Origin of the sequence: Cryptosporangium aurantiacum, from assembly GCF_900143005.1 — a bacterium.
In the GTDB taxonomy this organism is placed as follows: domain Bacteria; phylum Actinomycetota; class Actinomycetes; order Mycobacteriales; family Cryptosporangiaceae; genus Cryptosporangium; species Cryptosporangium aurantiacum.
In genome coordinates this window covers 621,435-733,917 of sequence record NZ_FRCS01000003.1, presented here as the reverse complement: position 1 = coordinate 733,917, position 112,483 = coordinate 621,435, and the positions used below count along the sequence as shown (strand labels likewise).

110 protein-coding genes and 4 tRNA genes (2 of these 114 only partly in view) are annotated in these 112,483 nt (G+C 70.9%); 49 read left to right on the top strand and 65 right to left on the bottom strand.

Features of this window, described 5'->3' with window-relative positions; all coding sequences use genetic code 11:
- On the top strand, positions 1–132 hold the 3' end of the coding sequence (locus BUB75_RS45115; protein ID WP_073257019.1) for a zf-HC2 domain-containing protein. Its footprint begins 759 nt before the window's first position; 132 of the gene's 891 nt are visible here — the last part of the coding sequence; its start codon lies off the left edge, out of view; it ends in the stop codon at positions 130–132.
- Between the two features lie 163 nt (positions 133–295).
- Positions 296–862 (top strand): hypothetical protein, encoded by a 567-nt coding sequence (locus BUB75_RS14280; protein ID WP_073257016.1) that lies wholly within the window; start codon positions 296–298, stop codon positions 860–862.
- Positions 863–1,024: 162 nt separating this feature from the next.
- Here BUB75_RS14280 and BUB75_RS14275 read toward each other — a convergent pair whose 3' ends face one another.
- Positions 1,025–2,044 (bottom strand): P-type ATPase actuator domain-containing protein, encoded by a 1,020-nt coding sequence (locus BUB75_RS14275; protein ID WP_084741056.1) that lies wholly within the window; start codon positions 2,042–2,044, stop codon positions 1,025–1,027.
- A 258-nt stretch (positions 2,045–2,302) separates the two neighbouring features.
- Between BUB75_RS14275 and BUB75_RS14270 the strand changes: the two genes are divergently transcribed.
- Positions 2,303–4,810, top strand: coding sequence for a DEAD/DEAH box helicase (locus BUB75_RS14270; protein WP_073257008.1), 2,508 nt, complete (start codon positions 2,303–2,305; stop codon positions 4,808–4,810).
- On the opposite strand, the gene BUB75_RS14265 is transcribed toward BUB75_RS14270, so the two are convergent.
- Positions 4,782–5,354 carry a hypothetical protein gene (locus BUB75_RS14265; RefSeq protein ID WP_084741054.1) on the bottom strand — a complete coding sequence of 191 codons (573 nt, stop codon included), beginning with the start codon at positions 5,352–5,354 and terminating at the stop codon, positions 4,782–4,784. The two genes, BUB75_RS14270 and BUB75_RS14265, sit on opposite strands and share 29 nt — an antisense overlap.
- Before the next feature lie 119 nt (positions 5,355–5,473).
- Between BUB75_RS14265 and BUB75_RS14260 the strand changes: the two genes are divergently transcribed.
- Positions 5,474–6,412 (top strand): type IV toxin-antitoxin system AbiEi family antitoxin domain-containing protein, encoded by a 939-nt coding sequence (locus tag BUB75_RS14260; protein WP_084741051.1) that lies wholly within the window; start codon positions 5,474–5,476, stop codon positions 6,410–6,412.
- 29 nt (positions 6,413–6,441) lie between these two features.
- On the opposite strand, the gene BUB75_RS14255 is transcribed toward BUB75_RS14260, so the two are convergent.
- Complete coding sequence (locus tag BUB75_RS14255) at positions 6,442–7,599, bottom strand: CapA family protein (RefSeq protein ID WP_218617510.1); 1,158 nt, start codon at positions 7,597–7,599, stop codon at positions 6,442–6,444.
- Between the two features lie 195 nt (positions 7,600–7,794).
- Here BUB75_RS14255 and BUB75_RS14250 point away from each other — a divergent pair, with 195 nt between their 5' ends.
- Together BUB75_RS14250 and BUB75_RS45110 are read left to right on the top strand one after the other, a co-directional pair.
- On the top strand, positions 7,795–10,638 hold the full coding sequence (locus BUB75_RS14250) for a WD40 repeat domain-containing serine/threonine protein kinase (protein ID WP_073257002.1): 2,844 nt from the start codon (positions 7,795–7,797) through the stop codon (positions 10,636–10,638).
- A gap of 40 nt (positions 10,639–10,678) precedes the next feature.
- Positions 10,679–10,795, top strand: a complete 117-nt coding sequence (locus BUB75_RS45110; RefSeq protein WP_143175190.1) for an LPXTG cell wall anchor domain-containing protein — start codon at positions 10,679–10,681, stop codon at positions 10,793–10,795.
- Positions 10,796–10,812: 17 nt separating this feature from the next.
- Here the strand turns inward: BUB75_RS45110 and BUB75_RS14245 are convergent, their stop codons facing one another.
- Positions 10,813–12,789 carry a hypothetical protein gene (locus BUB75_RS14245; RefSeq protein WP_073256999.1) on the bottom strand — a complete coding sequence of 659 codons (1,977 nt, stop codon included), beginning with the start codon at positions 12,787–12,789 and terminating at the stop codon, positions 10,813–10,815.
- A 225-nt stretch (positions 12,790–13,014) separates the two neighbouring features.
- Between BUB75_RS14245 and BUB75_RS14240 the strand changes: the two genes are divergently transcribed.
- The 3 genes from BUB75_RS14240 to BUB75_RS14230 all read left to right on the top strand — a co-directional run bounded on the left by BUB75_RS14240 (position 13,015) and on the right by BUB75_RS14230 (position 15,010).
- Complete coding sequence (locus BUB75_RS14240; protein ID WP_073257292.1) at positions 13,015–13,836, top strand: SAM-dependent methyltransferase; 822 nt, start codon at positions 13,015–13,017, stop codon at positions 13,834–13,836.
- Between the two features lie 10 nt (positions 13,837–13,846).
- Positions 13,847–14,089: a DUF397 domain-containing protein gene (locus BUB75_RS44210; protein ID WP_178379863.1), complete on the top strand. Its 243-nt coding sequence runs from the start codon at positions 13,847–13,849 to the stop codon at positions 14,087–14,089.
- Positions 14,090–14,155: 66 nt separating this feature from the next.
- Positions 14,156–15,010, top strand: coding sequence for a helix-turn-helix domain-containing protein (locus BUB75_RS14230; RefSeq protein WP_178379862.1), 855 nt, complete (start codon positions 14,156–14,158; stop codon positions 15,008–15,010).
- Between the two features lie 43 nt (positions 15,011–15,053).
- Here BUB75_RS14230 and BUB75_RS14225 read toward each other — a convergent pair whose 3' ends face one another.
- Positions 15,054–15,938: an SAM-dependent methyltransferase gene (locus tag BUB75_RS14225; RefSeq protein WP_073256993.1), complete on the bottom strand. Its 885-nt coding sequence runs from the start codon at positions 15,936–15,938 to the stop codon at positions 15,054–15,056.
- Between the two features lie 336 nt (positions 15,939–16,274).
- The gene (locus BUB75_RS14220; RefSeq protein ID WP_245806258.1) at positions 16,275–16,511 is read right to left on the bottom strand and encodes a DUF397 domain-containing protein; all 237 of its coding nucleotides are present in this window, start codon (positions 16,509–16,511) and stop codon (positions 16,275–16,277) included.
- A gap of 216 nt (positions 16,512–16,727) precedes the next feature.
- Between BUB75_RS14220 and BUB75_RS14215 the strand changes: the two genes are divergently transcribed.
- Together BUB75_RS14215 and BUB75_RS14210 are read left to right on the top strand one after the other, a co-directional pair.
- Positions 16,728–18,026 carry an erythromycin esterase family protein gene (locus BUB75_RS14215; RefSeq protein WP_073256991.1) on the top strand — a complete coding sequence of 433 codons (1,299 nt, stop codon included), beginning with the start codon at positions 16,728–16,730 and terminating at the stop codon, positions 18,024–18,026.
- Positions 18,027–18,054: 28 nt separating this feature from the next.
- Positions 18,055–19,692: an ABC-F family ATP-binding cassette domain-containing protein gene (locus BUB75_RS14210; RefSeq protein WP_073256988.1), complete on the top strand. Its 1,638-nt coding sequence runs from the start codon at positions 18,055–18,057 to the stop codon at positions 19,690–19,692.
- Here BUB75_RS14210 and BUB75_RS14205 read toward each other — a convergent pair.
- The 13 genes from BUB75_RS14205 to BUB75_RS14145 form a co-directional block, all read right to left on the bottom strand.
- Positions 19,689–21,224, bottom strand: a complete 1,536-nt coding sequence (locus tag BUB75_RS14205; RefSeq protein ID WP_073256985.1) for an RICIN domain-containing protein — start codon at positions 21,222–21,224, stop codon at positions 19,689–19,691. The genes BUB75_RS14210 and BUB75_RS14205 overlap by 4 nt on opposite strands.
- Entirely contained in the window at positions 21,221–21,802 is a 582-nt protein-coding gene (locus BUB75_RS14200; protein ID WP_073256982.1) for a hypothetical protein, read from the bottom strand. Before BUB75_RS14200 ends, BUB75_RS14205 begins: the two co-directional genes overlap by 4 nt.
- Positions 21,799–23,730 (bottom strand): putative Ig domain-containing protein, encoded by a 1,932-nt coding sequence (locus BUB75_RS14195; protein WP_073256979.1) that lies wholly within the window; start codon positions 23,728–23,730, stop codon positions 21,799–21,801. Before BUB75_RS14195 ends, BUB75_RS14200 begins: the two co-directional genes overlap by 4 nt.
- A complete protein-coding gene (gene pilO / locus BUB75_RS14190) occupies positions 23,730–24,368 on the bottom strand; it encodes a type 4a pilus biogenesis protein PilO (protein ID WP_084741041.1) in 639 nt (212 codons plus the stop codon). Before pilO ends, BUB75_RS14195 begins: the two co-directional genes overlap by 1 nt.
- 11 nt (positions 24,369–24,379) lie before the next feature.
- The gene (locus BUB75_RS14185; RefSeq protein ID WP_073256973.1) at positions 24,380–25,084 is read right to left on the bottom strand and encodes a PilN domain-containing protein; all 705 of its coding nucleotides are present in this window, start codon (positions 25,082–25,084) and stop codon (positions 24,380–24,382) included.
- Positions 25,084–26,106 (bottom strand): type IV pilus assembly protein PilM, encoded by a 1,023-nt coding sequence (gene pilM, locus BUB75_RS14180; RefSeq protein ID WP_073256970.1) that lies wholly within the window; start codon positions 26,104–26,106, stop codon positions 25,084–25,086. Before pilM ends, BUB75_RS14185 begins: the two co-directional genes overlap by 1 nt.
- A gap of 11 nt (positions 26,107–26,117) precedes the next feature.
- Entirely contained in the window at positions 26,118–26,897 is a 780-nt protein-coding gene (locus BUB75_RS14175; RefSeq protein ID WP_073256967.1) for a prepilin peptidase, read from the bottom strand.
- A gap of 7 nt (positions 26,898–26,904) precedes the next feature.
- Complete coding sequence (locus BUB75_RS48135; protein ID WP_073256964.1) at positions 26,905–27,384, bottom strand: type II secretion system protein; 480 nt, start codon at positions 27,382–27,384, stop codon at positions 26,905–26,907.
- 28 nt (positions 27,385–27,412) lie between these two features.
- Entirely contained in the window at positions 27,413–28,687 is a 1,275-nt protein-coding gene (locus tag BUB75_RS14165; protein WP_084741037.1) for a type II secretion system F family protein, read from the bottom strand.
- Positions 28,684–29,805: a type IV pilus twitching motility protein PilT gene (locus BUB75_RS14160; RefSeq protein ID WP_218617507.1), complete on the bottom strand. Its 1,122-nt coding sequence runs from the start codon at positions 29,803–29,805 to the stop codon at positions 28,684–28,686. Before BUB75_RS14160 ends, BUB75_RS14165 begins: the two co-directional genes overlap by 4 nt.
- 41 nt (positions 29,806–29,846) lie before the next feature.
- Positions 29,847–31,526, bottom strand: coding sequence for a GspE/PulE family protein (locus tag BUB75_RS14155; RefSeq protein ID WP_073257278.1), 1,680 nt, complete (start codon positions 31,524–31,526; stop codon positions 29,847–29,849).
- A 67-nt stretch (positions 31,527–31,593) separates the two neighbouring features.
- The gene (locus BUB75_RS14150) at positions 31,594–32,052 is read right to left on the bottom strand and encodes a tetratricopeptide repeat protein (RefSeq protein WP_073256962.1); all 459 of its coding nucleotides are present in this window, start codon (positions 32,050–32,052) and stop codon (positions 31,594–31,596) included.
- Positions 32,053–32,131: 79 nt separating this feature from the next.
- Positions 32,132–32,935: an META domain-containing protein gene (locus BUB75_RS14145; RefSeq protein ID WP_073256959.1), complete on the bottom strand. Its 804-nt coding sequence runs from the start codon at positions 32,933–32,935 to the stop codon at positions 32,132–32,134.
- Between the two features lie 90 nt (positions 32,936–33,025).
- On the opposite strand from BUB75_RS14145, the gene BUB75_RS14140 reads away from it, so the two are divergent.
- Positions 33,026–34,234, top strand: a complete 1,209-nt coding sequence (locus BUB75_RS14140; protein ID WP_073256956.1) for a cytochrome P450 family protein — start codon at positions 33,026–33,028, stop codon at positions 34,232–34,234.
- A 15-nt stretch (positions 34,235–34,249) separates the two neighbouring features.
- On the opposite strand, the gene BUB75_RS14135 is transcribed toward BUB75_RS14140, so the two are convergent.
- Entirely contained in the window at positions 34,250–35,041 is a 792-nt protein-coding gene (locus BUB75_RS14135) for an IclR family transcriptional regulator (RefSeq protein ID WP_425430882.1), read from the bottom strand.
- Positions 35,042–35,218: 177 nt separating this feature from the next.
- On the opposite strand from BUB75_RS14135, the gene hutH reads away from it, so the two are divergent.
- The 6 genes from hutH (at position 35,219) to BUB75_RS14105 (ending at position 45,098) form a co-directional block, all read left to right on the top strand.
- A complete protein-coding gene (gene hutH / locus BUB75_RS14130; protein WP_073256953.1) occupies positions 35,219–36,763 on the top strand; it encodes a histidine ammonia-lyase in 1,545 nt (514 codons plus the stop codon).
- 67 nt (positions 36,764–36,830) lie between these two features.
- Positions 36,831–38,489 (top strand): urocanate hydratase, encoded by a 1,659-nt coding sequence (gene hutU, locus BUB75_RS14125; RefSeq protein WP_073256950.1) that lies wholly within the window; start codon positions 36,831–36,833, stop codon positions 38,487–38,489.
- Positions 38,486–39,739, top strand: a complete 1,254-nt coding sequence (locus BUB75_RS14120; RefSeq protein ID WP_073256947.1) for an allantoate amidohydrolase — start codon at positions 38,486–38,488, stop codon at positions 39,737–39,739. Before hutU ends, BUB75_RS14120 begins: the two co-directional genes overlap by 4 nt.
- The gene (locus tag BUB75_RS14115) at positions 39,736–41,355 is read left to right on the top strand and encodes a formimidoylglutamate deiminase (RefSeq protein WP_084741033.1); all 1,620 of its coding nucleotides are present in this window, start codon (positions 39,736–39,738) and stop codon (positions 41,353–41,355) included. Before BUB75_RS14120 ends, BUB75_RS14115 begins: the two co-directional genes overlap by 4 nt.
- Entirely contained in the window at positions 41,352–42,629 is a 1,278-nt protein-coding gene (gene hutI, locus BUB75_RS14110) for an imidazolonepropionase (protein WP_084741032.1), read from the top strand. The genes BUB75_RS14115 and hutI overlap by 4 nt, the downstream gene beginning before the upstream one ends.
- Before the next feature lie 51 nt (positions 42,630–42,680).
- Positions 42,681–45,098, top strand: coding sequence for a penicillin-binding protein (locus BUB75_RS14105; protein WP_084741031.1), 2,418 nt, complete (start codon positions 42,681–42,683; stop codon positions 45,096–45,098).
- 134 nt (positions 45,099–45,232) lie between these two features.
- On the opposite strand, the gene BUB75_RS14100 is transcribed toward BUB75_RS14105, so the two are convergent.
- From BUB75_RS14100 to BUB75_RS14085, 4 genes are all read right to left on the bottom strand, one after another.
- Positions 45,233–46,156, bottom strand: a complete 924-nt coding sequence (locus BUB75_RS14100) for an ABC transporter substrate-binding protein (RefSeq protein ID WP_084741027.1) — start codon at positions 46,154–46,156, stop codon at positions 45,233–45,235.
- Between the two features lie 64 nt (positions 46,157–46,220).
- Complete coding sequence (locus tag BUB75_RS14095; protein ID WP_073256941.1) at positions 46,221–46,898, bottom strand: ABC transporter permease; 678 nt, start codon at positions 46,896–46,898, stop codon at positions 46,221–46,223.
- The gene (locus BUB75_RS14090) at positions 46,895–47,599 is read right to left on the bottom strand and encodes an ABC transporter permease (protein ID WP_073256939.1); all 705 of its coding nucleotides are present in this window, start codon (positions 47,597–47,599) and stop codon (positions 46,895–46,897) included. Before BUB75_RS14090 ends, BUB75_RS14095 begins: the two co-directional genes overlap by 4 nt.
- Positions 47,596–48,708, bottom strand: coding sequence for an ATP-binding cassette domain-containing protein (locus BUB75_RS14085; protein WP_073256936.1), 1,113 nt, complete (start codon positions 48,706–48,708; stop codon positions 47,596–47,598). The genes BUB75_RS14090 and BUB75_RS14085 overlap by 4 nt, the downstream gene beginning before the upstream one ends.
- Before the next feature lie 88 nt (positions 48,709–48,796).
- Between BUB75_RS14085 and BUB75_RS14080 the strand changes: the two genes are divergently transcribed.
- Positions 48,797–50,314 (top strand): aromatic amino acid ammonia-lyase, encoded by a 1,518-nt coding sequence (locus BUB75_RS14080; protein ID WP_073257263.1) that lies wholly within the window; start codon positions 48,797–48,799, stop codon positions 50,312–50,314.
- Between the two features lie 196 nt (positions 50,315–50,510).
- On the opposite strand, the gene BUB75_RS14075 is transcribed toward BUB75_RS14080, so the two are convergent.
- Complete coding sequence (locus BUB75_RS14075) at positions 50,511–51,386, bottom strand: MurR/RpiR family transcriptional regulator (RefSeq protein ID WP_073256933.1); 876 nt, start codon at positions 51,384–51,386, stop codon at positions 50,511–50,513.
- A gap of 157 nt (positions 51,387–51,543) precedes the next feature.
- Between BUB75_RS14075 and BUB75_RS14070 the strand changes: the two genes are divergently transcribed.
- Positions 51,544–52,539 carry a hypothetical protein gene (locus tag BUB75_RS14070; RefSeq protein ID WP_073256930.1) on the top strand — a complete coding sequence of 332 codons (996 nt, stop codon included), beginning with the start codon at positions 51,544–51,546 and terminating at the stop codon, positions 52,537–52,539.
- A gap of 10 nt (positions 52,540–52,549) precedes the next feature.
- Here the strand turns inward: BUB75_RS14070 and BUB75_RS14065 are convergent, their stop codons facing one another.
- The gene (locus BUB75_RS14065) at positions 52,550–53,524 is read right to left on the bottom strand and encodes a LacI family DNA-binding transcriptional regulator (protein WP_218617516.1); all 975 of its coding nucleotides are present in this window, start codon (positions 53,522–53,524) and stop codon (positions 52,550–52,552) included.
- 169 nt (positions 53,525–53,693) lie between these two features.
- On the opposite strand from BUB75_RS14065, the gene BUB75_RS14060 reads away from it, so the two are divergent.
- Entirely contained in the window at positions 53,694–53,888 is a 195-nt protein-coding gene (locus BUB75_RS14060) for a hypothetical protein (RefSeq protein ID WP_073256924.1), read from the top strand.
- Between the two features lie 81 nt (positions 53,889–53,969).
- Here BUB75_RS14060 and BUB75_RS14055 read toward each other — a convergent pair whose 3' ends face one another.
- From BUB75_RS14055 to BUB75_RS14045, 3 genes are all read right to left on the bottom strand, one after another.
- Positions 53,970–54,698: a hypothetical protein gene (locus tag BUB75_RS14055; RefSeq protein ID WP_073256921.1), complete on the bottom strand. Its 729-nt coding sequence runs from the start codon at positions 54,696–54,698 to the stop codon at positions 53,970–53,972.
- Complete coding sequence (locus BUB75_RS14050; RefSeq protein WP_218617503.1) at positions 54,695–55,222, bottom strand: SigE family RNA polymerase sigma factor; 528 nt, start codon at positions 55,220–55,222, stop codon at positions 54,695–54,697. The genes BUB75_RS14055 and BUB75_RS14050 overlap by 4 nt, the downstream gene beginning before the upstream one ends.
- Before the next feature lie 82 nt (positions 55,223–55,304).
- Positions 55,305–55,943 (bottom strand): hypothetical protein, encoded by a 639-nt coding sequence (locus BUB75_RS14045; protein ID WP_073256918.1) that lies wholly within the window; start codon positions 55,941–55,943, stop codon positions 55,305–55,307.
- Between the two features lie 204 nt (positions 55,944–56,147).
- On the opposite strand from BUB75_RS14045, the gene BUB75_RS14040 reads away from it, so the two are divergent.
- Positions 56,148–56,531, top strand: coding sequence for a hypothetical protein (locus BUB75_RS14040; protein WP_073256915.1), 384 nt, complete (start codon positions 56,148–56,150; stop codon positions 56,529–56,531).
- Between the two features lie 433 nt (positions 56,532–56,964).
- Here BUB75_RS14040 and BUB75_RS14035 read toward each other — a convergent pair whose 3' ends face one another.
- A complete protein-coding gene (locus BUB75_RS14035) occupies positions 56,965–57,816 on the bottom strand; it encodes a hypothetical protein (protein WP_073256912.1) in 852 nt (283 codons plus the stop codon).
- A gap of 236 nt (positions 57,817–58,052) precedes the next feature.
- Between BUB75_RS14035 and BUB75_RS14030 the strand changes: the two genes are divergently transcribed.
- Positions 58,053–58,664, top strand: coding sequence for a hypothetical protein (locus BUB75_RS14030; RefSeq protein WP_073256909.1), 612 nt, complete (start codon positions 58,053–58,055; stop codon positions 58,662–58,664).
- Positions 58,665–58,686: 22 nt separating this feature from the next.
- Entirely contained in the window at positions 58,687–58,980 is a 294-nt protein-coding gene (locus tag BUB75_RS14025; protein WP_073256906.1) for a hypothetical protein, read from the top strand.
- Positions 58,981–59,608: 628 nt separating this feature from the next.
- Here BUB75_RS14025 and BUB75_RS45100 read toward each other — a convergent pair.
- Together BUB75_RS45100 and BUB75_RS14020 are read right to left on the bottom strand one after the other, a co-directional pair.
- Positions 59,609–59,911, bottom strand: coding sequence for a hypothetical protein (locus BUB75_RS45100; protein ID WP_143175188.1), 303 nt, complete (start codon positions 59,909–59,911; stop codon positions 59,609–59,611).
- 404 nt (positions 59,912–60,315) lie between these two features.
- Entirely contained in the window at positions 60,316–60,507 is a 192-nt protein-coding gene (locus BUB75_RS14020) for a hypothetical protein (protein WP_073256903.1), read from the bottom strand.
- A gap of 46 nt (positions 60,508–60,553) precedes the next feature.
- Here BUB75_RS14020 and BUB75_RS14015 point away from each other — a divergent pair, with 46 nt between their 5' ends.
- From BUB75_RS14015 to BUB75_RS14005, 3 genes are all read left to right on the top strand, one after another.
- Entirely contained in the window at positions 60,554–61,150 is a 597-nt protein-coding gene (locus BUB75_RS14015) for a hypothetical protein (RefSeq protein ID WP_143175187.1), read from the top strand.
- A gap of 80 nt (positions 61,151–61,230) precedes the next feature.
- The gene (locus BUB75_RS14010; protein ID WP_073256896.1) at positions 61,231–62,133 is read left to right on the top strand and encodes an amidohydrolase family protein; all 903 of its coding nucleotides are present in this window, start codon (positions 61,231–61,233) and stop codon (positions 62,131–62,133) included.
- Positions 62,130–62,633, top strand: coding sequence for a cysteine dioxygenase (locus BUB75_RS14005; protein WP_073256893.1), 504 nt, complete (start codon positions 62,130–62,132; stop codon positions 62,631–62,633). Before BUB75_RS14010 ends, BUB75_RS14005 begins: the two co-directional genes overlap by 4 nt.
- Here BUB75_RS14005 and BUB75_RS14000 read toward each other — a convergent pair.
- The gene (locus BUB75_RS14000; RefSeq protein ID WP_073256890.1) at positions 62,579–64,795 is read right to left on the bottom strand and encodes an ATP-binding protein; all 2,217 of its coding nucleotides are present in this window, start codon (positions 64,793–64,795) and stop codon (positions 62,579–62,581) included. The two genes, BUB75_RS14005 and BUB75_RS14000, sit on opposite strands and share 55 nt — an antisense overlap.
- 66 nt (positions 64,796–64,861) lie before the next feature.
- Between BUB75_RS14000 and BUB75_RS13995 the strand changes: the two genes are divergently transcribed.
- Together BUB75_RS13995 and BUB75_RS13990 are read left to right on the top strand one after the other, a co-directional pair.
- Entirely contained in the window at positions 64,862–65,764 is a 903-nt protein-coding gene (locus tag BUB75_RS13995) for an extracellular catalytic domain type 1 short-chain-length polyhydroxyalkanoate depolymerase (RefSeq protein WP_073257257.1), read from the top strand.
- A 30-nt stretch (positions 65,765–65,794) separates the two neighbouring features.
- The gene (locus BUB75_RS13990; RefSeq protein ID WP_073256887.1) at positions 65,795–66,643 is read left to right on the top strand and encodes a PI-PLC domain-containing protein; all 849 of its coding nucleotides are present in this window, start codon (positions 65,795–65,797) and stop codon (positions 66,641–66,643) included.
- On the opposite strand, the gene BUB75_RS13985 is transcribed toward BUB75_RS13990, so the two are convergent.
- Both BUB75_RS13985 and BUB75_RS13980 read right to left on the bottom strand, forming a co-directional pair.
- Positions 66,640–67,281 carry an FMN-dependent NADH-azoreductase gene (locus tag BUB75_RS13985; RefSeq protein WP_073256884.1) on the bottom strand — a complete coding sequence of 214 codons (642 nt, stop codon included), beginning with the start codon at positions 67,279–67,281 and terminating at the stop codon, positions 66,640–66,642. The genes BUB75_RS13990 and BUB75_RS13985 overlap by 4 nt on opposite strands.
- 161 nt (positions 67,282–67,442) lie before the next feature.
- Positions 67,443–68,105, bottom strand: a complete 663-nt coding sequence (locus BUB75_RS13980; RefSeq protein WP_073256880.1) for a DUF4097 family beta strand repeat-containing protein — start codon at positions 68,103–68,105, stop codon at positions 67,443–67,445.
- Positions 68,106–68,426: 321 nt separating this feature from the next.
- On the opposite strand from BUB75_RS13980, the gene BUB75_RS13975 reads away from it, so the two are divergent.
- On the top strand, positions 68,427–69,422 hold the full coding sequence (locus BUB75_RS13975) for an alpha/beta hydrolase (RefSeq protein ID WP_073256877.1): 996 nt from the start codon (positions 68,427–68,429) through the stop codon (positions 69,420–69,422).
- A gap of 3 nt (positions 69,423–69,425) precedes the next feature.
- Here the strand turns inward: BUB75_RS13975 and BUB75_RS13970 are convergent, their stop codons facing one another.
- Complete coding sequence (locus BUB75_RS13970; protein WP_084741017.1) at positions 69,426–70,178, bottom strand: YsnF/AvaK domain-containing protein; 753 nt, start codon at positions 70,176–70,178, stop codon at positions 69,426–69,428.
- 307 nt (positions 70,179–70,485) lie between these two features.
- On the opposite strand from BUB75_RS13970, the gene BUB75_RS13965 reads away from it, so the two are divergent.
- The gene (locus tag BUB75_RS13965; protein ID WP_073256874.1) at positions 70,486–71,271 is read left to right on the top strand and encodes a DUF2382 domain-containing protein; all 786 of its coding nucleotides are present in this window, start codon (positions 70,486–70,488) and stop codon (positions 71,269–71,271) included.
- Between the two features lie 72 nt (positions 71,272–71,343).
- Here BUB75_RS13965 and BUB75_RS13960 read toward each other — a convergent pair whose 3' ends face one another.
- Positions 71,344–73,191, bottom strand: coding sequence for a serine hydrolase domain-containing protein (locus BUB75_RS13960; RefSeq protein ID WP_178379861.1), 1,848 nt, complete (start codon positions 73,189–73,191; stop codon positions 71,344–71,346).
- Between the two features lie 159 nt (positions 73,192–73,350).
- Between BUB75_RS13960 and BUB75_RS13955 the strand changes: the two genes are divergently transcribed.
- Both BUB75_RS13955 and BUB75_RS13950 read left to right on the top strand, forming a co-directional pair.
- Positions 73,351–74,454: a sensor histidine kinase gene (locus BUB75_RS13955; RefSeq protein WP_073256868.1), complete on the top strand. Its 1,104-nt coding sequence runs from the start codon at positions 73,351–73,353 to the stop codon at positions 74,452–74,454.
- The gene (locus tag BUB75_RS13950) at positions 74,451–75,104 is read left to right on the top strand and encodes a response regulator transcription factor (protein WP_073256865.1); all 654 of its coding nucleotides are present in this window, start codon (positions 74,451–74,453) and stop codon (positions 75,102–75,104) included. Before BUB75_RS13955 ends, BUB75_RS13950 begins: the two co-directional genes overlap by 4 nt.
- 11 nt (positions 75,105–75,115) lie before the next feature.
- Here BUB75_RS13950 and BUB75_RS13945 read toward each other — a convergent pair whose 3' ends face one another.
- The 3 genes from BUB75_RS13945 to BUB75_RS13935 all read right to left on the bottom strand — a co-directional run bounded on the left by BUB75_RS13945 (position 75,116) and on the right by BUB75_RS13935 (position 77,659).
- Positions 75,116–75,754 carry a DUF2306 domain-containing protein gene (locus BUB75_RS13945; protein WP_073256853.1) on the bottom strand — a complete coding sequence of 213 codons (639 nt, stop codon included), beginning with the start codon at positions 75,752–75,754 and terminating at the stop codon, positions 75,116–75,118.
- 130 nt (positions 75,755–75,884) lie between these two features.
- Positions 75,885–76,544, bottom strand: a complete 660-nt coding sequence (locus tag BUB75_RS13940) for a response regulator (protein ID WP_073256850.1) — start codon at positions 76,542–76,544, stop codon at positions 75,885–75,887.
- A complete protein-coding gene (locus BUB75_RS13935) occupies positions 76,541–77,659 on the bottom strand; it encodes a sensor histidine kinase (RefSeq protein WP_073256847.1) in 1,119 nt (372 codons plus the stop codon). The genes BUB75_RS13940 and BUB75_RS13935 overlap by 4 nt, the downstream gene beginning before the upstream one ends.
- 141 nt (positions 77,660–77,800) lie before the next feature.
- Between BUB75_RS13935 and BUB75_RS13930 the strand changes: the two genes are divergently transcribed.
- Both BUB75_RS13930 and BUB75_RS13925 read left to right on the top strand, forming a co-directional pair.
- Entirely contained in the window at positions 77,801–78,016 is a 216-nt protein-coding gene (locus BUB75_RS13930) for a hypothetical protein (RefSeq protein WP_073256844.1), read from the top strand.
- A gap of 52 nt (positions 78,017–78,068) precedes the next feature.
- On the top strand, positions 78,069–79,262 hold the full coding sequence (locus BUB75_RS13925) for a LacI family DNA-binding transcriptional regulator (RefSeq protein ID WP_218617502.1): 1,194 nt from the start codon (positions 78,069–78,071) through the stop codon (positions 79,260–79,262).
- A gap of 1 nt (position 79,263) precedes the next feature.
- On the opposite strand, the gene BUB75_RS13920 is transcribed toward BUB75_RS13925, so the two are convergent.
- From BUB75_RS13920 to BUB75_RS13910, 3 genes are read right to left on the bottom strand one after another with little or no spacing between them, the layout of a single operon-like run.
- The gene (locus BUB75_RS13920) at positions 79,264–80,097 is read right to left on the bottom strand and encodes an alpha/beta fold hydrolase (RefSeq protein ID WP_073256838.1); all 834 of its coding nucleotides are present in this window, start codon (positions 80,095–80,097) and stop codon (positions 79,264–79,266) included.
- Positions 80,094–80,582 carry an SRPBCC family protein gene (locus BUB75_RS13915; protein WP_073256835.1) on the bottom strand — a complete coding sequence of 163 codons (489 nt, stop codon included), beginning with the start codon at positions 80,580–80,582 and terminating at the stop codon, positions 80,094–80,096. The genes BUB75_RS13920 and BUB75_RS13915 overlap by 4 nt, the downstream gene beginning before the upstream one ends.
- On the bottom strand, positions 80,579–80,920 hold the full coding sequence (locus tag BUB75_RS13910) for an ArsR/SmtB family transcription factor (protein WP_073256832.1): 342 nt from the start codon (positions 80,918–80,920) through the stop codon (positions 80,579–80,581). Before BUB75_RS13910 ends, BUB75_RS13915 begins: the two co-directional genes overlap by 4 nt.
- 48 nt (positions 80,921–80,968) lie before the next feature.
- Here BUB75_RS13910 and BUB75_RS13905 point away from each other — a divergent pair, with 48 nt between their 5' ends.
- The gene (locus BUB75_RS13905) at positions 80,969–82,303 is read left to right on the top strand and encodes a pyridoxal phosphate-dependent decarboxylase family protein (protein WP_073256829.1); all 1,335 of its coding nucleotides are present in this window, start codon (positions 80,969–80,971) and stop codon (positions 82,301–82,303) included.
- Between the two features lie 97 nt (positions 82,304–82,400).
- Here the strand turns inward: BUB75_RS13905 and BUB75_RS13900 are convergent, their stop codons facing one another.
- From BUB75_RS13900 to BUB75_RS13890, 3 genes are read right to left on the bottom strand one after another with little or no spacing between them, the layout of a single operon-like run.
- Positions 82,401–83,810, bottom strand: a complete 1,410-nt coding sequence (locus tag BUB75_RS13900; protein WP_073256826.1) for an amidase family protein — start codon at positions 83,808–83,810, stop codon at positions 82,401–82,403.
- 7 nt (positions 83,811–83,817) lie between these two features.
- Positions 83,818–85,548 carry a CocE/NonD family hydrolase gene (locus BUB75_RS13895; protein WP_073256823.1) on the bottom strand — a complete coding sequence of 577 codons (1,731 nt, stop codon included), beginning with the start codon at positions 85,546–85,548 and terminating at the stop codon, positions 83,818–83,820.
- Positions 85,548–86,006, bottom strand: a complete 459-nt coding sequence (locus BUB75_RS13890; protein WP_073256820.1) for a DUF3237 domain-containing protein — start codon at positions 86,004–86,006, stop codon at positions 85,548–85,550. Before BUB75_RS13890 ends, BUB75_RS13895 begins: the two co-directional genes overlap by 1 nt.
- 65 nt (positions 86,007–86,071) lie before the next feature.
- Here BUB75_RS13890 and BUB75_RS13885 point away from each other — a divergent pair, with 65 nt between their 5' ends.
- Complete coding sequence (locus BUB75_RS13885; protein WP_073256817.1) at positions 86,072–86,677, top strand: TetR/AcrR family transcriptional regulator; 606 nt, start codon at positions 86,072–86,074, stop codon at positions 86,675–86,677.
- A 70-nt stretch (positions 86,678–86,747) separates the two neighbouring features.
- Here BUB75_RS13885 and BUB75_RS13880 read toward each other — a convergent pair whose 3' ends face one another.
- The 6 genes from BUB75_RS13880 to BUB75_RS13855 form a co-directional block, all read right to left on the bottom strand.
- The gene (locus tag BUB75_RS13880; protein ID WP_073256814.1) at positions 86,748–87,566 is read right to left on the bottom strand and encodes an ATP-binding cassette domain-containing protein; all 819 of its coding nucleotides are present in this window, start codon (positions 87,564–87,566) and stop codon (positions 86,748–86,750) included.
- Positions 87,559–88,533, bottom strand: a complete 975-nt coding sequence (locus tag BUB75_RS13875; RefSeq protein ID WP_073256811.1) for an ABC transporter ATP-binding protein — start codon at positions 88,531–88,533, stop codon at positions 87,559–87,561. The genes BUB75_RS13880 and BUB75_RS13875 overlap by 8 nt, the downstream gene beginning before the upstream one ends.
- On the bottom strand, positions 88,530–89,438 hold the full coding sequence (locus tag BUB75_RS13870) for an ABC transporter permease (RefSeq protein WP_073256808.1): 909 nt from the start codon (positions 89,436–89,438) through the stop codon (positions 88,530–88,532). The genes BUB75_RS13875 and BUB75_RS13870 overlap by 4 nt, the downstream gene beginning before the upstream one ends.
- Positions 89,435–90,391, bottom strand: coding sequence for an ABC transporter permease (locus BUB75_RS13865; protein ID WP_073256806.1), 957 nt, complete (start codon positions 90,389–90,391; stop codon positions 89,435–89,437). Before BUB75_RS13865 ends, BUB75_RS13870 begins: the two co-directional genes overlap by 4 nt.
- The gene (locus BUB75_RS13860) at positions 90,388–92,064 is read right to left on the bottom strand and encodes an ABC transporter substrate-binding protein (protein ID WP_073256803.1); all 1,677 of its coding nucleotides are present in this window, start codon (positions 92,062–92,064) and stop codon (positions 90,388–90,390) included. Before BUB75_RS13860 ends, BUB75_RS13865 begins: the two co-directional genes overlap by 4 nt.
- 114 nt (positions 92,065–92,178) lie before the next feature.
- Positions 92,179–93,048 (bottom strand): polysaccharide deacetylase family protein, encoded by an 870-nt coding sequence (locus BUB75_RS13855; RefSeq protein ID WP_073256800.1) that lies wholly within the window; start codon positions 93,046–93,048, stop codon positions 92,179–92,181.
- A gap of 40 nt (positions 93,049–93,088) precedes the next feature.
- Here BUB75_RS13855 and BUB75_RS13850 point away from each other — a divergent pair, with 40 nt between their 5' ends.
- Complete coding sequence (locus BUB75_RS13850; protein WP_073256797.1) at positions 93,089–93,454, top strand: MerR family transcriptional regulator; 366 nt, start codon at positions 93,089–93,091, stop codon at positions 93,452–93,454.
- Between the two features lie 165 nt (positions 93,455–93,619).
- On the opposite strand, the gene BUB75_RS13845 is transcribed toward BUB75_RS13850, so the two are convergent.
- Complete coding sequence (locus BUB75_RS13845; RefSeq protein ID WP_143175186.1) at positions 93,620–94,819, bottom strand: DUF4185 domain-containing protein; 1,200 nt, start codon at positions 94,817–94,819, stop codon at positions 93,620–93,622.
- 129 nt (positions 94,820–94,948) lie between these two features.
- Here BUB75_RS13845 and BUB75_RS13840 point away from each other — a divergent pair, with 129 nt between their 5' ends.
- The 6 genes from BUB75_RS13840 (at position 94,949) to BUB75_RS13815 (ending at position 101,678) form a co-directional block, all read left to right on the top strand.
- On the top strand, positions 94,949–95,419 hold the full coding sequence (locus tag BUB75_RS13840; protein ID WP_073256794.1) for a hypothetical protein: 471 nt from the start codon (positions 94,949–94,951) through the stop codon (positions 95,417–95,419).
- Positions 95,420–95,654: 235 nt separating this feature from the next.
- Positions 95,655–97,535: a M48 family metalloprotease gene (locus BUB75_RS13835; protein WP_342761134.1), complete on the top strand. Its 1,881-nt coding sequence runs from the start codon at positions 95,655–95,657 to the stop codon at positions 97,533–97,535.
- Positions 97,536–97,620: 85 nt separating this feature from the next.
- Complete coding sequence (locus tag BUB75_RS13830; protein WP_425430879.1) at positions 97,621–98,790, top strand: sensor histidine kinase; 1,170 nt, start codon at positions 97,621–97,623, stop codon at positions 98,788–98,790.
- Entirely contained in the window at positions 98,787–99,482 is a 696-nt protein-coding gene (locus BUB75_RS13825; RefSeq protein ID WP_073256790.1) for a response regulator, read from the top strand. Before BUB75_RS13830 ends, BUB75_RS13825 begins: the two co-directional genes overlap by 4 nt.
- An 82-nt stretch (positions 99,483–99,564) precedes the next feature.
- A complete protein-coding gene (locus tag BUB75_RS13820; protein WP_143175184.1) occupies positions 99,565–100,956 on the top strand; it encodes an alpha/beta hydrolase family protein in 1,392 nt (463 codons plus the stop codon).
- A gap of 26 nt (positions 100,957–100,982) precedes the next feature.
- Complete coding sequence (locus BUB75_RS13815; RefSeq protein ID WP_178379860.1) at positions 100,983–101,678, top strand: DUF4097 family beta strand repeat-containing protein; 696 nt, start codon at positions 100,983–100,985, stop codon at positions 101,676–101,678.
- A gap of 88 nt (positions 101,679–101,766) precedes the next feature.
- Here BUB75_RS13815 and BUB75_RS13810 read toward each other — a convergent pair whose 3' ends face one another.
- Positions 101,767–102,549 carry a DUF2382 domain-containing protein gene (locus tag BUB75_RS13810; protein ID WP_073256786.1) on the bottom strand — a complete coding sequence of 261 codons (783 nt, stop codon included), beginning with the start codon at positions 102,547–102,549 and terminating at the stop codon, positions 101,767–101,769.
- Positions 102,550–103,009: 460 nt separating this feature from the next.
- On the opposite strand from BUB75_RS13810, the gene BUB75_RS13805 reads away from it, so the two are divergent.
- Entirely contained in the window at positions 103,010–103,339 is a 330-nt protein-coding gene (locus BUB75_RS13805) for an STAS domain-containing protein (protein ID WP_073256784.1), read from the top strand.
- Positions 103,340–103,403: 64 nt separating this feature from the next.
- Here the strand turns inward: BUB75_RS13805 and BUB75_RS13800 are convergent, their stop codons facing one another.
- The 7 genes from BUB75_RS13800 to BUB75_RS13770 all read right to left on the bottom strand — a co-directional run bounded on the left by BUB75_RS13800 (position 103,404) and on the right by BUB75_RS13770 (position 107,203).
- Entirely contained in the window at positions 103,404–103,676 is a 273-nt protein-coding gene (locus BUB75_RS13800; protein WP_073256782.1) for a hypothetical protein, read from the bottom strand.
- Positions 103,677–103,771: 95 nt separating this feature from the next.
- Entirely contained in the window at positions 103,772–104,983 is a 1,212-nt protein-coding gene (locus BUB75_RS13795; protein WP_073257244.1) for a PP2C family protein-serine/threonine phosphatase, read from the bottom strand.
- A 214-nt stretch (positions 104,984–105,197) separates the two neighbouring features.
- Positions 105,198–105,761 (bottom strand): hypothetical protein, encoded by a 564-nt coding sequence (locus BUB75_RS13790; RefSeq protein ID WP_073256780.1) that lies wholly within the window; start codon positions 105,759–105,761, stop codon positions 105,198–105,200.
- A gap of 346 nt (positions 105,762–106,107) precedes the next feature.
- Positions 106,108–106,182 (bottom strand) — tRNA-Val (locus BUB75_RS13785).
- 1 nt (position 106,183) lies between these two features.
- Positions 106,184–106,255, bottom strand: a tRNA-Cys gene (locus BUB75_RS13780).
- Between the two features lie 56 nt (positions 106,256–106,311).
- Positions 106,312–106,384: transfer RNA gene (locus tag BUB75_RS13775), tRNA-Gly, on the bottom strand.
- A 369-nt stretch (positions 106,385–106,753) separates the two neighbouring features.
- Entirely contained in the window at positions 106,754–107,203 is a 450-nt protein-coding gene (locus BUB75_RS13770) for an SsgA family sporulation/cell division regulator (RefSeq protein WP_035850293.1), read from the bottom strand.
- A gap of 346 nt (positions 107,204–107,549) precedes the next feature.
- Here BUB75_RS13770 and BUB75_RS13765 point away from each other — a divergent pair, with 346 nt between their 5' ends.
- The 3 genes from BUB75_RS13765 (at position 107,550) to BUB75_RS13755 (ending at position 108,543) form a co-directional block, all read left to right on the top strand.
- Entirely contained in the window at positions 107,550–108,011 is a 462-nt protein-coding gene (locus tag BUB75_RS13765) for a TIGR02611 family protein (RefSeq protein ID WP_178379859.1), read from the top strand.
- A 30-nt stretch (positions 108,012–108,041) separates the two neighbouring features.
- Positions 108,042–108,113 (top strand) — tRNA-Val (locus BUB75_RS13760).
- Between the two features lie 220 nt (positions 108,114–108,333).
- Positions 108,334–108,543 (top strand): helix-turn-helix domain-containing protein, encoded by a 210-nt coding sequence (locus tag BUB75_RS13755; RefSeq protein WP_073256779.1) that lies wholly within the window; start codon positions 108,334–108,336, stop codon positions 108,541–108,543.
- Between the two features lie 180 nt (positions 108,544–108,723).
- On the opposite strand, the gene BUB75_RS13750 is transcribed toward BUB75_RS13755, so the two are convergent.
- The 4 genes from BUB75_RS13750 to BUB75_RS46225 form a co-directional block, all read right to left on the bottom strand.
- Positions 108,724–109,116, bottom strand: coding sequence for a DUF4913 domain-containing protein (locus BUB75_RS13750; protein WP_073256777.1), 393 nt, complete (start codon positions 109,114–109,116; stop codon positions 108,724–108,726).
- Positions 109,113–110,039, bottom strand: coding sequence for a hypothetical protein (locus tag BUB75_RS13745; protein WP_073256775.1), 927 nt, complete (start codon positions 110,037–110,039; stop codon positions 109,113–109,115). The genes BUB75_RS13750 and BUB75_RS13745 overlap by 4 nt, the downstream gene beginning before the upstream one ends.
- A gap of 90 nt (positions 110,040–110,129) precedes the next feature.
- Entirely contained in the window at positions 110,130–111,578 is a 1,449-nt protein-coding gene (locus BUB75_RS13740; RefSeq protein WP_073256773.1) for a relaxase/mobilization nuclease domain-containing protein, read from the bottom strand.
- Positions 111,575–112,006 (bottom strand): hypothetical protein, encoded by a 432-nt coding sequence (locus BUB75_RS46225; protein ID WP_178379858.1) that lies wholly within the window; start codon positions 112,004–112,006, stop codon positions 111,575–111,577. Before BUB75_RS46225 ends, BUB75_RS13740 begins: the two co-directional genes overlap by 4 nt.
- Before the next feature lie 341 nt (positions 112,007–112,347).
- Between BUB75_RS46225 and BUB75_RS13730 the strand changes: the two genes are divergently transcribed.
- A protein-coding gene (locus tag BUB75_RS13730; RefSeq protein ID WP_084741004.1) for a ParB/RepB/Spo0J family partition protein crosses the window boundary here: on the top strand, positions 112,348–112,483 show its beginning. It continues 1,511 nt past the right edge of the window; 136 of the gene's 1,647 nt are visible here — the first part of the coding sequence; its start codon is at positions 112,348–112,350; the stop codon falls past the right edge of the window.

Below are 112,483 nucleotides of genomic sequence, written 5' to 3'. Positions count from 1 at the left end.
CGCTTGAAGGTCAACGGGTCCGGAGTCCTCGACGACTCGGTGAACCTGAAGCCGTCGGCCGACGGAGGCCGGTTGGCCGCGGTGTCGATCCGGACGCCTGCCGGCGCAACGCTGGTGACCGCAGTTCAATAACCCGGTTGCCGGGCTGCGGCACTCCTCGGGTTGTGGGGATCGGTGGGCTGTCGCACCCCGGTCGGGCCCCGCACCGTTTCGACGGTGCGGGGCCCGACCCGTTTCCGTCCTGCTCACCGCATTCCCGGTTGAACCGGACGCCGCCGGGAACCGTCTGGAGAGTATGAGCCGACCGCAATCCACGTACCCCCATCAGGCCGGCCGCCGCCCCGGCGGTGCCGCCAGCTCCTACCCGTCAGACCGCTACGAGACGTTCGACTCCGACGACCGGGACCCGCCCGGCCGGTATCCGGGCGGTGGCTCCGGTGGTCCTGGCGCTCCTCGCCGCTCCCGGCGCGGCATCGTGATCGCGACCGTCGCTGCCGCGGTGGTCGGCGGCTCGGTTCTGGGTCTGGCCGGCGCGGAGTGGTACAGCAGCCGGAACTCGGAGCCGGTGGCAGCGCCGGAGCGGTCGCTGCCGGAGATCGCGGAGAAGATCGGCTGCAAGCCGACGGACCTCCACAAGAACAGCGAGTTCCAGCAGGCGGCCTGCGTGACGGGCGGCAAGCGGATGACGATCCTGACGTTCGTCTCGAACCAGAAGATGTACGACTGGATCAAGGAGGCCGAGGGCTACGGCGGTGCCTACCTGGTCGGTACCAAGTGGCTGGTGACCTCGACCAAGGCGGAGACGCTCGACCCGCTGGTCGACGATCTCGGCGGTCAGATCATGCTCGACTCGCACTACTGAGAATCCCGGTCGGACTTCCCGCGTCGCCGTTCCCCGGCGGCGCGGGTTTTTTGTGTTGTCTCAACGAAGCCGGGCGGTGGTGACGAGGAGCTCAAACGGGGCCGGACAGCTGAACGCGCGGGCAACCAGTGCCCGCGTAGCGTCCAGAATGAGGGTTGAGGGTCAGTAGCCGCAGCTGCGGGTCCAACGACGCGCGCTGCGCGCAGCGCGCGCGGGGCGCGAGCCCAGCACGAGCGGACGAGGTCCGGCGGGACGACGAGCGACGACGGGTTCGGTCACGCACGGAGCCGGCTCGACCGCCACCGGGGGTGCCGCTACCGGGGCCGGGCGCCGAGATGGCGGAGCGGCCGACGGGAGCCAGGGTAGGCCGGCGGGGGCGGCCGATTCGGTGGCGCGCGGCCCGCCCGCGGTGCGGCGCGAGGCACCGGCGCCCAGTCCGCCGCGGCGACCGAGCCGACCCGGACGGAGCGCGGCGCGCCCGAGGTTGCCCCGGCCCACCGAGCTGCGGAGCGGCGTCGCGCGCAGCATCGTCGCGCGCCCGAGGACGGTCAGCGGGCCGGTGGCCACGACGACCGCGGTTCCGGCGCCGTGCACGACCCGGCTGCCCGCGTGGATCATCGAGCGGCGGTCGGCGACCGGCGTCCAGCCGTTGCCCACCGGGGCGACGCAGCGCGAGGAAGCCAGCTCACCGCCGGTCAGCGGCTCCTCGTCCACCCGCATTTCGACGACGTCCAGCAGGCGCGCGTCGGCCGGGACCAGGTCGCCCTGGGCGAGTAGCACGATGTCGCCGGGGACCAGGTCGACGGCGGGGACCGACAGCACCCGGTCGGAGCGGAGCACGCGGGCCTGGAACTGCTGACGCCCGGCCTCGACGTCGGTCAGCGTGTGGTCCGGCGCGATCCGGCGGCCGCGCACCGCGTCGACCATGGCCTGAACACCGGTCCACTCGGCCACCGCGGCCCACCAGGGCTGCGTGGCGGCACCGTCGACGGTCTTGTCGGCGTCGGTCTCGACCAGGTTCGGGCCGAGCGCGCCGCGGCGGCGGGCGGCCTCCTCCACGGTCAGCCCGGTCAGCGGGTTGACGTCGAACCGGCGGAGGACCTCTTCGTGCGGATAGGCCCACGGATGGACCGATACCGGTCCGCGGGTCTCGGCGGGGGCCGGGCTCACTGCTGGGCGCATGGCCGTCTCCTGTCCAGGTAATACGAGTTGGGCACCGGGTGGAGCTGTCAGCGCTCTCGGACCGTCGGACGAGCCCTGCGGCGGCTGACCTTAAGTTCGGCTTGTGTGTTCCTGTTGCAATGACGGCTCGCCGCGGAGGATGGTTCAACGCCCGACGAACGAGGTTGACGATGTTTTGGGAGGGGCTCTTGTGACGGATGTGCCAGGAGTGCCCCCCGGATGGCCATCCCTGGCGCGACCGGGCACGATAGGCCTGCGATGACGCTCACTGATCTGCTCCCGGCCACCGCCGACCCCGACGCCGTATTCGATGCCTTCTCCACGTGGGCGGACAAACAGGGCCTGACCCTGTATCCGCATCAGGAGGAGGCGCTGATCGAGATCGTCTCCGGCGCGAACGTCATCCTGTCGACGCCGACCGGCTCCGGGAAGAGCATGGTCGCCACCGGCGCCCACTTCGCGGCGCTGGCCACCGGCAAGCGCACGTACTACACCGCACCGATCAAGGCGCTGGTCTCGGAGAAGTTCTTCGCGCTGTGCGACGTCTTCAGCCCCGAGCAGGTCGGCATGCTCACCGGCGACGCCGCGGTCAACGCGGACGCGCCGATCATCTGCTGCACGGCCGAGATCCTGGCGAACATCGCCCTGCGCGACGGTGACCGGGCCGACGTCGGCCAGGTCGTGATGGACGAGTTCCACTTCTACGCGGAGCCCGACCGCGGCTGGGCCTGGCAGGTGCCGCTGATCGAGCTGCCGCAGGCCCAGTTCCTGCTGATGTCCGCGACGCTCGGCGACGTCACGCGGTTCGTCGACGACCTGACTCGGCGGACCGGACGCACGACCGCGGTGGTCAGCTCCGCCGAGCGGCCGGTGCCGCTGTTCTACGAGTACGTGACGACGCCGCTGCACGAGACCCTGACAGAGCTGTTGGAGACCCGGCAGGCGCCGATCTACGTCGTGCACTTCACCCAGGCGGCGGCGCTGGAGCGGGCGCAGGCGCTGATGAGCATCAATGTCTGCACCAAGGCGGAGAAGGAGGCGATCGCCGGTGCGATCGGCAACTTCCGGTTCAGCACCGGCTTCGGCAAGACGCTGTCCCGGCTGGTGCGGCACGGGATCGGCGTCCACCACGCCGGGATGCTGCCGAAGTACCGGCGGCTGGTGGAGACGCTCGCGCAGGCCGGGCTGCTGAAGGTGATCTGCGGGACGGACACGCTCGGCGTCGGGATCAACGTGCCGATCCGGACCGTCGTCTTCACCGGTCTGTCGAAGTACGACGGGGTCAAGGTCCGGCTGCTCAAGGCCAGGGAGTTCCACCAGATCGCCGGCCGGGCCGGGCGCGCCGGGTACGACACGGTCGGCACGGTCATCGTGCAGGCACCGGAGCACGTGGTCGAGAACGAGCGTGCGCTGGCGAAGGCGGGCGACGACCCGAAAAAACGCCGCAAGGTCGTGAAGAAGAAGCCGCCGGAGGGCTCGATCGGGTGGGGCCGCCCGACCTACGAGCGGCTCATCGTCGCCGAGCCGGAGCCGCTGACGTCGTCGTTCCAGGTCTCGCACGCGATGCTGCTGAACGTCATCGGGCGGCCGGGCGACGCGTTCGCGGCGATGCGGCACCTGCTGACCGACAACCACGAGGACCGCGCCGCGCAGCGCAAGCACATCCGGCGCGCGATCGCGATCTACCGCGCGCTGCTGGCCGGTGGGGTGGTGGAGAAGCTCTCCACGCCGGACGATTCCGGGCGGACCGTGCGGTTGACGGTGGACCTGCAGCTCGACTTCGCGCTCAACCAGCCGCTGTCGCCGCTGGCGCTGGCCGCGATCGAGTTGCTCGACCGGGAGTCGCCGAGCTACGCGCTGGACGTGCTGTCGGTGATCGAGTCCACGCTCGACGACCCGCGTCAGGTCCTCTCCGCCCAGCAGTTCAAGGCGCGGGGCGAGGCGGTCGCGCAGATGAAGGCCGACGGGCTCGAGTACGACGCCCGGATGGACGCGCTCGAGGAGGTCACGTACCCCAAGCCGCTTCTCGAGCTGCTAGACGCGGCGTACCAGACCTACCGGCGTGGGCATCCGTGGGTGGCCGACCACGAGCTGTCGCCGAAGTCGGTCGTGCGCGACATGTACGAGCGGGCGATGACGTTCACCGAATACGTGTCGTTCTACTCGCTGGCGCGGTCGGAGGGGTTGGTGCTGCGGTACCTGGCCGACGCCTACCGGGCGATGCGGCAGACCGTGCCGGAGGAAGCCCGCACCGAGGACCTGTCCGACCTGATCGAGTGGCTCGGGGAGCTGGTCCGCCAGGTCGACTCCAGCCTGATCGACGAGTGGGAGCGGCTGACCAACCCGTCCGAGATCGTCGACGTCGCTCCGATCGACGAGCGGCCGCCCGCGGTCACCCGCAACACGCGGGCGTTCCGGGTGCTGGTGCGCAACGCGCTGTTCCGCCGGGTCGAGCTGGCCGCGCTGCGGAACTACTGGGAGCTCGGTGAGCTGGACGGTGCTTCCGGGTGGGACGCCGAAGCCTGGGAATCCGCGCTGACGCCGTACTTCGAGGAGTACTCGTCGCTGGGGACCGGGCCGGACGCCCGGGGGCCCGCGTTCCTGCACATCGAGGTCGAGCCCGGTTACTGGTCGGTGCGGCAGACGTTCGAGGACCCGGCGGGTGACCGCGACTGGGGCATCTCGGCGACCGTCGACTTGGAGGCCTCCGACGAGGCGGGCGTGGCCGTTGTCGAGATCACGGCCGTGGGCCCGCTGACCGGCTGAGCGTCGGCAGCAGCACGGCGAACGTCCGGCGGTACGCGGTGACGCCGGAGAGCCGGCCGGTGCGCAGGTCGTCAACGGTGAGCGGCACCAGGCGCCCACCTGCCGGGTTGTAAACGAGCAGCTGGTCGGCTTCGTGGGCGACGACCAGCAGGTAGTGGGCGGGGTAGCAGTTGCCGACCAGTAGCGGAACCGGATAGCCGGCGTCGACGGCGGCGACGATTTTGTCGGCACTGCGGGTCCATCGGATGCGGTACCGGTGGCCCGCCTGCTCGGCCAGCCCGCGCCGCACACCCCACGGAGTGGTGCCGAGCGCCTGCGGCCAGAGCCGGTTCGTCCACCGGTGCAGCCGCCGCTGCTCGGCGACGAGGCGCTGGGTGAACGCGTCCGGGCCGCCGTCGGCCAGCTCCTGGGCGTACTGCGGATCGGCCAGCACCCGGGCGAGCATGATCGCGGTGGTGCCGCAGGTGGTGCCGTCGGTCTGCGCGAACGGTCGCCCGGCGACGGTGACCGGCCCGGGTTTGTGCGCGTCGAACCAGGCGTCCATGGGAGCAGTGTCAAATCGCAGACGTGATAGCACCAGCGTTTTGACAGCGCTCGCCGCGGTTGTCCACAGGTGGCGGATGCATCCTCGCGTCGGGGCTTTCGGTGCCCGACGGTAGGGCGGTGGATCTCTCGGGACTGATCGAGCGGCAGTCCGGCTTACTCCTGCGAAGCCAGGCGAACGCGGCGGGCGTGACCGATGACGCTATTCGCTGGCACATAGCGCGCGGCGAGTGGCAACGGGTTCTCAAAGGGCTTTATGCGACGTTCAGCGGGCCGCCCACCGAGGAGCACCGGTTGATCGCGGCGACGCTGTACGGCGGCGAGGGAACGCAGATCACCGGCGCTGCGGCCCTGCGCAGGCACGGTGTCCGCTACGCGCCGGACGATCGCCGCGTCCACATCCTCGTCCCGCTCGAGAGGCGCCGATCCCACCGAGGCTTCGTGATCGTCACGCGAACCGCCCGGCCTGATCAGCATCCGCGGCTGCTCCCGGCGATGGAAATCTGCTCGGTGGCGCGCGCCGGGGCAGATGCGGCACGGGCCGGCTATCCGCTGACGGAAATTCGCGCTTTTCTCGCCGAGATCGTTCAGCGGCGACTCGCGCCCCTGTCCGCGTTCGAGAGGGAGCTTGCCGAGGGCTCGACGGCACACAGCGCGGTGTTGCGTCGAGTGGTGGCCGAGCTGAAGGACGGCGTGCGGTCGGCGCCGGAGGCCGAAATGCGGGACGTGGTCGCGCTGAGCTCGGTGTTGCCGCCGGTGCAGTGGAACCCGCGCCTGATCGCGGCGGACGGCACCGTGCTGCCAACGCCGGACGGCTGGATCCAGGACGTCGGGCTCGCTCTGGAGACCGACTCGAAGGAGTTCCACACTTCTCCGGTTGACTGGCAGCGCACGTTGGAGCGTCACAATCTGCTCGCTCGGTACGGGATCATGACGCTGCATTTCACACCGCGGGAAATCCGGGAGCATCCGGAGAAGGTGCTCGCGACCATCGAGCAGACCTACCGCGAACGGCCGCGTGGCTTCCGGGGCGCGCAGGCGAGCGGTGGCAAATCGTAGACGTGATAGCACCAGCGTTTTGACAGCGGTCAGGTTCCGGGCGGGGAGAGGGCGCCGGAGGGTTCGACCTGGACGGCGGTGCGGCCGAAGTCGGCAGCGGACAGCCGCCGAACCAGCGTCAGCGCCTCATTTCCCGGGTCGCGGGCGGGCAGCCCCCCGTTGACCATCCGGGTGCCGACCAGCGTCCCGCCGACCCAGCTGCCGTCCGCGCGCAGTTCGACGCGCACCACGGCGCCGACGCCGAGCGGACCGGCCGTCGACAGCGTCCGGTATCCGGCGAAGTTTCCCATGCTGTACGCGATCAGGCGCCCACGGTAAAACTCCATCCCGCGCAGCACGTGCGGGCTGTGTCCCACGACCAGGTCGGCTCCGGCGTCCACCACCGCGTGAGCGAACCGGATCGGGTCACCGCGCTCCTCGCCCAGGAAGTTCTCCGGGCCCGGCCGGACGTGTGTCGCGTCCGACCCCTCCGCGCCGATGTGCGTGTTGACGACGACGACGTCGGCATCGGCGGCGGCGCGCCGGACCAGCGCGGCGGCGGCCGGGATGTCGAGGACGCTGTTCGTCCAGCCGTAGGGGGAGAACCCGAGCACCGCGACCCGGATGCCGTTCACCGACGCCCGGGTGATCTGCCCGGCGAACCCGGTGTGGTCGACACGATGCCGGCGCAGCGCCCCGACGGTGTCGTCCAGCCCGGCGTTGCCGTAGTCGCGTGCGTGGTTGTTGGCGACGTTCATCACGGTGAAGCCGGCGTCCGCGATCCACCGGGCGTATCCCGGCGGGACCCGGAACGCGAAACAGCGGTTCGGGGGCTCGCTCGGCCGCTTCTTCTCCTTCGCCGCGGGCGGGGTCGCGCACTTCGCCGAGTACGACCGGTCGGTCAGCGGCGACTCCAGGTTCCCGGACACGACGTCGCCGGTCAGCGCGGGGCGGACGTCGTCGAAGAACGTGCGGCCACCCTGGGGCGGCAGCCGGGGTGTCGAACCGAGGATGATGTCGCCCACCGCGGCGATCCGGACCGTCGGTTCCCGTGGAGCGTCCGGGGCTGCCGGAGCGGCCATCCGCAGGAACGATCCCTCGTCCGGGCCGCCGGGGACGGACGTCACGCCGACGAGCAGGGCGAGCAGGGCGAGCAGCGCGACGGCGGCGCCGGTCGCGATCCACCGGCGCTGTTTCCCGGTCTCCACAGCCGGAACAATAGGGAACGGCGGCCACGCTGCCAGGGAGTTCGGCCCGGTTCCGGCGCGTCCTGGCCGCGCCCTGTCGGTAACCCGTCTCGGAACGGATCCCGGCGGGACCCGGCGCTATACACTCCAGCGGCGGACGACTGGGCAGGAACGCCCGGCTGACGGAACGATCGGGGAAGGGGAGCGCAGCCCACCATGAGCGGCTGGTCGAGCGACCCGGGGCAGACACCGTCCGGCGGCTACCCCAGTGGAGGCGAGCCCGTCAGCGGCGGTGGGGGCGGCCCGACGCTCACCGAGCCCCAGCTGGTCACCGGCCGCTCGATCCGGTTACCGGTCGGCACCGGGCCGGACGTCCGGGTGCTGCTGCGCGAGCGAATCTCCAAGAACACCGGGCAGGCCACGGTGTTCATCGCCGAGTTGCTCGACCCGCTGCCCGAGGCGGGGGAGCCCGGTGACCCGGTCGCGATCCGGGTCGTGCTGGAGCGGCGCGGCCGCCCGGACGTCCTGCAGCGGATGCGCCGCGAGCAGCGGTACGCGACCGCGCTGCGCCACCCGTTCCTGCTCCCGGTGTTCGCGCAGGCCGAGATGCCGGAGTTCCGTCGCGAGTTCGACGGGGTCTGCCTCGCGCTCGTCCAGGTCATGCCGCTGTGCGGGGAAGACCTGGAAGACCAGGTGGTCAAGTCCAACCCGCCGCGGCTGACCGCCGACCAGATCCTGTTCGACCTGGTCGGCATCGCGGACGCGCTGCACCACCTGCACACGCCCACCGGCCAGCGCGGTGTCCTCGTGCACCGGGACGTCAAGCCGGCGAACATCCTGCGGTGGGACCGGCGCAGCGTCCTCGGCGACCTCGGGACGCTCCGCGACCCGCAGACCGGTAACCCGACCGGTGGGGTCGGCACGATCCCGTACATGCCGCCGGACGAGGGCACCAGCCCGACCCCGGCCTGGGACATGTTCAGCTTCGGCGTGGTGCTGGCCGAGCTGCTCACCGCGCGGCGTCCGCACGACGTGGCGGAGAAGACGCCGCTGGCCTACCTGCAAGCGCACCTGCGCCACAGCCTGCGCCCCGACCTGGACGAGTTGCTGGCCGCCGAGGTCGGGCCGGAGCGCGGCCGGGTGGTCGCGAGCCTGGTGCGGCGCTGCACGGATCCCGACCCGCACGGCCGCCCGACCGCAGTCGAGGCGCGGGACGAGCTGTTGCCGCTGCTGGTGGCCGACGAGCAGCTGCGGCTGCACGAGCTGGTCGCGTTCGACACGGTGGCGGCGCTGGACGTGGTGGCGGTGTCGGCGCTCGGCCTCTACGGCGACCAGCACCCGATCACCCGGTCGGCTGCCGAGCGGCTGGCCGCGACGCTGGTCGCGTCGGCGGCCGGGATGATGGAGGAGGGGCGGCCGACCGCGGCCAAGGACTACCTGGAGCGGGCGCGGCGGATCCAGGCGGCGCTCGCCGAGGGCGGGCCGACGCCGGTGGAGGCGACGACCGACGGGCCGACCCGGGTCCAGCACTGGCACCGGACGTCCCCGGCCGTCTTGTCCGCCCCGCCGGTCGTGTCGGCACCACCGCTCCCCGGCGCAACCCCGGTCTCGGGTGCGGCGCCCGTCTCAGGAGCGGCGCCGGTCTCGGGTGCGGCGCCCGTCTCCGGTGCGGCCCCGGTGTCCGGCGCGGCCCCGGTGTCCGGCGCAGCGCCGGTCTCCGGCTCGTATCCCGTCTCCGGTCACCCCGTCTCCGGCCACCCGGTATCGGGTCATCCGGTATCGGGTCACCCCGTTTCCGGTCACCCCGTTTCCGGCCATCCGGTCTCCGGGCATCCGGCGTCGGGGCACCCGATCTCGGGGAGCCCGTACGCGTCGTGGCGAGGCAATGCGTCCGGCGGCCCGGTCTACGGCGCCCCGTACCCGCCCGCGGGCAACGGCCCGGCGCGCCCCGCCGCTCCGCCGGACCCGCCCGCCCGCAAGCGCACGCCGCTGCTCGCCGGCCTTGCCGTGCTGCTGGTGCTCGCGGTGATCGGCGCAGGCGCGTACTGGTTCCGCGGCACCGGCGACGACGGCGAGAACGGCGACACCGCGGGCCCGCGCATCAGCGCGACGCCGCTGGCGATCGGCCCCTCCCCGGCCGTCCAGCACAAGTTCACCGGCCACACCCAGTGGATCAACGCGGTCGCGTTCAGCCCGGACGGGACCCGGATCGCGTCCGGCAGCGGCGACAGCACGGTGCGGCTCTGGGACGCCGAGTTCCGCAGCCAGATCGGCGACCCGCTGAAGGGCCACACCGGCACCGTCTACCGGGTCAAATTCAGCACGAACAACCTGCTGGCTTCGGTCGGCGGCGACGGCGCGGTGCGGCTCTGGAACGCCGACACCGGCACCAAGGTCGGCGTCCTCACCGGGCACGCCGGCGATACGTACGGGCTGGCGTTCTCCCCGGACGGACGGACGATCGTCTCCTCCGGTGGTGACCGCACGGTCCGGCTGTGGGACGTCGCGTCCCAGAAGGAGATCGCACGGCTCACCGGCCACACCGACGAGGTCTACAGCGTCGCGTTCTCGCCGGACGGCAAGACCGTGGTCAGCAGCGGCGCGGACGACACGATCCGGCTCTGGGACGTCGCCTCGAAGAAGCAGATCGGCGATCCGCTGAAGGCGACGGCGGGCGACATCGACTCGGTCGCGTTCAGCCCGGACGGCACGCTGGTGGCGGGCGGCGGCTCGGACAAGGTCGTCCGGCTCTGGGACGTGGAGACGAGGTCGCTGCGGGCCGACGGCCCGTCGGCGCTGCGCGGCCACACCGACAACATCTACAGCCTGGCGTTCAGCCCGGACGGCCGGACGCTGGCCACCGCCAGCATCGACGACACGACCCGCCTGTGGGACGTGGCATCCGGCAAGCAGATCGGGCAGCCGCTGAAGGCTCCTGGGGACGTGGACGCGGTCGCGTTCAGCCCGGACGGCCGGACGCTGGTCGACGGCGGCGACGAGAAGGTCGTCCGCCTCTGGGACCTGGACGCCCGGCCGGTGCCGACGCCCACCAACGACTGACCGGGCGTGCCCGGGTGCTGCCGGGTGCGAGAGTGGACACGTGAACTGGTCGTCGGGCGGCACGTCGTGGCTGGAAGGCCTGTCGGCGTTCGGGGTGCTGATGCTCTTCGTGGCGGGCTGGTTCCGGTCGCGGCGGCGCCGCGACCGGAACGACTGATTGCCGCTCCGAACGGCTCATCGCTGAGCGGAGAGCCCCCATTCGGTGTTCGCCGCGGTGGCCTGCGAGCCCACGAAGCCCTCAGCGGGGTTGAACACGTCCTTGCCGAAGTCGACGTCCAGGTCATCGTCGGTTCCGCCGTGCCCGTCGGGCCCGACTCCCCAGAGCATCACGAAGTTTCCGCCCTGGTCCATGATGTCCGCGGTCTCGTCGTACGCCGCCGTGTGCCAGCTGCCGAAGAAGTGGCCCGCCTCGTGCGAGACCGCGTTCCCGACGGCCTGTCCGACGAACCGGACCCGGTCGCTCTCCGTGGCGAAGTACGCGACCAGCGACGGGTTCGTCGTGATGCGCGCGCCCGCCGGGTTCGACAACTCGTCGAGCAGGATGAGCGCGGACTCCTCGGTGTCGAAGTTGCCCGGGTCGACGGACTGTGAGATGCCGACGGTGGAGAGCCCGGACTCGTCCGCGGTACCGCCGATGACGACCCGGCTGACGTTCGGCTCGCCCCACGGATCCCGGTTGTCCCGGCTGTTCAGCACCCGGATCGCGACCCGGCCACCGAAGTCGTGTTCGAGGTTCTCCCGGACGCTGCGGACGATCGCGTCGATCGCCGCCTTCTCCTGCTCGCTGCGCAGTCCCCAGCGGCCGAGGAACGCACGGAACGGGCTGAGCGTCCGCACCCCGGTGCCGCCCCAGATCCGGGTGTTGACCTGCGCGCCGTCGAAGTCGAGGAAGATCGTCTGGACGGTGCTGGCGCCGCGTGCCTCCGGCCCCGGCCGGTACACCTGCAAGGTCAGGTCGTAGCGTCCGGCGCCGCTGCTGATCGCGATCGTGTGCGGCCCACCGTCGTCGACGACGTGCGCGAGCACCGCGTTGCCCCCACCGGGCAGCGGGGACGTGGGCGGGTAGATCCCGGATTGATCCTGCCGGGACGTGATCCGGAGGTGGTGGCCGGGATCGCGGACCGAGATCTCCCGCGCGGAACCGGAGACCGAGGCGCCGAGCACATCCCCCGGACGCAGGTCGAGGCGGTAGAAGTCGACGTCGTCCGCGTCGAGGCCGAACGTGATCGAGTACGCGCCCTCGGAGCCGACCCCGGGCCCGCTGCCGGAGTTGAACGGGTCCTCCGGCATCTGGGAGTCGTACGCGCCGACCGAGACGTAGTACTCGCCGTCGGCCGGGATGTTCACGGCCAGCATGCTGTCGAGCGTCTCGCCGTCGTCGTCGTTGAGCGCGATCGCGTCACCGGTCTTGTCCCAGAGGACGACGACCGAGTCCAGTTTCGGGATGGTGGCGTCGGCGCTGGCCGGCGTGGTGAGGTCGACGAGCAACCGCTGGCCGGCCTTCGCCGAGTTGATCCGGTAGAAGTCGAAGTCGCCCTTCTTGTCGCCGCCGGAGCCGTGCGGTCCGTCGCCGATCTTCGCGGTCGTCGTGCGCCGGGTCTGCGGGCCGGGCAGCGTGACGAGCGTGGCCTTGCGGATCGACCCGTTGTCCTCCGGCCCGGCGTCGAACTGGATCGGGGCCGGTCCCTCGGCGAGCGTGCCGACGACCCGCGCGGACGGAGCCCGGCCGCCGGACGTCCCGAAGCGGGCGAGTTCTTCCGCGGCGCCGATCCGGTCGTTGCCGCCCAGCGTGCGGACCGGCTCCTGCTCGTCGACGAACACCGGCTCGGTGTTCTGCACCTCGAGCGCCCGCGGATCGGTGGCAGGGGTCTCCTTCAGCGCGGCGGCCCGGCGTTTGCCGTCGGCGGCGAGCTTGGCCCGCCAGTAGGCCCAGTCGGCCTTCTGCGGCGCGGACATCAGACCCAGGTACGGGTTCACGCCGTGGACGCGGTGGGGCGCCTGTGCCTTGGTCACCTGCGCCAGGCCCAGTTCCTGGGCGGCGTGCGGCCCGGTAGGGGAGCGTGGGACCGCGGCAGTCGGCCCGCTGAGGAGCAACAGCCCGGCCAGCGCGCTCGCGGTGCCGAGGGCGGTCAGTATCCGACGATGTGTCATGTCCCGGTTCCCCGTTTCCTGTTCGTAGCGCCGGGTGCGCCCCACTGAGGCACAGTGGCGAACAGAGGGAACATAACGCATTAATCAGGCATAAAGACTCTTTACCCTCCCTGGTCACGGCCGTCCGCCCCGGGGAGCATCCTTGGCGGCCCGACGGATGTGACCTGTCCCACTCGGATGACAGACTGCTGGGATGACCCGATCCTCTGTCCTGTGGAGACGCCGATGAATGAGGCAACGGCGCCCGATCGTCCCTTCGCGGCCGGGATGTACGACTACTTACTCGGTGGGACGGCGAACACCGCCGTCGATCGGGCGACCGTCGAGCAGATGCTCACGGTCCTCCCGGAGATGCGGCAGGGAGCCTGGGCGAACCGTGGTTTCCTCCAGCGTGCGGTCGCGCGCATGGCCGGCGAGTGGAACATCAACCAGTTCATCGATCTCGGCGCCGGGTTACCGACCCAGCGCCACACCCATGAGGTGGTGCGTGAGCTACGCCCGGACGGCCGCGTGGTCTACGTCGACATCGACCCCATGGTGATTGAGCGCGGGAGGACCTTGCTGGCCGACGAGGCCGGCACCGATGTCCTCGAGGCGGACGTCCGGGACGCCGAACGGGTGCTGACGGCTCCGGAAACCCGTGCGCTGATCGACTTCGACCAGCCGGTCGGGCTGCTCATGGTGGCGATCACCCACTTCGTGCTGGACAAGGACGACCCCTGGGGCCTCGTGCGGCGTTACGTCGACGCGGTTCCGCCCGGCTCGTACCTCGCGATCTCCGCGCCGACCGCCGACAAGCAGTCCGCCCGGATCCGGGACGCGATGCTGGCCGGCCTCGCCAAGACACCGACGCCGGCCGTCGAGCGGAGCCTGGAGGAGTTCAGCCGCTTCCTGGACGGCCTGGAGATCGTCCCGCCCTACCCCGGCGCGGAGCCGGCCGTGGCGCACATCGGACAGTGGGGCGCGGAGGACCCGGTTGCGGCGGACGACGACGGATCACGTTGGTGGTACGCGGCTGTTGCGCGCAAGCCGAGTGACGAGCGATAGCCTGAATAGCGTGTCCGTACCGAGAAAGCCCACAGTGCATGATCTGCGTATCGACGTCGCTGCGCAGAACTGGCAGCGCTCGGGCGCCGGTGACGGGTCGATCGAGGTGGCGTTCACCGAGGCCATCGGTGAACGGTGGGTGTTGATGCGGGTCGCCGGGGACCCGGATGAGCGGGTGCTGGTCTACGACCAGTTCGAGTGGGAGTGCTTCGTCGACGGAGTGCGGAACGGCGAGTTCGACGACGCGGTCTGACCGACCCGACAACAACACGGCAGTAACCCCCGGTGAGCGCGCGATGCTGACCTGTGGAGGAGCGGAGTGAGAACCACGTACGGCGCCACCGTCGCTAAACGACGGTTGGCTCGCCGACTGGTCGAACTGCGGGTGGAGAACGGCTACACCGCCAATCAGGTTTGCGACAAGCTGAACTGGGGCCGCGGCAAGGTGGGGCGGTTCGAGGCGAACGTCTGGAAGCGCCCCGAGATGAGCGACGTCCGCGACCTGCTGCGGATCTACGGGGTGCCGGACGCCGATCGTGAGGACCTGGAGGCGCTCGCGATGCTCGCCCGCGGCCGGTCCTGGTGGCGCGAGTACAGCGACGTGTTCGAGGACGGCGAGTACGCCGGCTTCGAGTCGGACGCCGTCCGCATCTCCCTCTACATGCCGCTGATCCTGCCCGGCCTGCTCCAGACCACCGCCTACACCGAGGCGCACATGCACGTCGGGACCAAGTCGGCACAGTGGCGCGCCCGGGCGCTGGAGGCCCGCCAGCGGCGTCAGCAGGTGCTCGAGCCGAGCGACGACGGACCCGGGGTCGAACTCGTCGCGGTACTGACCGAGGCCTCGCTGCTGTACCACTGGGGCACCCAGGAGCAGCGGCGGGCGCAGATCACCCATTTGGTGGCGATGAGCCAACGCCCGAACGTCGAGATCCGCCTGCTGCGGTTCGCCGACGGTCCGCACCCGGGCATGAGCAGCCTGATCAGCATCTTCGACTTCCCCGGCGACGAACCAGGAATCGTCTACCTGGAGAACGACGCCGCGGTGCAACAGCTCGACGCGGTCGCCGACGTCGAGGTCTACAAGAAGATCTTCGCCGAGATCCGGTCCGCGGCCCTGGAGCCCGGGGCGACGACCGAGTATCTCGAGAAGCTCGCGGACACACTCGACTGACGGCGCGGCCGCCCCCGACCCCCACGCGGGAGCGGCCGCACCGTCAGAGCTGCGCTACCGCGGCGAGCAGGCTGGAGATCGGTGGTACGACGGTCTCCGGGCCGGACGACGGCGGATGCCACCGGTCGACCGGAACCAGCCCCGGGCTGACCAGGTCGAGGTCGCCGATCGCCCGGCGCAACTCGCTCTCGGTGCGCAGGGTGAGCGGCGTCAGCGTGCAGTCGTAGATCAGCCGCACGATCGTCGACGGATCCGGCCGGGACACCCCGATCGATTGCGCGCGGCCGGGTGGCACCGGCGCGTCCGTGGGTGTGGGTGCGGCGGCCGTCGCATGGGACAGCGCGAGCAGGCTGCCCCGCGCCGCGGTCCGACGCAGTGGCGCGAGGACCCGGTGCTGCAGGTCGCCCGGCACGAAGTGCAGGACCGCCAGGCAGAGAATCGCCACCGGCCGATCGAAGTCGATCAGCCGCTGGGTGACCGGGTGCTCCAGGATCGCGGTCAGGTCACGCAGGTCGGAGTGCACCGCGCCGACCTGGCCGCTCAGCCGGGACGTGCGGACGATCGTCTGGACCTGTGCGACGACCGCGGGATCGATGTCCACCGCGACGACGCGGCAGCTCGGATCGTGGGCCAGCGCGACCTCCGGCAGCCCGCCGGGCGACGCGTAACCCGATCCGAGGTCGAGGAACTGGGTGACCCCGTGCTGGACGGCGTATTCGACGACGCGATGGAGGAACTCACGGTTCTGCCTGGCGACCTCCGCGACCTGCGGAACGGCGTCGAGCAGCGCGTCGGCGGCCTCGCGGTCGGCGGCGAGGTGGTTGGAGCCGCCCAGGTAGTAGTCGTACATCCGGGCCGCGCTCGGGCGGAAGCTGTCGACCTCGCTCGGCGTCCGGGGCCGGGAGTCACGAAGGGCGGCGTCAGGCATGGCGGCCCGCCCTGGTGTGAGTCCAGCGCCGGTGCGGCCAGCTCGACCGGAGAACAGCCAGTTGACTCACCTCCTCCGAGCTCGTGACTCCAAATCTGTGAAGCACAGATTATGAAGGGCGCGTCCGCTGGGCAACACCCTGCGCACGAGTTCTTCGAAATTTTCGGAACCGGATTACCTCAGGTTGGAACGAGGGTGATCGGCGACGCGAATTGCGCAGACGACGCTCTATGGGTCATCCACTCCGCACGTCGGAATGCGACCCCTCAATCGACGTCAAAATGCACGCGGCGACACCGAAAGAACGGTGTCGCCGCGATTTGAGGCAGAGATGATTCAGAGGTCGAACCGACCTGCCTTCACGTCGGACAAGAACGCGGCGAACGCGTCCCGGCTGACGACGTGCGCGCCGCCTTCCGGACGCTTGCTGTCACGAACTGCGGTTACGTCGGGCAGGTTGGCGGCGACCTCGACGCATCCGGTGTTCGCGCCGGTGCTTCTTGTGGCTTTGCGCCATTGTGCGTGGAACAGGTCGGTCGCTCGATCGTTCTGATATTGCTGCATGCCGCTCATGAACGTCACCGGGCCTTCCTTCTTGACACGGACTGCTTTCCACCATACGCCTGTTCAAACTGTGATTCACAAGCCCGAGCGCAAATACTATCTATCGCGAATTGCCGCCCGAATCCTGGCGGCCGGGGCCCGGAGCTCTCGCTACCAGGCATGACGGACGCAGCGCCGGGTATCCCGAAATCCGACAATCCGCCAAGAACGGAGAGGGGGCGCGGCATGCACGGGGACGACGTCCACGCCCTGGCAACGCCGCTGCGCGACGCGGGCGACTTCGACCCGTTGCTCGACCGGATCGGCGACGCCACGGTGGTGATGCTCGGTGAGGCCAGCCACGGCACCCACGACTACTACCGATGGCGCGCGGACCTGACCCGGCGACTGATCGACGAACACGGGTTCTCGTTCGTCGCGGTGGAGGGGGACTGGCCGGACTGCGACCGGGTGGACCGGGCAGTGCGCTCCCGCTCCGGTGGTGGTGATCCACGGGACGCCCTGCTCGCGTTCGACCGGTGGCCGACCTGGATGTGGGCCAACGAGGAGGTCAGCGACTTCGTGACCTGGCTCCACCGGCGCAACCGGGGCGTGGGCTTCCACGGATTGGACGTGTATTCGCTGTGGGAGTCGGTCGGCGAGGTCCTCGTCTACCTGCGTGAACACGACCCGGAGGGCGTACCGGCCGCACTCGCGGCGTTGCGCTGCCTCGGCCCGTACGGCGAAGACCCCCAGCAGTACGCGTTCGCCACCGTGATGGGGTCGAGCTGCGCTCCGGCGCTGGTCGAGCTGCTCACGACCGTCCGGCAGCGCGCCGCCGTCGGTGATCTGCCGACCGGCGACGACCCTTTCCGCGCTCTGGCCGCACAGCAGAACGCCGAGGCCGCCGTCGGCGCCGAGAACTACTACCGCGCGATGGTGAGCAACGGCCCGGACTCGTGGAACGTCCGCGACATCCACATGGTCAACACGCTCGACCGGCTGCTCCGGTACTACGGACCGTCCGCGAAGGCCGTGGTGTGGGCGCACAACACGCACATCGGCGACGCTCGCGCCACCGACATGGCCGACGTCGGCATGGTCAACCTCGGACAGCTCGGCCGGGAACGCTGGGGCGCCGACGCGGTCGCGCTGGTCGGTTTCGGCTGCCACCACGGTGAGGTGCTGGCCGGACCGGCCTGGGGTGATCCGATGGAGGTGATGCCGGTCCCGCCGGCCAGGGCCGGTTCGCTGGAAGCCGTGCTGATGGCGACGCTGCCCGAGCCCGCGCTGTTCGTGTTCCCACCCGGCCGCTACGCGTCCGGGCACACCGGCGCGCGCCCGGCCTGGATCGCCGACGAGCTGCCCCACCGGGCGATCGGCGTCGTCTACCGGCCGTCGCGCGAGTCGTACGGCAACTACGTGCCGACCCGCCTGGGTGATCGGTACGACGCGTTCGTCTGGCTCCCGGAAACCACCGCGCTGCGGCCGCTCGCCGCGGTCCCGGCCGGCCGCGAGCTGGAGACCTTCCCGGTCGGCGTCTGACCGCGGACGCCCCACTACGCTGGCGCCGGTGAGCGCCACGTTGGTCGTCAAGGACCTGTCCGCCGGGCACGGCGACCGAACCCTGTTCTCCGGGCTCGACCTGGTGGTCGCGCCGGGTGACGTGATCGGCGTCGTCGGGGCGAACGGCGCGGGCAAGTCCACGCTGCTGCGGCTGCTGGCCGGCCTCGACACCCCGCAGACCGGCCTGGTTCGCCGCACTCCGGCCAACGCGACCGTGGGCTACCTGCCGCAGGAGTCCGAGCGGCGTCCCGGCGAGACCGTGCGGGACTTCCTCGGCAGGCGGACCGGCGTCCACGAGGCCCAGCGTGCCCTCGACGCCGCCACCGAGGCGCTGAGCGCGGAGAAGCCCGGCGCCGACGACGCCTACGCGGACGCGTTCGACCGCTGGATGGCGCTCGGCGGCGCCGACCTGTCCGAACGCGCCGAGACCGTGGCCGACGATCTGGGGCTGGCGATCGACCTGGCCGCGGCCATGACCGGGCTCTCCGGTGGCCAGGCCGCCCGCGCCGCGCTGGCCTCGCTGCTGCTGTCCCGCTACGACGTCGTCCTGCTCGACGAACCGACCAACGACCTCGACCTGGCCGGGCTCGACCGGCTGGAGCAGTTCGTCACCGGGCTGCGCACCGGCGCCGTGCTGGTCAGCCACGACCGCGAGTTCCTGGCCCGTACGGTCACCGCCGTCGTCGAGCTCGACCTGGCGCAGCAGCAGGTCAACACCTTCGGCGGCGGGTACCAGGCGTACCTGGAGGAGCGGCAGGTCGCCCGCAGGCACGCCCGCGAGGCGTACGAGGAGTACGCCGACACGAAGGCGGCGCTGGTGGAGCGGGGCCGCACCCAGCGCGCGTGGATGGAGAAGGGCGTCAAGAACGCCCGCCGGAAGGCCCCGGACAACGACAAGGTCGGGCGGAAGTTCCGGACCGAGGCGACCGAGAAGCAGGCCTCGAAGGCCCGGCAGACCGAGCGGCTGATCGAACGGCTCGAGGTCGTCGAGGAGCCGCGCAAGGAGTGGGAACTGCGGATGACGATCGCCGCGGCGCCCCGGTCGGGTGCGGTGGTGGCCACGCTGCGCGGCGTCGTCGTACGGCGCGGCGACTTCACGCTGGGCCCGGTCGACCTGCAGCTCGACTGGGCCGACCGGGCGGTGCTGACCGGGGCGAACGGCTCCGGGAAGTCCACGCTGCTCGGCGTCCTGCTGGGAAAGATCAGCCCGGACGAAGGGTCGGCCGCCCTCGGGCCGGGTGTGGTCGTCGGCGAGATCGACCAGGCCCGCGGCCTGTTCGGCGGGGACGAGTCGGTGGTCGACGTGTTCGGGACCACGTTGCCCGACCTGGCGCCCGGCGAGGTACGGACGCTGCTGGCGAAGTTCGGGTTGAAGGCCGCGCACGTGAACCGGCCGTCCGGGTCGCTGTCACCGGGGGAGCGCACCCGCGCCGGCCTGGCGCTGCTGCAGGCCCGCGGCGTGAACCTGCTGGTGCTCGACGAGCCGACCAACCACCTCGACCTGCCGGCGATCGAGCAGCTGGAGGCGGCGCTGGAGACCTACCCCGGCACGCTGCTGCTGGTCACCCACGACCGCCGGATGCTGGAGACCGTGACGACCAACCGCCGCTTCCACGCGGACCACGGGCACGTGGTCGAACGCTAGCTCTCCTTGATGTCCTTGAGCGGCAGCGCCTGCAGGATGCTGGTCGGCGCGTTCCACTTCTGCAACGTCGAGCCGTCGCAGACCGCGACGACGATCTTGGAGATCGACTGGCCGGTGGAGTACAGGTCCGGGCTCGCCGCGTCCGGATCGGTGGGGGATAGGCAGTAGCCGGAGGAGTCCACGACCGTGTAGCTCGTCGCGTAGGCCCCGGTGTTGCCGTAGAACGTCCAGAGCAGCTCCAGGCTGGTGGACGACGCGCTGCAGCTCACGATCCGCACGTACTGCCCGCGGGCGGCCGAGCGCGGGCTGCGCAGGCAGTACAGACCGCTCCTGTTGGTGGTGACCAGCGACTTCACCCCGGCCGTTCCGTCGGCGAGCGTCGGCGTCGTCCACTTCTGGTTCCACGCGACGTTGGCCGGATTCGGCGCCTGCTTGCACTGCCAGGAGATCAGGAAGTCCGCGTCGGTCTTCTGCCCGGTGACGTCCAGGCAGCGTCCGAACTGTTCGAAGTTGACCAGCTGACCGGCGGCCGCACCGGCTGCGCCGGCGCCCGCGGTGGCCTCCGGGAAGAAGTTCTGCACGTTGTTGTAGGACTTCCGGCAGTTCGCCCCGGACCCGAGGATGACAAAACTGCCCGCGACGTTCGGCTGCTGGACGTTGAAGCAGGTGCCGTTGAGCGTCGAGCCGTTCGACGTCCCCTCGAAGTTCGCGCTGTCGTTGTAGCTCCACTGCTGCTGCGGGCTCGTGGTCTTCGCACACGGCTGCAGGTAGACGATGGCGCCCGCCTTCGGGGACGTCCCGGCGTCCAGGCACATGCCGAGCGACATCGTCGGGGTCTTCGACGACACCAGGCTGAGCGTCAGGTTCGCGTTGTACGTCCAGGTCTGCGCGACGCTGCCCGCGCTGCACGGCTTCATCGTGAGCGGGGTACCGGCGGTGGGCGAGCCCGACCCGGCGTCGAAGCAGAGGTCGGTGGTGGTGCTGGTCTTGTAGACGTGGATCAGGCCGCCGGAGATGTTCTCGTCGCTGGTCTGGAACGTGTACGTGCCCTGCAGCGTGCGGACGGTCGTCGGCGCCGTGTTCGCGGTGTTCGGCGTGTACGTGCCGGTCGACCGCAGCAGCGCGTACCCCGGCGTGCTGAACGCGCCGGCGCCGATGATGCAGCGGATCGTGTTCGCCGCGAGCCAGGCATCCGACCGGTTCTGCGGGTCGACCGGGTAGTAGTCGATCGTCACCTTGTACGTGGATCGCGTGCCGCCGGCCACGGCGGCGACCGCGCCGGACAGGTTGACGCACGGCAACTTGGAGAGGACCCCGTCGCCGTCGCTGTCGGTCGAGGCCCGGATGTGCGCCAGCGCGACGTCCAGACCGGTCTGGGCGGCGTTGAGCGCGGCGACCCTGGCGATCTGCGTCCGGGTGTTCGTGTTCTGTGCGATCACCGTGCTGACGAGCAGCGTCGACAGCAGAACGCCGACCATCGTCACCAGCAGCGCGACCGGGAGCGAACCGCGCTCGTCGCGGAGCGTCCTCACGCGATCGACCTCCCTTCCGCGCACGCGGTGCTGCTCTGCGTGCTCAGCGACGTGTTCAACGCGGTGAACGTCGCGGTGAACTGCCGGGTCGTGGACGCCGCCGGGCCACCGGCCACCGCGGTCAGCACGACGCCGAGCTGCTGGAAGTTGTAGGTGGCGTCGGCGGCGTGGAACGTGAACGGCGTGGCGGCGGTGACCCCGTTCGCCAGCTGGGTCCACGGCGTCGGGGTGACCGCGCCGGTGCCCTGGACCCAGGTGCGCTGCTGGAACTCACCGCTGGACGGCCGCACCCGCAGCTGGGTGCAGACCGGCGTCCCGGTGTAGGTGGTGAGGAACTCGACGTACGGCTCGCCGTTCACGGTGCCCGGCTTGCTGACGCCGGACGCGTACCGAATCTGCCGGTCCAGCCGTCCGAACGCGATGCCGAGCTGCTGCTGGGCGTCCGCGATCGCCTGCGAGCGGTTGGTGGACGAGTAGAGCGCGAGGATGGCCGTCGTCGAGATCGCCATGAACGCCGCGGTCAGCACCATCGTGACCACGGCCTCGGCGAGCGTGTATCCGGAGTCGTCGTCGTTCATGTGACCGTCCAGACGAACATCCAGCGCGACTGCGTGCCCGCGCCGTCGGTGACGGTCAGCGTCGGCAGGTACGACCCGGCGACGGTCGGGGTGCCGGACACCGCGCCGGAACTGGCGTTGATCGACATCCCGGTGGGGAGGTTCGTGGCCGTCCACTTTTTCGTCCCGGTGCCGCCCGCGGTCACCGGCGCGACCGAGGTGGCCTTGTTCCGTGCCGACGACACGGTGGTCGGGGCGGTGGTGAACCGCAGGCCGCTGGTCGTGGTGACCGTGCAGATCAGCTGCAGCTTCTCGGTGTTTCCGGCCTTGTCGGTGACGCCGATCGTGACGACGAAGCGGCCCGACACCGTGAGCTTGCCGGAGATCTGGCCGGTCGACGGCGTCAGCGTGACGCCGTCCGGCAGGTTGTCGGCCGACCAGGTGTACGGCTTCGTACCGCCGGTCGCTTCGGCCGGGACGTTGAACGCGGTGTTCAGGCCGCCGCTCTGGTCCGTCCGCGGCCACTTGATGTACGGACCGACGGCCCAGATGAACTGGGTGCTCGCGGTCTTGCTCGCCGCGTCGGTGACCGTCACCTTCACCAGGTACTCGCCGGCCAGGGTGGGCGTCCCGCTGATCACGCCGCTGGTCGCGTTCAGCGTCAGCCCCGGCGGCAGGCCGGCTGTCTGCCAGGACTGCAGCCCGGTGGGGACGTCGGTCGCCGAGTACTTGTACGGCGGAACGCCACCGCTGGCGACGATCTGCACCGCGGTGGCCGGTTTGTTCGTGAGCGTGGCCTGCGTCGCCGGGGTAGCGACGCTCAACGCCGGGGTGACCACCCAGGAGAACGTCGTGCTCGCGGTCTTGGCGAACGTGTCGGTGACGGTCAGCGTCACGGTCTTGGTGCCGACCGTCGTCGGGGTGCCGGTGATCACGCCGGTGGTAGCGTCGATCGACAGCCCGGCGGGCAGGTTCGCGGCCACCCAGGTCATCGGCGACGTTCCGCCGGTCAGCGTCGGGGTGAACGTCAGCGCGGTCCCGGCGACGCTGGACCTCGTGCCGGGGTTGGTCAGCGCGGGCAGCGCGGCGATCACCCAGTCGAAGGCCGCCGAGCCGATCAGGCCGAACCCGTCGGTGGCGCTGAGGACGACCGAGTACGTGGCCGCCGTCGTCGGGGTGCCGGTCACGATTCCGTCCGAACTCATCGTGAGCCCGGCGGGCAGACCGGACGCGCTCCAGGTCAGCGGCGACGCGCCGCCGATCGCGGTGGCCTCCAGCCGGACCGGGACCGTCAGCTCGCCGTTCTGGCGTCCGGGGTTGACGACCTGCGGCGCCTGCGCGGTCTCGTTCTCGCTGAACACCGGGTCGGTCGAGGCGGCGCTGACCAGCGTCGCGGCGAGCTGGGTGCAGCCGCTGTCCGGGCATCCCCGGCCCGGCCAGCTGACCAGCGCCACGACCCGGTAGAACAGCACGCTGGTCGAGGCCGCGGTGGCCGCGCAGTCGCCGCCGAGCACCGGCTGCCAGCAGCGCCCGACGTACCAGCTCCGGGTGAACGCGACGCCGTTGAGCGTCACGGTGGTGGAACCGGTCGGCAGCGGCGCGCTCGCCCCGGCCGGGTAGGCGGCGGTGTCGTCCCAGGCCTGCTGCATCGTGCTCAGGTACGGATAGACGGGGGAGTCGCTGGTCACCGCCGACCACTGGGCGTCCGCGCTGGCCCGGTCGCGGCGGGTCACCACCGACGAGCTCTTCAGCGCGCGGACCCGCTCCAGCGCGTCGCCGACCAGTTGCACCGCCGTCTGGGTGTTGCTCTGCAGGTTCGTGGCGCGCAGCGTGTTCGTGAAGAACGCGGTGAGCGCGGCCATCACGACGCCGATCAGCGTCATCGCGGTCATCAGCTCGATCAGGCTGAACCCGGCCTCGCTGTCGGAGTAGCGGTCCGAAGCGCGCATCAGTCCGTGGAGGCCGCGGCCGCCGGTGCGACGTACATCTGCAGCCCCAGCGTCAGCAACACCGAACCGCGGAGCGAGTTGCTGCTCTCGTTGGGGGTGGCGTTGGCGGTGCTGACCAGCACCGCCCGCGGCTGGACCCGCTGCAGCTGGTTGAGAAACCCGTCCAGCTTGGACGCCGTCCCGGTGGCGGTGATCGTGATCGGCAGCGCGTAGATCGTCGCGCCGAGGCCGTTGACCTGGCTCGGCGCGCCGACGATCAGGCCGCTGACGGCGACGCCCGCCCGGCTCCCGGAGCTCTGGACGCTGCGCAGGAACGTCGAGAGCGCGGCGGTCGTGGGGAGCGCGGCCCTGGCGGTCTGGTACGCGCTGCGGTACTCGGCGATGCGGCTGTTCTGGGCGCGGACCTGGGCCAGCCGGGACCGGAGCGCGTCGACGGACGCCTGGGCGGTCTCGGTCTGGGCGCGGACCTCGGCGGTGTGTGCCTGCTGCGGGCGGATCAGCAGGAACCCGCCGAGCGCGAGCACCAGCAGCGTGCCCACGACGCCGCCGATCACCCAGAGCCCGAGGACGTTGCCGCGTAGCGCGGACGTGTCCAGCAGGCCGCTCGGCACCCGGGTGGTCATCTGGCTGAGAGCCATCGTCGCCTCGCTCAGTCGCTCGCGGACGTGTAGTGGTGGCTGAGCAGGGTGGGGGCCAGATCGGCGCGGAGCGTGAAGTCGGTTCCGTCGTCCTGGTCGGTGACGCCGGCGAGCAGCACGTTGCCGACCCCGGTGACCTTGCCGATCGAGTCCACGTAGCCGGCGATCGCGGTCTTCGTGGTGCTGGTGCCGTTGATCGTCAGCGACCCGATCGGTGTCTTGCCGTCGGCGCTGGGCAGCCCGGACGCGGTGGTCGTGGACGAGGAACCGCCGGAGGTGCCCTGGGTGGTCGGGTCGGTGAGCGCGACCGAGACGCCGGTGAGGTCCAGGCCGCGGGGAGCAGCCGCGCGGAGCTTGCCGAACAGCGTCGCCCACTGGACGTCGGTGGCGAGCAGCTTCGCCAGCTGGGTGTCGATCTTCGTCGTCTGGGTCTGCGCGGTGACCAGCTCGTCGTAGGCGCGCATCTGCTGGTGGAGCACGATCGCCTCGGTCTGGGCGTCGGCGAGCTTCTGTTCCTGCCGCGTCGACTGCCAGTGCGCGACCGCGTAGCCGGCGGCCAGCAGGACGATCACGGTGCCGAGAGAGGCCAGCACGACCAGCCGGATCCGGACGAGCCTGCGCTGCTGCACGACCTCCGGCGGCAGCAGGTTGGCGCTCAGCGCGAGCAGCCGGTGCGTCGAGCCGTCCGGTACCGGGGGGCTGACTGCGGTGGTCATCACGCGGCCCCCAGCGTCAGTCCGAGCGAGACCGTCGCGGCGAGCGGGAGCGCCTCCATACCGTCGTGCCGTGCCCGGCGGGTCCGTCGGAGCCGCGACATCGGATCGGCGTGTTCGACCTGGAGGTCCAGCTGCCCGGCCAGCGTGTCCGGCAGGCCGGGCAGTTGTCCGCCGCCGCCGGCGAGGATCAGCCGGGCGACCTGGCTGTGCCGTCCCGAGGTGCTCAGGTAGGCGAACGAGCCGCGGATCTCGTTGAACAGCGGCCGGATCGCCTCCCGTACGGTGTCGGCGACCTCCGGGCCGTTCTCGGCCCACAGCCCGATCCGGCACTTCAGCGCCTCGGCCTCCGGCAGCGGGACGCCGAGCCGGGTCGCCAGCGCAGCGGTGATCTCCGCACCGCCGCGGGGGATCGTGCGGACGATCAGCGGCACCCCGTCGGCGTGCACGACGACCGTCGTCATCTGGGTGCCGACGTCGACGATCGCCTCGACCTGGTCGTCCAGCCGGGCGGCGGCTCGCAGCAGCGCCAGCGACGAGAGGTCGACGCGCAGGACGGTCAGCCCCGCGCGCTCGACCGCGTCCACCGCGGCGAGGATCGGCTCCTTCGGCGCGGCCACCAGCAGGCCGCGGACGGTTTCGGCGTGACCTGGGTCCTCGAGCGGCAGGAAGTCCAGGACCGACCGCTCGACCGGCAGCGGCAGCAGGTCGCGGACCTGGAACGGCAGCGACGCGCGCAGGTCCTTGGGCGGCAGGTTGGCCACTGCCATCTCGCGGACGACCGCCTGCATGTTCGTGACGCCGAGCACCGTCTGTTTGCTCTTGAACGGCGCCGCGGTGCGCAACTGCCGGACGGCGAGCGTGACGGCCTTCGGATCCTGGACGACGCCGCTCTGCACGGCCCCCGGCGGCAGCAGCACCTCGGCGTAGTTGGTCACCGCCGGGCCTTCCCGGCCGAGACCGGCTTCCACCGCCCGGATCGACGTCGAGCCGATGTCCAGGCCGATGAGGCTGGTGACCGCCATCCCTCGCTCCTTTACCCGGCCGGATAGACGACGGACGCGTACCAGTTCGCCAGCGGTGCGGCGGCGAACACCGCCAGCAGCCCACCGGCCAACATCGACGGTCCGAACGGGATCGGGGTCTTTCCGGTGGCCCGCCGGGTGGCGAGCAGGACGACGCCGACCGTGCCGCCGAGCAGGAACGCGGTGAACGTCCCGACCCAGACCGAGCTCCACCCCAGCCAGCCCAGGTAGAGCCCGAGCAGGCCGGCGAGTTTGACGTCGCCGAACCCCATGCCGCCGGGATAGGCGAACGCCAGCAGCCAGTAGCCGCCGTAGAGCACGGTCATCGCGAGGATGGCCCGGATGGCCGCGGCGTGGTCGGAGCCCAGTGCGGCGGCGCCCAGCAGCAGGACGGCGCCGACCAGGTACGACGGCAGGACGATCCGGTTCGGCAACCGCTGGACGTCCAGATCGATCAACGCCAGCGGCACCGCGATCGCGGCCAGGTACAGGTAGGCGGGCAGCGCCCAGGTGACGCCGAACCGGGCCGTGATCGCGACGAACAGCAGCGCGGTGCCGAGCTCGACGAGCGGGTAGCGGACGCTGACCCTGGTCCGGCAGTCGGCGCACCGCCCGCCGAGCACGAGCCACCCCACCACCGGCACGTTGTGCCGGTGGCGGATCGGCGCCGCGCAGGCCGGGCAGTGCGACCGCGGGCGGAGCAGCGACTCGTCCCGTGGTACCCGGTGCACCACGACGTTCAGGAACGAACCGACCGCCAGCCCGAGCACTCCGGCCAGGACCAGGACCATCGGTGACTCAGTTGCCGCTCGTGATGCAGGCTGCGAGCGTCGTCTGGCTGGATTTGCTGACCGACTTGCTGCTCGCCGAGTTGTAGAAGTAGACGGTTCCGCCGTCCGTGTTCTGCCCGCAGATCAGGTAACTGGACCCGTTGTTCTTGAACGAGATCGTGTTGCCTTCCGACACCGTGATCGTGCCGTTCGTCCCGGTGCCGGTCTCCGGCTCGAGCGTCACGTTCTGGCTCTTGTCGCCGACCTTGGTCTTCGGGTACGTGTTGCCGTTCGCGGTGTAGAACTGCTCGACCGCGCTGATCGCACCGCGAACGTCCGAGGACGCCGACGTGTTCGCGGCGCCCTTCTTGTAGTTCGAGTACAGCGGTACGGCGATCGCGATCAGGACGCCGATGATGACGACGACGACCAGCAGCTCGATCAGGGTGAAACCGCGCTCGTCGCGGTCGTTCTCCCGGCCCGGAAGACGGCGGAGCAGTGCGGTCATGCGGGTGTCCTCCTGCGGTGCGACGTCATCATTGGGCGCCCTGGATGTTCTGGTAGATCGTGAACATCGGCAGGTAGAGGCAGATGATCATCGCGCCGACGATGACGCCCATGAGCAGCACCATGATCGGTTCGATGGACGCGGTCAGTGACTCGGCCGTGCTATCCACCTCGCGATCGTAGAAATCGGCAACTTTGTCCAACATCTGACTTATCTGACCGCTTTCTTCTCCGACCTCCACCATTTGGGCGACCATGCGGGGGAAGATCGCGTGCTGGCTCAGCCGGCTGGACATCGGCTGGCCGTCCCGCACCGCGTCCTGCAGGTCGGACATCGCCGCGCTGACCACCGCGCTGCCGGTCGTGGCGCCGACGACGTTCAGCGCCTGCAGCACCGGGACGCCCGCGCCGAGCAGCGTCCCGAGGTTGCGGGAGAAGCGGCTGATCGCGATCTTCGTGAACAGGCCCCCGAACACCGGCATGCGCATCTTCGCCCGGTCGAACGTCAGCTGGAGGGACGGACGTCTGCGCAGCTCACGACGGATGATCACGGTTCCGACGACGAGGACGCCGAGCGTCAGCGGCGCCGACCAGACCAGCGTGTGGCTGACGTTGACGATGATCTGCGTCGGCACCGGGAGCTTGCCGCCGAGCTGCGCGAACATCCGCTCGAACACCGGGACGATGAAGATCAGCACCGCCGCGATCATCAGGATCGCGAACAGCAGCACGACCACGGGGTACGTCAGCGCGCCCTTGATCTTCCCGCGCAGCGCGTCGTCCTTCTCGAAGTTCGCCGCGATGCGCTCCAGGGCGGCGTCCAGAAAACCGCCGGTCTCACCCGCGCGCACCATCGCGACGAGCAGCACCGGGAACGCCTTCGGTTGGCGCTCCATCGCGGCCGACAGCGCAACACCGCCCTCGACGTCGATGCGAACCTCGGCGATCGCGCGGCGCAGCGCCGGCTTCGCCGTCTGGTCCTCGAGGACGGCCAGCGACCGCAACAACGACATGCCGGACGCCGTCATCGTCGCGAACTGGCGGGCGAACACCGCCAGGTCGCGTTGCGTGATCCGGCCGGTCAGCCCGGGGATCCGGACGTCGCGGTTGAGCCCGGTACCCGCCTCGGTCACCGAGAGCGGGACGATGCCCTGCTGGCGCAGCAACTGGATCGCGGCGTTGGTGTTCGGGGCCGCGATCGTGCCCCGCGTGCGGCGGCCGGAGTGGTCGACGCTCTGGTACGCGAACATCTTCTGCCCGCTGGGACGCCCGGCGGCGACTCCGAGTCCCGGGTACGTCGTCATCGGCGGCCCGCCAGGCGTGCGTACTCCTCGACCGAGTGGCAGAGCGTCAGCCCCTGCTCGAACGTGATCATCTGCTGCCGCACGCGCTCGGCCAGGTGCTGGTCGAACGCGAGCATCCCCTCACCGGCGCCCGCCTGCATGAACGACGGGATCTGGTGGGTCTTGCCCTCGCGGATCAGGTTCCGGATGGCCGGGGTGAGCGACATGATCTCGGTGATGATCGCCCGGCCGCGGCCGTCCGCGCGGGCGCAGAGAGCCTGGCTCACCACACCCTGCAGCGCGGTCGACAGCTGAGTCCGGACCTGCGCCTGCTGGTGCGCCGGGAACACGTCGATGATCCGGTCGATCGTCTGCGTCGCGCTCTGCGTGTGCAGCGTGGCGAGCACCAGGTGCCCGGTCTCGGCCGCGGTCAGCGCGGTGGACGTCGTCTCCAGGTCACGGAGCTCCCCGACCAGGATGATGTCCGGGTCCTGTCGCAGCGCGGCCTTGAGCGCGCCCGCGAACGAGTGGGTGTCGCCACCGATCTCGCGCTGGTTGACCAGGCTGCGGCGGTGCGAGTGGAGGAACTCGATCGGATCCTCGATCGTGACGATGTGGGACGACCTGGTCCGGTTCGCCAGGTCTACCAGCGCGGCGAGCGTCGTCGTCTTACCGGAACCGGTAGGACCGGTGACCAGCACCAGACCGCGCGGCAGCCCGGCGAACCGGGCCACCGAATCCGGCACACCGAGATCCTCCAGGGGCTTGATGACGTGCGGGATCGTCCGGAACGCCGCCGCACACGAGCCGCGTTGCGTGTAGAGGTTCACCCGGAACCGGGAGGCACCCTCGACGCTGTACGCCAGGTCGAGCTCGTGTTCGCGCTCGTAGCGCTCCCACTGGGTGTCGTCGGTGGCGGCCCTGGCCAGCGCCACGGTGTCGGCCGGGGTCAGCTGGTCGTAGTCGGGAAGCGGGTGCAGTGTGCCGTTGATCCGCCCGGTCGGCGGTGCCCCGGCGGTCAGGTGGAGGTCGGACCCGCCCGCGTTGACGACCGCCACGAGCATCGAGTTGAGGGACTCGCGGTCTCGGTCGGCCGCGGTCGGCGCGAAGTCCCGCCGCAGCGTGCCGAGAGCGTCCACGCCAGGCCTGATCGGCGTCCGGACCGGAGAGCTGAGGAATCTCACACGGTCACGCGGAGCACCTCGGGGAGGGACGTCTGGCCGGCGCACGCCTTGCTGAACCCGTCGATCCGCAGGTCACGCATGCCCTCGGCCTGCGCGACGCGGTGGATCTCGCGGGCCGAGGCGTGGTTGACGGTCAGCCGCTCGATCTCCTCGGACACCGGCATGACCTCGTGCACCGCGATCCGGCTGCGGAAGCCGGTACCGGCGCAGTTCCGGCAGCCGATCGGCTTCCAGAGCATCCGCGGCTGCCCCAGCTCGTCGATCGGCCAGTTCGCCGCGGCCAGTTCGGCCTCGGTCGGCTCGTACGTCTCCTTGCACCAGTCGCAGAGCCGGCGCGCCAGCCGCTGGGCGACCACGCAGTCCACCGACGAGCCCACCAGGAACGGCTCGATGCCCATCTCGGTCAGCCGGGTCACCGCGCTCGGCGCGTCGTTCGTGTGCAGCGTGGACAGCACGAGGTGACCGGTGAGCGCGGCCTCGACGGCCAGCTGGGCCGTCACCCGGTCGCGGATCTCGCCGATCAGGATGACGTCCGGGTCGGACCGCAGGATGGCCGGCAGCACCGCGGCGAACGTCAGGCCCGCCTTCAGGTTGACCTGGATCTGGTTGACGCCGGGCAGCCGGTACTCGACCGGGTCCTCCACCGTGATGATGTTGACGGTCGGCGTGCTGATCTCGGCCAGCGTCGCGTAGAGCGTCGTCGACTTGCCGGAACCGGTGGGACCGGTGACCAGCACCATGCCGTGCGGCTTGCGGAACGCGGTCGCGAAGCGGTCCATGTTCGCCTCGCTGAACCCGAGCGTGCCGAGCTCGAGCTCCATGCCGCCGCCGGTGTCGAGCACCCGGAGCACGACCTTCTCGCCCCAGACCGTCGGCAGCGTCGCGGTCCGCAGGTCGACCGCGCGATTGTTGATCTCGACCGTGATGCGGCCGTTCTGCGGCACGCGCTTCTCGGTGATGTCGACGCCGGACATGATCTTCAGCCGGGACACCAGCGCGGCCTGGACGTTCTGCGGGACGTTGTCGATCTCGTGCAACACGCCGTCGATCCGGAACCGCACGCGCATGTCGTGCTCGGTGGGCTCCAGGTGCAGGTCGGACGCGCGGTTCTGGATCGCCTGCCCGATCATCGAGTTCACGTACCGGACGATCGGCGCGTCCTGGTCGCTGCTGGTCAGGCTGGAGACGCTCGCCGGTGTAGGGGCCTCGGCGCGGAGCGAATCGGCCACCTCGCCGAGGTCGTTCTCCTCCCGCTGCAGCTTCGAGATGATCTTGCGCAGCTCGGTGCGGGCGACCATGACCGGGCGGACGACCATGCCGGTCGCGGCGCGGACGTCGTCGAGCGCGACGATGTCGCTGGGATCGGTGATGCCGACCATGATCTCGTCGCCGTCGATCGACAAGCCGAGGACGCGGTGGCGGACGACCAGCCCGATCGGGATCTTCGCCAGCGCGACCGGGTCGATCGGGTAGTTGACGAGGTCGACGCTGTTCATGCCGTAGACGTCCGCGGACGCGGCGGTGAGCTCGGACTCGGTGACCACGTGGTCGTTGATCAGGATGCCGCGCAGCGACCGCCCCGACCGCTCCGCCTCCTCGGCGGCCCGGTCCAGGGCCGCGGGGTCGGCGCCGCGCCCCTTGAGCGCGTCGATCAGGGGGCGGAACGTCTGGTACATGGTGTCCTTCGCGCCGGCGGTTCGGGTGCCGTGTACACCCATCGGCAGACGCGGGGGTTTCCTGAGGTCAGGCGGGCACCCTGGAGAGGCTCGCCATGTCGTCCAGGATCTCCACCACCTCGGGGTGGATCCCACCGAGCGCGGACCGCTTGATCCGCAGCGCGGCCTGCAGCCTGCGGCGGCTCACCGCGGGTTCGGTGTCGGCGTGCAGCAGCGCCAGCCCGTGCAGGCAGACCGCGACGTCGTAGTGCTCGGGGCCGCGGCGCCTGCGGTACGTGGCCAGCGCCCGCTGGTAGAGCGCGTTGGCCTCGGCCCGCCGGTCGAGCGCGGCGAGGACGGCGGCGAGCGCCACCGCGTCTTCGGCGGCTGCGGGGCTGTCGGCGCCGTCCGCCCGTTCCCGCCGCGCGAGCGCCGTCCTGGCGGCCGTCTCCGCGTCGGCGAAGCGTCCGTCGGCGTAGGCCAGCGTGGCCCTGGCGCGGTGCCGGGTGGCGTCTTCGGCCAGGTGCCTACGGCGGGTTCTCCACATGGTCAGCTGCTCCCTCGAAGGGCCGGGTGATCCTCGTATCGTTCGCCCGTTCGCCCAGCTGATCCACGTAAAAATGCACTCAGCTGCCTTCCAGAACCAAACCTTTCTCGCCGGCGGTGAGACGCATCGTCCGGCCTTCCTGGGTGAACCGGACAGTGCCCGCGTTGAGCACCTCCAGCACCGCCCGTTCCACCGCGTTCGCGGCGTCGCCGCAGGCCATCTTCGTGGTGACGATCGCGCCGAACCGGAAGTCGGAGATCCCGGGCTCCATCGGTCCGCTGAGCCGGTTGCAGCCGGTCGAGCCGGTGACCCGCTCGTGGCCGAAAGCGAGGTACGCCTCGACGCCCTGCGGGACGCTGCTCACGCTGTCGCCGCTGACCAGTCCCGTGACGTTCCACCGTGCGCCGAGTATCGGCGGTGAGGGGACCACGAGCGGCTCCAGCCGGATCTCCGCGCGTTCGGTGGTCAGCACCAGGGTGCGCCCCTCGGTCTTCCAGACCGGCTCGGCCTGGAAGAACTCCGTGAACCACTGGTCCTCGGCCATCCGCGGACCGGCGCAGGCCATGTCGGTGGTCATCGTTTGCCCGACCCGCACGCGGTTGCCTTCCAGCGTGTACGGGGCCTCGATCCGGTTGCAGGCGGCTCTGAACACGAGCGTGCCGTTGGCGCCGAACCGCACTTCGACGGGCTTGTCCTCCACGGCCGGCGGCCGATCCTCGCCGTCCTCGGTCACCGCGACGGATCGGTACGCGGTATCGGTGAGCGGATCCTTCTCCCGGGCCTGCGTCGGGGCCGGGTCGCCCGGTGTCGTCGATTCACCCTGCGCGGGCCCGCACGCGGCGGCGGCGAACACCAGCAGGAACAGCAGCGCGATCCTGGTCATGTCAGTACGACGCACGGGAACTCGCGGTGGATCCCTCGGTTTTACCCCGATCTGTACGGTGGGATTTTCCAGCCCGCGGGGAGGCGAGCGATGACGACCAGTGATCAGTATCTGAGGCTCGGCCCGGACTTCTACGCCGATCCACACGCCGATTACGCGTGGATGCGCGAGGAACGGCCGACCTCCAGAGTGATCACGCCGCTCGGCAACCCGGTCTGGCTGGTCACCCGGTACGACGACGTCCGCGCCGCGCTCGCCCACCCCCGGCTGCACAAGAGCAACCGGGAGCTGCGTGAGCTGCTGGAGGCGCGCCCCAGCGAGGACCGGACCATCTCCGAGGACGCGTTGACCGCTCACATGCTCAGCGCCGACCCGCCGGACCACACCCGGCTGCGCAAGCTGGTGAGCAAGGCGTTCACCGGCCGGGCGATCGCCGCGCTGCGTCCCCGGATCGAGGAGATCACCACCGAGCTGCTCGACGCGATGGAGGCCGGCCCGGACCGCGTCGATCTGCTCGACACGTTCGCGTTCCCGCTGCCGATCACCGTGATCTGCGAACTGCTCGGCGTGCCGATGGACGACCGGGACGACTTCCGCCGGTGGTCGAACACGCTCCTGCAGTCGGGGGACGCCGAGGTGCACGCCGCCGCGGGCCTGTCGATGGTGCAGTACCTCACCGACCTGGTGGACGCGCGGCGCGAGCATCCGACCGACGACATGCTCGGCGCGATCGTGGCCGCCAGCGAGGACAGCGACCAGCTGTCCCGGCTCGAAGCGATCTCGATGGCGTTCCTGCTGCTGGTCGCCGGGCACGAGACCACCGTCAACCTGATCGGTACCGGCACATTCGCGCTGCTGCGCCACCCGTCGCAGTTCGAGATCCTGCGGTCGGACCCGAGCCTGGTGCCCAGCGCGGTGGAGGAGTTCCTGCGGTGGGACGGGCCGGTGCACCTGGCCACGATCCGGTTCACGGTCGAGCCGACCGTGATCGGCGGGGTGGAGATCCCGCCCGGCGAGATCGTGCTCGTCTCGTTGAGCGCGGCCAACCGCGATCCGAAACGCTATCCGGACGCCGACGCGCTCGACGTCCGTCGGCAGGCGAACAGCCACCTGGCGTTCGGGCACGGCATCCACCACTGCCTCGGCGCACCGTTGGCGCGGCTGGAGGGCGAGGTGGCGTTCACGCAATTGCTCTCGCGTTTCCCCGGGCTCGCGCTGGACGCCGACCCGGCCGAACTGACCTGGCGCCCGTCCACCCTGATCCGAGGCCTGGAGCGCCTGCCCGTCCGCTTGCGCTGAAGAAAGCCGGCTTTCTCAGGGGGCGCCGCCGACGCGGCGGCTGATCTCGGCGGCGGTGCGGAGTACCGGAGGTGCGAGCCGCTCCGGGTCGCCCTCGGCGACCGGGAACGTGACCGCTACGGCGGCGACCGGGTGGCCCGCGTGGTCGCGCACGGGCGCCGCCACCGACGCGAACCCGGGGGTTACCTCGCCGTTCTCACTGGCGTACCCGGCGCGCTGCGTCGCGCTCAGCAGGCGCCGCAGCTCGGCGTAGGTCCGCGGCCCGCTGTCGTGGCGCCGGACGAACGCCGCCGCGTCCGGGAACAGCGCGCGCACCGCCGCCGCGGGCAGCGCGGCCAGCATCGCCCGTCCGCTCGCGGTGAGCTGCGCGGGAAGCCGCACCCCGACGTCCGTGACCAGCGGTGGCCGACCCGGCGCCCGCTCCTCGATCACGTAGATCACCTCGCGACCGTGCAGGACGGCGAGGTGAGCGCTCTGCCCCACGCGGTCGACGAGCGTCGCGAGCGGCACCCGGGCCAGCCGCTGCAGCGGCGCCTGCCGGGTGTAGCCGGTGCCCAGCTCGTACGCGCTGACCCCGAGCGCGTACCGCCGCTCCTCCGGTAGGTGGACGACGAACCCGGCGTCGCTGAGCGTCGCCAGCAGGTGGTAGGTGGTCGAGCGGGGGAGGTCGAGGTCACGGGCGATCGAGGCCGCCGCGACCGGCCCGGCCTGGCGGGCCAGATACCGCAAGATCGCCAGCACCTGCGCCGCCGCCGGCACCTGCGCTGTCACCGGCCGGTGCGCCGCCGGCGGCTGCGCTCCCGGCACCTGCGCCGCCGCCGGCACCTGCGCTGTCACCGGCGCGCGCGCCGGCCGCGGCGCACCGGGCACGGATGACGGACGAGGGCTCACGCAGCGACGCTACCGGCGCAGTGTCTGGGATCCCAGACACCACCGGCGGTGTCGTGCTGTCACCTGGCGCGGTCGGTGGTGTCCCATGGACGCATGGGTGATGCGGTACAGGTGGGTGCGGGTCCGCTCGGTCCGGACGACGTCCTGGCGGTGGCTCGCTTCGACGCGCCGGTCGCGCTGGCGCCGTCGGCAGAACACGCGATCGTCGCGAGCCGCCGGGTGATCGAGGAACTGGCCGGTGACGACACGCCGCACTACGGCGTCTCGACCGGTTTCGGCGCGCTCGCCACCCGGCACATCCCACCCGAGAGCCGCACCGCGCTCCAGCGCAGCTTGATCCGCTCGCACGCGGCCGGCTCCGGCCCGGAGGTCGAGCGCGAGGTGGTCCGCGCGCTGATGCTGCTGCGGCTCGCCACACTCGCCACCGGCCGCACCGGCGTCCGGCTCTCGACCGCCCAGGCGTACGCGGGGCTGCTCAACGCCGGGATCACGCCGGTCGTCCACGAGTACGGATCCCTGGGGTGTTCCGGCGACCTCGCGCCGCTCGCCCACTGCGCGCTGGCCCTCACCGGGGAAGGGCTCGTGACCGACGCGCTCGGTGCCCGCCGCCCCGCCGCCGAGGCGCTGGCCGACGCCGGTCTCACCCCGGTCGAGCTCCGGGAGAAGGAGGGCCTGGCGCTGATCAACGGCACCGACGGCATGCTCGGTCAGCTGCTGCTCGCCGCCGCTGACCTGCGCCGGCTGTTGCGCACCGCCGACCTCACCGCCGCGATGAGCGTCGAAGCGCTGCTCGGCACCGACGCGGTGTTCGCCGCGGACCTGCAGGCGTTGCGTCCGCACCCGGGCCAGGCCGCCAGCGCGGCCAACCTTCGCAGCGTCTTGGCGAACTCGAACATCATGGCCAGCCACCGTGAGCCGTACGCGTGCACCCGGGTCCAGGACGCGTACTCGCTGCGCTGCGCCCCGCAGGTGCACGGCGCGGCGCGGGACACGTTGGCGCACGCGGAATCGGTGGCGTCCCGGGAACTGGCCAGCGCGGTCGACAACCCGGTGGTGACCGTCGACGGCCGGGTGGAGAGCAACGGCAACTTCCACGGCGCTCCGGTCGGCTACGTGCTGGACTTCCTCGCGATCGCAGTCGCCGACCTCGCGTCGATGGCCGAGCGCCGCACCGACCGGATGCTGGACGTCGCCCGCAGCCACGGGCTCCCACCGTTCCTCTCGCACGACGCCGGGGTGGACAGCGGCTACATGATCGCCCAGTACACCCAGGCCGCGATCGTGTCCGAGCTCAAGCGACTCGCCGCTCCGGCGAGCGTCGACTCGATCCCGTCTTCGGCGATGCAGGAGGACCACGTCTCGATGGGGTGGTCGGCCGCCCGCAAGCTGCGACGCGCGCTCGACGGCCTGACCCGGGTCCTCGCGGTGGAACTGCTCACCGCGGCCAGGGCGCTCGACCTCCGGGCGCCGCTCACCCCGGCACCCGCCACCGCGGCGGTGGTCGCCCGCCTCCGCGAGTCCGCGCCGGGACCGGGCCCCGACCGTTTCCTGGCACCCGAGATCGACGCCGCCGTCGACCTCGTCCGCACCGGCGCAGCGGTCGCCGCCGCCGAATCCGTGGCCGGTCCGCTCGCATGACCGTCAGCAGCGCCGCGAGCCGAGGCCGTCTCCGGCCCGCTCGACCCCGAATCTGAGAGGAGACGCCATGCAAGGCGCTCGTCCGGTACGTGCCGCGCGCGGCACCACGCTCACCGCCCGCTCGTGGCAGACCGAGGCCCCGCTGCGGATGCTGATGAACAACCTCGACCCCGAGGTCGCCGAACGCCCGGACGACCTCGTCGTCTACGGCGGCACCGGCCGGGCCGCCCGGAACTGGGCCAGCTTCGACGCGATGGTCCGGACGCTGACCACGCTGAAGGACGACGAGACGATGCTCGTCCAGTCCGGCAAGCCGGTCGGCGTGATGCGGACGCACGAGTGGGCCCCGCGCGTCCTGCTCGCCAACTCCAACCTGGTCGGCGACTGGGCGACCTGGCCGGAGTTCCGCCGCCTGGAGCACCTCGGCCTGACCATGTACGGCCAGATGACCGCCGGATCCTGGATCTACATCGGCACCCAGGGCATCCTCCAGGGCACCTACGAGACGTTCGCCGCGGTGGCGGCCCGGAAATTCGCCGGGACGCTGGCCGGGACGCTCACGGTCACCGGCGGCTGCGGCGGCATGGGCGGCGCCCAGCCGCTGGCGGTGACGCTCAACGGCGGCGTCTGCCTGGTGATCGACGTCGACCCGACCCGCCTGCAGCGGCGCGTCGACCAGCGTTACCTGGACGAGGTCGCGCCGTCGCTGGACGAGGCCGTGTCCCGCGCCCTCGAAGCGAAGAGCGACCGCCGGGCACTGTCGATCGGCGTCGTCGGCAACTGCGCGACCGTGCTGCCCGAGTTGCTGCGCCGTGGCGTCGCCGTGGACGTCGTCACCGATCAGACCAGCGCGCACGACCCGCTCTCCTACCTGCCGGACGACATCGACCTCGCGGACTGGCAGACCAGGGCCGACAAGGACCCGGTGGACTTCACCGCGCGGGCCCGCGCCTCGATGGCCAAGCACGTCGAGGCGATGGTCGGTTTCCTGGACGCCGGCGCCGAGGTTTTTGACTACGGCAACTCGATCCGGGACGAGGCCCGGCAGGGCGGGTTCGAGCGGGCGTTCGCGTTCCCCGGCTTTGTGCCCGCGTACATCCGGCCGCTGTTCAGCGAGGGCAAGGGGCCGTTCCGGTGGGCGGCGCTCTCCGGCGATCCGCGGGACATCCGCGCCACCGACGAGGCGGTGCTCAGCCTGTTCCCGGACAACGACCACCTGCACCGCTGGATCCGCGCCGCCCAGGACCGGGTCGCGTTCCAGGGTCTGCCTGCCCGGATCTGCTGGCTCGGGTACGGCGAGCGCGACAAGGCGGGCGTCCGCTTCAACGAGATGGTGGCTTCGGGCGAGCTGAGTGCGCCGATCGTGATCGGGCGTGACCACCTGGACTGTGGCAGCGTCGCCTCCCCGTACCGGGAGACCGAGGCGATGGCCGACGGCTCGGACGCGATCGCCGACTGGCCGCTGCTCAACGCGCTGGTCAACACCGCCTCCGGCGCGTCGTGGGTGTCGATCCACCACGGCGGTGGGGTCGGCATCGGACGGTCGATCCACGCCGGGCAGGTCACGGTCGCCGACGGCACGCCGCTGGCCGGGCAGAAGATCGAGCGGGTGCTGACCAACGACCCCGGCATGGGCGTGATCCGGCACGTGGACGCCGGTTACGAGGACGCCGCCGAGGTGGCGGTTTCCCGTGGGGTGCGGATCCCCATGCAGGAGGGTGCGTGACCTCCTTCGAAGGGTTGTGGGCCGACCTGCTGCCGATCGGCCGGGCGGACTCCGGCGGCTACCGGCGCTTCTCCTGGACCCCTGCCGACACCGAGTGCCGGGCCTGGTTCGCTTCCAGCGCCGGCGACCTCGGGCTGGACGTCGAGACCGACCGGAACGGCAACCAGTGGGCGTGGTGGGGGACCGGTGACGATGCGGTCGTCACCGGGTCGCACCTGGACTCGGTGCCCGACGGCGGCGCGTTCGACGGTCCGCTCGGCGTGGTGTCGTCGCTGGCGGCGGTCGCCTCGCTGCGCGCCCGGGGCGTTGTCCCGGGCCGCCCGATCGCCGTCGTGAACTTCGTCGAGGAGGAGGGCGCCCGGTTCGGCGTCCCGTGCCTGGGGTCACGGCTGTTGACCGGGGCTATCGCCCCGGAGCGCGCGCGAGACTTGCGCGATGCGGACGGCGTCACGTGGCTACAAGCCATGAACAACGCCAAGGTGGACGCTACTGAGCTGGGCGCCGACCCCGAGAGGCTGGCGCGGATCGGGACGTTCGTCGAGTTGCACGTCGAGCAGGGTCGTTCGCTGGTGGACAGCGGGGCGCCGGTCGGCGTCGCGAGCGCGATCTGGCCGCACGGGCGCTGGCGCTTCGAGTTCGCCGGTGAGGCCAACCACGCGGGGACGACGCGGCTGGCCGACCGGCGTGATCCGATGCTGACGTTCGCGCAGACCGTTCTGGCCGCCCGGGAGCACGCGGCTGCGGCCGGAGCGCTGGCCACGTTCGGACGGGTCGCGGTCGAGCCGAACGGCACCAACGCGATCGCGTCGCTGGTGCGGGCGTGGCTCGATTCGCGGGCGCCGGACGAGTCCGCGCTGCGCACCGTGGTCGAGGCGGTGACCGCCGCGGCGGCCGACCGGGGCGATCGGGACGGGGTGAAGGTGACGATCACCGCGGAGTCGGAAACCCCGGTGGTGGAGTTCAACGCCGACCTGCGGGATTCGCTGGCCGCGCTGATCGGCGCGCGCTCCACCGCCGACGCCGCGCGCTCGTTGCTCGGCGGGGCGGGCTCGGACGGGACCGCGCCGATCCTGCCCACCGGAGCGGGCCACGACGCCGGGGTGCTGTCCGCGCACGTGCCGACCGCGATGCTGTTCGTGCGCAACCCGACCGGTGTCTCGCACGCGCCGGGCGAGTACGCGGGTGAGGACGACTGCCTGGCCGGAGTCGACGCGCTGGCCACCGTCCTCGAACACCTGGCAACCCGATGACCCCGCCCGACGCCGCCCACCCGTCGGCCGCGACCGACTCGGCGCACGCGGCCCACGCGGCCCACGCCGCCCACTCAGCGGGCCCGGCTCACCCGGCGGTGGCGGGCCACGCGGTTGCGGCCCACGCCGGTGCGGCCGACCCGGCGGGGCCGGCCCACGCGGTGGCGGCAGCCGACGGGGCGGAGACTGCTGGGGGCGGTGCCTTGGAGGGGGTGACCGGTGGGCGGCCGGTGAGCCAGGTCTACTGGGCCGAGCACGCCTGGCTGCCGGGTGGCGCGGCGTCGAGCGTCCGCATAGACGTAGCTGACGGGCGGATCGCCGCGGTGACGCCGGACGTGGCAGCGCCGGTGGGCGCGGTCCGGCTGGCCGGCCTGACGCTGCCGGGGCTGGCGAACGCGCATTCGCACGCGTTCCACCGGGCGTTGCGCGGACGCACCCAGGCCGACCGCGGCACGTTCTGGACCTGGCGCGAACAGATGTACGCGCTGGCCGCCACGCTCACCCCGGACAGCTACTACGCGCTGGCCCGTGCGGTCTACGCCGAGATGGCGCTGGCCGGGATCACCTGCGTCGGCGAGTTCCACTACCTGCACCACGCGCCCGGCGGACGCCCCTACGCGGACCCGAACGCGATGGGTGCGGCGCTGATCGCGGCGGCGGCCGATGCCGGGATCCGGATCACGCTGCTCGACACCTGTTACCTCACCGGCGGCATCGGTCGGCCGCTCGAGGGTCCGCAGCTCCGCTTCGGCGACGGCGACGCCGAGCGCTGGGCCTCCCGGGTCACCGCGCTAGCCGCACAGGTCCACGCCGGGTCCGACGGCGGCGGGCGCGCGACTCGCGGCGATCGCGCCGGTTTCGGCGGCGGGGGGCATGCGCTGGTTGGTGCGGCGCTGCACTCGGTGCGGGGCGTTCCGCCGGAGCAGATCGGCCCGATCGTGCGGTGGGCCGCAGCGAGTGCAGCCCCGCTGCACACCCACCTCTCCGAGCAACCGGCCGAGAACGAGGCCTGCCTCGCCGCGTACGGGGTCACCCCGACCCGGCTGCTGGCCGACGCAGGCGCGCTCGGTCCTCGCACGACGGTCGTGCACGCGACCCATCTGACCGGCGAAGATATCGAGCTGATCGGGTCGGCGCGGGCCGTCACCTGCGCCTGCCCGACCACGGAACGCGACCTGGCCGACGGCATCGGTCCGATCCGGACGCTGTTCGACGCCGGGTCGCCGCTCTCGCTCGGCAGCGACAGCCACGCGGTGATCGACCTGTTCGAGGAGGCCAGGGCGGTGGAGCTGGACGAGCGGCTGCGGACGCGCGAACGCGGCCACTGGGGCGCAGCGGAGTTGCTCGAAGCGACGTTCGCCCACAGCTCGCTGGGCTGGGACGACGCCGGTATTTTGGCGCCCGGCGCCAGGGCCGACCTGGTGACGCTCGCGACCGACACCGTCCGCACCGCGGGCTTCGCGCCCGGCACGGCCGCCGAGACCGCGGTGTTCGCCGCAGGCGCCGCGGATGTGCGATCGGTGGTGGTGGACGGCCGGGTCGTCGTCGCCGACGGCGCGCACACGACGATCGACGCGGGCCGCGCCCTGACCGACGCCCTACGGAGCGCCCAATGACGGCCGCGCCAGATCCCACCCCGCCGCCGGCCTCCGCGGCGCCGCCCTCGGCGGCTCCGCCCGCAGCTCCGCCGAGGCCGGCCGCGGCGAGCCCGGCCTTCGGGGCATCGACCCGCAGCACGGTCATCACCGGCATCGGGATGCTCGTCACGCAGTCAGAGCTCGGCACGCTCTCCGACGCCGCCCTCGTCCTCGATCAGGGACGGGTCGCCTGGGTGGGCCCGTCCGCGGCAGCGCCCGCCGCCGACACCGCGGTCGACGCCGCCGGCCGCGCCGTGATCCCCGGCTTCGTCGACAGCCACAACCACCTCGTCTTCGCCGGCGACCGCTCGGCCGAATTCGCGGCCCGGATGGCCGGGACGCCGTACGCCGCCGGGGGCATCCGGACCACGGTCGCCGCGACCCGTGCCGCGACCGACGACGAGCTACGCGCCCGTCTTCGGACGCTCGTCGACCAGGCGTACCGGCAGGGCAGCACGACGCTTGAGATCAAGTCCGGCTACGGCCTGTCGGTGCGCGACGAGGAGCGGTCGCTGCGGCTGGCCGCCGAGGTCACGCCGGAGACGACCTATCTCGGCGCGCACGTGGTGGCGCCGGACGCCGACCCGTCGGAGTACCTCGCGCTGGTGTGCGGGCCGATGCTCGAGGCCTGCGCGCCGCATGCACGCTGGGTCGACGTGTTCTGCGAGCGGGGCGCGTTCGACGCGGACGCCACCCGCGCGGTGCTCACCGCCGGGGTCGCGCGCGGCCTCGTGCCCCGGCTGCACGCGAACCAGCTCGGGCCCGGTCCAGGCGTGCAGCTCGCCGTCGAGTTCGGCGCCGCGTCGGCGGACCACTGCACGTTCCTGACCGATGCGGACGTCGACGCGCTGGCCTCGTCCGGCACGGCCGCGACGCTGCTGCCGGGCGTCGAGTTCTCGACCCGGTCGCCGTACCCGGACGCCCGGCGGCTGCTGGACGCCGGTGTGACGGTCGCGGTGGCCACCGACTGCAATCCCGGGTCGTGTTTCACGTCGAGCATCCCGTTCTGCGTGGCCCTGGCCGTCCGGGAGATGCGGATGACGCCGGCGGAGGCGCTGTGGGCGGTCACCCGGGGTGGGGCGGCGGCGCTGCGCCGCGACGACGTCGGCCATCTCGGCGTCGGGGCCCGCGCGGACGTGGTGCTGCTCGACGCTCCGGACCCGGTCTACCTCGCCTACCGCCCCGGCGTCCCGCTGATCGCCGGTGTCTGGAAAGAGGGCGTTTCGGTTTCACAACCACCGGGCGTTGGCTAAAACCTGCATTAACTAACGCCGGTACGAGCGACGCGTCCATACGCTGACGCTGTGGAATCGAGCCGCGAGCGCAGGCTGGCAAACGTCATCACGTTACTTTTCTGCGGCATTCTCGCCGGGGTCGTGCTCGCGGCGGTCGCATTTCCCATCGTCGGCGCCTCCGGCTTGACCGCGAAGTCGGCTTCGGACTCGTTCCGCGATCTTCCGGCATCGATCAAGATCCCGCCTCTTCCGGCGGCCTCGACGTTGCTCGCCAGCGACGGGAAGACCGTGCTCGCCACGTTCTTCGAGGAAGATCGGCGCAACGCTGCGCTCCGGGACGTCGCGCCGGTGATGCGCCAGGCGATCGTCGCGGCCGAGGACACCCGCTTCTACACGCACCAGGGAGTCGACGCCAAGGGAATCCTCCGCGCACTCGTCCGGAATCAGACGTCGGGTGAGGTGACCCAGGGTGCCTCGACACTCACGCAGCAATATGTCCGGTCGGTCCTGAAATACAGCGCCACGAACCCCTCTCAATTCCGGGCCGCCACCGAGGAGACGGCGGCTCGGAAGTTACGCGAGATCCGCTATGCCATGGCGTTGGAGAAGGAGTACTCCAAGAATCAGATCTTGGAGAACTATCTGAACATCACGTACTTCGGCAATGGCGGGTACGGGATCTACACGGCGTCGCAGGTCTACTTCAGCAAGAAACCCTCGCAGCTGACGCTCGCCGAGGCCGCGATGATCGCCGGGTTGGCGCAGGACCCGACGCGGTACAACCCGGTCAACAACAAGCGGTACGGCACGAAACCGGCCCTCGATCGGCGGACGTACGTGCTGCGTCAGATGGTGAAGATGAAGTACATCTCGCCGGAGGAGGCCGAGGCAGCCGAGAAAGCGCCGATCGGGCTGCGTCCGAAGGACAACGTGCAGGGCTGCGAGCACGGACGGGCGAGTTACGGGTTCTTCTGCGGCTGGTTCCTCGACTGGTGGAAGGCCAACCCGACGTTCGGCAACACCACGACCGAGCGACTGGCCGCACTGCGGCGGGGCGGCTACCGGATCGTCTCCTCGATCGACGTCCGGATGCAGTCGACGGCGCAGAAGCAGGTCGACCGGCGGTTGTCCGCTTACAGCCGGTTCGCCACCGGGATCGTCATGGTCCAGCCGGGCAGCGGCCGGGTGCTGGCGATGGCGATCAACCGGAAGTACGGGATCAAGAAAAATCCGGGCGGGAAGACATACCCCTACACGGAGAACCCGTTGCTGTCCGGGTCGACGGTCTCCCCGGGCTATCAGGCCGGCTCGACGTTCAAGATGTTCACGATGCTGGCCGCGCTCCAGCAGGGCATTCCGCTGAGCCACACGCTCTACGCGCCGCGGCAATTCGTGTCGCAATACGTCGGCGGCTGCCGGACCGGCCGGTACTACTGCCCGCGCAACGCGTCCGGCTCGATGACCGGCGTTCATACGATGTCGAGTGGCTTCGGCGAATCCGCCAACACGTACTTCATCCAGCTGCAACAGGAAACCAGCGTGAAGGCCGCGGTCGCCGCCGCGCAGTCGGCCGGCGTGGTGTTCCGCGGGTCGACGGACCAGAAGAACATCAAGTGGGCGCAGGACAGTAACCAGGCCTGGGGCTCGTTCACGCTCGGAACCGCGCAGGTGACCCCGCTGGACATGGCGAACGCCTATGCGACGGTGGCCGCGCGGGGGAAGTTCTGCCGCCCGACGCCGATCAGATCGGTCACCGATCAGCAGGGCCGCGAGATGTCGATCGTGCCGACGTCGTGCAAACAGGCGTTCAGCCCGCAGGTCGCCGACGCGGCCAACGACGCCGCCCGCTGCCCGGTGGGCGACGGGACGCAGTCCGGGATGTCGTGCACGCATCCCGGCGGTGGTGCGACTGCGACGAGTGTCGGCGGGTCGATCGACCGGCCGATCGCCGGGAAGACCGGTACCACCGACAACAACAACGCGGGGTGGTTCGTCGGCTACACACCGAACCTCGCTGCGGCGTCGTTCATCGCCAACCCCGACAAGTACTACGACACGGTTCCGAACAGTCAGCTCCCGATCCAGATCGTCCGGGAGACGTTCGAGATCGCGTTGCAAGGCCTGCCGGTCAAACAGTTCGTCCGGGCGCCACGACGATTGTCCTGGGGCACGATGCACCTCGTTCCCGACGTCAAGGGCGCGACGCAGGACGAGGCGATCTACCGGTTGCGGGCAGCGGGTTTCACCGTCTCGATCAACTACAAGCCGGAGGATTCCGACCAACCGGCCGGCCGGGTCTCCCGGACCGAACCACCCGCAGGGAGCTACGTCAGCAAGGGCAGCAGCATCCGGATCAACGTGAGCAACGGCAAGAAGACGACGCGGGATCCCCGGATCGACCAGCTGTGCCGGCTCGATCCGAAACTGCCGATCTGCGCCATCAAACCCGGCGAGCCCGGCTTCCCCGAGGCGCCCGGCCAGCCCTGACGCACGCTTTCATCGCTCCGACGTGGAGCCCGCCCGAGACGAGGTCGACGTCCGCGCGCAAGGCCACCTCGACCGGTGTGGTCTCGAGGCCTTGCGTGCGGCCGTCAGGCTCACCCGTGGGCGAGCCCGTGCACTCAGACGAGCCCAGCCGAGCTGAGCCACTCCTTGGCCACCGTGTCGACGTCCTGCTTGTCGGACACGACCTTCTTCACGAGCTCAGCCAGCGTCGCCGTGTCGAGCTTCGCGGACACCGCGTTCAGCGCGTCGCGCACCGTGTCGTTGACGCCCTCCTTGTTGACCAGCGGCGTCACGTTCTGGGCGCTGAACAGCCCCTTCGGGTCCTCCAGCACGACGAACTCGTTCGCCGGCACCGCCGGGTCGGTGGTGAAGAGGTTGGCCGCCTGGACGTCACCCTTCTTCAGCGCCGACACGGTGATCGGGCCCGCCACGTCGAGCGACTTGAACGACTTGAATTCGGCGCCGTACTTGTCCTTCAGGCCGACGATGCCCTGGACACGGGTCTTGAACTCCGGCGGACCACCGATGACCAGGTCCTTCGCGACCGGCGCCAGGTCCTCGAGCGACTTCAGGTTGTACTTGGCCGCGGTCTCCTTGGTGACCACGACCGAGTCCTTGTCCTCGGCCTCGGACGGGTTCAGCAGCTCCAGCCCGCTCGGCAGCTTGGTCTTGAGCGCGGCGTCGACTTCCTCGCTGGTCGTCGCCGTCGCGGTCTTGTCGAGGTAGGCGAGCAGCGCGCCGTTGTACTCGGGCAGCACGGTCAGGCTGCCCTTCTCGATCTGCGAGTAGATGACCTCGCGCGCGCCGATGTTCAGCTGGCGCTTGACCTTGACGTCCTTCGCCTCCAGCGCCTGGGCGTAGATCTCGCCCAGCAGGACGTTCTCCTGGAAGTTCGCGGAGCCGACAACGACCTCGCCGCCGTTGGCGGAGGAGCCGAGCGGGTCGTCGCCGGAGTCGTCGTCGCCCCCGCCACAGGCGGAGAGCGCCAGCAGCGCGGCGGCACTGCTCAGCGCGAACAGCATCCGGAGATTCTTTCTCATGATTTCCCTCTCGAACGGCACGTGGCGGTTGGATGGTACGAACGGGGTCCGACAGTTCGGGGTTTCACTTGACCAGCGCTCGCTGCTGGACGCCGGGCGAGACGATCAGCCGCTGGACACCGACGAACAGCGCTTCGGTACCGAGCGCGAGCAGCACGGACAGCACCGCGCCGCCGACCATCACCTCGTACTCCCGGCGGGCCAACCCGTCGAAGATGTAGCGGCCGAGGCCACCGAGACCGACGTACGCGGCGATCGTCGCGGTCGAGACGATCTGCACCGCGGCGGTCCGCAGCCCCAGGATGAGGAGCGGGAGCGCGACCGGGAGTTCCACTTGGAACAGGACCTGCGGGCCGGTCATGCCCATGCCGTTGGCGGCGTCCCGGAGTTGCGCGTCCACCTGCCGCACCCCGGCGTAGGTATTCACCAGGATCGGCGGGATGGCCAGGGCGACCAGCGGCAGCAGCGTCGGGGTCAGGCCGATCCCGAAGACGACGACCGTGAGGCCGACCAGGCCGACGGTCGGCAGCGCGCGGGCCGCGCCGGCCGAGTTCACCGCGAGGAACGCGCCGCGCCCGGTGTGCCCGACGAACAGCCCCAGCGGCAGCGCGATCAGTGCGGCGATCAGCAGCGCGAGCCCGGAGTAGTAGAGGTGTTCGAGGACGCGGTTGGGGATCCCGTCGTCGCCGGACCAATTCGCCGGGTCACTGAACCATTCGGCGGCCCTGGTCACGATGTTCATGCGGCAACTCCCGTCGTGGCGGGGTCGGCGACGGGTTCCTCGACCGTCAGCACCGACCCGCCGCCCCGCGTCCACGGTGTGAGCAGCCACTGCACGCCGACGAGGACGGCGTCCAGGATCACGGCCAGCGCGACCGTGAGCACGATGCCGACGATGATCGGCGTGATGAAGCTGCGCTGGATGCCGTCGACGAACAGCTGGCCGAGGCCGCTGATCCCGATCAGCGAACCGACGCTCACCAGGCTCACGTTCGAGACCGTGGCGACCCGCAGACCGGCGATCACGACCGGCACCGCGATCGGCAGGTCGACCTGGATCAGGCGGCGCACGCCACCGAAGCCCATCGCGGTCGCCGCCTGGCTGACGTGCTCGGGCACCGAGCGCAGCCCGTCGACGACGTTCCGTACCAGCACCGAGAGCGTGTAGATCGTCAGCGGGATGATCACGGTCCAGCCGGTGAAGCCGGTGTAGTCGATCAGCACCACGAACAGCGCCAGCGACGGCAGCGCGTAGAAGATGCTGGTCAGCGCCAGCACCGGCGCGTACAGCCGGCGTAGCCGGACGCAGACGATGCCCAGCGGCAGCGCGATCAGCAGCCCGAGGATCACCGGCACGACCGAGAGGTAGAGGTGCTGGGCGAGCAACTCCCCGAGCAGGTCGTAGTGGTCAGGGATCCAGGACCAGCGCCAATCCCAGGTCATTCGGCCGCCCCGGAGGCCGTCCCGGAGACCGCCGCGGAGGCTGCCCCGGCCGACACCGGAGCGGGCGTCCGTCCGCGCAACGCCCCGGTGATCTGCTCCTGCCCGGCGAGGCCGACGACCTTCCCGTCGGCGTCCACGCCGATCGCGTCCCCCGAAGGATTGAGCACCGCGCTGTCGAGCGCGGCCCGCAGCGAGTCGCGTCCGACCGTGAAAACGCGGCCGATCGGCAGCGGGTCACCCTCGGCACCGGGGGCCAGCCACCCCGAAGGCTTCCCGGAGGAATCCACCAGCAGCCGCCAGACCTCGGACGAGCCGGCCGAGGTCACGACCCGTGTGGTGTCCAGGTCCAGGCCCTCCGACCCGACGAACGACAGCCGCCGGACGCCGCGGTCGTCGCCGAGGAACTCCTCGACGAACCCGTCCGACGGCGCCGCCAGCAGCCGCTCGGGGGTGTCGAACTGCCCGATCCGGCCGCCGACCTCCAAGACGCAGACCAGGTCACCGAGTTTCACGGCCTCGTCGATATCGTGCGTGACCAGCACGATCGTCTTGTGCAGCTCGGTCTGCAGGCGCAGGAACTCGTCCTGCAGACCCTTCCGGACCACCGGGTCGACGGCGCTGAACGGCTCGTCCATCAGCATCACCGGCGGGTCGGCGGCCAGCGCCCGGGCCACCCCGACGCGCTGCTGCTGACCGCCGGAGAGCTGGTGCGGATACCGCTTCGCGAACGCGGTGGGTAGCCCCACGCGCTCCAGCAGTTCCAGCGCGGCCGCCCTGGCCGCCTTCTTGTCGCGGCCGAGCAGGAACGGCACCGTGGCCACGTTGTCGACGATCGTCCGGTGGGGGAGCAGCCCCGCCTGCTGGATCACGTAACCGATCCGGCGGCGGAGCGTCGGCGGGTCGACGTCCAGCACGTTCTGGCCGTCCACCGTGATCGTCCCGGACGTCGGGTCGATCATGCGGTTGATCATCCGCAGCGTCGTCGTCTTGCCGCACCCGGACGGACCGACCAGCACCGTGATCTTGCCCGCCGGGATCTCCAGGCTGAGGTCGTCGACGGCGACGGTGCCGTCCGGAAACCGTTTGGTCACGCTCTCGAAGGTGATCACCCGATACTCAGCGCTCCCGCCGGTTGTGAATGGCTTCATTCATGAGTCTGATGTCTGAAGATAGGGTCAGGTCGAAAGTGAGGTGCAGATGTCGGACGTGCTGCTCGACGGCATCGCGCTGACCGCCGAACAGGTCCGCGACGTGGCGCGGGACGGTGGCCGCGTGCTGGTCCATCCGGACGGCGCGACCCGGGCGGGCGCGGCACACCGGACCGTCGCGGCGCTCAGCGCGGCCGGCGGGGTCTACGGTCGGACGACCGGCGTCGGCGCCAACCGGCTGATCGCGGTCGAGTACGAGAGTTCCGCCGGCCCGGTGATCCTCGGCCCGGAGGGCAGCGTGGTGACCGGCGACTCCGCCCCGCAGCAGCCGGTCCGCCACGATCCGCACGGCCTCCGCCTGCTGCGCAGCCATGCGGGCGGCGCCGGTCCGCTGCTCGATCCGATCAGCGTGCGGGCGATGCTCACCGTGCGGCTCAACCAGCTCGCCGCCGGCGGGTCCGGCGTCGCGCCCGACGTGCTCATCGGTCTCGAGACCGCGCTGAACCGCGGGCTGACGCCACCGGTGCACGCGTTCGGCGGCATCGGCACCGGCGACCTGCCCGCGCTCGCGGTCACCGCGCTCTGCCTGCTCGGCGAGGTGCCGTGGCGCGGTGGCTCGATGGAGCCGGTCCCGTTCGACCCGGCGGACGCGCTGTCGTTCATCAGCTCGAACGCCGGCTCGATCGGTGAGGCCGCGCTGGCCTGCGCGGACCTCTCCGAGCTGCTGCGCGCGGGCACGGTGATCACCGCGCTCGCGTTCCTCGCCTGCGACGGCAACAGCGAGGCGTACGAGGCCGTCGTCCACCTCGCCCGGCCGCATCCCGGTCAGCAGACCGTGGCCGCGCGGCTGCGGGACCTGCTCGCCGGCCAGGCCGTCAAGCCGGCCCGGATCCAGGATCCGTACAGCTATCGGGCGGTTCCCCAGGTGCACGGCCCGGCTTTGGACGCCGTCGTCGCGCTGGAGCGCACGCTGGGCATCGAGCTGAACGCGCCGGCCGAGAACCCGCTGGTCGACCCGGTCGGCAACCGCGTGCTGCACAACGCGAACTTCCACACCGCGTACCTCGGCCTGGCCCTGGACGCGATGCGCAACGCGCTCTACCAGACCGCGGCGCTGTCGGTCGCCCGGCTGAGCCTGCTGCTCGAACCAGCCTTCACCGGCTTGACGCCGTTTCTCGCGGCCGGTCCGCCCGGGTCGTCCGGGCTGATGATCCTGGAGTACGTGGCGCACTCGGCACTCGGTGCGCTGCGGCTCAACGCGACGCCGACGTCGCTGGCCACGGCGGTGGTCTCCCGCGGCGTCGAGGAGCACGCGCCGTTCTCGTCGCAGGCTGCCCGCAACTCGCTCGACGCGGTCGCCAGCTACCGGGTCGTGCTCGCCACCGAACTGGTCGCCGCCGTCCGGGCGCTGCGGATGCGTGGCGCGGCCCCGGTCGACGGCCCACTCGCCGACGCCTACCGGTACGTGGCGGAGCGGCTGCCGGATCGGCTCGACGACCGCCCGCTCGACCAGGACGTCGAGGACGCCGCGGCGCTGCTGCCGGCGCTCGCTCGATTCGAAGGGTGAGGTTCCGGTATCGGTGTGTGACGTCCGGCCGGGTGCACGTGCCCGGCCGGACCGGGCGCGCACAGCGGCCCGCGCATCCGGACGACCGGCGTCGAGACGACTCACGGGCCCTATCCTCTGCGCAGACACGCCGTGCGCGCATCTTTGACGTCGAATCGTGACCCACCCAACCCATCAATACGCTCGGGTTTCGAGGCTACCGGTCGGTGAAGAAGCCGACGTCTTCGGCCAGGCCCTCGTACGCTTCGAGCCGTGCCTGGGTGCGCGCCGGCTCGGCGTCCGCCATGGCTTGAAGCACCACCGAGGCGAGGGTCACCGGACCCGCGTACGAGTCGAACACGAGGCGGGTGCCGACGCCGGCCGCGAGCAGGACGTCAACGTCATCGGCGAACGGGGCGATCGGCGCATCGGTCACCACCGCCGTCCGCAGCCCGAGCTGCCGCGCGTACCGGAGTGCCACGATCGTCTCGGCCGCGTAGCGGGGGAGCGCGAACGCGAGCACCCAGGCGCCGCCCGCCTCGCGGGACTGGAGCAGCGCGTCGTAGGCCGCACTCCCGCCGGAGGTGACCACCCGGACGTCCGGGTGGATCCGCTTGGCGGCGTAACCGAAGTAGTCGGCGAGCGGTGCGGAGATCCGCGCGCCGAGCACGGTGAGCGGCGTCGAGGCGGCGAGCTCGCGACCGAGCGTCCCGATCCGGGACGGGTCCTCCAGGGTCTGCCGGAGCGCTTCGAGGTTGCGGATCTCGCCGTCCACGGCCGCCTGCAGTTCGTTCCGCCTGACGGTCTCCGGATCCGGGCGGTCGGCGACCGCGCTCATCGCGATCGGCCGGAGCGCCCGCTGCAGGTCGGGGTAGCCGGAGAAGCCGAGCGCGGCCGCGAACCGGGTCACCGACGGCTGGCTGACCCCCACCTCGGCGGCCAGGTCGACGCTGGAGAGGAACGCGGCCTCGGGCAGGTGGTCGAGCAGGTGCTGGGCGATCCGGCGCTGGGTGGGGGAGAGCCGGTGCTGGTCGAAGAGCGCCAGGAGCCGCTCAGTCGGGGTCCGCGCCCTGTCCCCGGTTCCGTCCCCCACGCCTCCCCCTCTCCCGGTTGACCGCGATGGTACGGTTCCACCCGCCGGTTGGTGATTCGGGATCGGACCTGAGCCATCGCCGCGATACCCGTCAGGCACGGAGCGTCGGAAAGCACCCTCGCCACCGCCTTCGAGACTTTCAGTGGATTGGGCTCGGATGACTATTTACTCGTGGCATCGAACTCGGGGAAAGGTACAGATCCTCGCCTCCTCCGTCGGGCCGGAAGGTGTCTCGTCGGTCACCGTCACCAGCGTCGACGAAGAGAGCACCGCAGCTCCGCTCGTCGACGCGTTGAATCGCATCTCCGCTACTGCGACCATCCCGCTCGGCGTCCGGGATGAGCGCGAGCGCAGGTTCGACAGTTATCCGCGGGATCACCTGCGCGCTCTTGTCGACAGCCAGTACCGCGACACGCTTCTGGTCGGGTCGCACAGCCTGTGGTACGAGTTCGTGAAGCTGCATCTGCACGGAGCGCTCACCGACCTCGACGAGGCACTGAGGACGATGCCCGCACCGGTCCGGACCGCCGTTCAGGACGAACTCGTGGCCGAACACGGCGCACTGCTCGTGGAGTTGGCGGAGTACGAAGGCGCACCCGCTCCGGACTACACGGGGCCCATCCGCCGGTGGGACGACGACTACCCGTTCGTTCCGCATGCCGGTGGCATGCCTGCTCTGAGTAACCGGACTCGCAAAGGCTTCGACAGGTGGGAAAAAGGGCTGAGCGCGGAGGATTTGGCGGAGGCTGTCGACCATCTGCGCATGCTCTTCGACGTCGCGCATTCCAGCACGAATGAGAATCTGCAGTTCGACGAGGTGGATTTCTCGATCTTCGTCGAGCCGGTGGGGGAGGGGCGCACCCTCTTCTTGACGATTGACGCACCGAAGTCCGGGACCGAGCGGGATCGGTGGACGGTCAGCATCTCGCGATGGGACAACGACCTCGAGGACGACGGCGGAGCCAGCGGTGATTCCGTGCTCGATTGCGTCCTCCCTGCCGTGCCGTCCAGGGAGGAGCTGGTTGCGGTGGTGGACGCGTTGACGGACCAGCAAACGCTCGAAACCTGGGCGCACACCGCGGTCGGTGCGGCGTTGCCCGGAACCTCGTTCACCGTGACCCGCCGCTATCTCGAAGTGGTGCACACTTCGTGAACGTGTAGGGCTACCGCGGCTGGCGGGGCGGTGCGGTGGAGTCGCGGACCCACAGGCGCGGCGCGCGGACAAAACGACGGCGGTGCGACCGATTCTCGATCTGGGCGACGGCCAGCGCCGTGGCCTGCCGGACGATGCCGTCGAGATCCCAATCCACGGTGGTGAGCGCCGGTTCGAGCAGCGCGGACATCGGGTGCGAGTCGTAACCGACGACCGAGACGTCCGCCGGGATCGTCAGGCCCAGCGCCCGCGCGGCCGCGTACACGCCGTAGGCGATCGAGTCGGCGAAGCAGAACACGGCGGTCGGCGGGTTGTCCTCCGCGAGGACCTCGGTGGCTACCGCGGTCGCGCCGCCCAGCGCGTGTGGCGACGTGACCAGCCGGACGTCGATCCCGAGCCGCGCGGCCTCGATCCCGACGTGCAGCTCCGCGGGCCGGTCGGGCGTGCTCGGACGGTTCGGCGTGAGCACCGCGATCCGCCGGTGGCCCATGCCGGTGAGGTGCTCCAGCGCGAGCGTCACGCCGGTGCGGTTGTCGAACAGCACCTCCCCGCCCCGGACGCCGTTCAGCGGATCGCCGATCGACACGATCGGCAGCGCACCGGCGAGCTCGGCCCAGTCCGGCGCCGACGGGTCGATCGGCTGTACGACCAGCGCGTCCACCCGCTGGTCACGCAGCTGCCTGGCAAGGATCGCCTCGCGCGCCGGGTCGCCGGCGGCGTCCAGGATCAGTGCGTACCGGTCCTGGCCGAGCAGCTCCCGTCCCATCGCCACCGCGAGAGACTGCTGCCAGAGGTCCTCCAGCGAGCCACAGAGCAGCCCGACCGTGCCGGTGCGGCCGCTGGCCAGCGCGCGAGCGATCGGGTCGGCCTCGTATCCGAGTTCGGCGGCGGCCTCCCGGACCCGGCGCTGGGTCTCCTCGGAGGTCTGCAGGCCACGCAACGCGTAGGAGACCGCGGCGGTGGAGAGCCCGGTCGCCTCGGCCACGTGACGGATCGTGGCCCGTTTCCGTTGTTGCGGCACGGTTCCAGCCTAATGACCGGCACCGCACGTTGGTTTGTCTGCGCAGGTAAGCCACGAAGTCGCCTTATTCCGGTGAGAATAAGGCCACTTCGTGGCGCATCCGCGCGTGGCGGCTGTGGGAGGGAGGGGAGCGATGACACTCGGACCGATCGTGTTGGTGCCGATGTTCATCATCGGGGGAACCCTGTTCCTCGCGCTGGCGGCCGCCGGCACGGCGATCACGGCAGGGCTGATCAGCGTCGGGTACGGCCGCTGGGGCCGAGCGGCGCTCGGCCGGCCCCCGGAGTTCACCGGGACGGACTCCGGCCTGGACGTGCTGGACGAGTGATGCCACCCCCCACGGCTGGCGAGCGGGGCGTGCGTGGGCGGCGGCCCGGCTGTACCGGGCCGCCGCCGTACGGGCAGTGACCTACTTGATCTGCTCGGCGAGGTCCGAGACGACGTCGATCAGCTGGTCCTTCGTCAGCACCTGGTTGTGGGCCTCCAGGATCAGAACCCGCTTCTCCGGTAGCGCGATCCGCACCTCGGTGTAGTCGGCCTCCGCCGAGAAGCGCCAGTGCCGAACCGTCATCGCCTGGCCCTGCGGCCCCTTCCGTGAGACACAGTCGCCGTCCTTCGTGCACGTGAGGGACCTGACCGCGTCGTTCTCGACGGCATCCCGGACCTCCGCGCATTGTGCCGGGCTGGCCTTGCACGGACCGGGGTCGTACGGCCCCTCCACCCGCAACAGCAGCAGGCCGGAGCGGCCCTGATAGTCGATCGATCCGGTCACCGTGAACAGGTCTTTCGCCTCCCGGTCCGAGATCACCGGCGGGTGGCCCTCGCGCCAGCGGAAGCCCGGCGCCGCCTTCTGCAGCGCCTCGTCGTACGCCTCGCTCAGGCGGGCGCCGCTGGCCTCGGCCGCCTTCTCGGTGTCGACGACCAGCCGGAACCGGGTGTCCGCCGCGACCGGTGGCGCCGCCGACTGCGTCCCGGTCTGGAAGTAGCTGGCGCCGGTGGCCACCAGTGCGACGACGATGAAGGCGAGCGCCGATCGCTGCATCATGCGGACACGGCGGACGCGCCGGACGATCCGATCGACGTCGACGGTCGAGGGCGGCGGCTCACCGATCAGGTCGTCGAACATCTGCTGGGTCATGGTTTTCTCCCTGGGTGGAAGGTGCGCCCGGTCACGGGCGCTGGGGGGTGGGACAGCACGCGGAGGGAAGCCAGCCCGCGAGCTGCTTGGCTCTTCACGGTGCCGGGCGCGATCCGGAGGATCTCCGCGGTCTCCTCGATGCTGAAGTCGAGGTAGTACCGCAGGACCAGCACCGCCCGCTGCCGCGGGCCGACCGCGTCGAGGAGCGCCTCGAGCGAGGCGTGGTCCTCGACGCGGTCGTCGGGTGAGAGCCCACGGTCGGGCAACTCGTCGCTCGCGTGCTCCCGGCGCCACGGACGACGACGTTCGTCCAACCACGATCGCGCCAGGATGCGCTGCGCGTATGCGTCCGGGTTATCCGCGGCGCACACCTTCCGCCAGTGCTGGAACAGCTTCGTGACGGTCGTCGAGACCAGATCGTCGGCGGTGTGCCAGTCGCGGCACAGCAGAAACGCGCTGCGTCGCCAGCGGTCCATCCGCTCCTCGACGAAGGCCGTGAACCGTTCTTCGTCTGCTTTACGCAAGGCCGGACTCCTGTCGGGCGAGAGATACCCGTACGACGGAGCGATCGTGGCCCAGGGTTGCATCCGCCGGCGGCGGTCGCTCTCAGAACAGGACGGTGGACAGGTAGCAGCCGGACGCGAACGCGATGAGCGCGAGTGAGGCCCAGGCGCCGACGATCGCTCCGCGCGTCATCCGGTCCTCCCAGATCAACCGCGGCCGGTCCTGACCGCGCCACGCTTCGCGCAGCAGCTCGCGCTGGCGTCGCGCGTGCCGGCGATCCGGGCAGGCGCGCAAGAAGCCCCTGGCCCACTCCTTGCACGGCTCCGGATCGTCCTCGACCGTCGAGCGGCAGGGGACCGGCACGAAAAACGCGAACGCGAGGAGCGCCACCAGGCCGACGACGCCGGCGACGAGCCACCAGGTGAGAAGCAGCGCGCCGCCGCCACCGACCGCCAGCAGCGCCCAGGGCCAGAGGCGCTGACCGGGCGATCGGCGCAGTCGTTCCATCTCGGCGGCGAGCTGCACGAGTTCGTGACCGTCATCCAGCCGGTCGACGGTCTGCATCGCTTCCCGCTCCGCCGGATAGGAGCAGGCCACGCACCGGATGACGTTCGACGACGAGCCCGTGCCGACCTTCAAGCGGTACTTCGCGGGCTGGTGGTCGCTGTAGTTCTTCGGATAGAGGACCTTCTCCCGGGTGCATTCCGACCCTGCCGGCGCTCGCTCGAACTCCAGTGCCACCAGCCAGCCCCTTCCGTCTACCCGGATCGATGGTCCACACCGGAGCAGCCGGTGCGCAGGCGATCCGGCGAGCCTGTGACTGGTGAGGTCGAGCGTGTCCAATGGTGTTTTGCCCACCACCTCGGGCCGTCATGCAATGAGCGGCCTCGGCGCCGACCCGAGCCGGGTTTCCCGTCCGGCCCGGAGGGCGACCGGGCGCGCGCCGTGTACGACGCGACCCGGGCGGTGGCGACCGGTAACCCGTATCAGGCGCCGGTGCTGGCGTCGACGGCGCGGGATATCACCGAGGCGGTTCTCGAAACGCTCGCCGACCGCGGGTACCTGGCTCCTCTCGCCGACCAGCCGAAGGCCCGGACTCGCGACTGCGAGAACGACGGCACGCACGGCGAACACGAATGGACGGAAGACGACATCGACGGTGCGCATGTAACCGAGCGCGACCGCGAACTCGACCCGCCCCGACCGGTCACCACCGACCCGGGTGAGCGCGTCGTGATCCACTACGACGGCGAGAGACTGGCGCGCGCTCTCGGCGATGCGGTCGATCAGAATGCCCGAAACCGCGTGCTGTATCGCCGCTCCGGCTGATCGCGGGGCGACGCGCACCGTTCCACGATCGCTACGATCGCGCCGTCCACCGTTGAGGATCGGGCGGACACCAGGCCGTGCCGTCACGCTGGTTCAGGACGGCAGCGCCTCCGGCGCCTCTCGCCCGCTGCAACGGGACATCGAGGGGCGCCGTCGCGCGTCTGGGTGACGGCTGCGGCGCGGCGCGGTCTCACCGCGCGCGTTACCCTGGCCGCGTGGTCGCTGTTCCCGCCGTGACCGGTATCCGTCCTCCGCTGGCTCTGTCTGTTGGTCCAGGTGGCGACGCGGATCGAAGGCCCCTTGCCCGAGGGGCCTTCGTCGTTTCCGGGGCGACGCGGTACCGAGCCTTGCACGTTCGTCGGGGCGTGGTCGGTCCCGCGGGAGCGGCGCTGCTGTGGGCGGGGGCATTGCGCCCCCGCCCACGCTCAGAGGGTCAGATGCAGCGGACCCGAACGAGCAACCGATCGTTGAGCGACAAGTTGTTCCCGGCGCCGAACCAGCCGTTCCGGAAGGTGTTCGGCACCCGGAGCGTGTGGTCCAGGCGTCCCGTCGCGGAATCGCCGCCTACCTGGTTCTCGATGTAGGCGCCCCCGCTGAGTGGCTGCATCCCCGAGGGGCAGGACTGGTATCCACTTGCGATTTGGCTCGCGCCCCGCAGGTGCACGGCAGCCGGTGCCTGGATCGAGCCCGGCAAGCGGGCGCACAGCGCCCTGACCACTAGCCTGTCGGTGGGCACGCTGGTGTGCACCGTCACCTTCCAGCCGGTGCCGTCCGCGGTGGCGATGCTGCCGACCATCCGGATTCCGCCGACCGAGGGCGGGTTCGTGGGCTGGTTGGCCACCAGGTACCCGCCGCCGCCGTAGGCGACCTCCCCGGGCAAGCATCGTGCAGTGGCGGTGCGGAGCGTAGAGCTGGACGCGGGGGCGGTCGCCGTCGCCGTCGCGGTTCCCGGAGGCACCTGGGCGAACGGCGCGCAGGTCGCCTGTATGAAGAGGTGGTTCGTCGGGGACGGGTGGAGCGGAGCGCCGACTGCGCGCGCTACCCGCCCGCCGGTCACCGAATGGCCCACCCCGGTCAGCGTGGCGTTGCTGGCGCCGATGGACAGCAGTGCCTCCCCCGCCGGACACTGCACATTGCCGGCGAGTTGCCTGACCGGCGCGCCGGTCGCCGCGGCTACGTCGAGGTCGTGCAGACCCGGGATCGCCGCTGAGGCCGGTGACGCCGGTAGGGCGACCAGCGCGGCGACGGCGAGCGTCAGTACTGCGAGTAATCGTGTGACTTTCATGAACTCTCCTGAGAGAAGTGGACTTCGAACGGACAAAGTCAACGCTTTCAGTGAACGTTCAACTAGGTAGATCTGCACACAGTGGACGTGACGGGGATCTCGACCATGCTCGTGGACACGACTGCTGTGTTCACCGAGGCGGCAGCCCGCCGGACTGAGCTGCGCCGCCACTCGGCTGGATTCGGGGCGCCCGCAACCGGCCCTCTCTCTGCGACAAGGGGGCCGACGCCGTTTCGGTGACCGGCGTCGCCGAATTCCCGTGTTGTGGTTCCGCCTACCAGCGCCGTCGCGCGGCAACACTCGGATCCTGGGCTATCTCCGCCGCGATTGCCGACCACCTCGCACCGGACGGCGGCGGATTCGTCACCGCCTTCCACCTGGCCGTGGAGTACGTGGATGCCGACGGGAACCAGTGCCACGTCCGGGTCTACCCGGCCGAGCAGCGGGCCACGGTGACGATGGGCCTGCTCCAGTGGGAGATCGGTGTGGCCCGGTACGAGCAGCAGCGGCATGCCTGCGGGAATCTGGTGCACGAGTTCGGCACGATCGTGGCCGACTACTTCGGCCACATTCCGTACCAGGTTGGTTCGTCGATCACCTCGAAGGACTGGCGCGACGTCGATGTTCGGCTGATCCTGCCCGACGACGAGTTCGCGGCGATGTTCGGCGAGATCCAAAGCGCCGAGGTGAACGTGAAGCTGGCCGCGGTCTCGCTGGCGTTCGCGGCCCTCGGCCAGGCGATGACCGGGCTGCCGATCGATTTCCAGATCCAGCCGCAGACGCACGCCAACGAGAAGCACCCCGGGCGGCGTAACGCGCTTATTGAGTACCGGCCCGCCGACGTCTGAACCGGCTGGCGAGGGGGCGAACGTGCCCCGCCTGCTCTCCCGCCTGCTCGACCGGATCGCTGACGTCCTGGTCGGCCCGCCCCGCGGGCTGTCCGCTCGCGCGCAGCTTTCACTGCGGCTGGCCGAGGAGCCGCCGCCGGCCAGCGCCATCCGCCGGACGAACAAGCAGCTGCAAGAGCATGGCCTAACCGGACGCGCCCTCGCGACCACGGCGGCGTGCGCGAAGTGCGGCACGCGGGACCGTCCTCTTGCGATCCGCCGCCTGACCAGAAACCTCGCCGAGTGGCGCTGCGATGCACCGGAGTGTGCGCCGTGAAGCCCGCCGGTCTCGTCGCGATCATCGGCCTGGTCCTGATCGCTGCCACCTTCGCTGGCTGCCTCGGTGCGCTGTTTCTCTGGCCGGTCGAGCCCCACACCCCCGGAGCTACCGGTCCCGGTCAGCTCTCCGGTGGAGCAGGAGGCGAGGCCGCACCCGCAGCGGAGGTAGCCCTGCCTTGTGCCGGGCCGTGCGGCAAGCGGCGGCGGCCAGTTGGTGGCGGCGTGACCAGTCGTTATTGACTTCTGCCTCGACCTCCTGCCAGCTTCTGGACGCCGTCGGTGAAGGCATGCCCGATGCCGGGGGAGAGCATCGGGGCGGCGCGTTGTCGATCGTGGTGCTGGTGCCGGGGAGTTGGATCGGAGCACGGTTGTCGTCACCGGCTGGTTCCTGCCCGCGTGGCGGCTGGGTACGGGCTGTCGCGGTAGGTGAACGGGTTCCTCAGCGGGGAACGGCTGCGGGTGACCGGCGTGACGATCTCGGTGGCCGGCGCGCTACTGCTGATCGTCGACCAGTTCCGTTGAGTTTGGCCTTTTGAGCGTGGTCCGTCTGACCAGGGAGCGACCGAGTCGAGTGCTGCGAGGACGACCTTCGATCAGACGGACCCTGACGCGAGTGGATCGGCGGCTTACGGCTCGCAGGTGACGGTGACCTCGGCCCGGAAGATCTGTCCGAAAGTGGGGTGGGCGAACGGTCCGAAGACCTGCGGCTCACCGGACACCGTGCACGCGCCGTAGAAGCCTTCCGACTGTGCGGTGTTCTGCGCGTCGTCGAACGCGCTCTGGATGGCGTTCTGGGCGGTCACGCCGCGTCCCCCGCCAGTGAACAACGGGCTGGCCGTGGCCGGTAGGGCGGCCGCAATGACCAGCGCCGCAGCGCCAGCCGCTGCGGCCAGCGCCGCGCCGGCGCGAGGGCTCCCGCGTAGCTTCATCGATGTGCTCCCTTCTCGGGTTGTGCAACGCCAACTGGGAAGGCACCTCGGCAACCCGACTGGTTCAGCCGAGGCATGACGACGGGTTCGTAGCGAGACCACGGACCCGGAGGATCCTGCTGGACGCGGAACAGAGAGGACGCGGCCAGCAGTTGAGCGTTGAACTTCCTTAGCATCCGCCCGCGACGACCCGCGATCAAGGGATGCGCTGTTCGATGTGGAGGGAATCCCGTGGCGGGCGCCCCGCAAACCGGAGCTGTCGATTCAGCTGATATCGGGGAGGTGCTCACGCGACCAGAACCGACTATTTCGCCGAGAAGCGCTCCGAAAGGCGGCCTGTTGCGACCCCGTACGTTGCATCTGGCCGCGGCAGGAACCGCACGACCCGTATCTACCGGCTCCGGTCAGCTCGACGGCGACACCGTAGGCAGCTCCGGCCGGACCTGCCGCAGGTACTCGGCGAGCGCTTCACCGACCGGGCGGGCTGCAACGCTGACCTCGGTGCGGCACGCCGGGCAGTGCAGGTTCCCGTCGGCGTCTTCCTCGAGGAGCTGCGGCGTGCCGGCCGCGTCGCACTCGACCTCCCACGTGGCCATGGGGCGACGGTAGGCGCCGGGTACGACAGAACGCGAGGTGCCGCCGATGATCGTCGTACTGATCGAACACCCGGATGGCGGCGTCTACGGGCCGTGGGAACTGGCCGACGACGGCAGCCACTACGACGAGATCCAGGCGTTCCTCCGCAGGTGGCATGCTGCGCACGACGACGCCGAACCCACGCAGGTCACCGTGTCCGCCGGAGCTCACCGAAATCCTGCACTGGCACTTCGAGGCGTACCCGCCCGAGCCGGACGGGCTGATCTTCGCCGGTGTGCAGGGCGGTCCGGTGTCGTATGCGTACTCGCTGCGGCTGTCGCACATAGCGCGCGGAGGGTCGCGTTCACGCCGGAGGTCGCGGCGACGTCGCTGGCGTTGACGCCGTATCACCTCCGGTATGCGGGGGTCACGACGATGCTCCGTGGCGGCATGCAGCCGAAGGACGTGGCGGACCTCGTGGGGAACTCGTTGAAGGTGCTGCTGGAGATCTACGCGCAGATTCTCGATGGTGGCGAGGCGGAGCGGCGGCGTCAGCATCAGGCGTCGTTCGGCTATCGGCCGGGTGCGCGCACACACAACGCACACAACCAGTGGGGGGCGGTGAGGGTGAGACGTCGGGGTTTCCGCAGGTTACAAGGCTGATGCTGGACTTGACAGAAGGATCAGTGAACCGGTTAACTGAAGCGGTTAACCCACTCGATCTGTAGGAATAATATTCCCGCATGCGAATCGACGTGCACCAGCACCTGTGGCCGGAGCCGCTGCTCGACGCGTTGCGTGCCCGCACCGCGCCGCCACGGCTCGACGGCTGGGTCCTGCACACCCACAGCGCGCCGCCGTACGCCGTGAACCCCGCCGACCACGACGTCAGAGCCCGGGCCGCGCTGGTCGCCGCCGACGGCCTCGATCGAGCCCTGATCTCGCTCTCCAGCCCGCTCGGCATCGAGTGGCTCCCGGCCGCCGAGGCCACCCCGCTCCTCGACGGCTACCACCAGGGCGTCACCGCGCTCCCCGGTCAGTTCGGCGCCTGGGCCGCCGCCGGGCTGGCCGAGATCGATCCGACCCCCCTGGAGCGGGCGCTGGACGCGGGGTGCGTCGGGCTGCAGCTTCCCGCCGACGCGCTGGTCGACCGGGCGGGCTACGACCGGTGCGCGCCGCTGCTGGCCGTGCTCGAACGGCGGAACGCCCCGCTGTTCGTCCACCCCGGGCCGCACCCGGCCCCACCGGCGGGTGCGCCGGACTGGTGGCCCGCGCTGAGCCCGTACATCCACCAGATGCACGACGCCTGGCACGCGTTCGTCGCGTTCGGGCGGGCCGCCCACCCCTCGCTGCGGGTCTGCTTCGCGTTGCTCGCCGGGCTGGGGCCGCTGCACGGCGAGCGGCTCGCGGCCCGCGGTGGTCCGACCCGCCGTCAGGTCGACGTCGACGCGTTCGTCGAGACGTCGTCCTACGGCCCGCGCGGGGTGGACGCGGTCGTCCGGGTGCTCGGCGTCGACCTCGTGGTGCTCGGGTCCGACCGGCCGTACGCCACCGTGCCGGACTTTGGCTTCGGTGACGCGTTCGACCACGCGATGGCCGTCACCAACCCGCTCCGCCTTCTCTACGGAAAGAAGGGAAAACCGTGAAACTTCCGGCACGTGACCTGGGCAAGCACGAACTTCGTGACCTGGTCGACGAGCTGGCCCGCCACCCGGAGCAGTGGCGGGAGCACGTGGCGTTCTGCGACACCGAGCGGCATTATGTGTCGCTCTACCGCGACGACCACGTGGATGTCTGGCTGCTCTGCTGGACGCCGCAGAACGACACCGGCTGGCACGACCACGACATCTCCTCGGGTGCGGTGGCCGTCGTCGAGGGTGCGGTGCACGAGAACAACCCGCGGATCGGCGGCAGGCACGTCGACGTCGTGGTCAAAGCGGGTGAGTCGTTCTGCTTCGGCCCCGACCACATCCACCGGATGTCCGGCGCCGACGCCGAGAGCGTCTCGATCCACGCCTACTCGCCGCCGCTCTGGAGGCTGGGTACGTACCGGATCACCGACGACGGCGTCATGCGCCGCACGTCCGTGAGTTACGCCGACGAACTGCGCCCGCTGGAGGCGCGCTCCGGGATCAGCGCCGCCTGAGGAGTGTCCGCCGGCTCCTCGCCGTACGGCAGCGTGAACCAGAAGCGCGTGCCGCCGCCGGGGTTGTCGTCCGCGCCGATCGTCCCCCCGTGGCGTTCGACGATGCGTTGGCAGATGGCGAGCCCGAGACCGGTGCCCGGGTAGCTCTCACCGGTGTGTGCCCGGTGAAACCGGGCGAAGACCCGGCCGTGCTCGCCGTGCGGGATCCCGATCCCGCGGTCGGCCACCTCGACCCGCACCCAGACCCCGGCCTCCGACCGCGCGGTGATGTCGACGCGGGCGGGCCGTCCGGGCGGCGTGTATTTGAGCGCGTTGCCGACGAGGTTGTCCAGCACCTGCCGGATCAGCACCGGGTCGCCCTCGACGAACGGCAGCGGGCCGACGTAGATGTCCGGGAAGTGGCCACGCGCCCTCGACGCTTCCAGCCGCGCCGCGACCACCTCGTGCACGACGTCGCCGAGCGGGAACGACGCCCGGTGCAGCGTGGCGTCGCGGGCGCTGCTGTAGGAGAGCAGGTCGTCGATGAGCGTCCGCATGCGTTCGGCGGTCGCCTGAATCCGCTCGAGGTGGCCCAGGCCCTCCTCGCGGACCGGCGCGGACGCCTCCTCGGTCAGGATGTCGGACAGCAGTTCGCCGTACCCGACGACGGTGGTCAGTGGTGATTTCAAATCATGGGCGACGACGCCCGCGAAGGCTTGCAGCTCCGCCTCGTACGCCCGGGCCTGCGTGACGTCGTGGAACACCGCGACCGCGCCGATCGACCCGTCGGCGAGCTGGAGCTGGCGCGCGCTCACCGTGATCAGCGCACCCTCCGGCCGGGCGCGGTTGCGGACCAGCATCTCGACCTCGTCGGGCGCCTCGCCCGCCAGCGCCCGCATCAGCGGCAACTCCTCGGTCGGGAACTCCGAGCCGTCGGGGCGGAACAGGCCGTAGTGCTGTTGCCACTGGTCCGGGTCGGAGATGTCGTCGTTGATGCCGAGCATGCGCTTCGCGGCGGGGTTGTGCGCGAGGAACTGGCCGTTGCTGTCGACGACCCCAACGCCCTCGGTGATCGTGTCCAGCACCGTGCCGAGCAGGCGCGCCTGGTCGCGCGCCTCCCGCTCGGTGGCGCGCAGTTCGGTGGTCGCGACCCGGACCCGGCGTTCGGCGCGTCGGCGCGCGCCGGCCAGCGTCCCGACCAGCGCGGCGAGGAGTGCGGTGAAGCCGAGCAGGGCGGCGGTCAGTGCCGTGGAGAGCATCTGGTTGCCGCCGGGGAGATCGGCCGAGACCGCCGCGGTCCGGAGCACCCACCGCCGCTGCGCCACCGGCATCTCGACGGTGCGGAACTGATCGCGCCGGTCGGTGGAGTCCGCGACCAGCCCGGCGACCTCGGTCTCCCGGCCGTCCGCGTTCCGCGCCGAGAGGCTCACGTCGATCATGCGCAGCGCGACCCGGGAGAGCGTCGTCCGGATGAAGTCCTGCCCGCGCAGACCCATCATGATCCAGCCGCGGAACTGCCGGTTCCCGGCGGCGTCGAACCCGTGGACGGGCGCGGTGAGCGCGAACGAGTTCTGCCGGACCTCCGGCGGGAGCTGCCGGTCGATGATCAACTGGTAGGTGTCGGAGACCGTGACCGCGTCGTTCCGGAGCGCCTCCCGGACCGCGGCGCGCGGCGCCGGCGCCTGGTTGACGTCCACGCCGTGGCCGAGCGTGCCCTTGGCGTCCAGGCGGGTCGAGAGTACGACGACGGCATGCGTGCCGGTTCCGTACGGGCGGATCACCAGCCCGGTCGAGCCGCGCGCTCGCCACGCGGCCTGGACCGCCGCGACCCGGTCGTGCGCGACCGGGACCAGATACGCGATGGACGTCGCACCGGGCAGGCTGATCGGGCCCAGCGCGGCCGTGGCTCTGGCGAAGTCCGCGGCGGTCAGCGTGTCCATCGCCCCGAAGGCCGCCGCCAGCGTCCTCATCTGGTCGATATAGCGGTTGACCTCGGTCCGCACGGTTGCGGCCAGCACGGCGGTGCGGACGTCGAGCACCCGCACGGCGGACCGTTGCGCGGAGTCGCGCAGCACCGAGCCCACCCCGAGCGACGCCAGCGACCCGACGAGCACCACCAGGACGGTGAGCGCGGCGACCGAACGGATCCCGCGCTCGAGCCCGTCCTTCCGGTGCTCCCGCACGTCTTCCCATCGACGGGCGGACGTCTCGTCTGAGGTTCTGTCGCCTCGGTGGTGCACGCTCGGGTGATGCGATCGATAGCGGTGGTGCTGCTGCTGGTTCTGACGCTGGCGGGATGCGGACGCGACGAGCCGACCGACGACGCCCGCGGGTACACGGTGCGGGTCGGCGACGTCGAGCGGACCTACCAGGTGCACGTGCCCGCCGCGGTCGAGGGACGTACCGGCGTGCCGGCCGTGATCGTGCTGCACGGCGGGGGAGGGAACGGCAGCCAGGTCGCCGAGCAGACCGGTTTCAGCGCGCTCGCCGACCGGGAGGGTTTCCTCGCGGTGTACCCGGACGGCTCCGGCCGGACGTCGCTGAAGACCTGGAACGCCGGGACGTGCTGCTCCTACGCCCGCGACCACGACGTCGACGACGTGGGGTTCGTGCGGACGCTGATCGACGCGCTGACCGAGCGGTTCGGCGCCGGCCGGGTGTACGTGACCGGGTTCTCCAACGGCGCGATGCTCAGCTACCGGCTCGGGTGCGAGCTCGCCGACCGGATCACTGCGATCGCACCAGTATCCGGGGCTCTGAACGTGCCGAGCTGCGAACCCGCCCGCCCGCTGCCGGTCTACACGATCCACGGCGATGCGGACGACGTCGTCCCGTACACCGGGGGCACCTCGAAATCGCGGATCGCGAGCGAGGAGCGAGCCGGATCGCACCGTTCGGTGACGGACGCCGTCGAGTTCTGGACGCGAACCGACCGCTGCGCCGGCGAGCCGGTCCGCACCACCCGGGGAGCGATCACGACCGTTCGGTACACGGGCTGCGCAGCGGGTACGGAGGTGCGGCTGGACACCGTCGCCGGCGGTGGCCACGCCTGGCCCGGTGGGGACGCCGTCCGCCGGGGAGCCGACCGGCCGACCACCGAACTCGACGCCACGGCCGAGATCTGGGACTTCTTCCGGGCCCACGAAAGTTAGTCGGGCCGGTCGGTTGGTAAGTCTTCTCGCATGTCCTCGTTAGCGATCGTGCTGGCCGGCCTGGCCGTCGTGGTGGTGATCGCGGTCGGCGTCGGTGCCGCGACCCACGTCCGGAACCGCCGGTGGGGTCCGCTGGTCGGCGGCCACGCGCACAACGACTACCGGCACCACCGGCCGCTGCTGGCGGCGCTCGACCAGGGGTACACCAGCGTCGAGGTGGACGTCTGGCCACACGAGGACGACGAGGGGGTCACCCGGCTGCTCGTCGGGCACGACGCGGAGGACCTGGAGTACTGGCGGACACTCCGCGGCCTGTACCTCGAACCGCTGGCGCGACGGGTCGCCGCGAACGGCGGGGTTCTGCCGGGTTACGACCGGCCATTCCAGCTGCTGGTCGAGGTCAAGAGCGACCCGGAGTGGTGCTGGGAACTGCTCGCCGCCGAGCTGGAGCACTACCAGGACATGCTGACCTGCTTCTCGGGCGACGAGATCCACCCCGGCGCGGTGACCGTCGTGATCTCCGGCAAGCCGCCGCGGGAGGCGCTGGCCGCCGCACCCGTGCGGTACGCGGCCTGCGACGGCACGCTCGCGGCGATCGGCAGCGACGCACCGGCCTCGCTGGTGCCGCTGTGCAGCGAGAAGTGGGACTGGAAGTTCCGCTGGGACGGCCGCGGTGAGATGCCGGACGAGGAGCGGGCGAAGCTCCGCGAGTGGGTCGCCAGGGCGCACGCGGAGGGGCGCACCGTGCGGTTCTGGGGTGTGCCCGCACGCTCCCGGCGGACGCGTCGCGCGTTCTGGCGCGAGATGCGCGCCGCCGAGGTCGACTACCTGGGTACCGACGACCTCGCGGCGCTGCGCGCGTTCATGACGGCCCGTTAGATCGTCGCCCCGAGTGCGGTGGCGCGATCCAGGGCGGTGGTGAGCAGGGCTTCGCTGTGCGGCACCTGCGCGGCGAGGTCGGGGATGCGCGGAGCCAGCGTCAGCTCGGTCGCGATCACGGTGACCGCCATGCCGAGCGCGGTGCCGAGGACGATTTCCAGCACCGGCGTCAGGTGGTCCCACCCGGCGGTCGGCGACCCCTCGACGTACGACCCGCCCGCGCTGGTCACGACCACCGCCGGACGGCCGGCCAGCGGCTGACTCGGCGTCGCGTCGAACGTCGTCGTGATGCCCGGGACGTGCACGTAGTCGATCCAGGTCTTCAGCGTCGACGGCAGCGAGTAGTTGTACATCGGCGCCCCGACCAGCAGGACGTCGGCGGCGAGCAGTTCGTCGAGGATCGTCTGCTGCAGCGCTTCGTCCGCGGCCGGCGCGGTCTCGTCGGCGGTGCGCAGCCGGGGCGCCCAGTGCAGCGCGGTGCTCGAGAGCCGCGGCAGCGGGTCGGTGTGCAGGTCGCGGTAGGTGATCGTGTGGTCGGCCCCGCGATCGGACCACGCTTTCGCGAACGCGGCGGTGATCGCCCGGGAGCGGGAGCCCGCCAGGTCGGCGGACGAGTCGAGGTGCAACAGGTGGGGCATGGGGGTCCTCCCGGCGCGACGGTGCCCCTCGGTTATAGCCCGCGGTCGGGGCTGTGCCGCGCGGGGCCTCCGGAAAAAGGCTCAGGGCCTCCGGAAAAAGGCTCAGGGCCGCCGGACCCCGGTGGGGTCTGACGGCCCTGTTCGGCCTTTCCTGCAGCGGGTCAGAGGCTGCGGGCGGTGATGTCGCCGTGGGAGGTCGTGGCCCGGATCTCCAGGCCGGGGCCGCCGTCGTTCTTCAGCGCGTTGCTGATCCGGCCGTAGCCGGTGCCGGCGTCCAGTGAGGCCGAGACACCCGCGGCGGCGCTGACCTGGATGTCGCCGGACAGGGTGCTCAGCACGACCGTGCCCGGCCCGGCCTCGGCGACCCGGACGTCACCGCGCTGGGTGCTGATCTCCGCCGGTCCGGTGAGCCGCCCGACCTCGACGTCACCGTCGACCGCGCTCAGCCGCACGCTCGCGGCCTCGTCGATCTTGATCCGCTGATAGGCGCCGTTGACGGCGACCTCACCCAGCCGTCCGACGGCGCGGAACTCGGTAGCCTCCGCCCGCGTCTCGACCCGGGACCCGGCCGGCAGCTGGACGGTGACCTCCACCGCGCCCGACGGGCCGAGCAGCGAGTTACCCGCCGGGGTCTGGATCCGCAGCACGCCGTCGGCGTAGTCGACGGTGGTCTGCTCGGCGGTCTTCACGTCGCGGTTCTTGGAAGCGTTGGCGGGCCGGACCTCGACCGTGGTGTCGGCGCGGTCGGCGGCGATGAACTGGACCCGGCCGGCCGGGACGCGCAGCTGGGCGGTGATCGGGGCGGGGGTGGCGAACGTGGTCATCGTGGGCTCCTCGGTGTGGCTGGTGTTTCCGACAACGCAAAAGCTACGTTGCGTTCAAAGATCAGGCAACATCAGAGTTGCGTAGAAAGAGCAAACTCCCAGCCCACAGCCAGAATATTGTTGCAATCGCTCTGTGAGCCAATGCAACGAGCGTTGCAATGGCCCGAGAGTGAATGCTCTGCGGGGCGCGCCGAGTCCCCGTTCGTGCCGTACTCGATCGATTCCGCCATGCAAAGATGGCAAAATCACGGTGCGGAAGCGCTGCGATTCCTACACTGAGCCGCCGAGTGTTCACTGTGGTGTGTCGCAAGGAGGCGGCGGATGTCGCGGTTACGGGTGTTCCTGGTGTCCGCGATCGTCGCCGCGCTGGTGGCGACCGGGCTGTCCGCGGTCAGGGCAGTTCCGGCCTTCGCGGACGTGGGCGGACTCTCCAAGGGCATCGCCGACGACGGCGCCCGGGTGGTGAGCGAGACGTTCGTCGAGTGGCAGAAGCTCGACATCGTCATCGACTCGCCGGCGATGAAGGGCCGGACGACCGCCCGGCTGCTGCTGCCGAAGGACTACTTCACCCAGCCCGACCGCAAGTGGCCGACGCTCTACCTCATGCACGGCTGCTGCGAGCCGCAGGACTACAAGTCGTGGACCGCGTTCACCGACGTCTACGACTTCTTCCACCACCGCAACGTCCTGGTCGTGATGCCCAGCGACGGGCTCGCCGGGTACTACAGCGACCCGCGGAGCGGCGGGGGACCCAAGTACGAGACGTACCACATCAACGAGTTGCAGCAGATCATCGAGCGTGGCTACCGCGGATCGACCACCCGCGCGATCGCCGGGCTGTCCGTCGGTGGGTTCGGGTCGTTCTCCTACGCCGGGCGCCACCCCGGCATGTTCAAGGCCGCGGCGTCCTACAGCGGGCTGCTCGACACGCTGGTGCCGGGCGGTCCGGCCGCGGTGGAGTGGATGCGGACGCAGGCCGGCGAGAGCCTCAACACGCTGTGGGGCAGCTCGATCCTGAACCGCAACGTCTGGCAGGCGCACAACCCGGCCAACCTGCTCAACGGCTTGCGCGGCACGCAGCTCTACGTCTCCTGCGGTGACGGAAGAGCCGCCGACCTCGACCAGAACAACAACTTCGTCTGGCAGGAAACCGCGGCGCTGCTCACCACGCAGAGCTTCGTGACGAAGGCGCGCGCGGCCGGCCTACCGATGACCGTCCGCCTCTACGGCAAGGGCACACACACCTGGCCGTACTGGCAGCGGGAGTTCAAGAACTCCTGGCCGATGCTGGCGAACGCGCTGGGAGTGCCGGTCTGACCGTCACTGCTCCGGTCGGTCGAGGTCGATCTTCTCCCGGCGCACCTGGTCGGTGACGGTCCGGTCTTCGGTGACCTGTTCCTTCGTCAGGCGGACGCGTTCGGTCGGCACCGTCTCGGTTCGGACGACGACGCGCTCGGCATGGAGCGTGAGGCCGTCATCGTCGGCGGGGTCGTCGTCGGTGGGCGCCGGGGTCTCGTCCGGATCGATCGGCTCCCACTCGACGCGGAACTCCTCGCGCGACACCGGCACGGTCACCTGGACGTCCTCGGTGACCACGTACTTCCGGAGCCGCGCCCGCCCGGTGGGGTGGTTCTCGGTGTGGACGCGGAGCTGCTCCTCCGAGCGGGTCATCGCGTCGTCCGGAGCCCGCTCGCGGTCCGGCTCCGGCGCTGGTGCAGGCGGTGGTGCTGGCGCCGGTGTCGGCGCGACCTCGGGGGTGACGGCGTAGAACGTGCGCAGGGCCCGCTCCTGGCCGGGGGAGAGCCCTCCGTTCTGCCCCGCCGGCTCGACCGGCGGCGCGCCCTTCACCCGGGCCTTGTCGAGCGGCAGCACCAGCGCCCCGTCCCGGGTGGTCGCGCCCGTCAGCGGGACGACGCTCGGTGACCGGCTCAGCAGTCCGGTGTGGATCGCGACGAACGACGGGGCTCCCGAGCGGGCGTCCAGGTAGACACGCTCGATGGAGCCGATCCGGGTCCCGTGGCGATCGAGCACGTCCCGGTCGAGCAGCTCGCCCGCTTTCCATTCTTCCGGCACCGGATGCCCCCTTGGCGACGACGATGAGTAACGGGTAGCCGGTGTTCGCGTGAGGGAAACCGTCCGGCGAGGGCTCGCGGCCCTGCGTCGATTGTGTTCGACGGCGCCGGAGCGCGACGGCGGGCCACACGATCCACGGGTTTTGCAGGGCAGATCCCGGTAACCCGACCGTCACGGGCAGTGGCCTCCGGTCCTCTTTAGACGGAAAGAAACTATTTTCGATCGTTTAGAGCCCGTTGTCGCCCGGCTATCCCTGCGGCGCATCGCCGATACGACAACCCATCCGGAGCCGAGAGGAGAGCACACGATGGTGACTCAGGAGCAGATCCCGTCGCTGATCGACTCGACCGCGTACGACCCCTCGGGCGACAAGATCGGCGCGATCAAGCAGGTCTACCTGGACGACCGCACCGACCAGCCGCAGTTCGCCACCGTCCACACCGGCCTGTTCGGGCTGCGGGAGACGTTCGTGCCGCTGGACGGCGCGGAGCTCCGCGGTGACCGGCTCGTCGTCCCGGTCGACAAGTCCCAGGTGAAGGACGCCCCGCGCATCGACCCGGACGGCAGCGAGGGCGCGCTGACGCCGACCCAGGTCGCCGAGCTCTACCGGCACTACCACCTGCCCACGACCCCGAGCGGCACCCGCGACACGTACGCCGCGGACGTCGATCGGGACACCGACCGGGACCGGGACCACGGTGGCCGGCGGTCCGAGCACGGAACCGGCCGCACCGACGACGCGATGACGCGATCCGAGGAGCGGCTGCACGTCGGCACCGAGACGCACGAAGCCGGCCAGGTGCGGCTGCGCAAGCACGTCGTGACCGAGAACGTCCAGAAGACGGTGCCGGTCTCGCACGAGCGCGTCCGGGTCGAGCGGGAGCCGATCTCCGAGGCCAACCGCGAGCAGGCGTTCTCCGGCCCGGCGATCTCCGAGGCTGAGCACGAGGTGACGCTGCACGCCGAGAAGCCGGTCGTGGAGAAGGAAGCCGTGCCGGTCGAGCGGGTCCGCCTCGGGACGGAGACCGTCACCGAGGAGCAGACCGTCGGCGGTCAGGTCCGGAAGGAGCGGATCGACACCGACGAGCGCTGACCGGGAGCCAGCCGCATATTGCTGTTTCGGAGCACCCGAAACAGCAATATGCGGCGCCCGCCGCTGAGCGGCTCAGGCGAACTGCCACCCGATCAGGTTCCACTGCCAGCAGAACCACGTCAGCGCACCGATCCCCACCAGCAGCACGACCTGGTGCACCCGGGACAGCACACCCGCGCCACGCCACCCGACGACCGTGCACCCCACCGCCCCGGCTGCCAGCGCGAACGCCACCAGCGGCAGGCAGAACAGCAGCCGGAAGCTCAGCGGCGCGCCGTACAGATAAGCGCTGGTGTCGCCGAACAGGGAGGCGGCCAACCCGATCAGGAACGCCAACCCGAGCAGCGCCGCCGATGCCGCCAGCCCGCGCGACACCCGCCACGTCCGCCGCGTTCCTGGACGTGCGGCTCGGCGCCGTGCCAGCCGGTAACCGCCCACGATCGGCACCACCAGCGCACTCAGCGCCGCCACCGCGAACACCAGCAGCACCCCGAGGTTGAACGGCAACGTCTGCGTCCGGCCCAAGAGCTCGAACGTGGGCCCGTCGGTGCCGACATAACGCACCCCGTCCGAGCCGGACACCGCCACCAGATGATCGTCCTCGTTGCGGTACGAACCGTCGCCGGACGGTGTCCACGTCTTGTTCCGGAAGCGCAGGGTGCCGTCGGACTCCACCCGCAGACGCGCCGGACCGAGCAGCGTGAGCAGTTTCTCGACGCCGGAGGCGTTGCGCCGGGTCGGCGCGTAGAAGCCGGCCTGCGGCGGCTCCGCCCGGGGACCCGACGTCGACGGCCCGGCCGAACCCGGCGCGAACCGGTCCAGGAAACCCTCGACGACCTCACCGAGCACCTCGAACCCCGCGCTGGAGTTCAGTGAGAAGAACACGGCGACCCGGCAGTCGGGGACCAGCAGCAACGCGCTGCCGAACCCCTCCCAGCTGCCGTCGTGCATGAGCACGCGGTGCCCGTTGACCGTGCGGTCGATGAACCCGTGTGCGTAGCCGCCGAGCCGCGGGTCGGCCGAGAACGAGCGGGTGTGCATCGTCGCGGTCGTGGCCGGCGAGAGGATTCCCCGGCCCTGGTTGAGGTGGGCGATCGCGAACCGTGCCATGTCCGATGCGGTCGCGCTGATCGCTCCGTCCGGCGTGAGCTGGTCGAACGTGAACGGCACGACGTCGCCGTCGTCGCCGTAGCTGCGCGCGAGCTTCAGCCCGCGAGGCACCGGCTCGGACGCGGTCGTGTGCGCCATCGCGAGCGGCGTGAGAATGTGCCGCTGGATGTACCGGTCGTACGGCTCGCCGCTGACCAGCGTCACCAGGTACCCGGCCAGCGCCGCGCCGTAGTTGGAGTACGCGGAGACCACGCCGGGCGGCCGGATCCGGGCCGGCACGTTGTCGGCCAGGTACTCACCGAGCGGGACGACGTCCTCGGCGGTGCGGGCGCCGGTGCCGATGATCCGGTCCTCGAACCCCGCCGTGTGGTTGAGCAGGTCACGCAGCCGGACCGGTTCCGGGTAGGTCCGCGGGATCCGGAACGTCTTCAGGTACGTGTTCACGTCCGCGTCCAGGTCGAGGCGGCCCGCCTCGACCTGCTGCATCACCGCGGTCGCGGTGAACAGCTTGGTGATCGACGCGATGCGAACGAGAGACTCGTCGGCGGACATCGGGACGCCCCCCGCGACGTCCGATTCTCCGTAGCCCCGCGTGAACACGGTCTGGGTGCCGGACACCACCGAGACGACCGCGCCCGGCACGTCGTCGCGTGCGAGTTTCCCCGGCACCGTGCGGTTGAAGTAGTCCGCAGCCGAGGCCGCGGTCGCCGGGACGCAGCTCGGCGGCGCCGCTGCGGCCGGCCGGGCGACCGCCAGGACGCCCAGGGCCAGAAAGGCGGCGAGCAACAGTCGGCCAATCCTGGAAAACACGCGCTCTCCTTCTCCGAGGGCAGGTACGGGCTCAGCGTCGCGGCGGGGCGGCACCGGCCACATCGGCGCGGGGGCGGCGGCCGTCTCCGCGGAAAGTCGGAGCCGATCGCCGACCGAAGTGGCATGAGTTCGGCACCCGCGCCTGCCTAGGCTGCGGTCATGTCTCGGTGGCGCGGTGATCGACGGGTGGCGGACGGCCTGCTCGTGCTGGGCTGCCTGTTCCTGACCGCGCTCGCGGTGAAGACCCCGTGGTCGGCGCTGCCGCTGCCGGTGATCGCGGTGGCCGGCGTCGCCGCGAGCGTCGCCCTGTGGTGGCGTCGCCGCCTGCCGCACGTCGCGGCGGCGGCCGGTGCGGTCGGGTACGCGCTGTCCGGGAACATCGGCCCGCTGCTGACCGGCCTCTACGCGGCCGGCGCCTACGCGCCGCGCAGGCACGTCGGGTGGCTCGCGCTGGTGGGCTGGGCCGGTGCGGCCGGCTGGTTCTGGATCGACGTCGGGCGTCTCACGCTGTCGGACGCGGTGTACGCGGCGATCGGCGTGGCGGTTCCGGTCGGGGTCGGCATTCACGTCGCCACGCGCCGCGTGCTGCAGGAGGCCTGGCGCGAACGAGCCGAGCGAGCGGACGCCGAGCGGGCGCTGCGGGACGAGCAGGCGCGCGCCGCCGAACGCACCCGGATCGCCCGCGAGATGCACGACGTCCTGGCGCACAAGGTCTCGCTGATCGCACTGCACGCCGGAGCGTTGGAGCTGACCGCCGACGGGGGCGCGGATCGCGTCCGCGAAGGGGCCGGGGTCATCCGCACGACCGCGCGGGAGGCGCTGCACGAGCTGCGAACCGTGCTGGAGGTCCTGCACGCGGACGCCGAGCCGTTCACCGACCTGGGGTCGCTGGTGGCGGATGCCGCCCGCGCCGGTCAGCACGTGATGCTGGACGATACGGCGGGTGTGTTACCCGCGCCGTCGGCGCGGGTGGTCCACCGCGTCGTGCAGGAGGGGCTCACGAACGCGCGCAAGCACGCGCCGGGTGCGGTGGTCACGGTGACCGTGCGGCGGGACGAAGAGGGAGTGCGGGTGACGGTCGCGAACCCGGCGTCGAACGGGGCGCCGCTGGACCTACCGGGGTCCGGCTCCGGCCTGGTCGGGCTCCGCGAGCGTGTCCGGCTGGTCGGCGGGGCGCTGGACGCCGAACCGGTGGACGGCGGGTGGGAGTTGCGGGCGATCGTGCCGTGGCTCGACCTGCCCGCCGAGGCGGACGCCCGGTGATCTCCGTCCTGCTCGTCGACGACGAGGCCCTGGTGCGCGCCGGGTTACGCCTGATCCTGGAGACCGCCGACGACGTCACGGTGGTCGGGGATGCCGAGGACGGCCGGGCCGCGATCGAGGCGGTCGGCCGGCACCGGCCCGACGTGGTGCTGATGGACGTCCGGATGCCGCGGATGGACGGGGTGACCGCCACGACGGAACTCCGGGCACGCGCCCATCCGCCCGCGGTCGTCGTGCTGACCACGTTCAACGCCGACGACGACGTGTTCCGCGCGCTGGCGGCGGGCGCCAACGGTTTCCTGCTGAAGGACACACCGCCGACCGAGCTGCTGCGGGCGGTGCGGCTCGCCGCCGCCGGGGAGTCGATGCTCTCGCCGAGCGTGACCCGCCAGGTGATCACCCGGGTCGCCGCGGAGGACCGCACGCGCCCCCGGCGGGAGGCGCTGGCGCGGCTCGAGGAGCTGACCGAGCGCGAGCGGGAGGTGCTGGTCGAGATCGGACGCGGCTATCCGAACGCGGAGATCGCCGGTCGCCTCCACATGAGCGAGGCGACCGTGAAGAGCCACGTCTCGCACCTGTTCGAGAAGCTCGCCGCGACCAACCGTGTGCAGCTCGCCCTCGCCGCTTTCCGCGCCGGGCTCGTCGACTGACGTCGATCAGGTCAGGCGCGCCGGCGGATGATCCACTCGGCGACCGCGATGTTGATCACCCATCCCAGGGTCGTCAGCACGGTCTTGCTCGGAACGTCGAGCGGGCCCACCAGGATCATCCAGGGCGCCTGCGTGAACGCCTGGGTGCCCGCCGCCATGCCGATCGCATAACCGCGGATCATCCAGCGCCGGTGGATCGCGACCCGCCGCTGCAGGATCGCCCGGACGCCGAGCACGAGGAACGCGGTCATCGCGGCGCCGACCAGCACGCGGATGACGGCCAGCGCGTCCCCGTCGGTCTCCGCGCGGCCGGAGAACAGCGTGATCCAGACGCCGGAGAGGGCCGCGACGATGCCGCTCGGGGCGACCACCCGGCCGGACCAGCGGTGCCAGCGGAACCGCCGTAACCGGGGCGCGAACTGGAACGCGCCGAGGACCGCGAACACGGTCACGCTGACGATGTGGACGACGATCGGCACCGGCGCGGCGACGAACCGGGCGTTCTCCGGGGTGACCTCGGGGCCACCGGCCAGCTCGGTCAGCCGGAACGCGCCCGCCACGACCGGGACGAACGCCAGCAGGAGCAGCGCGACGGGAACGAGCAGGCCGGAGGAGCGGCGGGTACGGGTGCGGGTGTCGAGCGTGGTCATGGCTTTGATCGTGACGAGATCCCGGCCGCGACTCATCGGAGCAGAGGCCGCAGTCGCCCCGGCCGGAAGACGCCGGATCGGACGTACTTTCGGCGCGCGGGCGGCGCCCCGCGGCCGCGGGGCGCCGGGGTCAGTGGGGCGTGACGCGGTGGGTGGCGTACGCCCACATCGCGACCTCGACCCGGTTCCGGGCGCCGAGTTTCGCCATCAGGCTCGCGATGTGCGTCTTCACCGTGCTGAGCGTGATGTGCAGCTCCGCGCCGATCTCGTCGTTGGTCCGCCCCACTGCCAGCGCGGCCAGCACCTGCTCCTCCCGGTCGGTCAGTGGTTCGATCGGCTGGCGGGGCGGCGGCCCGGGCTCGGCGTCCGCAAAGGCACGGAGCAGCCGAACGGTGACGTTCGGAGCGATCAACGCGTCGCCGCTCGCGGCGGCGTGGACGGCCTGCCGGAGCAGCGCCGGACCGGCGTCCTTGAGCAGGAACCCGCGGGCGCCCGCCCGCAGCGCGGCGTAGACGTATTCGTCCAGGTCGAACGTCGTGATGACGACGACCGCCATCGGGTCGGCGACACCCGGACCGGCCAGTTCGCGGGTGGCCTCGATCCCGTCGAGGTCCGGCATCCGGACGTCGAGCAGGCAGACGTCGGGCCGGAGCCGCCTGGCGAGCTCGACGGCGCGCCGTCCGTCTGCGGCTTCGCCGATCACCTCGACGCCCGGCTGAGCGTTGAGGATCATTCGCAGCCCGGTTCGGACGATCTCCTGGTCGTCGGCGAGGACGACCCGCACCGTCACGTCGCCGCCCGGGGAAGGACGACGTCCACGGTCCAGCCGCGGTCGGGCGCGGGTCCGGCGGCGCAGTGCCCACCGAGCAGGTCCGCGCGCTCGATCATGCCGAGAATGCCGTAGCCGGGCGCGTGCGGTGACCCGGGCTCACCGTCGTCGCTGACCCGGAGCTGCACGGTGTCGCCGTCGGCAACCACCCGCACGTCGATCCGCGTCGCGTGCCGCGCGTGGCGCCGGGCGTTGGTGACCGATTCCTGCCCGAGGCGGTAGATCGCGCTGTCGATCGGTGGGGGCAGGTGCTCCAGGTCGCCGACGAGTCGGACGTCGACGTGCGGGCCACCAGCGGTGTCCCCGGCGAGCCGCGCGAGGTCGGCGGCGCGTGGCGCCGGAAGCCGCTCCACCGCCTCGTCGGACCGCAGCACGCGCACGATCGAGCGCATCTCGGCGAGGGTCCGGGACGCTTCGGCCTCGATGACGCGCAACGCGTCGACCGCGGCGCCGGGCTCGGTCTCGGCGACCGCGATGCCCGCCTGCGCGCGGATCGCCATCGCCGAGACGTGATGGGCCACGGTGTCGTGCAGGTCGCGGGCGAGGCGCTCCCGCTCGACGAGCTTCACCTGGTCGAGTTCACGGGCGCGCGCGTTCGCCCGGTACCGGATCGCTGTCCCGGTCGCGGCGGTGGCCACCAGAACGGCGAGGCCGCCCGCGGCGTCCCCCGGCGTGAGGTCGACGAGCAGCCCGGTGCCGACCTTCGCGAGCAGGACGCCGGAGCCGATCACGATCTCCCGGCCGGACCCCCAGCGGAACAGCCCGTACGGCAGCAGGAGCAGGTAGATCATCGACGCCAGCCGCGGCTCGGCACCGATCACGGGGGCCGCGACCCCGGTGACACCGAACGCGACGACGACGGCGAGCAGTGGCCGGCTGCGCCGCCAGAGCAGCGTCGGAAGCAGCCCCAACCCGACCACGATCGTCACGGCCCGCCCGGGGAGATCCGGCCTGAGCAGGCCTTCCAGCAGCACGAACAGCGCCAGGACGGCCAGCAGCGCGCGGTCCCGCCGGACCGGTGCCGGAGGCTGCGGGGGAGGCGGCTCGTCCCAGAGCAACCGGAGCAGGCGATTCACGGCGTGATCGTACGGGCCGGTCGGGCGAGCGCGGATCGGCCGGAAGGACGCCGGGTTTTCGGTGGAGGCTTTACCGGTATAGCGCGGCCGTGCTATACCGGTAAAGCACAGGGCTTTACCGGTATAGAGGAGATGTTAACCATGGAGTTCCCCGCCGCTTACCTGATCGCCCGCAACGCCGACGCGCACCGGATGGCCGGGGCTCGCCTCGACGCACCGGCCGCCGGCCACCGGCCGTCCGTGTTCGGACGCCTCAAGACCGCACTGACCGGCATTCCGGCCGGGCGCTCGGTTCGGAAGCGCGCACCGCGGCGTGCCCGCCGGGCGGCCGAGGCCGGCGGCTGCGCACCGGCCTGACCCCGGGCTGAGACCGATGTTGCGCCCACCGGACGACCACGAGCCCGCCCTCATGGCGGTCCCTGAGGGCGGGTTCGTGGTTCCCCCTCGCGCTGTGCTCGCTCCGCCGCGGGCCGTGCCGCACCACACGCCGTCGCCGCCGGATACGGTGGGGCAGCGGAAGGCGGTGGCAGGCATGGGGCGGGTGACCTTGCAGACGATCGCTGACCGGGTCGGGGTGAGCCGGATGACCGTCTCCAACGCGTTCTCCCGCCCGAACCAGCTGTCGCCGATGCTGCGCGAGCGGATCCTGGCCGCCGCGTCGGAACTCGGTTACGTGGGGCCCGACCCGTCCGCTCGCGCGCTCGCCAAGGGCACGACCGGTGCGGTCGGCTTCCTGCTCACCGAGTCGCTCGGGTTCGCGTTCACCGACCAGGTGTCGACCCAGTTGCTCGGTGCGATCGCCGAGGAGCTGAAGCCGACCGGGCTGGCGCTGACGCTGCTGAGCGCGTTCGACACCGGCGACATCGTCCCGGCGCGCGACGTCGCGATGGACGGTGTGCTGGTCTACTCGTGCGACCCGGGAACCGCCGCGCTCGACTGGCTGCAGCGGCGTCGGCTGCCGATGGTCTTCATCGACCAGGACCCGATCGACGACGTCCCGAGCGTCAACGTCGCGGACCGGGACGGTGCGCGGGCCGCCGCCCAGCACCTGATCGACCTGGGGCACCGCCGGATCGGCCTGGCGCTGGCCGGGGTCCGGGGCCCGCAGGGGGTCATCCGCGACCTCGCCGAGGTCGAGGGCCGTGACGTCTCCGGGTACGCGTCCCGCGAGCGCCTGGCCGGGTGGATGGAGGCGTTCGACGCGGCGGGCGTGCAGCCGCTGATGGTGCGGCAGCTCGACGACACGATCGATCACGCCAGCAAGTCCGCGCGGTTGCTGCTGGAGCGGGACGATCCGCCGACCGCGATCCTCTGCTTCTCCGACGTCATCGCGTTCGGCATCATCCGCACCGCGAACGACCTCGGGCTTCGCGTCCCCCAGGATCTGTCGGTCGTCGGGTTCGACGACCATCCGCTGGCCGGGACGTTCCGGCCGACGCTGACGACCGTCCGGCAGGACGTGCCGAAAAAGGGCCAGATCGCGGCCGAGATGCTCACGGCGGCGCTCGGCCGGGCGCCGGCGGGTGCGGAGGCGTTCGCACGCCATGTGCTGTTGCCGACCGAGCTGATCGTCCGGGACAGCACCGCCCCGCCACGCGCCTGACCTAGAGCGCGAGCATCGCCGCCGCGACCTCGTCGGCGGCCGCGCCGGGGATCGCGGTCGCCGCCTGTTCGAGCACCAGCAGCCGCGCTCCGGGGATCTCCCGGGCGAGCGCTTCGGCGTTGCCGACCGGGAAGAACGGATCGCGGCGGCCGTGCACCACCAGCGCCGGGATCGTGAGCTCGGGCAGGCGCCCGCGCCAGCGCGGCGTGCAGTCGAGCTTGCTGAACACCATGCCCAGCTGGTTCGCCATCTGCACCGCGGGTTCCGTGCTCGGCGTGCGATCCCAGATGCGCTCGGCGGTGGTGCGCGCGGCGGCCGGGTCGTCACCGAGGATCTCCGCGCCGGCGGCGGCGAACTCCGCCACCGCGGCGCGGTCGGACCAGTCGGGCATCGGATGCGAGAACAGCTGCTGCATCGTCGCCGCGTCGTGGTCGGGCAGGTCGTCGTCGGCCGGGCCCGGTGCGACCGGCCGCGTTCCGACCAGCGTGAGCGCCGAGAACGCGTCCGGGTGGTCGAGCGCGGCGACCTGGGCGACCATCCCGCCCACGCCGATGCCGGCCAGGTGCGCCGGCCGGTCGTCGAGCTGACGGGCGAGCGTCGCGGCGTCGGCGGCGAGATCGCGCAGCGTGTACGCCGGAGCGTCCGGATCGACGGTGGTCGACGCGCCGGAATCGCGCAGGTCGTACCGCACGACGTGGCGTCCACCGCGCGCGAGCGCCTCGCAGAGCGTGTCGGGCCAGGAGAGCATCGTCGTGCCGCCCGCGAGCAGGACGAGCGGCGCCACGGCGTCGCCGAAGTGCTCGACGCCGAGCGTCGCCACCGTCGCGGGGCTCATGCGGACGCGAGGAGCTCGTCGATCTGACCGACGGCCTGTGCCATGCCCTCGGCCATGCCCATCGCGAGTACCTTCTCCAGCTCCTCCGTGGACCCGAAGCGGTTCGTGATCGTCATCCGCGTCCCGGTCGGGATCTCCGCGATGTCGACGCGGGCGGACGTCGTCGGCAGGTCCGGGTTCGGGTTGCCCTGCTCGTCGGCGAAACCGTCCTCGAACTCGAGCGTGTGCGGCTCGTCCAGCGTGACGAAGCGCCACCAGCCGTTCGCGCGGTCACCCTCGGGGCCGGTCATGTGGTACTTCGCCACGCCGCCGACCGTGAAGTCGTGCTCGCGGAACGTCGACGGCCAGGTCGGCGGCCCCCACCAGCGCTCCAGCAGGCGCGGGTCCGCCCAGAGCTGCCAGACGGCCTTCGGCGGCGCCGGGAACTCGGCGACGACGGTCAGCGTGCCGGCGTCGAGGTCGGGCGTCGTGTTGATCACGGTCATGGCGAGTCCTCCCGGGACTGTTCGATCAGTAGGTCGTGCATGCGGTCGATCCGACCGCGCCAGATGTCCTCGTATTGCCGGAGCAGCTCGCGGACGCGCCGAATCGTGTCGATGTCGCCTCGCACCAGTTGCTCCCTTCCGCGGCGTTGCTTGGTGACCAGCCCGGCCCGCTCCAGAACCGCGACGTGCTTCTGCACGGCGGCGAAGCTCATGTCGTACTGCCGGGCGAGCGTGGAGACCGACGCTTCCTGCCGCAGCACCCGGGTGACGATGTCACGCCGCGTCGCGTCGGCCAGCGCGGCGAACACCCGGTCGGCGTTCGCCTGATCTACAACCATGTGGTTGTACGTTAGTGCGGTGGGCAGCTCGACGCAAGACTGGGACGCATGGACGAACTACTTTCGGCTACCGCCGCTCTCGCGTCGGAGTACCTCGCCGGTGCGGGGGCGCGTCCGGTCGCGCGGCCGGTGACGCTGGGGGAGATGGTCGCGGCGATCGACTCCACGCTGCCGGACGAGGGTGTCGACCCGCTGGACGTCGTGCGGGACCTCGCGCGGAACGTCGATCCGGGGCTGGTGCTGACCAACGGCGGCCGGTACTTCGGCTTTGTCGAGGGTGGCGTGCTGCCCGCCGCGCTGGCCGCGGACTGGCTCGCGTCCACCTGGGACCAGAACCCCGGCTTCTTCGCGCTGTCGCCGGCCGCCGCCGCGGTCGAGGAGATCTGCCGTGGCTGGCTGTGCGACCTGCTGGGGCTGCCGGACACCTGGTCGGCGGGGTTCACGACCGGCGCCCAGCTGGCCAATTTCGCCGGCCTCGCGGCGGCCAGGCACCACGTGCTCACCGAGGCCGGGTGGGATCTGGAGAAGCGCGGGCTGTTCGGCGCCCCGCCGGTGACCGTCGTCGTCGGACGTGAACGGCACGCGACGATCGACCGCGCGCTGCGCTTCCTCGGCATCGGCTCGGACCAGCTCGCGGTGGTGGACGTCGACGACCAGGGCCGGATGCGCGCCGACGGCCTGCGCCTGGGCGGCGGCCCGACGATCGTCTGCGCGCAGGCGGGCAACGTGAACACCGGTGCGGTCGATCCGCTCGCCTCCATCTGCGAGCAGGCGCACGCCGCAGGCGCCTGGGTCCACGTCGACGGCGCGTTCGGGGCCTGGGCGGCCGCGTCACCCGCTCTTCGCCACCTCACCGACGGACTGGAGCAGGCCGACTCGCTCGCCACCGACGGTCACAAGTGGCTGAACGTCCCCTACGACTGTGGGGTCGTGCTCTGCGCGCGCCCGGACGCACATCGCGCGGCGATGCGGCTGTCCGCCGACTACCTCGTCCGCGACGGCGAGCGCCACGGCTCGGATTGGACCCCGGAGAGTTCCCGGCGGGCACGCGCTTTCGCGGTGTACGCCGCACTCCGCAGCCTCGGGCGCCGGGGAGTGGCCCGTCTCGTCGAAACGTCGTGCGCGCAGGCGCGTCGTATTGCCGAAAGGCTCCCTGACCACATCGAAGTGCTCAACACCGTCACGCTGAACCAGGTGCTGGTGCGGATCGGAAACGATGACGAGCGCACCCGGCGCGCCGCCGCGGCGATCCAGCGCGGGGGCGCCACCTGGCTCGGGACGACGACCTGGCAGGGCTGGGTGGCGATCCGGATCAGCGTCTCCGACCACGCCACCGACGACGCTGCCCTGGAGACACTCGTGCAGGCCCTGGCGGAGAACTGAGGCGGATCGTCGTGCTCGATGAACCGTCGGCCCTGTGAGGTGACTGAACCGTTCTCCCCGCCATGGTGGGGAGAACGGTTCAGTCATGGCGCGGGGATTACCGCACATCCACCGGCGTGAGCGGCGTGCCCGCCGCCTCGATCGCGCGGGCGGCGGCGAGCGCCACGTGGTCCTGGTGCAGCGCCGCAATCACCTGGACGCCCTGCGGCGCGCCGTCGGTCACCCCGGTGGGCACGGCCACCGCGGGCAGCCCGAGGAAGTTCGCGGTCACCAGCAGACGGTGGGACCGCCACTGCGCGGTGACCGCCTCCGGGCCGCTCAGGTCGTACCCGATCAGCGGCATCCGCTCGGTGACCACCGGACCCAGCACCACCGGGTACCGGCTCTGGAACGCCCGCCACGCCGCCGCGATCGCGAACCGCTCCGCCCACGCCGCCTGGTACGCCGCCGAGGTGTCCAGCAACTCGACCCCGGCGACGTTGTCCCGGAAGTACCGCACGGTGCCGTCGGAGAGCGGACCGGGGAAGGCGCCCGGCGTGAGCAGCGCGGGGGCCATCTCGGTCGCCGAGAGCTGACGCCAGAGCGTCGCGGCCCGGTCGACCTGCGGCGGCTCGACCTCCTCGACGTCCCAGCCCGCGGCGACCAGCGCGTCGGCGGCTCGCCGGACGGCGTCCGCGACCTGGGGTTCGACACCCCAGCCGACGGGATCCACCGTGACCGCGGCCCGCCGCGGCCCGGCGTAGGACGAAGGATGCGGAACCGTGACGCTCAGCGGATCCCGGTCGTCCGCACCGTGCAGCACCGCGAACAGCGCGTCGAGGTCGTCGACCGACCGCGCCAGCGGCCCGTTCACCGCGAACGCCTGCAGCGACAGCGACACCGGCCCGCCGTCAGCCTCTCGGCTGGGGGCAGTGACCCGGCCCGCGGACGGCCGCAGTGCGACGATGCCGGCAGCGTGGGCGGGCAGTCGCAGCGAACCGCCGTAGTCGTTGCCGAGTCCGGCGGCGACCATGCCGGTCGCCACCGCGACCGCGTCCCCGCCGCTGGAGCCGCCGGGAACCCGTTCCCGATCCCAGGGGTTGAGCGTGCGTCCGAACAGGTCGTTGTCGGTGTCCCAGCGCAGCCCGACGTCCGGCATGTTGCCGCGCGCCACCGGGATCGCACCGGCGTCGAGCACGCGCTGGACGAACGTGGCGTTCGAGCGGGGCACGAGGTCGGCGAAGAACGGCAGGCCGGACGTCGTCGCCGACCAGGTGAGGTCGATGTTCTCCTTCACCGAGATCGGCACGCCCGCGAGGGGGCCGGGGTCCTCGCCGGCCGCGATCCGGGTGTCGAGTTCGGCTGCGGCCGCCCGGGCACGGTCGGCGAGCACGACCGTGACCGCGTTGACGTCGGGGTTCACCTGCGCGATCCGGGCCAGGTGCGCGTCTACGACCGCGGTGGCGGTGAGCGTTCCGGCGCGGACGGCGTCCGCGATCTGAACGGCGGTCAGCTGGGTGATTTCCATGTGATTCCTAGCTTCCGGGGAGGACCGTGCAACGCAGACGGACGCCGTCCGGGCCGCCGAGTCGTACGCACTGCCGGTTCGGGACGGTGGTGGCGGCGAGCCAGCGATGCTCGCCCGTGCCGGGCGCGGGCACGAACTCCGGTGCGTCGCTGCCGGCCAGCGTGAGCCGTAACGCGTGCCCGGCGGGGACGCGGTAGCCGGTGTGCCCGAGGTCGAGGACGACCGGGAACGCGCCGCCCGGTGCCAGGATCGTCTGCTGGCCCCGGGCGATCAGCCGCGCCGCGCCGTCGGGGGCGACGTCCAGGAGGCGGGCGAACAGATCCATCTCCGGGCCGTCCGAGCCGACGGTGGCGCTGAGCATGATCGGTCCGGCCAGGTCGAGCGGCTCGGTCAGGGCCGCGCCGGTGAAGACCAGGACGTCCGGGCGGTCGGCGGCGTCGCGCTCGTCGGGGTACTCGGAGAGGAACGCGAACGGGTTCCCGACCGGCGAACCGACCGGCGCCGCCGCGTCATGCACCCACTCCGCGACCTCAGCCGGCCCGCCCGCCCCGGCCACGGCGGCCACATCCGCTGCGCCCGCCGCGCCCGCCGCGCCCGCCGCGCCCGCCGCGCCCGCCGGCTCGGGCCGGGGCAGGGGCGTCAGCGCGCCGCCGGGGGCCGCACCGGCGGCGGCTGCGGCGCCGGACGCCACCCACGTCACCTCGACAGCCTCCGGCGGGGGCCACGCCGACGACACCCGCAGCGAAGCGTCACCGGAGTTCGCCAACTGCCACCGCACTGCCGGAATCTCACCCGGGCACCCGCGCAGGAACACGTCGAAGAATTCGACCGCCGGGCCGAGGTACCGGTCCAGCGACTCCAACGGCGTCGCGTCCCGGTCGAAGTGCGACGTGTTCTCGTGGTCGATCGCCTCCAGCAGCAGGTACTCGTTCCGCGCCCACCCCGGACGCCGGACGAGTTCCCGGTGGTCGGCCCACTGCCACGGCGCGCAGTTGTCCCACCAGCCGATCGTCATCAGCACCGGCACCGCGGGCGCGTCGAACGGGCTGCCCGCCGGGAACCGCCGCAGCGTCACCGGGTGCGGGAACCACAGGTCGTAGGACGCCGACCGGCTGCCCACCGCCGCGAAGAACTCCTCGACGGCCTCGGCGAGCGGACGCCGCGACCAGTCCAGCTCCCACTCCAGGATGTCCCGGTCGTGGAAGTACGAGAGCGGATAGAACCGGTGCACCGACATCTCGACGTCGTGCGTCCGGTCCCCGGGCGAGGGCACCGGTAGCTCGCCGAGCCGCGTCCCGGTGACCCGGGGGACCATCGCCCGCAGCGCCGGATGCGCCGTGGAGACCGCTGCCCACTGCGTGAAGCCGTAGTACGAGTCGCCCCACATGCCGACGACCCCGTCCGACCAGTCCTGCTGGACCACCCAGTCGATCGTGTCGTACCCGTCGTACGCCTCGTTGACGAACAGCAGCGTCTCGCCCTCGGAGCGGAACTTGCCCCGGACGTCCTGCACCACCATCCGATAGCCGCGCGCGGTGAAGTACGCCGCGACCTGCGGCATGAACGTGTACTCGCCGGTCTTGTCGTACGGCAGCCGGGTGACGATCGTCGGCCCCGCGCCCACGTCACCGGCCGGCAGGTAGACGTCGGTGGCGAGGCGGACGCCGTCCCGCATCCGCACCATGTACTGGGTCGCGTCCGGCGAGAGCGGTCCGGGCCCCGTGCGAACGATCTCCATCAACGCACCTCGAAGAACCGGATGCACACCTGGCCACGCTCACCACGCGCCAGCCCGACGAACACCGACTCGGCGAGCCACCGGTGCGCGGGCGCGTCGGTGCGGAAGACCGGGCTCGTGCGGTAGTAATACTCGGTCTCCGGCAGGTCCTCGCCCGCCTCGACCCGGGCATCCACCTCGGGCGTCGCCCGCCAGAAGCCGCGGTTGACGATGTCGATCACCGCGCCGTCGTCCGCCCGCAGCAGGTACCGCGCGTCCAACTCGGTGCACGCGCCGCGGGTGGTCGACCAGTCACCACCGCCGGGCAGCACCGTGCCGTTCAGCCGGGGCCCGGCCACCGTGCCGCCGGTGATCGGGGTGAACATCAGCACCTCGTCCGGCCCACGGCCCACGTGCAGCGATTCGGCCACGTCCACGCGTGCCTCGAAGGCGAACGCCAACTCGGGCTCGGGCAACATAGTGAGTACCTCGTTCATGAGAGCGGTATTGTTTATCAAAACGACAATCAAAGGGAGCGGACAGCATGGGGCGCCCGAGTCGCGCTGCCGAGCGGACCGAGCAGATCATGCAGGCCACCGGCCGGTGCCTGCGCACCTACGGCCTCGTCGGAACGACGCTCGAGCGAGTGGCCGAGGAGTCCGGGCTGAGCCGGAGCCACGTCCGCCACTACGTCGGCAACCGCGACGACCTGCTCCGCTCGTTCGCCACCTGGCTCTACACCGGTTACGAGGCCGAGTTCGTGCGCGCGGTCGCCGAGTCCGAGGCGCGGGACAAGCTTCCGCTGACCATGGACTACCTGTTCGGCCAGGGCATCATGCCGACCAGCGACGACGACACGATCATCCGTGAACTGGTCACCGCCGGTCTCACCGACACGAGCGTCCGCACGATCCTGCAGGGCAAGTACCAGGAGGCGGTGGACACGATCGGCGACGCGCTGGCCGCCGAGTACCCGACGGCCACCCCGGCGGCGTTGCGGTCGACCGCCTACGGGCTGTGGTGCCTCGCGCTGGGCAACTCGATGATCGGCGACCTCGGGCTGCCGGTCGCGAGCGGCGGCCTGGTGCGGACCGCCGCCGACGCGCTCCTCGACCAACTCGCGCTCAAAACGGCCGCCGTAGCAGGCTGACAGGGCGCGCCCGGCCGCGCCTCGGCGCCCGCTCGCGCCAGGCGTGCGCCCGCTCGCGCCGCGGAGCCGCTCAGCTCGCACGGTCGGCCCCGCGGCGCTGCGGCACCCAACCCGGCCGCGGAATCGAGCCGACCAGCCGCTGCGTGTACGCGTCCGCGGGCTGGTCGAGCACCCGCTCGACCGGCCCCGTCTCCACCACCCGCCCCCGCGACATCACGACGACGTCGTCGCACACGTGCCGGACCACCGACAGGTCGTGGGTGATGAACAGGTACGCGACGCCGGTGGCCGCCCTGGCGTCCGCGAGCAGGTTGAGGATCTGCGCCTGGATCGACACGTCGAGCGCCGCCACCGCCTCGTCCAGCACCAGCAGCCGCGGGGTCGCGGCCAGCGCCCGCGCGATCGCCACCCGCTGCCGCTGCCCGCCGGACAGCGCCCGCGGCAACGCCCCGCCGTGCTTGCGATCCAGCCCCACCAGGTCGAGCAACTCGTCGATCCGGGCGTTCCGCCCGACCCGGTCGAGGTCGGTGTGGTGCGCGAGCACCTCGGCCAGACACTGCGCGACCGTCTGCCGGCGGTCCAGCGACTGGTACGGGTCCTGAAAGACCATTTGGACGCAGGACGCGCGCCGCCGCCGGTCACGCAACGACGATCCGGCGACCGGCCGCCCGTCCAGCACGACCGTGCCCGCCGTCGCGGTGGCCAGACCCGCCACGATCCGCGCGCACGTCGTCTTACCGGACCCGGACTCACCCACGATCGCCAGCGACCCGCCGGCAGGCACCGTGAACGAGACGTCGTCCACCGCGACGAACTCCTCGTGCCGCAGGCCGGCGCGACTGCGGAACACCTTGCGCAGCCCCTGGACGTCGAGAATCGGCTCAGCCATGGACGACCTCCGCGGAAACCAGATGACAGGCGACCTCGCCGGTCCCGACCGCGCGGAACTCCGGCACGGCCACCCGGCAGACGTCCGCAACCGCCGGACAGCGATCCGCGAACACGCACGTCGGAGGCGCGTCGAACGCCGACTGCGGACGCCCGGGCACGGTCTCCAACCGGGCACCCGGCGGCACCGAGCCGGGCCGCGCCCGCAGCAGCGCCTGCGTATACGGGTGCCGCGCGTCCTCGTGGAGCCGGTCGGCGGGCAACACCTCGACGATCGTCCCGGCGTACATCACCGCGATCCGGTCGCACACCGCGGCGGCCAGCTCCAGGTCGTGCGAGATGAACAGCAGCCCGACCGAGCGCAGACGCCGCTGCTCGTCCAGGATCGCCACCACCTCCTCCTGGGTGGTCACGTCCAGGGCGGTGGTCGGCTCGTCGGCGAGGATCAACGCCGGTTCGGTGGCGAGCGCGGCCGCGATCACCACCCGCTGCAGCAGCCCGCCGGACAGCTCGTACGGATGCTGGCGCAGCCGCCGCTCGACCCGGTCGACGCCGATCTCGGCGAGGATCCGCCCGGCCTTCGCGTCCGCCGCCGCGCGGCTCAGCCCCTGCTCACGCAGGACCTCGCCGAGGAAGTCCCCGACCGTCCGCACCGGGTTGACCGTCGCCCGCGGGTCCTGAAAGACCATGGCGACGTCACGCGAGCGCAGCCTCCGCAGGCCACCGCTGTCCAAGCCACCGACCTCGACGCCGCCGACGTGGATCGCGCCGGTCGTCCGGGCACCCCGGGGCAGCAGCCGCAGCACCGACCGGGCGGTCATCGACTTGCCGGACCCCGACTCACCCACCAGCCCCAACGCTTCCCCCGGCGCCATCCGGAGCGACACGCCCCGGAGCACCGACCGGTGACCCGAAGGCCCGGGCAGGTCGACCCGGAGGTCCTCGATCCGCAGCAGATCCCCGCTCATCGGGCCCCTCCGAAGCGGGTGGCGAGCCGCTCGGCCACCACCGTGAACGACACCACGGTCACCACCACCGCGACCGCGGCGAAGATCGACTGCTGCGGGCTACCGGCCAGGATCGACGGCTGACCGTTCGCGATCATCAGGCCCCAGTCGGCGGCCGGTGGCTGCAGACCGAGACCGAGGAACGAGATCGACGCCAGGTCGAGCATCGCGTAGCCGAAACCGATCGCCGCCTGGACGAACAGCAGCGGCGCCAAGTTCGGGATCAGGTGCCGCACGCAGATGTGCCACCCCGAGAACCCCTGGACGCGGAGCGCCTCGATGTACGGCAGCGACCGCTCGCGCAGCGCCGCCGCCCGCATGACCCGCGCCACCAGCGGCACGAACGCGACCGACAGCGCGACGACCGGCGCCACGAACCCGGTGCCGAACACCGCGACGACCGTGATCGCCAGCACCAGGCCGGGGAACGCGAACAGGATGTCGAGGAGGCGGGACACCAGCGCGTCGAACCAGCCGCCGAACCACGCCGCCGAGACCGCGATCGCGGTTCCGGCGAACCCCGACGCCACCACCACGAGCAGCGGCCCGGCCAGGCTGGACCGCGACCCGACGATCAGCCGGGACAGCAGGTCGCGGCCCAGGTCGTCGGTGCCCAGTAGGTGCTCGGCAGAGTATGGCGCGAGCGCGTTGAGCGGGTCGATCGCGTTCGGGTCGTGCGGCGCCAGCCAGGGCGCGAACACGGCGACCAGCACGACCGCGACGCACAGCGTCCCCGCGATGCCGGAGGCCCAACCGAGCGACGCGAGCCGGTGCACAGGGCTCAGCCACGCACGGCGGGCCGGTGCCGGAGGCGCGGACGTCGGCTTGCCCGCGGGCAGGAGGTTGCGCTCGGGAGACACAGTCATGCGTTCGCTCCGGCACGGAGCAGACGCGGGTCGAGGACCGCGTTGAGCACGTCGACCAGCATGTTCACGACGACGAACGCGGCGACCAGTAGCAGCGAGAGCACCTGGACGACGATCAGGTCCTGCCGGGCGGCGCTCTGCACCAGCAGCGAGCCCAGACCGGGGACGCCGAACGCCTGCTCGGCGACGGCCGTCCCGGCGAACAGGCCCGCCACCGTGATGCCGGAGACCGCGAGCACCGGCGGGGCGGCGTTGCGCAGCACGTGGCGGCGCAGCACCGACCGGCGTCGCAGGCCACGGGCGGCGGCGGCCTCCACGTGGTCGGCCATCGCGGCGGCCCGGACCTCGGCCCGGGTGATCCGGGTGACGTAGGCCAGGTAGCTCAGGCTCAGCGCGATCGCCGGCAGCGTCAGGTGGTAGATCCGGTCGGCGAAGCCGGTCCCGGCCCCGTAGACCGGAAACCACCCGAGCTGCGTGGCGAAGACCCAGATCAGGACGATCGCCGCGACGAACGCGGGTGCGGCGATCAGCACGGTCGTCGCCCCGGTGATCAGCGCGTCGAGCTTCTTGCCGCTCAGCCCCGCCACGACACCGCCGGTGACGCCGATACCCAGGATCAGGATCGACGCGTACCCGACCAGCAGCACGGTGTTCAGCAGCCGCGCGCCGATCAGGCTCGTGACCGGCTCGCCGACCACGATCGACTCGCCCGGGTTGCCGGACAGCACACCCGACACCCAGTGCCAGTACTGGGCGAAGAACGGGTCGTCGAGGTGGTACTGCGCGCGGATCTGCGCCAGCGCCTCGGGGTCGGGCTGGTGGCCGCCGACCAGCAGGCTCGCCGCGTCGCCGGGCGCTGCGTAGAGCGCGGCGTAGATCACCAGGCTGGCGGCCACGACGGTCGCCACGACCCCGGCGAGCTTGCGCCCGACGAACAGGAGGAGTGCTCTCACGGTTTCGCCTTACCGACGAGTGCGGCCCACGGCGAGCTGATGTAGGCGAACGACGCCGGTGCGCCGGTGATCCGCTTGTTGAGGAACAGCCGGTTGTAGGACTCGGCGAGCGTGATCTGCAGCCGGGCCGGTGCGAACACCTCCTGGGCGGCGACGAAAGCCTCTGCCGACGTGGTGGGGTCGGTGGCCGACACCGCGGCCGTCAGGTTCTTCGTGACCGACGGGTCGCTGTAGTTCGTCCAGTTGAACAGGCCGCCCTTCAGAGCGAAGCCGGGCGCGTAGTAGAGCACGCCGGGAACCTCGACGTAGCCGGTCGTGGCGACCAGGTCGAACTGGGCGCGGGCGGCCGGGTCGTAGAACAGCCCGGAGAACTGGGTGGGCTGGAGCTGCTTGATCGTCAGCGTGAGCCCGAGCTTCTTCGCCGCGTCCTGGGCCAGCGTCGCGGTCTGCAGCAGCGACTGGTTGCCGGCCGGCACCGCGAGCGTGAGCGTCTTGCGGCTGGGCGCGGCCTCGGCCACCAGCTTCTTCGCCTTCTCCAGGTCGGCCTTGCTGGTGTCGGGCAGGGCCTCGTACCCGGCGTCGTAGACCGCTTTCGCCGGGCTGCCCGCCCACACCAGCGGCGGTGTGAACGTCTTGAGCGGGCGGCCGGTGCCCTTCAGCACGCTGGTCGCGAAGCTGTTCTTGTCGATCGCGAGGTCGAGCGCCTCCCGGATCCGCGGGTCCGCGGCCGGTCCCTGATCCGACGTCGCGCCGAGGCTGTACGTCTCGGTGCTCTCGCCGAAGTAGACGGTGCCGGCGTCGGACCGGCGCAGCGCGGCGAGGCCGCCGAGCGGCACCCCGTAGACGCCGTCCACCTCGCCGGAGAGCAGCGCGCTGGTCAGCGTGCTGTCGTCGCTGAGGAACACGAACTCGAACGTCGCGGCCTTGGCCTTGCGGTCCGCGTCCCAGTAGGTCGGGTTGCGCTTCAGCGTGATGCTCTGGCCGGTCTTCCAGCTCCCGACGGAGAACGGGCCGGTACACATGACGCCGGTGCTGGGTGTGCCGACCTTCGGGCCGGCCTTCGTCGTGAACGACTGCTGCATGATCATGCCGGGCACCCCGGCCATGTTGTTCACGAACTGGACGTCCGGCACGCGGAACCGGACCGTCACCTCGAGGGGGCCGGTCGCCTCGATCGACGCGACGTTGAAGAACACGTGCGCGGCGTAGGACGCGAGCTTCGGGTCCATGTTCCGCTTCAGGCTGTAGACGACGTCGTCGGCGGTCAGCGCCGCGCCGTCCCAGAACGTCACGCCGCTGCGCAGCGTGATGACGACGGTCGTGGCGTCTTTCTGGACGACCTCGGCGAGCCCCGGCGTCGTCGAGAAGTCGGGCTGCAGGCGCAGCAGGCTCTCGCAGAGGTTCGTGACGACGGAGTTCGCCGAGTAGTCGCCGGTCTTCGCCGGATCGAGCGAGCGTGGTTCGCCGTACGGTAATGCCCACGTCACGGAGTCGACGTCACCGACCGCAGCCGGCGTCGACTCGGTGAGCGTGAGCTTGCCGTCGGCGGCTCCGTCGCCGGTTGAGCCGCCTGAGTCGCAGGCGGTGAGCGCGAGGCTCACCGCGAGCACCGAGGTCACCGCCGGGAGGAGCCGCCGCAGCCTGGCTCCGGACGTCCTACGAGTCGCGTTCATGGGGGATCAGGCTGCCGTCCACCCGGGTTGATTGTCAATCATGGAAATTAACTATTTACCGTGCTCGGCGCTCCGGATTCCGTAGTCTGAGGTTGGTTCGGGGTGGATAAATAGTCAGGATGACCAGTTACTGATCTGCTTCCGGTAGTGCGTCGCGATCTCGTCGCTCGTCGTCAGCCAGGCGTCCGGCTGCGCGGCGAGGTAGGCCAGTGCCTCATCGAGGTACCTGGCCCGGAACGCCTGCCCGATCACGAACGGGTGCAGAGCGATCGCGAGCACCCGGCCGCTCGGGTTCGTCTCTTTCCGTAGCTGCTCGTACTGGTCTCGCACGATCCGCACGAACTCGGGGCCGGAGGTGCCCTGGTTCCCGAACAGCATCAGGTCGTTGAGCTCGACCGAGTACGGGACGCTGAGCAGACCCGGCACCGTGAGCTCGTACGGCTGGTCGTCGTTGGTCCAGTCGAGGAGGTAGTCCAGGCCGAGCTCGGCGAGCAGACGCGGGGTGTGGGCGGTCTCGGTGAGCCCCGGGCCCATCCAGCCGCGCGGACGTCGTCCGACCGCGTTCGCGATCGTGTCGACGACGTCGGTGAGGACGCGGCGCTCCTCGTCCGGTTCCAGGTTCGTGTGCAGCACGGAGTTCGTGCGGCCGTGCGCGAGCCAGGCCCAGTCCCGTTGCCGGCCGGCCTCGATGATCTGCGGATAGTGCGCCGCGACGTCGGAGTTCAGCAGGACGCTGGGCCGGACGCCGTGCCGGTCGAAACTCTCGATCGTGCGCCAGATCCCGACCCGGGCGCCGTAGTCGCGCCAGCCGTAGTTGAGCGCATCGGGCACCAGGTCGGCGGTGCCCGGCCAGATGCTGGTGGACGGGCGGTCGACGAGGAAGTGCTCGACGTTGAGGCCGATGTACACGGCGACGGTGGCTTTGTTGGGCCATTCGATCGAGGGGCGCTCGATGATCGGGCGGTAGGTGAAGGGAAGTGTCATGCCGGGACGGTAGAACCTGACATGGGTGTTAAGTTCAAGCGTGCGAATCGGTGAACTCGCCCGGCGGACCGGCGTCAGCGAACGGTCGCTGCGCTACTACGAGCAGCGCGGCCTGCTCGCCTCGGAACGCACGTCCGGTGGGCACCGCGACTACCCGGAACGCGCGGTCGATCGGGTGATCCGGATCCAGGAGCTGTTCGCCGCGGGCCTGCACAGCGCGAAGATCGCGAAGCTACTGCCGTGCATGCGCGACGCCGACGGCGGCCCGTCCGCGATCGCGACGCCGCAGCTCGTCACCGACCTGACGGCCGAGCGCGAGCGCATCGACCGGATGATCACCGAGCTGACGAACTCCCGGGCGGTGCTCGACGAGGTGATCGACGCGGCCGCGGACCCACGCCCGTAGGAGGGCTCGGCGCTCCGTCCTCTACGTCCGCCGACCGCGATCCGCAGCGTCGGCTCGACCAGCCGCGCCCGCACGGCCGCGATCGCGTCGGCGACCGCACCGGGTGGCAACTGCGCCAGCGCCCGATCCGCCGCATCGCGCACCTGCTCGTGCACGTCCGCTCCCTCAGTCGTCGAACACCACCCGGACCAGGCGCTGCTGATACGTCGCCTGCTGGTAGTAGCTGAGGTACTGGATCCGACCGTCGTCCTCGGCGTACTCCGGGTGCGCGAACGCGGCGTAGTTCGTGCCCGCGCCGGCATTGTCGGTCTCGGTCACCGCGAACGGACGCGACCACGGCCCGGCGGGCGAGGCACCCACCTGGGCGGTGAGCGTGTTGCTCAGCCGCGGTAAGAACACGTTGAGCCAGGCGTCCAACGCGGGAACGTGGATGATCGAGTTGCCCGCTGAGCCCGCCGACAGGTTCGTCACGGCGTCGTCCTGGTCGCTCGTCCACTCGGCGGCGCCGCTGTCGTCGCGTCCCGCGTAGAACTCCCAGCCGGACCGGTCGGCCAGGTCCTCGATCGGTGCGCGCGCCAGGTGACAGCGGTTGTCGCAGTCGCCGTACACGTACAGGTGCTCGTCGACGAGGACAGCGGCCGCCGTGTAGCCGGTCGCGTGCGGGAAGAACAGCGTCGGGTCCGGGCCGTCGACGCTCTGCAGGACCGACTCGTCACGCGCGGTCAGCCGCGTCACCCGCCGGGTGTCCATGTTGACCTCGGCGATGCCGGTGCCGAGGCCGTGGCCGAGCGGCCCCGAGCACTGCGAATCCGGCGGCCCCTGACGGCAGAGCTTGTGGTAGAGCACGAGCAGCCGGTGACGCTCCGGGTCGGCGACGATCGCGCCCGGCCACAGCCCGATCTGCGCACCGCAGTTCTTGTCGGCCTTAGGTGTGCAGCGCTCCTTCGCGTGCTTCGCGTCGAACGCCTTCTCCGAGGCGGTCAGCGGCAGCAGGTCGACGGGTTCCGCACCCTCCTTGCCGAAGACGTCGGTGGCGGTGATCGTGATCCCGTCGCTCGCCCGCAGGTCGGTGGTGGCCGCGCCGGTGCTGGAGATGAACTTCCACGGCTCGCGGACCACCGTGTCGCCGAACACCCAGATCGACCGGTCGCCGTAGCCGGCGCTCTGACCGTTGTCGCGCCCGTTCACCCGGGGGTGCTGGCGCAGCGGCCCGAGTTCCTTCACGCTCGCGAGGGCGGGGATCGGCGGTGGCCCGCCGTCGTTGTCGGGGTTGAGCGTGCGCCACATGACGACGGTGCCGACGAGGAAGCCGGCGACCAGCGCCGCGAGCACCGCGAGCATCCGGCGGGGGACCGGGTGGGGCACGGGCCGTCCTTCCTGTGGCGATTGCCGCGTAGATTACGCGACGCGCCGGGGCCGCCACCGGCAGACCTCCTTTCTCGTTAGTGTTTCGGGACAAATCTGCCCGCGGCAATTTTCGAGTGGAGCGTGACAATGCTGGATTCGGTCACCGAGGAAAGCCTGGCGAGAGAACTCGGATGGTACGTGATCGACAGTATCTGCCCCGAGGAGAAAGACTGGTTCGCGGAACTTTCGGACAGCTATTTCGCTGATCCGCGTTCTGCACTTTCTCCGCGGCGATCGACCGAGGATCTCGCGTTCGGTGGCGCGGATTTCGACACCTGGACGCCCGCTGCGCTCGCCGTGGGAGCGTATGTCGCCAATCTCCTCGGTACGTTGACCACCGATTCGCTCCGCGAGCAACTGCGGGCTCCGGTCGGCGATCTCGTCCGGAGAATGTTCCGCAGGCGAACCCGTCCGGAGGACGCGGTCGTTCTGAGCCCGGCCCAGATCACGACGGTCCACGACGCGGCCCTCCGGCACGGTCAGTCGGTGGGACTGTCGCACCCACAAGCCACGACGGTCGCCGACGCGATCGTCGGCGAGCTGTACCAGAGCGGCTGACGCGGTGGCTTCTCCTTCGCCGCGGTCCGGACGGGGCGGCGTCCGTCCGGCCGTGCTCGCGTATCCGGCGCCGACCTCTGGGCAGGCGGCGGTCTTGATCGCCGCGCTGCTCTGTGTAGGACTGTTCTGCGGCCAGTTGCTCCACAACGAGTGGTTCGGGGAACGCTACGTTGCCCGGACGCAGGCCTGCCTGCTCCGTGCGTTGGATCAGAGCGTTCTGGTCGACGGCGCCGGAATGATGCCGCGTTCGCAGTCGGCTTATTTCGATTGTGTCGCTCCCGCTGAACGTCTACTCGGCGCTTTCCGGATCGGTGGTGCGGCCGGTCTGGGTATCGCGAGCGTCGCCGGAATCTATGTACTACTGGCGTGGAAGCGCCGACGGCAACGGCTTTGCCCTACGGACCATCGCGCAGCGCCGGCGGTCACGCTGGTAACTCAGCTGGCGGCGAGACTCGGTGTTCGCCGCGTACCGCGCCTATTGATCAGCGCGCGCATTCGGGACCCCTTCTCCACGGGCACGCCCGGTCGCACTTACCTCGTGCTACCGGTGGGCCTGCTCACCGGCCTGCGCAAGCCGGGTTTCAATCCGGCGGCGCTCTGCCACGAGCTCGCACACGTTCGCCACCGCGACGTGGTGGTGAGCCATCTCGCGAAGTCGCTCGGCTGGATCGTGGCGCCGGTACTGCTGCTGTCGGTGCTGGGCGTCCTGCTCGGCGGCGAGCCCGGTCTCGCAACAAACATCACCGTCCGCGCCGTCCTCCTGATGCTGCTCGCCGTCCTGGTCGGCAGGAGCCTCCTGCGCGCGCGGGAATTCGACGCCGACCTGCGGGCGGCCTCGGTGTGCGGGCCGTCCCGCGTGGCCGAGGCGCTGCAGCGGAATTCTGGAAGCGCCGCGGAGCCGCGGCACCGTCTCGTGTCGAACCATCCGCGGGCGGCGGAGCGCGTCGCCGTGCTCTCCGAGCCCGGACGCTACGGGCAGTACTCGTTCCTCGCCGCACTGCCGGTGGCGTTCTTCGCGGCGTTGGCGGTCGACCCGGTGACCGCCACGGCGGTGTCACTTTTCATGGGGGTCCCGGTGCTCGGCGCGCTGAGTAACGCTGCGGGGGCCCTCGTGGTCGGACCGTTCATCGGCGCCACCCTGGGCCTCGGGCTGTGGCGACAGGCGCTGGTCGCGCGGACGACGTTCGGACCCGGAACGTCGGTGGGAGGAGCCTCCGCCGCCGCCGGAGTGTTCGTCGGCACGTTGCTCGGCAACCTGGTTTCGGTGGCCCAGACCGCCGTGACGTGGCCCGTTCTCGCGGACCGCCTGCCTGCCCTGGCGCTCTACGCGAGCGGGCTGGCCGGAGCCACGTTGCTCGCCGCCGGCGTGGCCGCGCTGTGGGCCGATGCCGCACCCCGGTTCCGGCGCGCACGGGCCTCGTGGACAACCGCTGTGGTGCTGGCCGGCGCGCTGTACATCGTCACGATCTGGCTCGGTGGCCGCGGACGGGTCGCGGGCACTCGGGGCTTCGACGCTGTCCTCACGTTCGCAGCGCACGATGTTCGGCTGTGGATCCCGCCGGCGCTGCTCCTCGGCGCGCTGGCGCTGGCGGCGCTCTGGGCGTCGGCGTGCTGGCGAACTCGTCCGTGGCCTTCCTGGGCGGTGGAGTCCGGGCAGCCCGCTGCGGGGGCCCCGACGCCGCTCACCCGGTTGCCTCTGATGATCCTGACCGGCTGCGCCAGCGGCGCGTTGGGCGGCCTGGCGCTGGTCGCCTACCGACTGCTCGCCGGACCGGCGGCACCCGGCGAGCAGCTGATTCGATTCCACCTGTTCCTCTGGGCCGCCGGCCTGTGCGGTGCGATCGCGGGGCTACTCCACGCCTTCGTCCGCGGTCCCGCCGGATTCGGTGAGGCGCTCATCGTCTGCGTCTTCGGTTCGACCACGGCCTGTCTGTGCATGATGGTCGGGATCCTCGGGCCGAACATCGGCATCGTGGAGCCGGGCCTGGCTCTGCACGGGATCGTGGTCGCGCTGGGAGCGGGTCTCGTCGGCCTAGCGGTGCTCGGACCGCTGCTCGTCGTCTCGCCGGCACAGTGGAGGAGCGTGCGAGCCCTGTCGGCGGAGCGGCCTGGCTAGGGCGCGCCGGTAGCACGACTGCCTCTCCGCCTGGATGTCCGGTAGGCGTATCGATCGTCCGTTCCGTTCGCTAGCGTCCCGGGGCATGTGGAGAGGCGCCGATCGGCTGCGCGTTGCAGCCGGGCGGTGGCTGCGGAGGACACCGGTGCCGGTGGCCGACGGTGCGGTCGCGCTGCTGGTGCTGGCGGCGCAGCTCGCCCCGTTCGTCTCCGACGAGCGACCGGGTGGTCCTCAATGGTCGTGGCTGATCTACCTGCCGGTGCTGGGTGTCTCGCTACCCGTGCTCTGGCTCCGCCGGGCACCGTTCGTCGTGCTGATGGTCACCGAGCTGGCCGCCGCGACGTACTCGTTCTTTCCGGACGGCCCGCGCCAGCCGGTCTGGTACGGGCCGCTGGTCGCGATGTTCGCGGTGGCCGCCTACGCCCGCCGCTGGCAGCGGATCACCGCGATCGTCGTCATCGCGTGCGGCGCCTCGATCCTCACCGGATCTCTCGACACCGCCGTGCGCGGAACCCTGCTGTGGACAACCGCCTACGCGCTCGGCCGCGCCTGGGCGGCTCGCCGCGCGCACGTGGACGCCCTGCAGGAGCGCGCCCTCCATTTGCAGCGGGAACGTGAGCTGGAAGCCGAACGGGAGCGTTCCCGCATCGCCCGCGACATGCACGACATCCTCGGTCACGCGGTCGCCGTCATGATCGCGCAGGCCGAAGCGGGCCCGGTGACGATCCGGCAGGGCCCCGAGCGGACCGAGGCCGCGTTCGACGCGATCGCCTCCGCCGGTCGCGACGCGATGGTGCAGCTGCGCGGGATTCTCGGCGTGCTCGACGAGGGCGCGCAGTCACGCACCCGTCCGCCGCAGGCGAGCCTTGCCGGCGTCCCGGAGCTGGTCGAGCGCGTGTCCCGCTCCGGCGGCGTGGCGGCGACCGTACGCGAGTCCGGCACCGGAGGAACGTTGACCGCCGAGGCGGAGGTCGCGGCGTACCGGATCGTCCAGGAGGCGTTGACGAACGTGGTCAAGCACGCGCGCGCGTCGACGGCCACGGTCAGCTTGGACTGGCGGGAGGGCGACCTGTTCCTCACCGTCACCGACGACGGGCAAGGCGACACCGGTGGCACCGGCGGCCGAGGGCTCGCCGGGATCACGCAGCGGGCCTCGGGGTGCGGCGGCTCGGCGCAAGCAGGTCCGACACCGCACGGACGGGGCTACACGGTGTCGGCGCGGTTACCCGGACGGGAGACGGAGATGACGCAGTGACGCTTCGGTTGGTGGTGGCCGACGACCAGGACCTGGTCCGCGGTGCGTTCGTGACGATTCTCGCCGCGGAGTCCGACATCGACGTGGTGGCCGAGGCCGCCGACGGGGCGGAAGCGGTCGAGGCGGTCCGCGCGCACCAGCCGGACGTGCTGCTGCTCGACGTCCGGATGCCCGGCATGGACGGCATCGAGGCCACCCGCATCGTCACCGCGGAGTCACCGACCCGTGTTCTCATGCTGACCACGTTCGATCAGGACGACTACGTGTACGGGGCGCTGCGCGCCGGAGCGAGCGGGTTCCTGCTCAAGGACGTCCGCCGCAAGGAACTGATCGATGCGGTCCGGATCGTCGCCGCCGGTGAGTCGCTCCTCGCCCCGGCCGTGACGACGCGGCTGATCGACACGATGGTCCGGGGGCGGACCGCCGCGGCGCCGATCGGCCTCGACCGGTTGACCGCCCGGGAGCGTGAGACGTTGTGGCTGCTCGGTCGGGGATTGTCCAATCCGGAGATCGCCGCCGAACTCGTGGTCAGCGACCACACCGTCAAGACTCACGTCAGCAGCGTTCTGGCCAAACTGGGTCTGCGGGACCGGGCGCAGGCGGTGGTGGCGGCCTACGAATCGGGGCTCATCGTCGCGGGCGGGCAGCCGACGCGGGGGGCCCTCGGGGCGCGGCCTCCCTCGCGAGAGTGAGACGAGATCCGCTCGCGCGGGGGAGCGGGAGTCCGCTCGCGACGGCGATGTCCGCGCACGCGTCGCTGCCGACACTGTGGAGGTGACCCCACAGCACCTCATCCGGCGGTTCGTCGCCGGGCTCGCCGTCGCCGCCGCCCTCCTCGTGGCCGCCGTGACCCTCGCCGCTCCGGCCCGAGCGGACGAGAACCCCGTCGACCTGACCGCGACATCGGTGACCGTGACCGCCTCGGACGGCACGCGCCTCGGCGCGACGATCTACGCCCCCCGTCGGGCAACCGGTCCGCTCCCCGGCCTGGTATTGGTGCACGGGTCCGGCAACAGCAAGCAGGACTCGGTTCGGGCCGAGGCCCTCGCTTTCGCTCGGACGGGCATCGCGGTGCTGACCTACGACAAGCGTCAGCTGGACGCCCCGGACTACTCGTTGCTCGCTGACGACGCCCTACGCGCACTGGCGACCCTGCGTACCCAGGAGGGTGTCGACCCGGCGCAGGTCGGCATGTGGGGAATCAGCGAGGGCGGTTGGGTGGTGCCGCTGGCCGCCGAGCAGACGGACGACGTCGCCTTCGTGATTCTCGCGTCGGCGTCGGGCCTCTCGCCGATCCGCACTCAGACCTGGAACATGCGCAACAAGCTGGCGAACGCCGACGTCAGCGGCTCGCTGGCCCGCACGCTCTCGGACCGGACCTACCGGGTGGCCGACGACGCCGGCATGTTCGCCGAGTCCGGCCACGACCCGGTGCCCGCCCTCGCTGCGCTGACCCGGCCGGTGCTGGCCGTGTACGGCACGACGGACACGCAGGTGCCCGCCGCGGAGAGTGCAGCGATTCTCCGCGAGACCGTGCGGGCTCCGCTGACGCTGCGTTTTCTTCCCGACGCCGGTCATACGCTGCGCGTCCTCGACGACACCGGCGACACCACCGAAACCCTGGTCGCGGGGTACGCCGACGCGGTCGGTACCTGGGTGCGGGCAGTCACCGGCGCCACTCCGCCCACTGGAGAGTCCGGTCCGACGCCGGTCCAGGAGCGCACCAGCGTCCCACTGTCCGACACCCAGTGGTGGGAATCGTGGAACGCGCAGCTCACCGCGCTGGGCCTGTTGCTGTTCGCCTTCCTGTCCTACCCGATCGTCGCCGCCGTCCGCCGGATCCGGCGCGCAGGTGTTCCGGTCGGCCGTGCGGCTCGCGTCCTCGCGGTGACCGGGCCGCTGACCGTCATCGGCTTCGTCGTCTACTTCGTGACCGTGCTGGACGGCGCCGACTGGCGGGGGATCTACCCCGGGCCGACGTTCGCCGGGCGTCCCGTCCTGTGGCTCGGACTGCAGCTCGGGGCGCTGGTCACGGTGGTTGCTGCCGCGATCACCGCCTACACCTGGCGCACGGCCGGAAAGGACCGGGTGCGGCTCGGCGTCCTGCTCGCCGGCGGCGGCCTGTTCGTTCCATGGGCCCTGTACTGGGGGCTTCTCCTGCCATGACCGCATCGATTCTCGAGAGGCACTTCGTGAGGGGTAGCAGTCTCGTTCGCTCCCGGGCCACCGCGGTGATCGCGGCCGTCGCCGCCCTCACCACGCTGACGGCGTGCGACTCCGGCACCCGGACCGCGACGGAGTCGTACGAGGCCACCGAAACCGTGACGACGCTGGAGGTCGACAGCGGCGGCGGCGACATCGAGGTCGCTCCGGCCGCGGACGGCACGCTCCGGATCACCGAGACGATGCGGTACACCGGAGACAAGCCCAGCCCACGGCATGCGGTCGACGGTGGCACGCTGACGCTCGAATCAGGCTGCGACGACGTGTCCGGCAACTGCGGCGTGAACTACCGGATCGAGGTGCCGGCAGCGGTCGCGGCACAGCTGAGCAGCGGCGGCGGCGACGTGACGCTGACCGCGCCGATCGTGGCGCTGGCCGCGCGGACCGACGGCGGCCGGCTCGCCGCGGACGGGGTCGAAGCGTCGGCCGTCCGCGCGACGACGGACGGTGGGGCGATCCGGCTGCGCTGCACGACGGTCCCGGGCAGGGTCGACCTGGACAGTGGCGGCGGTGCCGTGACGGTGCAACTCCCCTCCGGTGCGTACGCGGTGGACGCCTCGACGGACGGCGGAAAGGCGTCGGTGCGGGTGGTGGAGAGCAGTTCGTCGCACCACCGGGTCACGGTGCGCTCGCGCGGTGGGAACGTGACCGTCGAACCGGCCTGACCGGCGAGGACGGACGGTAGCCGCCAACAAAAAGGGAGGCGGCAGGCCCCTGGTCGAAGGGCCTGCCGCCTCGGAGCGGACGTGCGCGTCAGCGGCGCTCGTCGATTCCGTCGGTGTCGATCTTCTCCTTGCGGACGGTGCTGTCGACCGTCTTCTGCTCGGTGACGGTCTCGGTGCCCAGACGGACCCGCTCGACCGGGACGGCTTCCTTCTCGACGACCGGCTTCTCGGCGTGCAGCGTGACCTCGTGTTCGGCTTCGCTGATGTCGGGGCCGGAGAACGCCGGGCCGCGGTTGGCCTCGGTGATCGGCTCGCGCTCGATGCGGACCTCTTCGCGCGTGACGGGAACGGTCTGCTGGACCTGCTCGGTGACGACGTACTTGCGCAGGCGGGCGCGTCCGGCCTCGTGGGTCTCGGTTCCGACGTTGACGCGCTCCTCGGAGCGGGTCATCGCGTCGTCGTCGCGGTCACTGTGGCGGCCTGCGTCCGTGCCGCGGCCAGGGGTCGCGTCGTCGTCGGTCGCATAATCGTCGTGGGTACCGCCGGATTGGGCGGGCAGCCGGTAGTGCCGGTAGAGCTCCGCGGCCTGCCCAGGTGTAAGACCACCGTCGTCGCGGTCGGGGTCGATGCTAGGTGCGTCCTTGACCTGAGCCTTGTCGACCGGGACGACGACGCGGTCACCCCGCAGTTCGGCGCCGGCGAGCGGAACGAAGGTCTCCTTCATTCCGAGCAGGCCGGTGTGGACGGTCGCGAATTGGGGCTCCTCGGTTCTGTCGTCGAGGTAAACCTGCTTGATCGCGCCAATCTTGTCGCCCGTGGAATCGTAGGCAGTCGCATCGACAAGAGCGGGAATCTGCTGCTGAGTCAGCATCGATATTCTCCTTTCGATCAACCTGTGCAGGGCTGATCTGTTTTCTGTGCGGTGGTGTAGTGATGTCCTGGGAGGTCGGTCTTAAACGATCCAGCCGCAACGTTTGAATTCCTCATTGGACAAGGTCGGCGCTCATTCATTGCGCAGGCTGGGAGTAGGGGCGAATCGGTTGCCCCGGTTCACGTGCGCGAACGGCCTATCAGGTCTATTGTGTAGCGCGCGGTGACTCCGCAATCGACCGGCCGAATTTGCATCTTGAATCGACGCACCGAAATTCATGCCGGGCCATATCGACCTGTCTCGCTTGTCGGCCGAGGCGCGCAGGGCCGGACGTTCGGCTCGGACTGCCCCCGAGGAGTCTTCGGCAGAGCACCTCGCTGATCCGGGGCGGAGCGTGCCAGCCTGACACTAGCGGCGCCGTACAGGTTTAGGCAGCGCGCAAGCGGGCGAGGGTTTGTTCATGATCGGGCAGGAGTTCACCCACTCGGTGCGGCGGCATTCCGACGGCGAAACCGTGACGGCCACGCTGACCGGTGATTGGGATGCCTTGGTCGATGGCTCGCTGGTGGCTGAGCTGGATGCGGTCCTTGATGAGGGGTACCGCAACATCATCATCGACGCCGCCGCGCTGACGTTCTGCGACTCGTCTTGCCTCGGGCAACTCGTCGGGTTACATCGCCGGACCGGCGAACGCGGCGGATGGCTGCGGGTGGTCGCGCCTCCGTTCGCGGTCCGCAGGCCGATGGAGCTGACCGGCCTGGACCAGGTCATCGAGATCACCGACCGTTGAGCAGCGCCCGGCGGACTCCATCGGCCGCCGGCTCGCTGGGCGGCCGGCGACCGGTGGAAGCGTCCTAACTGCCGGGCTTCGCGACGCCGAACATGAGAACGCGGCGTTCGACGTCGTAGTAGACGGTGTCTTGGTGCTTGAGGACATCTTGCAGGTTGTCGGCATCGTCGGCGGTCAGGGAGAGGACTTCCTCCCAGGCGCCTTCGTCGCAGACCAGTTGCAAGGTCCAGACGCCGGCCTCGGTGTTGCTGCCGGCGACGAAGCTGAACTGGTAATGGCTGACCTGCCGGATCTTGATGCTGTTGTCGGTGACACGGACGCCGCTGTTGGAAGCCACGGTGCTCCTCTCGGACGGTGATCGGGGACGAGCACCGGGTAGCCGGTGAGGCTCGGGCTACACCCAGCGATCCTCATTGACCGCCCGGTTCCGCGTCAGGGTTGGCTCAGGCGCGGGTCGTGGCGCCATTCGACGAGCAGGAGACCGGCGTCGTCGCGGAGGCGGTCGCCGTGGTGGTCGAGCAGGGCCCGGACGAGTTGACGCAGGGTTTCTGGTGCGGTGTGGCCGCGTTTGTCGTGCGTGACGAGGAAGTCCACGAGCCGGTCGAGCCCGAAGAACGCGCCGTCGGCGTCCCGGGCTTCGGTCAGCCCGTCGGTATAGAGCAGGATCCGATCCCCGGGCTGTAGCTGGGCATGGCAGACCGGCCGGTCGCGCTCGAGGCCGATGCCGAGAGGAAGCCCTGTCGGGCACTCCAGGACCTGGTGGAGGCTGTGGTCGCGCACGAGGATCGGCGGCGGGTGACCGGCCAGGGTCCACTGCAGTTCGCCGGTCTGCGTCTCCAACTGCGCCAGGACGCCGGTCACGAGCTTCCCGGTGCCGAACTGTGCATGGATCGTGGCGTCGATCTCGGCTGCGGTCTCGGCCAGACCGAGGTTGCGGCGGCGGGCATTGCGGTATCCGCCGACGGTCAGACTGGCCAGCACGGCAGAGGACAGGTCGTGGCCCGCCGCGTCGAAGACCGCGGCGTGCAGAACTGCGCCGTTCATCGAGTAGTCGAAGAGGTCTCCGCCGACCTCGTAGGCCGGTTCGACCATGCCTGCGACGACCACCGCTTCGGTCGCGAATGTCCCGGGTGGAAGCAGCGACCATTGGATCTCGGCGGAGGCGGACATGTCGCGCACCCGCGCGAGACGCCGATAGGCGTCGCTGTGCGCACGCTTGGAGATCAGCATCAGAGCCACGAGGGAAGCCAGCCGGCGGGCGCGCCGCACCGTCGTCTCGTCGGGCTCCTCGATACTCAGCCGCAGTACACCGAGCCGCTCGGTCCCGTCCAGGAGCGTGACCCACAGCCAGTGCCCGCCCGGCGCCGGAGTGATCCGGACTTCCAGGTCGGTGAACGCGGAACCGGCGACACTGGTATCCACCGACAGCCGCACCTCGGGCGGGGGACCGGACGGTTTCCGAGGGGCCAGCCACACCAACTGGTCCTGTTCGAGATCGACCAGGTAGATGACCGGATCGCGGAGCCCGACCGGGCCCGCGTGCGCGCCGACAAGGGTGGGCAGGTCTTCGGGATGACACTGGTGCGAGGCATGCAGCAGAGCGTCGAACATGTCCTCGCCCGGACCGGGCCGCTCACCGGCCATCGTCACACGGCGCCCCTAGACCTACCTCGGAATCGACAGGGAATGTCACGAGGCTTGCACGCCCGGCTCCCTCGTACCCCGTAAATGACCGAACATCGGCTGCCGCTAGAGACCCTACGCTCGACTCATCGTCGTGCCCGGAATTGACGCTGACGATGAGCGGGCGCCGTGACGACCTGACCAAACGCCGATGCCCGATCGTGGCCGACGGAGGTCATGACGATGCCTTTCGAGCCATGAGGACTCGTTGTGTCACGAAGCCGAGCAGCGCAACCGTGACCCAGATGCCCATAGGGGCGAAGAAAGTGATGAAGGATTCGTCGCGAGGAAGAACGTCTTCATCGACGGGGCGTCCTCGCGCGTTGAGGATGAGTCCGGCGCCGGCAAGGGCGGCTAGCCACACCAGCCACCTGGGGGGAGTAACGGGCGAATTGGACACCCGTGAGTACCCCGACCGGCACGCTGAACGCGAAGGTAAGGACGCCGAGGTCGCCGTGCGGGACCAGCGTGAAGAACACCGCCCCGAACAAGGCGCCCACCACTGCGCCGACGAGAACGGCCTTCGCCGCGGAACGAGCATCGCGAGCAGCAACACCAGCAGCCAGAGCAGGAGCGCACCGCAGAGCGCGATCAGCAATGCGGGAAGCGGATCGACATCGACGGCCACTGCCAGCAGCCAGCACGCGCCGAATCCGCTGGTCAGCACCATCACGTGCGCAGAGCCGACGCCCAGGAAACACAGGACGACGCCGACCGCCAGGATCACCCACTGAGTCATCGGCTCTGCCCTCCGATGCGGGTAGGTCGGCCAGGGTAGGAGAAACGTCAACCTGACGTCCCGACTCGGCGGCGGGGTTGACTCCCGCAAGCTGTTCCCGCAGCTGACGCCCGGACCGCGGCGATCCCGCCACCCGCGGGAAGGCTGACCGCGTGACTTCTCCTCCGGGAGATGGCCTCGGTGGCGTCCGGTCTGCCGATAGGAGGTGGCGCGCGAGAGGGTCCCGAAGCTCGTCCGATGCCGCTGGCGTCCGCAGCAGCCCGGCCAGGTCTGCTGACAACCCGCTAACAAGGGCGTCCAGAAAGCAAACCAGGCCAGGGCCCTAGGGCTCTGACCTGGTGAAACGTGGTGGGCGATACTGGGATTGAACCAGTGGCCTCTACCGTGTCAAGGTAGCGCTCTCCCACTGAGCTAATCGCCCGAGGCGGCGGCGGGAATCGAACCCGCGTACAGGGCTTTGCAGGCCCTTGCCTAAGCCACTCGGCCACGCCGCCGGAGTCACCGCTGGCGCCGCGAGCGGTACCAGCAATACGCCCGAGGGCGCCTATCGAGCGGACGACGGGATTCGAACCCGCGACCCTCACCTTGGCAAGGTGATGCTCTACCAACTGAGCCACGTCCGCGTGTGAGCTCCGACCGGGTTGGTGCCCCGCTCGCTGCTGACAGGAAGAACCATAGCCGAGTCCTGCGACAAGGTTCAAACCCGGGGCACGTGTCGCCGACCACCCACCGTCGCCGCAACCCTGTCACCTCGTCCTGGCTGCTGGGTTCAGCTCTGGTAAAGCGCGGGTTACCAGCGGATTGTCACGGCGCGGCCGTGGGAAGACGCCTTGCGCACAGCGTCCCCCAGAGAATTGCAACACGCCGGGTTGCGGGTCAGGCGCGCACCGAGCGGCCACCACCGCATACGATGCGCAACGATGACTTCACAAAAAGTGAGTGCTGCCGCGCCGAAGGCGCGGCAGCACTCTGGTGTGAAAGGCCCCGTGGGGTCAGCGAGGCTCGCTGCCGTAGGAGCCGAGCAGCGCCGCGAGGGCGCCGTCGATGTCCAGGTGGACGCTCTCGGCGCCCTCCGGGACCTGGCGGTACGTCCGCCCGAGGAAGTCGCCGAGCGCGAGCCGCGGAACCTCGAACAGCGCGTGGCCATCGGGGGAGGAGAGGGCGAGCGCGACCGACGGTCCGTTCGCCGCCTGCCACGGCCACACCCTGACGTCGCCGATGCCGGTCGGCTCGGACATGCCGTCCGCCAGGAGCTGCCGCGCGAACGACCAGGAGACCTCGCCGCTGGCTTCGGTGCTGCCGGCATGAAATATGACGTGGACGGCGTACGGATCCTCGGGCTCGTACCGGAGACTCGCCTTGACTGGTAGGGACGACCCCTCGGGCACGACTAGGCGCAATGACACGTCCACCTGTACCCGAGTTGGTTGTGCGATCCCCATCGGTGGCACCTTTCTACACGTCCGCACGCGTCGAACGCGGGCGCGAACCCATACCCGTTCTTCCCGGTCTCATCGCTACGCAAACTCAGCGCTGCGTGGCTCAAAGACCACAACGAGTGAGGTTGCGGAGAGATGCGGGCGCCGACCGAGGATCGTTCGGCTGGCGTCCACCAACTGTCTTTCCCGGTGAACCCGCTGGTCATGCCACCCGTGTTGGATTCAGGAAAACAGCAGATCTGCCGATGGTGAGCCTGGGCTACCCTCCGGGTGTTCGAGCGCTTTCATTCGCTGGCCGGGGGCGCACATCCGAGGGACGATGGGGCATGCGAGCGAGACGGGGAATCTGGTGATCGACAGCCAGGAGCGGCCGGTCGACGTGCAGGAACCGACGGTTGTCGACCGCCTCCGTGCGCACGGCATCACCCGGCGGTTGGTCGCGTGGGGCATCTTCTTCCGGGATCGGCTGCACCATCCGGTGCGGTCCCACCCGGTGTTCGGGTTCCCGTACCGCGTCGTGATCACGGTCGTCGGGGTGGCGATCGTGCTGCTCGGTCTGGTGCTGGTGCCGGCGCCCGGGCCCGGCTGGCTGATCGTGATCGCCGGGCTGGGCGTGCTGTCGACCGAGTTCTCCTGGGCGCACCGCCTGCTCCAGTTCACGAAGCGGTCGGTCGCGGCGTGGACGCGCTGGGTGCTGCGGCAGTCGCTGGCGCTGCGGATGCTGGTCGGTGCGCTGGGCTTTCTGCTGCTGGTGGCGGGGCTGTTGACGTCGCTCCGGCTCAGTGGTTGGACCGGATTCCCGTTTAGCTGAAGGTATCTAGTATGGTGTGAGCGTCCCTGGGGGCGATTAGCTCAGGGGGAGAGCGCTTCGTTCACACCGAAGAGGTCACTGGTTCGATCCCAGTATCGCCCACGCAGTTGGTGCAGGTCAGAGGCCCGGTTCGCTTTCGCGGAGACCGGGCTTCTTGCTGTTTGACCCTCATTTGACCCCGGGACTCGCCATCAGCACCCGGCATTGGACGGCACGTCGGCGGGTCACGGAGCGGGTGCGGAGGTCGCTAAGCGCTCGGCCAAGCGGGCGCGAGCACGCTGACCCGGTCGGCTGGGCGAGGCGTACGGCGGAGGTGCCCGTCATGACAGAAGAACAGGCATGGACCCTCGAAGCCGTGCAGTCGCTGGGTACTACCACCAGTCTCGAGGAAGCCGCATCGATCCTGGGGATCGGCAGGACCAAGGCATACGAGCTGGCTCAGCAAGGCGACTTTCCTGCGAAGGTGATCCGGGTGGGGCGTCGGTACCGGGTCTCGGTGCCGGCGCTTCTGCGCCTGCTTGTAGATGACTGAGCTAAGGATCGGCCGACGCAGGCTGGCTCGCTGCTCGGTAGGAATAACAAGCCCAGAGCAGGTCGAGGCTCCCGAGCAGCCGTCGCTGCACCGATAGAAAGCAGCGGCGGGTGGGGCATCCTGCCCGCCTGCTCCGGAGCCGTGCCCAGAATATTGCTGTGGGGCCGTGGACATGGCGGGTCAGGTCCACGGGCTGATTGGTGCCAAGTCATTGACCGGTGGCTTGCCGGGTTCGTGTTTGGCGGGGCGGTCGTCGACGGCGGGGCGGCAGGTGCGGAAGGGGCCGTCGGCGGCGAGGAGGATGGGGAGGTGGTGGTCGAGGTCGAGCCACCAGCCGGCTTTGGCGTTTGGGTCCCAGCGGGCGGTTTCCCAGGTGGTCCAGAGCAGGGTGAGGCGGGCGATGGCTTCGGCGTGATCCCACCATTGGGTGCACCAGCGGTGGCGGGTTGCGTCGCCGATGCGGTGGAGGAACATCGGGGTGAAGTAGTCGGTGACCCAGAGTTCCAGCGTGAGGTAGCGGGGCGGCTGCGTCTCGGCGGCCGCGCCGTTTTCGTGGGTGGGGATGGTGGTCATCGCGTGGGCCGGGGGTAGTGCTGGGTGCGGTCGTAGGTGATGTCGGCGGGGCGTTTGCTGGCGAGTCCGGGTGGCCGCTGGTGGGGTTGGAGGATGACGGGCCCGTCGGGGTAGGCGTCGGCGGCGATGTCTTGGGCGCTGCGCCGGGGTTCTTGTGCGGAGCTGGGTTGGGTCATGGGCGTGTCCTTCGGGGCCGCGGGGATGGATGGCGACGCGGTCTGGGTGGCGAGTAGTTCGCGGGCGACCTTCTCGGCGACCGGGGAGGCGGCGCCGAGTTCTCGGAGGCGTTGTTCGTAGTGCGGGTGGAGGACGTCCGGTTGCATCCGGTCGCGGATGGCGGCGCGCTCCGCGTCGACGTTCGCGTCGAAGTCGCTCGATGCGGTGCCGTGGAGTGCCGGGTTGTCGCGGCGTCCGTGGGGGCGGCTCGGATGGGTCTGCGCCATCCGCGTGGCGGCTTCGTGCATGGCGGTGGCCCGGGAAACGCCGGCGGCCACGCGTTCGTCGTAGGTGCGCATGGGGGCGCTGTAGCGGCGGCGGAGCTCGTCTTCGACGGCTTCGGCGACAACGGTGGCGGTGGGGAAGCGCGGATCGCCTTCGCGGCTTCGGCTGATGCGCCAGGCGTGGGCGAGTTGGCTCAGGTGCGCGTCGCGGATCCAGGCGTGGTCTCCGGCGGTCTTCAGGTAGGTGCGGTCGCGTCGAGCGAACAGCTGGGCGGCCTGGTTGGCGAATTGCTGTTGCCTGGTGAGTAGTCGCTGGGTCAGCTCATCGCGGTAGCGCTGGAGATGTTCGTTGCGTTCGCGGCGTCGTTGTTCTTCGGCGGCCAGCCGGGCGCTGGCCTCGGCGAGTGTGGCGAGGACGGCGAGTGCCTGGCCGGTACGCGCGCCGAGTTCGCCGCCGAGGTCGGGGTGTTCCGGGCTGGTCACCGTCGGGCGCCCCGGGCGATCCCGGTCATGCCCGGACGGCCGACGGACGTCTGCATGACGGTGTCCTCGCGTTGAGTGATGGATGACCGGTCAGGGCCGCGGCCCAGAGCCGATGTCGCCGCGGCGGCGTCGAGGATCCGGTGTGGGGCTTAGCGGCCGGCTTGCTGGGCGAGTGAGCGGCGGAGCTTCTGCGGCATGCAGCCGGCTGCTGGTGACGATGTCCCGGAACTGATTGGCGGCGTGCCGGGCGACCTCGGCCTGGTGGGTGCGCTGCTGTGCGTCGCGTACGTCGGCCAGGCTTTCGGAGAGCCGCGCCAGGTTGTTGAGCAGTCGAAGGACGGCGAACAAGTCGGTGTGGTCGCTGATCTGTTCCATGACGGCGATCAGCCGGCCCATCGCGCGGAGTCCGTCGGCGTGCGGCACGGGTCGCCGGGTCGGCGGAAGCGGTTCGGCGACGGCCCGGTGCAGGGTGTCGGCGGCGTCGCGGACGTCGTCCCGGTCGCGGATTGGGAGGCGTTCCGCCAGGACCGTGATCACGTCGGTGGCTGCGGCGGCGAACGCGATGCGCGCGTCGACTCCGGCCCTGGGCCGGGGGGTGAGGGCATCCTGGATCGTCAGACTGATCTGGTCGAGGATCCATGCACGCAGCTGCGGATCCACTCGCGGCGGGAAGCGCGTGCTCGGCGGTGATGTCCAGCGTTGCCGCAGCCGGGAAAGGCTCAAGTCGGGGGCGAGTCGTCCGCCACCGTAGAAGACCGGGGTGTCGTCGGCGGTGCGATCGCCGGGCAGCGCCACCGCGTAGCCGGTGATCGCGCTCGGGTCCTGGGCGCTGTAGCGAAGCCGAACCAGCAGCCCGGCCCGGCGCAAGTGCGCGAAGAAGTCCTCGACGTCCGCCGATTCGACCGCGGCGGCGCGGACTCGGCGGCGCAGCTGGTCTCGCGCCGTGAGTGGACGCCCCAGCCGCCGTGTCTTGTGGAGCTCCGCCGTGCCGGGGCGTGAGTGGGCGGTGCGGTCGGCGGGCGCGGTCGACCGGAGACGGTAGCGGCGCTCGAGATCGCGGCACGCGGCGCGCAGCCGGTAGAGGTCTCGGAAATTGCGGATCGAGCGGCCGTCCTGCCTCGCGAGCGTGGCGACGAGGTGGATGTGGTCGTCGCCGTGCCGGACGGCGACCCACCGTACCGATCCGTCGTCGGCGTGTGGCGCGAGCCCCGCTTGGGCCATCAGCTCGCCGGCGATGTGCCGCCACTGCGCGTCGGAGAGAGTGCGGTCTTCTGGGGCCAGGCGCACCGAGCAGTGCCACACGGGACGGTCCGGAGCCCGGTCACTGAACCGGACTGGGTCCAACAACGCGTCCGCCAGCTCCTTGACTCGCCACCCGCCGCGAGCGGTGCGCTCGGGTTCGAGGAGATCGCGGGCGCCCGCGCCGTTCCACGCGGTGACCAGCCGCGGATCACGGTGCTCCTCGTGGCGGCCCGGTCCGTAGAGGTACTTCAACAGCCCGACGACGTTGACGCCGGGCGGGTGCACACGCGCGATCACCCGAGCCGACGCCGCAGCTCGGCCACGACGGAGTCGAGCCGCTCGACCGTTCGCAGGCACAGCTCGATCGCTGCCTGCGCGTACTCGGGCACCAGTCCCGTACCGTGGAACGCCGCCGCGACTTGATTGACGTTCGACCCCACCCGATTTACCGCGGCCCGTGCTCCGAATAGCTCCTTGGCCAGGGCTCGCAGTACGAGGGTGCTGTCGCCAGCCCTCTGGTGGCCGCGAGCCGTCGCGAGCGCTGTTTCCGCGCAGTAGCCGGCTGTGGTTAGTCCCGCTGCCGTGGCCGCGTCCGAGACTGCGTCGAATTCGTCGTCGTCGAACCGCAGGTTCACCCGGTGAATGCGTGCGGGGGACCGGTGCCGGCGATCCCGTCCACGCATGACAATGTCATCCCCCGAATTCGCCGCTTCCTGCTCAGCCACGTGCCGAGCATGCGGAAAAGCCGCTGACGGGTCCGCTACCAGCAAATTCGATGCGATCGTCTCGGCGCCTGACTCGCGGCGACGCCGCCGCTGTGTTCGACCGCGCCCGGTCGAACACGCCTCATCCGGGAACCGGATGCCTATCTTGCTACGCGCCAAAGATGCCTTGAGTCCGGACGTCCATCGATGGAATGTGCGGTCGCAAATCCTTGATCCGAAAATGGCCCAAGGACGACCTGTGGATATTTGTTCAGCGGGTCATTCGGCGAGAAGAATATTGATAGCAGCGGAATTGTTCCGCTCGCCTCAATCACTTGTCTTCCCGTGAGGGGGTCATTGCCATGGTCAGTACAGATCTATCGCAGTCCGATGTCGAACCGGTGTCGGGGCCTGAGAGCACGGCCGGAGCCGTCTTCGATGACACGGCAACGCGCTATGACGACCTGGAGAGCCACTCGTCCCGCGCTGAGCCCGATG

Coding starts and splice junctions, on each gene's coding strand:
- BUB75_RS14010 (WP_073256896.1), top strand. CDS start 61,231: ATGCGAATCGACGTGCACCAGCACCTGTGGCCGGAGCCGCTGCTCGAC.
- BUB75_RS13965 (WP_073256874.1), top strand. CDS start 70,486: ATGGTGACTCAGGAGCAGATCCCGTCGCTGATCGACTCGACCGCGTAC.
- BUB75_RS13750 (WP_073256777.1), bottom strand. CDS start 109,116: ATGACCACCATCCCCACCCACGAAAACGGCGCGGCCGCCGAGACGCAG.
- BUB75_RS13860 (WP_073256803.1), bottom strand. CDS start 92,064: ATGAACGCGACTCGTAGGACGTCCGGAGCCAGGCTGCGGCGGCTCCTC.
- BUB75_RS48135 (WP_073256964.1), bottom strand. CDS start 27,384: ATGACCGCACTGCTCCGCCGTCTTCCGGGCCGGGAGAACGACCGCGAC.
- hutU (WP_073256950.1), top strand. CDS start 36,831: ATGCAAGGCGCTCGTCCGGTACGTGCCGCGCGCGGCACCACGCTCACC.
- BUB75_RS14195 (WP_073256979.1), bottom strand. CDS start 23,730: ATGCGCGCTTCGGACCGCTACTCCGACAGCGAGGCCGGGTTCAGCCTG.
- BUB75_RS13770 (WP_035850293.1), bottom strand. CDS start 107,203: ATGGGGATCGCACAACCAACTCGGGTACAGGTGGACGTGTCATTGCGC.
- BUB75_RS13900 (WP_073256826.1), bottom strand. CDS start 83,810: ATGGAAATCACCCAGCTGACCGCCGTTCAGATCGCGGACGCCGTCCGC.
- BUB75_RS13905 (WP_073256829.1), top strand. CDS start 80,969: ATGGACGAACTACTTTCGGCTACCGCCGCTCTCGCGTCGGAGTACCTC.
- pilM (WP_073256970.1), bottom strand. CDS start 26,106: ATGGCGGTCACCAGCCTCATCGGCCTGGACATCGGCTCGACGTCGATC.
- hutH (WP_073256953.1), top strand. CDS start 35,219: ATGGGTGATGCGGTACAGGTGGGTGCGGGTCCGCTCGGTCCGGACGAC.
- BUB75_RS14055 (WP_073256921.1), bottom strand. CDS start 54,698: ATGACCCAGCAGATGTTCGACGACCTGATCGGTGAGCCGCCGCCCTCG.
- BUB75_RS13920 (WP_073256838.1), bottom strand. CDS start 80,097: ATGAGCCCCGCGACGGTGGCGACGCTCGGCGTCGAGCACTTCGGCGAC.
- BUB75_RS13790 (WP_073256780.1), bottom strand. CDS start 105,761: ATGACTCAGTGGGTGATCCTGGCGGTCGGCGTCGTCCTGTGTTTCCTG.
- BUB75_RS14200 (WP_073256982.1), bottom strand. CDS start 21,802: ATGAACGACGACGACTCCGGATACACGCTCGCCGAGGCCGTGGTCACG.
- BUB75_RS14060 (WP_073256924.1), top strand. CDS start 53,694: ATGACACTCGGACCGATCGTGTTGGTGCCGATGTTCATCATCGGGGGA.
- BUB75_RS14275 (WP_084741056.1), bottom strand. CDS start 2,044: ATGCGCCCAGCAGTGAGCCCGGCCCCCGCCGAGACCCGCGGACCGGTA.
- BUB75_RS13810 (WP_073256786.1), bottom strand. CDS start 102,549: ATGCTGACTCAGCAGCAGATTCCCGCTCTTGTCGATGCGACTGCCTAC.
- BUB75_RS13910 (WP_073256832.1), bottom strand. CDS start 80,920: ATGGTTGTAGATCAGGCGAACGCCGACCGGGTGTTCGCCGCGCTGGCC.
- BUB75_RS13870 (WP_073256808.1), bottom strand. CDS start 89,438: ATGACTGTGTCTCCCGAGCGCAACCTCCTGCCCGCGGGCAAGCCGACG.
- BUB75_RS14265 (WP_084741054.1), bottom strand. CDS start 5,354: ATGGACGCCTGGTTCGACGCGCACAAACCCGGGCCGGTCACCGTCGCC.
- BUB75_RS13875 (WP_073256811.1), bottom strand. CDS start 88,533: ATGAGCGGGGATCTGCTGCGGATCGAGGACCTCCGGGTCGACCTGCCC.
- BUB75_RS13915 (WP_073256835.1), bottom strand. CDS start 80,582: ATGACCGTGATCAACACGACGCCCGACCTCGACGCCGGCACGCTGACC.
- BUB75_RS13975 (WP_073256877.1), top strand. CDS start 68,427: ATGTCGCGGTTACGGGTGTTCCTGGTGTCCGCGATCGTCGCCGCGCTG.
- BUB75_RS14140 (WP_073256956.1), top strand. CDS start 33,026: ATGACGACCAGTGATCAGTATCTGAGGCTCGGCCCGGACTTCTACGCC.
- BUB75_RS13990 (WP_073256887.1), top strand. CDS start 65,795: ATGTCCTCGTTAGCGATCGTGCTGGCCGGCCTGGCCGTCGTGGTGGTG.
- BUB75_RS13835 (WP_342761134.1), top strand. CDS start 95,655: ATGATGCCGCGTTCGCAGTCGGCTTATTTCGATTGTGTCGCTCCCGCT.
- BUB75_RS13930 (WP_073256844.1), top strand. CDS start 77,801: ATGGAGTTCCCCGCCGCTTACCTGATCGCCCGCAACGCCGACGCGCAC.
- BUB75_RS14185 (WP_073256973.1), bottom strand. CDS start 25,084: ATGACCACCGCAGTCAGCCCCCCGGTACCGGACGGCTCGACGCACCGG.
- BUB75_RS13880 (WP_073256814.1), bottom strand. CDS start 87,566: ATGGCTGAGCCGATTCTCGACGTCCAGGGGCTGCGCAAGGTGTTCCGC.
- BUB75_RS13795 (WP_073257244.1), bottom strand. CDS start 104,983: ATGGCCGGTGAGCGGCCCGGTCCGGGCGAGGACATGTTCGACGCTCTG.
- BUB75_RS14165 (WP_084741037.1), bottom strand. CDS start 28,687: ATGACGACGTACCCGGGACTCGGAGTCGCCGCCGGGCGTCCCAGCGGG.
- BUB75_RS14245 (WP_073256999.1), bottom strand. CDS start 12,789: ATGACACATCGTCGGATACTGACCGCCCTCGGCACCGCGAGCGCGCTG.
- BUB75_RS45100 (WP_143175188.1), bottom strand. CDS start 59,911: ATGAAGCTACGCGGGAGCCCTCGCGCCGGCGCGGCGCTGGCCGCAGCG.
- BUB75_RS13980 (WP_073256880.1), bottom strand. CDS start 68,105: ATGACCACGTTCGCCACCCCCGCCCCGATCACCGCCCAGCTGCGCGTC.
- hutI (WP_084741032.1), top strand. CDS start 41,352: ATGACGGCCGCGCCAGATCCCACCCCGCCGCCGGCCTCCGCGGCGCCG.
- BUB75_RS14225 (WP_073256993.1), bottom strand. CDS start 15,938: ATGCCTGACGCCGCCCTTCGTGACTCCCGGCCCCGGACGCCGAGCGAG.
- BUB75_RS14280 (WP_073257016.1), top strand. CDS start 296: ATGAGCCGACCGCAATCCACGTACCCCCATCAGGCCGGCCGCCGCCCC.
- BUB75_RS14175 (WP_073256967.1), bottom strand. CDS start 26,897: ATGGTCCTGGTCCTGGCCGGAGTGCTCGGGCTGGCGGTCGGTTCGTTC.
- BUB75_RS14270 (WP_073257008.1), top strand. CDS start 2,303: ATGACGCTCACTGATCTGCTCCCGGCCACCGCCGACCCCGACGCCGTA.
- BUB75_RS14240 (WP_073257292.1), top strand. CDS start 13,015: ATGAATGAGGCAACGGCGCCCGATCGTCCCTTCGCGGCCGGGATGTAC.
- BUB75_RS14035 (WP_073256912.1), bottom strand. CDS start 57,816: ATGAAAGTCACACGATTACTCGCAGTACTGACGCTCGCCGTCGCCGCG.
- BUB75_RS13955 (WP_073256868.1), top strand. CDS start 73,351: ATGTCTCGGTGGCGCGGTGATCGACGGGTGGCGGACGGCCTGCTCGTG.
- BUB75_RS14015 (WP_143175187.1), top strand. CDS start 60,554: ATGATCGTCGTACTGATCGAACACCCGGATGGCGGCGTCTACGGGCCG.
- BUB75_RS13885 (WP_073256817.1), top strand. CDS start 86,072: ATGGGGCGCCCGAGTCGCGCTGCCGAGCGGACCGAGCAGATCATGCAG.
- BUB75_RS13925 (WP_218617502.1), top strand. CDS start 78,069: ATGGCGGTCCCTGAGGGCGGGTTCGTGGTTCCCCCTCGCGCTGTGCTC.
- BUB75_RS14250 (WP_073257002.1), top strand. CDS start 7,795: ATGAGCGGCTGGTCGAGCGACCCGGGGCAGACACCGTCCGGCGGCTAC.
- BUB75_RS14095 (WP_073256941.1), bottom strand. CDS start 46,898: ATGAACATCGTGACCAGGGCCGCCGAATGGTTCAGTGACCCGGCGAAT.
- BUB75_RS13855 (WP_073256800.1), bottom strand. CDS start 93,048: ATGACACTTCCCTTCACCTACCGCCCGATCATCGAGCGCCCCTCGATC.
- BUB75_RS14155 (WP_073257278.1), bottom strand. CDS start 31,526: ATGTACCAGACGTTCCGCCCCCTGATCGACGCGCTCAAGGGGCGCGGC.
- BUB75_RS14150 (WP_073256962.1), bottom strand. CDS start 32,052: ATGTGGAGAACCCGCCGTAGGCACCTGGCCGAAGACGCCACCCGGCAC.
- BUB75_RS14115 (WP_084741033.1), top strand. CDS start 39,736: ATGACCCCGCCCGACGCCGCCCACCCGTCGGCCGCGACCGACTCGGCG.
- pilO (WP_084741041.1), bottom strand. CDS start 24,368: ATGGCTCTCAGCCAGATGACCACCCGGGTGCCGAGCGGCCTGCTGGAC.
- BUB75_RS14070 (WP_073256930.1), top strand. CDS start 51,544: ATGACTATTTACTCGTGGCATCGAACTCGGGGAAAGGTACAGATCCTC.
- BUB75_RS13755 (WP_073256779.1), top strand. CDS start 108,334: ATGACAGAAGAACAGGCATGGACCCTCGAAGCCGTGCAGTCGCTGGGT.
- BUB75_RS14220 (WP_245806258.1), bottom strand. CDS start 16,511: ATGAGCGGCATGCAGCAATATCAGAACGATCGAGCGACCGACCTGTTC.
- BUB75_RS14215 (WP_073256991.1), top strand. CDS start 16,728: ATGCACGGGGACGACGTCCACGCCCTGGCAACGCCGCTGCGCGACGCG.
- BUB75_RS14090 (WP_073256939.1), bottom strand. CDS start 47,599: ATGACCTGGGATTGGCGCTGGTCCTGGATCCCTGACCACTACGACCTG.
- BUB75_RS13945 (WP_073256853.1), bottom strand. CDS start 75,754: ATGACCACGCTCGACACCCGCACCCGTACCCGCCGCTCCTCCGGCCTG.
- BUB75_RS13890 (WP_073256820.1), bottom strand. CDS start 86,006: ATGTTGCCCGAGCCCGAGTTGGCGTTCGCCTTCGAGGCACGCGTGGAC.
- BUB75_RS14020 (WP_073256903.1), bottom strand. CDS start 60,507: ATGGCCACGTGGGAGGTCGAGTGCGACGCGGCCGGCACGCCGCAGCTC.
- BUB75_RS13985 (WP_073256884.1), bottom strand. CDS start 67,281: ATGCCCCACCTGTTGCACCTCGACTCGTCCGCCGACCTGGCGGGCTCC.
- BUB75_RS14100 (WP_084741027.1), bottom strand. CDS start 46,156: ATGAGAAAGAATCTCCGGATGCTGTTCGCGCTGAGCAGTGCCGCCGCG.
- BUB75_RS13840 (WP_073256794.1), top strand. CDS start 94,949: ATGCTGGATTCGGTCACCGAGGAAAGCCTGGCGAGAGAACTCGGATGG.
- BUB75_RS13895 (WP_073256823.1), bottom strand. CDS start 85,548: ATGGAGATCGTTCGCACGGGGCCCGGACCGCTCTCGCCGGACGCGACC.
- BUB75_RS13805 (WP_073256784.1), top strand. CDS start 103,010: ATGATCGGGCAGGAGTTCACCCACTCGGTGCGGCGGCATTCCGACGGC.
- BUB75_RS13995 (WP_073257257.1), top strand. CDS start 64,862: ATGCGATCGATAGCGGTGGTGCTGCTGCTGGTTCTGACGCTGGCGGGA.
- BUB75_RS14080 (WP_073257263.1), top strand. CDS start 48,797: ATGTCGGACGTGCTGCTCGACGGCATCGCGCTGACCGCCGAACAGGTC.
- BUB75_RS13830 (WP_425430879.1), top strand. CDS start 97,621: ATGTGGAGAGGCGCCGATCGGCTGCGCGTTGCAGCCGGGCGGTGGCTG.
- BUB75_RS14145 (WP_073256959.1), bottom strand. CDS start 32,935: ATGACCAGGATCGCGCTGCTGTTCCTGCTGGTGTTCGCCGCCGCCGCG.